Source organism: Sulfurimonas sp. NW7, assembly GCF_051132265.1.
Lineage (GTDB): Bacteria > Campylobacterota > Campylobacteria > Campylobacterales > Sulfurimonadaceae > Sulfurimonas > Sulfurimonas hydrogeniphila.
Map to the genome: position 1 here is coordinate 2,131,421 of NZ_CP093235.1, position 102,526 is coordinate 2,233,946.

A 102,526-nucleotide genomic window follows, 5' to 3' on the forward strand; every position below is an offset into this window, starting at 1 on the left:
TGATTGCGCATCAATGGAAACAACCACTCAATGCACTTTCTATGCTTATGCAAACAGTCAGGCACAAGTACAAACAGTCTAAACTCAATGATGATTTTATTGAGTATTTTGACAAAAATGCAAAAAAACAACTCCAGGAAATGACAAAAGTCACAAACGATTTTATGCACTACTTTCGGCCAAAAGACAAGTTAGAATTTTCTATAGATGAAATTATCACTCACAGTATCAATCTTGTAAAACCGGTATTTCAGGCAAAGAATATCTCCATTACCTATGAAAACAAAAGTACAAAAACACTTACAATGCAAAGTGATATTCTCGGACAGGTGATCATTAATATTTTAAACAATGCCAAAGATGCATTAATTGAAAATAATATTGAAGATAAAAATATATACATTACACTGACACTGCAGCATAATCAGACTGAAATTACAATAGAAGATAACGCAGGAGGTATTCCTCAGGATATTATGAACAAAATTTTTGACCCTTATTTCAGCACAAAAGATGATACAGGAACAGGACTGGGGCTCTATATGAGTAAAATTATCATTGAAAACTACTGTGCGGGCACACTCTGTGTTCGCAATACCGACAAAGGTGCTCTTTTTAGTATTACTGTTTCTTAAGCACAAAGCTATACATAAGAATGGATGCAGCCACACCTACATTAAAACTTTTAATGCCCGCCTGCATCTCTATGCTGACAATTTCATCACAGAGATCCAAAATATCCTGTGCAATTCCCTGACCCTCATGTCCCATCAGAAGTACCCATTTGCCGCTTACATGTAAAGAGGACAAGGGAGTGGAATCCTCGGTAACTTCTGCGGCATAGACTCGGTAACCGGCAGATTTTAAAGCAGCAATCGTCTCAAAAATATCTTTATAGACATGTATGCCCAACCTGTGCGCATAGCCCATAGAGACACGCAGAGCACGCCTGTTAAACGGATGGGGTGAGGATTTTGGCAAAAAATAACTCGTTACGCCAAGTGCGGCAGCACTTCTGGCAATCGAGCCTACATTTTCACTTGAAGTGATATTATCGAGCATGATGATACGCTCACCTGCCCCCTCTAAAGTAATATCCTCAGGACGTATGCCGTGTGCCATGCAGTTATGATGTATCTTATGCCCGACAATCCTGCTCATCTCCTCTTTCGTTGTGAGATAGACTTTGGGAATATTTTTTGATTGGACCAAAGACATAAATTCATCATAATACTCCTGCGTTGCAAGTATACTTTTTATCTCCAAATCACTCTCAAGCAAAAGATTGACGACTTTTGGACTGTCAGCTATAAAACTTCTGTCACTCCGAAAAGCATTCTCTCTGAGTTCTTTGTAAATCTGCAGTTCATCTGTATTAATATTATCAATTTTTATAATCATTTCATTATTTTAGGATAAAATAACTTATGAACATACTTTTAATGGAAGATGACCCTGTTTTGTCCGATATTTTACTGGATTTTTTGCGAGAAGAGTGGCATGTGGATTATGCTTACAATGCGCAGGAAGTCTATGTACATCTTGAAAACTCCAAATATGACCTGTTTATATTTGATATCAATGTGATGGGTCAAGACGGCATAGACCTCCTCAGAGAACTCCGAGCTTTCAGCAACAAAACCCCCACTGTTTTTATCACCGCCTACAGAGATACAAAACACCTGCAGCGTGCTTTTGACGCCGGTGCGCATGATTACATTAAAAAACCTTTTGAACTTGAAGAACTGCATGCCAGAATACTCAGCATCAAAAGAGTTTTCAATATTGAAAATAACAAGTTTATCATCCTGGATGACGAAACTCTATTTTACCCTGTGCAAAAAACAGTACATGCAAACAACAAAAAAATCTCTCTCACTGCCAAAGATACACTGCTCTTATCCTATTTTTTAAAAAACAGATCCCGCCTCATTACCAACGAAGAACTTGTGCAGAATATCTGGAACTTTGATTCGCTGCCCAGTGATGCTACGCTTCGTTCGCACATCAGAACACTCAGAGAAATTATAGGCAAAGAAAAAATAAAAACTGTTCGAGGGGAAGGGTATATTTTTGAATAAAATAACAAAAAAATCCTTCTACTCTTTTCTCTCTCTTTATCTTCTCAGCTCTTTTATGTTTTTGTCTTTGGCGGCTTACTGGTTTTACACATCTCAGGTAGCCATGGAAAAAAATGCCAATTTTTACAAAATGAACCACATCGCTGACATTGTCAGTGCCAAAGTCATTGATGCCCATATGCACCATAAAAAATTCAAACTTGATGCGTTTCAAAAAGAAGCTATCGCCCTTTTTGATGCACAAAAACACCTGTTATACGGGAGAGTTGTCCAAGCAGTTGATTTTTCAAAAGATTTTTACATGAAAGATGATATTTTCACTCTCATCACCCAAAGGACAGCCGGACATTTACATGTAAAGTACATTGTTGTACAAAGTGACGAGTGTGTAAAAAATATAGAAGTGATAAAAAACAAGATTGCCTATGCTGTCATTATTACAGCTTTTCTCATCATTGTCATCGCCGTCTTTTTATCCTATATTTTTCTCAAACCGCTCAAAGACAAAATGCAGGAGATAGAGGATTTCGTCAAAGACACAACCCATGAATTAAATACACCCATTACAGCAATTATGATGAGTACTTCAAGATTAAAAGCAAAAAAGGAGTATGATGAAAAAACGGTCAAGAACATCTCCATCAGTACAAAACAGCTTTATGACATATATGCATCACTCAGCTTTTTAAGTTTTGACAATGAGAGTGAAGAGGCCGTTTCTCTTCTGTTTGATGAAATTATCAAAGAAGATATTGCTTATTTCAGTGAACTTGTGGAGAAAAAAAATATTACTGTCCAAACCGATTTGCAAAACTGTCCGCTTAAAATAGCACCGACAAAAGCAAAAATGATTATAAACAACCTGCTTGGCAATGCCATAAAATATTCTCATCCCAACACAAAGATAAAAATCACAACCACACACAACTCTTTTGTCATTCAAGATGAAGGCATCGGTATCAAACAAGAAAAACTGCAGCAAATTTTTACCCGTTTTGTACGGGCAAATTCCTATGCCGGCGGATTTGGAGTCGGTTTAAATATTGTCCAGAGTATCATAGAAGAGTATAACTTTCAAATAAACATAGAGTCCAAAGAAAATCTAGGAACCAAAATTACACTTACATTTGTTTAATCTCTCAAATTTTCCTGCGGTTTGCAAAAGTAGTACCCCTGTGAATAGTCAACACCCATTTGATGCAATGTTTCATATGTCTCTTCATCTTTAACAAACTCTGCTATTGTCTTGATCTGCATTTTTTTTGCAAAATGCAAAATACTTTCCAGGGTTGCCATTTCAGCACCACCCTGATGCATATTCAAAACCAGAGAACCGTCAATCTTTATAAAATCTATATCAAGTTTTCCAAGATATGAAAAATTTGAATATCCTGTTCCAAAATCATCAATAGCAATTTTACATCCATACATTTTTGCTTTTTTTATAAAATTTGAGACCTCATCAAAATTTTCTATCCCCTCGGATTCCACAATCTCTACAGTTACCCGCTCTCCACATGCATACTTCTGCAGATTCTCCACCAAAGTCTGCACAACCTCTTGTGATTCTATATCTTCAAGTGTAAAATTGATTGCAAATGAGCACTTTGAATCAGCAAATTTTTGGAATACTTTTTCAAGCATAATCTTTGTCAATTGCGTATAGAGTTTGGCTTTTTTGGCATGTTCCAAAAAAAAGACAGGAGAAATAATCTTCCCGTCTTTTTCCTGTAAGCGGATAAGCGCTTCATATTTAACAATCTCTTGTGTTTTGTTATCTACAATACCCTGATAGTATGGGACAAACCTGTCATTGTCAATCGCATTTTTAATCTTTGTTATTATTTCAAGATTTTCTTTGATACGGTTTTGCAGATCCGGATTTTCATTAAAAAATGTCACTTTTTTGTTTGTTCTTTTGTTGTCTTTTAAGGCAATATGGGAGAATTTGTAAATATCTTTCTTTTTTCCATAGGAGACGCCGCAAGAGAGAAACAGTGAGATGTTCATCCCTTCAAAAGAGTAGCTGCTGTTTTGAAGGGTATCCAGAATTGCTGTAATTGCCTGCTTCGCCGTATTGTTTAATGTATGCTCACACAAGATTGCAAATTCATCACCACTTATTCTGTAGACTTTTTTATGGGCCTGCAACAGAGTCTGTGAAAAACTTTTTAGCACCTCATCTCCGACTTCATATCCAAAATAATCATTAATATCTGAAAACCTGTCTATATTGATAAGAACCAAAGAGGCTTTATTCTCTCCGTTTAGCTTTAAATCGTGTAACAATGCCGTTCTGTTTTGCAAACCGGTAAGTTCGTCCATAAACTGATTTTTAATGATTTCATCTTTGTGCACAAGGTCCGTCACATCAATTCTAGCAGCGATATATTCTATAATTTTATCATAGGAGTTCAAAATAGGGGCAATAGTTGACTTTACATAATAGGCCTCTCCGTTCTTTTTTCTGTTTTTAAGCGTACCTTGCCATATTTTTTTATTTTTTATCGTATCCCACATATGTTGATAGATATGTTCCGGGTTGTCAGGATGTTTGATAATGCGATGATTTTTCCCGATCAGTTCATCTTTGGAGTAACCGGAAGCTTCACAAAATTTGTCATTCACATAGGTTATAATGCCATTGACATCCGTTTTGGAGACAATACTGTTATGATCCAAAATCATCTTATACTGCTTGAGTTTCTGAATTTCATCATGATATGGCAAGCTCAAATATTCACTCCTCTTTCATCAACTCTAAACCAACCTGCAATAGAGTATCTCTCTTTCTTGGAAACCAGAACTTCATGAGGAAACTCTTCGCTCAAAAATACAACCAGAGTATTTATAAGAGGCGTAACTGTTTGCATTTGTCTATCATTTTTGTCATACATGACCAGTTCTCCTCCATTTTGAGACGTATACTCTTCGTTAAGATAATAGACAGTCGTAACAACACGGTTTTTTGTACCGCCAAAAGCATCAAGATGTTTTTCGTAAAAATCACCTGCCTGGTATAAAGCAAAATGTGCCTCATAGTATTTAATCCCAAGATAAAGCTGCCGGTTCAAATAATTTTGAAGTCCGTTCATAAAATCCAGGTACCTGGCAGTTGGCTCATTTTCTGCATCTATCCAGTATATTTTATCTTTTCTGCGATTTGTATTGATCGTAGAGTGATGGGAAATTCCCGCCTGTTTGTATTGTCTGATATTTTGTGACATCTGTAAAAGTTGCTTTGCAAGTGCAGGTTCAAACACATTTTCTAAAATAATATAGCCGTTGTCGACCAGGGCATCTGTTATTTTTGAGTAAAGCTTTTTATACATGAAGGTATTGTAGCAAGAAGAGGACTCCCCGTCAAGGGAGAGTCAGAGAAGAAAATTAGATAGGCAAAACTCTGATTTTTTTAGAAAGTTTTTCTTTTAGTGTTGATTCAATTGCATAGAGTGTCCCTGTAGCAGATGAGGCACAACCGTCACATGCACCGAGATAGCGGATATAGATATCAATGTTGTCATCATTCTTTTTAATGTCTATGATTTCCACATTTCCGCCATCCATAATCAGGAACTGTCTGACGCTCTCATCAATGACAGCATCAACAGCTTTGATTTGCTGTACAAGTGTCATCTCTTCAAAATTTCCGCCGCCTGCACTCATCGCATCTGCAGCTGCTTTCATTTTTTCTGCTTCCATCTCTTTGCGAGTCTGCTCTAAAATGTCAACCAGATACCACTCTCTGTCTTCATGACCGCCCGGTTTGATACAAGACTTGCAAAAACCGCCGGCTTTTGTATAGTCTGTAATCTCTTCAACTGTTTTGAGGTCATTCAGTTTAATAACTTCCTGAATCGTTCCGAGTGAAACACGTGCACATTCACATACAATGATTTCATCTTCAAAACTCTCTTCATCTACACCGAGGTACAATGAAGCTGCTTTTTTAATAACATCATATGCCATTACCGAACAGTGCATTTTTTGCGGTGGAACTGCCGGAGTATCCGGATCGTCACGCAGTGCTTTTTCCACATCAATATTTGTAATTTTTACCGCTTCCTGTACTGTTTTACCAATACAAAGCTCTGTCATTACATCACTTGATGCGATAGCCGTACCGCAACCGAATGATTTGAATTTTGAGTTTACAATTTTGTCTGTTTTTGGATCAATTTCCCAGTAGAGTCTTACTGCATCTCCACAACTCTCCGCTCCGAAATCTGCTACGATGAGCTTGTTTCCGTGTGCTTCAGCTTCTTCCGGTGTAATTTCCCCTTGATGCTGGGGATTGTTCATTAATGTAGTTACTTTATTTGAATACGCGTCCCATAGAGACTCGCCTAACATATCTGCTTTTGCCATACTATTCTTCCTTTGATTTATTTCATGAATTTAAGGGAACCTTTTTTATTCCCTCATGTCACGCCAACGCTCGCGCAACCCGTTGCTTTACCATAATGTTTTTCTCTGTAAAATGAAGAGGCTCAGACCGTAGGGAGGATTCGCCCTCGGAATTTTATAGAGAAAAACATGGCAACACTTACTTATTAATGTGCCATGTGGTGAGGAATATGACACTCCCCCGCTTCGCCGCCCGGAGTCGGTGCTACTTTTGCAAACGAACTCGATATAGCACGAAGTCTTGCCACCGCACTCTTAAAATGCTCTATTGTGTAGTCTATCTCTTCATCTGTTGTAAAACGCGAAAGTGATAGTCTGATACCTGTGTGTGCAAGTTCATTGTCAGCACCGATTGCAAGCATAACAGAGTTCGCTTCCAAATCTTCAGAAGCACATGCTGAACCTGTAGATGCCCCGATTTGACCGTTATTCAAGTCCCAAAGCATCCCTTCACCCTCAACACCTCTTATAGAAATAAGAATTGTATTTGGTGTACGGTTTTCACGGTTGCCGACAACAAAAGTATCACTGAGTTCCAAAAGTGCATCTTCAAGTCTGTCACGTTTTGCACGAATAGAAGCCATTGTCTCTTCAATATTTGTTGTAGCAAGTTCGATAGCTTTTCCCATACCTACTATATAGGGAACATTCAATGTTCCCGAACGACGATGACCCATCTGCTCTCCACCGTGAAACAGTGGAGTCAAAGGCTGTGAATCTTTAATATAAAGTGCCCCGATACCTTTTGGTCCATGAAATTTATGCGCAGACATACTTAAAAAATCTACATGTACATCTTGTAAATCAACAGGAATTTTTCCGACTGCCTGAACAGCATCAGAATGAAAAAGAACCCCTTTTTCTTTACAAATCTCACCAATCTCTTTAATAGGGAAAATCATCCCTGTTTCGTTTGAAGCCCACATAACACTTACAAGTGCGGTTTTGTCTGTGATGAAGCTTTTTACCGTATGTGACTCAACAATACCCTCTTCATTGACAGGAAGGTAAGTTACTTTCACGCCCTGCTCTTCCAGCCATCTGCATGTAGCAAGCACTGAAGGATGTTCAACTTCTGTTGTAATGATATGGTCTTTTTCTCCATTGACAATTTTGTCAAAATAGATGGACTTTAATACCCAGTTGTTTGATTCTGTTGCACATGATGTGAATACGATATCATCATTGTCACTCGCATTGAGTGCTGTATAAACCTGGTCTATTGCTTTTCTCAGGTATGGATGTGATGCTGTACCAAACTTGTGAAGCGAATTGGGATTTCCGTAAATTTCACTAAAGAATGGTTGCATTACTTCTACTACCTGCGGGTCCGTCATCGTAGTAGCGTTATTGTCTAAATAAACTTGCATATTTTTACCTCTTAATTGGGTTATATTTTAAATCAGACTATTTTTGTCTTCTTTTACTTTTGACATCATAATAGTTTTGTCATTATGATTTGCTTAAGCCAAACTGAGTTTACATTTTGTTTAAGAATTCAAACAGCCAATAATAATGTTATAATAACAAATTAACAAGGAAAAAACAATGTGTAATTTTAACAATCTAGACCAAAAGAAAAAAGAGTTTTTACATCTTTTTTTAACAAAAGCAGCCAAAAACATAGGTGGCGTAAACTATTTACTTGCACTCATTGAAGCCATGCGTGCAAAAAAACCGCATCCGCTTATGCAAAAGAACTGCCAAATTGCTTCAAACAATACAATCATAAAATGGAACAAAGTAGTTTTTAAAGACAAAATAGATCTGATTCAAAATATTCTCGTTGCGCACAGAGAGGCTGAAGAAAAAGATTTCAATATCTTAGACGGGATAAATTCGAAAGTAAAAAAGAACATCATCAACATGTCGCGGGCACTGGCACCTTTGAAGTTTGTCATCACTCCCCAAAATCCCAATGACGGAGAAGGTTTCAGTTTTACTGTTTTTGAAACGCTTGAAGATGATGTTATCGTATTTAACCCTGTTTTTATTGCTCTGTTTTTTTGTTCAACCGAATTTACTAAAAAAGCCATTAAATATCAAATCTAGCATCTCCTGAAATATCACTTTAAATCTCTTATGTTATAATCGCGAAATTAATTATATTATAAGAGGGTAACCATCATGGGGCAAACTATAACTGAAAAAATATTCTCACAGCATATCGGTCGTGAAGTCAAAGCGGGTGAAATTATCCGTTGCGATATTGATATGGTTATCGGAAACGATATTACTACACCTATTTCTATCAAAGCTTTTGAAGAGAGTGGTGCACAAAAACTGGCAAATCCGGACGGTTTCTCTATCGTTCTTGATCACTTTATTCCGGCAAAAGACATTGCATCAGCGAATCAGGCAAGAATTTCCCGCGATTTTGCAAAAAAACACCAACTCAAAAACTATTTTGATGAAAAGGATATGGGCATTGAGCATGCTTTATTGCCGGAAAAGGGACTGATTGTTCCGGGTGATGTTATCATCGGTGCCGATTCGCATACATGTACGCACGGAGCACTCGGTGCATTTTCAACAGGAATGGGTTCAACGGATCTTGCATTTGCTATGATTACCGGCGGGAACTGGTTCAAAGTACCCGAATCTATCAAAGTTGTACTCTCAGGCAAACCCGGAAAATATACAACAGGAAAAGATATTATCCTGGAGATTATCCGTCTTATCGGCGTCGACGGTGCACTGTACAAAACCTTGGAATTTACAGGAAGTACGATTAAGCACCTTACGATAGATGACAGATTTTCTATGTGCAATATGGCAATTGAAGCCGGTGCGAAAAACGGTATCGTAGCCTATGATGAGATTACAGCAGAGTTTTTGGCAGACAAAAACCTCGCCCGCGCGCCTCGCATTCACTACTCTGATGAAGATGCCCAGTATGTTCAGGTTTTAGAGATTGATGTTGCAAACCTTGACCCCGTTATTGCCTATCCTTTCTTGCCGTCAAACGGTCACTCTGTCAAAAAAGCGGTCGAAGATAAAATCAAAGTGGACCAGGCTTTTATCGGAAGCTGTACCAACGGCCGGCTTGCTGACCTCAAAGTAGCTGCCGAGATACTCAAAGGACAAAAAGTCCATCCTGATGTTCGTCTCATTGTCACACCGGGAACACAAAAAATCCTGCGTGAAGCAAACCATTTGGGCTATATCGATATCATTGTCGATGCCGGCGGTGTTGTGAGCAATCCTACTTGCGGTGCCTGCCTCGGCGGATACATGGGTATTTTAGGGGACAATGAAGTAGCCATCAGCACAACAAACAGAAACTTTGTCGGTCGTATGGGCAGCCGCTCTTCCAAAGTTTATCTGGCAAACTCAGCCGTTGCTGCCGCATCAGCAATAACAGGGTATATTACAGACCCGAGATAATGATATATTAATAACAAATAAGGAATATTTTATGAAAAAAAGATTTTTGCTACCACTTTTATTGGCAGGGACACTGATTCAAGCGAGCGATTACAAATACGAAATCTCTCCAATGATAGGATACGATATCGCAGAAGGCAATCTTGGCATTAAAGATGACGGCTATTTTACAGGAGGCGTTGAAGTACAATTCAATACTTTAGAAAGTAAAATAAGCCCGGAATTTTCAGTATTTCATTCTCGCGGCGTAGATTATAAGTCAGGTGGAGATACACAAATTACCCGTGGTGCTTTTAATGGCGTGTATACTTTTGAAAAAACACATACCGTCATCCCTTTTGCAAAAATGGGTGTAGGCATTGAAAATATTTCTGATACAAACAGAAATAATGAAACCGGTATGTTTTTAGATGCAGGGGCAGGAGTGAAAATCCCTTTTACTCAAAACTGGGCGCTTAAATTAGAAGCTATTTATATGGCAAAAATTGCTTCAAACAATGCCGGAAATGCTGACAGCAACCTTGTAGGTCTTGTCGGTCTTACTTACTCTTTTGGTGCACAAAAAGCACAAACAATCCCTGAGGTTGTTACAATTGTCGAAGAAAAAGTTATCCTCATAGAAAAACCGGAAGTGGATAGTGACGGTGACGGCATTTATGATGCCCTCGACAAATGTCCAAATACTCCGCCAAACAGTACAGTTGATATAAACGGTTGCAAAATTTCTCTTGATGATGACCATGACGGAGTAGAAAATTCTTTAGACAAATGTCCCAACACTCCTGTAGGAACTCCGGTAAATGTAGATGGATGTCCTCAAACGATTAACTTAGACATTCATTTTGAAAACAATTCGTATGCAGTCAAGCAAACATCTCTTGCAAAAATAGACGCATTTGCAGACTTTTTGAAAAAATACAAAAACTACAGTGCTGAGATAGTCGGCTATACTGATAGCAGAGGAAGCGAAGCTTATAACAAAAAACTTTCTCAAAAAAGAGCCGATGAAGTAAAAAAACTTCTTGTACAAAAAGGAGTACCTGCTTCAAGACTGACAACGCTAGGAATGGGTGAGCTTAACCCTATTGCAAGTAATAAAACAGCTGAAGGTCGCGCACAAAACAGACGGATTGAAGCAAACTTAACACTCAACTAAATGTTCGATATTCCTTGTATTATCTTTGCAGGCGGCAAAAGCAGCAGAATGGGAGAGGACAAATCGCTTCTCCCTTTTGCCGGTTTCAGTACCCTGACAGAGTACCAATACGTCAGACTGGGTAAAATTTTTACAAAGGTCTATATCTCCTGCAAAAACAAATCAGTTTTTTCTTTTGATGCGAACTTCATAGAAGATAAAAAAGTTTCTTCTGTTTTCGCTCCTACTCTTGGGTTTGTCACAGTATTTGATACACTCGGTGCAGAAAAAATATTTGTTCTAAGCGTTGACACCCCCTTTGTGTCTCAAAGAGAAATAGAAAAAATCATACTTGCCGACAACTCTGCTTCTGATGCGGTTATCGCCAAAACAGATGAGGGTGTACAGCCCCTATGCGGTATCTACTCCAAAAATTTACAAGCAAAATTTTTACAGATGCTTCATGAAAACAATCATAAACTTGGTTCTCTTTTAAAAAATTCCAAAACAAGCTATGTTTATTTTCCTGATTCAAAACCCTTTTTAAATATGAATCACCCTAAAGATTATCAAAAAGCTCTTGAAATTCTCACACATTATTAACGGCACTTTGCTATAATAGTAAAAAATAATTTAACAGAGAGCAGTTTAGTAATGAATTTAACGCATCTTGATGAAAACCAAAGACCTAAAATGGTTGACGTAAGTGATAAGAACAATACAACAAGAGTAGCAATAGCAAGCGGTATCATAAGAATGAGTCAAGATGCCTACGATGCCATAGTCAGCGAAAAAACAAAAAAAGGTCCTGTATTGCAAACAGCCGTTATTGCAGCTATTATGGGGACGAAAAAAACCAGCGAACTCATTCCTATGTGTCATCCTTTAAATTTAAGCGGCATAAACTGTGAGGTAGAAGAACTGACACAGCTTCCCGGATTTAAGCTTACAGTTACTGCGAAACTCACAGGACAGACAGGTGTTGAGATGGAGGCATTAACAGGAGTCAGCATCGGGCTTTTGACAATTTATGACATGGTAAAGGCTATCGACAAAGGAATGGTGATACAGAATGTTCAACTTGAATCTAAATCAGGAGGAAAAAGTGGAGACTTTAAACGATAAACTCAAAGACAAACAATTGGAACTTGAATATCCTTGTAACTGGTGCTATAAAGTCATTGCAAGTGAGAAAGAGGCTCTGCAAAATGCCATAAAAGAGGTCATTGACGAACGCTCACACAAACTTACAGACTCAAACAAGTCTAAAACAGGCAAATATGTCAGTATGAACCTTGATTTACTTGTTCATAACGAAGATGACAGAAAATTTATATATGATGCTTTGAAAAATCATCAAGATATTAAAATGGTACTTTAGGAGTAACCCATGGATCAAAATCAAACCCTGCAAACAAAACTCAAAGAAGCATACAGTCATAAATTTAAAAGTATAGAAAAAAGAATCGGACATGCATTGTCCGATGCAAAAGTAGATCTGAAAAACATCTCACTGGATGAGATGAAAGCCTTAACAAATACTTTTGTTGAAGAAGAAACACATACTTTGAAAGAAGAGGTTGAAAAGCTTTTGGAACAAAAAGAAGCCATCGAAAGAGCTTTGCACAAAAAATCAGAAGAGCTGCAAATAGCAAAATATGAGGTTTTCAATGCTATTGAAGAGCAACTCAAAGATGACAAAGCTGTTCATATGTTACATCAAATCAAACTGCAGTCCATTGATCTGTATGATATGCTCAGCGAAATGGTGGAATCAGCCATTATTACAGCACTGGAAAAAGATACAGACGGTGATGTAAACGAATCAATCAAAGAGGTTATAAAAGATATTACCTTTGAGTCTATAAAAGAAGGTTCTCTCAATACAATACGTGTGAGAAAAATCCTCTCCACAATTCTTGCAACGACTATAGAAGTTGCAGAAGCAACACCGACAAGAGCCCAAGAGATTCTCTCTGCCACACTCAAAGGTATGCGAAGCGGATTGATCAAATCTATTGACAGATTTAAACAAAGAGTTGCATTTATGCCTGTAGAAGCCAAACATATACTTATCGAAGACTATGATACTATCATAGAAGATTTGCATCAGACAGATACACTTTTTTCACAGATAATCATCACGCAGGCTTCCGAAAGTTCACAATACATTAAAAAAATCCTTCTCGAACTTAACAAAGAAATGCGTTATGATCTCGAAGAGCTTATTCTTATCTCCAAAGAAACAGCTGAAGTTATCAAAGAAAAGTTTTCTGCCTTTGCAAAAATTGCAGCCAAGAAAGCAGACAATGCCCTGCATTCGCCAAAGGCACAGGAAGCCAAAAAAATGGGCATACAGGCATGGGAAGTTGCCCGGGCAGCACTTGGCAGTGCAATAAAGTCAGCCAAAGATGCGATGGAAAAAAAAGATAGATAAATTTCATCTTAAGATAATTTATTATTATAATTAACTAAAAAATAAATTTGAATGTTTTAATATAATTTTCTAAACTCAAATACAAAGGATTTACTATGATGTTACACCCTGCAACCGTACACTTTGCGATGGCTTTACCTGTAGTTGCTTCAGTTTTTGGACTTGTTTATCTTTACAGCAAAAGTGAAATGATGTCGAAAACTTCTCTTATAATGACACTTGCGGCAGCACTTGCAATGACAGTAGCCTGGTATACAGGGAATCAGGCCGGACCGGAAATTTTTGATTATCTGAGCAAAGCCGGTAAAGAAGAACTCCTGGAACATAAAGAGCTTGGGCTGTATCTGGCAATAGCAACGGGTATTATCGCATTGGTGCAGATAGTCGGATATAAAATGAAAAATTTTGCTGTGCAGGCATTGGCCATTCTTCTTTTACTTGCAGCAACAGCAACAACACTTTTGCAAGGAAAACACGGTGGAGAAATAGTTTACAACTACGGTATGCCTTTTAAAGCCTATATGATAGAAGATTCTCTCCATGAAGCAACAGCTAATGCTGAAGCCACTGAGGACTGTGATGAAAAAGTGGAAGCCTATGAAGACGCAATAGATGAGATTAGTTCACTTTCAGAAGAAGTGGATGCTATTTATGGCAATACACCAAAAACCCAAGAAGAAGATGATGACGAGTAGATAATGCAAAAGATTAATGAAGATGCAAAAAAAAAGATGCAAAAAGCATTTGAAAAATACAAACAGGACAAGAACTCTGTAAAAGAGTTCTATCCTTGCACACAAAAACTTTCAAACTGGCTTAACGAAAAGGCCAAATGATGCAAATACTATGCACTGACCTGTTTGAAAAACAGCTACAGGATATTTTGCAAAAATTCGCAAAAGAAGATTTTATGGCAACAAAAAACTTTAAAATGTATTTGGATACTGTAATAATCAATATTCCGACAAAAGCACAAAAATACAAGCAGTCTGTCTATTTTAATGATGAAAACATAAAAGACCTTGAGCACCAGGGATTTATAATACCGTTTTTCATTGACAAAGCCTCTGAAACCTATCTTGTGCTGGGTATAGTTGAAAAATAATTTTTATTATCTAATAAGTTTATGTTATTCCAAAAATAACCTGTACAAATATTATTTTTAGTTATATATGGAGAGTGTTTCAATAAGTAACCAATTAGTGCATTTTAGGTGCTGATATCACATTTTTGTCTCATTTTTTTGTATAATACCTTTTGCTATGTATTTATAATTTAAGCATACAATGGCATAATACAAATCAGCAATTATTTGTATTGCCTGGAAATTAATGAGATATTAAAAGTATTAAACAGAATAACAACTTACCAAGGAGAACATTGTGGATATAAAAAAATCTCAACAAGATGTAGAGTCTGCTACTGACAACAGTAACGACTCAAGTCTTGGCAGAAGAGACTTTTTCAGAAAAACAGCTGCATTATCTGTAACTGCACTTGCTGGAACTTCTCTGCTGGCATCAGAAGAAGCAGGCGATCCCGCTATTTTAGAACCTACACCGTGGGGAACAAAATGGGGAGATCCTGTAACAAAGAATCTTTACGGAATGCCATCCAAGTATGAGCATAACGTAACAAGAAGATACACGAAGCTCCTTGCTTCGGGTAACTTCAGAGCATCTATTGCGGTTACGCCTTTACAAGAGTCAAGCGGAATCATCACACCAAACGGCCTCTTTTTCAGTCGTTGTCACGGTGGTGTGGCACATATTGACCCGAATGAGCACAGACTTATGATTACCGGTTTGGTTGAAAAACCTCTGGTTCTTACTATGAAGCAGCTGAAGCGCTACCCAAGTGTAACACGTACTCACTTTATTGAGTGTCCTGCAAACGGCGGTCAAGAATGGAGAGGTCCACAATACAACTCTTTACAGTTTGCAAAAGGCTTTATGTCCTGTGCAGAATGGACAGGTGTTTACATTAAAGACATCCTCAAAGACCTGGGTGTAAAAAAAGAGGCACTGTGGATGCTTGCAGAAGGCGGAGACTCCTCAAAAATGGGTCGAACTATTCCAATGGAAAAAGTCTGGGATGATGCCATGATTGTATGGGGCCAAAATGGTGAAGCACTGCGTCCTGAACAAGGATATCCGATTCGTTTACTTGTTCCGGGCTGGGAAGGCAATCTCTGTGTAAAATGGCTAAGACGTTTAGACTTCGCAAGTGAACCTTGGTACTGTAAAGAAGAAACATCTAAATACACAGTCTTGAAACCAACCGGAAAGGCCATCCAACACTTCTATGCAAATGAAGTAAACTCAACAGTAACTTCTCCGTCTCCGGAAATTGACTGGACAGACCTGGAAGATGGTGACATAGTAGAGATAGAAGGTCTTGCATGGTCTGGAATGGGAACAATTACAGGTGTGGATCTCTCTTTTGACGGTGGAAGAAATTATGTTGAAGCAAAACTCAAAGGTTTGGTTCTTCCTAAATGCTGGACACGCTGGAGCTATATGCATACATACAAAAAAGGACAGGAACTCTTCCTTACTTCTCGTGCCAGAGATGATGCAGGATACATCCAACCGACAGTTGACCAGGAAATTCTTACTGTAGGTGTAGAAGCTGTGTACCATAGAAATGCAGTGGAAACATGGAAAGTTGAAAAAGACGGAAAGATAACTCACGTTGAAGTACGTTCTCAATTAGGGCGTAAAGCAAATGGCGAGTTAGTAATAGAAGGAAAAGCGTAATGATGTTTACATTAAATAAAAAATTATTAATTTCAATTTCTACTGCAGCTGTATTGTCACTGGGACTTTCTGCATGTGTGGAAAATGCTTCACCTGCAGGTTCAAATGTGCCTACAAAAGCTTCTATTGACGGTGGAGTAGACTATCCTGTTGTAAACGGAAAAACAGGACCATACTATGTCAATACAAATGCGCATAATGCAGATGTAAAATATGGCCGTACTCCGACAAAAGCGGAATATGATGAGTGGAATTCTGATGTCATGGCTGACGGTACCGGTTTACCGGAAGGTCAGGGAAGTGTAGAAGAAGGCGAAAATATTTATGAAGCAAAATGTGTCATGTGTCATGGTGACTTTGGTTCAGGCGGCGGTGGCTATCCTGCTTTATCCAAAGGAAATGCCTATGAATTGCATAAAACATTAACAAATCAAAGAATCAAACCAGATACTGACGGTCCAGTACGTGTTTTTGGTACATACTGGCCACAGGCAAGTACTCTATGGTGGTACATCAAAGATGCGATGCCTCATCCGTTGACTGACAGTCTCAGTGATGATGAAGTATATGCTTTGGTTGCATATATATTAAATGCCAATGAAATGGAAATAGACGGTGTGGAAGTTGATGATGAGTATGTACTTAATCGTGAAAAATTCCTAAAAATAAAAATGCCAAACAGAGACGGATTTGAACCGGATATCGCTGGTCCGAATGGTCCTGAAAATGTACGTAAGTATTATGCAAATGCAAAAAACTTTGGCGGACAGAAATATGATGTCAAAAACCCTGCATCAAGATGTATGAAAGACTGCCAGGAACCGACTGCGGAAGTTGTTTATATAAAAGGTGCCGGAATCAGTGACTTTCATCCGCCTTTGTCTGCAGTAAGAGATCTTCCAAAAGAGAAAGAAGAGAGCAGTTTTGATGCGAAAAAAGCATATGCGGCAAACTGCGCAATGTGCCATGACACAGGTGCTGCTCCAGCACCTGGGGACAAGTCCGCATGGGCACCGTTGCTTGTAAAAGGAATGGATAAAGTATATGAAAATGGTTTAAAAGGGACTGATACAGGAATGCCTCCTAAAGGCGGTTCATCACTCTCTGACAAACAATTCAAATCAGTTGTTGACTATATTATCAACCAAAGTAAATAAACAAAAAGGATAAAATGATGGAAAGAAGAAAATTTTTAAGCATGACTTTAGGCGCACTGGCGTTAGCGGTTGTACCGGCAAGTGTAAGAGCAGAAGACTACAGAAAACTCAAACCGACTGTATGGACAGCAAAAACTGTTGATGATGCTATCAAAGCAATGTATGGTTCAAATGCATTAACAATGGAAGGTGTGAAACTTACTGCTCCTGATGTTGCAAGTAACGGTGGTGCAATTCCGGTTGATTTTTCAACTGACAAAGATGTAAAAACAATTTCTGTATTTCAAGATGCAAATCCGGAAGCAGCAGTACTTGTCGTAGAAACAAACAAGTACAGTGTAAACAAATATTCTATTAAAATCAAAATGGCTAAATCCGGTACGATAACAATCGTTGCTGAGGGTAAAGACGGCAAACTATACGCTGCTAAGAAAACTCTTGATGTTGCTCTTGGTGGATGTGAAGGATAATTCCTTCTCATTTTGATACAAAAAAAATAAAATAAATAAGGAAATACAATGGCTGGAATTAAAGTAAAAGCAAAATTAAAAGGCGGTGTTGTTAAAGTTAAAGCAATGGTTAAACATCAAATGATGACTTACAATATGGCAGAAAAGAAAACCGGTAGCAGAGATAACGCAAACTTTATTACTCATTTAACTGCTACAGTCAATGGTGAGACTGTTTTAGATATGTCTACTTCACAATTCTTATCTAAAAATCCTATTTTCAAATTTCAATTTAAAGGAATTGGTAAAAAAGGTGATAAGGTTGAAATGTTAGCAGTTGACCTTAAAGGTAAAACTTACAAAGGCAAAGGTAAAATTAAATAATTTTACCCTCTTTTTTAAGAGCCAATTACTACATTGGCTCTCATACTCTCAATTTTTTACAACAACTACAACAAATACAAATAATGAGCAAAAACAGATGAAGAAAAACCTGCAGGGTAAAGTTCTGAAATTATTCATCACAAAAAATGATACAGATAAAACAAGAATAAACACCTCTCATATAGATGCCGACGAACACGGAATTCTAAATGACAAATTTTACAATAAAAATGATCAAAGAGCTATTTTAATTACCTCTATCCAAAGCTACAATATGGCATATGATACAAACATAAACCTATCAGACGGAGCACTGGGCGAAAATATTTTAATTGATATCAACCCCTACCATTTAAATACAGGGGAGACCTTTACAATAGGTGATACAACATTGGAAATAACACAAAACTGCACTCTGTGCAAAGGCTTGTCCATCATAAACCCAAAGTTGCCTAAACTGCTAAAAAACGACAGAGGTATATTTGCAAAAATAATAAGTGGTCCTTGCGTAATTAAAGTCGGAGATACAGTAAGTATTTGACTCTATTAATATTATTTATATAACAATAATGATAAAGTTACACAGTATAAATTTAATCCGTATTATGCAATAGAAAACTCAAGGAGACTAAGTGAAAAAGATATACACTCTGATAATGGTTGTTTTAGCAACGCTGTCTATTAACGGCTGTAATGCTACATCTACCGCAACACCTTCCAAACCTGTCCAAACACAGGATGTGCAGGTTTTTACAACACACAATACAAACAAAAAGGTTACTCCCAAAACAATAGAAGCTGCTTTTGATGCCATTGGACTGAGTGTTCCCGGAAACAATGATATGAATAAGCCGTTTAAAACCAGATTTGGTAAAGTGCATTATAAAACTTACAACCTTGCTATGTATATAAACAGTGAACTCACATATAAGATTATCAAGAAGTATCCAAAATTTGGTGCATTGACACCTTTAACTATGTCTATCTGGGAAGACAGAGACGGCAATATGAATATAGCAACTTTGACGCTCAACGGAATGTCAAGAGCGACAGGTATCCCGAAAAATGATCCGGATCTAATAAAATATGCTGCTTTGATACAAACAGGACTGAAAAAAGCAATGCCAGACGGACATTTTAAAGACTTAAATTACACTGTAAAATTTCCAAAAAAATCATTTGCAATTGATATGGCCACAGAAGTAAAGACCGACCTGCCAATGGAAGACTATATAGAAGATTTTGAAGCAGAATTTGAAGGTGAATTAGAACCTTTGGGATTTTTGTTTCCAAACTATACTAATCTGCAAGAAGAAATATTTGATGATTACGATTTTCATGAATATGATTTTTTTCATACATATTCCATTTGCAAATTTGATGTAATATACCCTGTTTCAAAACTTCATCCCGAAGCAGGTGCCTGGGCACCGTGTTCTTTTTATCTTTACAAGAAAAAAAATGAATCAAAGATGTATATGGGATTTTTGGGTGTTGAAAACTGGATAAATACACTCGACATACAAGACGAAGAATCTATCCGTCCGTTAAAAGAGGCCCAGGGGATGATTGTCAAAATTTTAAAAGAAATGACAGAATAATTATTACAACTAAAGGTATTTTATGAATTTAAAAAGTTTTTTACTAGACTACGGAGAAAGAGTTCCGGGTTATGATGTAACCGTCATTAACGAGCGTGAGGCAAGAGCTGCTGCTGGCATACTTGGCTTGCTGGGAATGCTTGTAATTTTTATAGGAATAGGATTTGGACATGTCATCGTAGCAAGAGTCTACTTGACATTTTTGTTTATTGACTTTACAGCAAGGATGATTTCTCCCAAATACTCGCCCTCTTTACTGCTGGGAAAACTGGCTGTACAAAATCAAAAACCGGAATATGTAGGCGGACTCCAAAAACGCTTTGCCTGGACTCTTGGCTGGCTGATATCTTTGCCTATGATGCAATGGTTTGTTCTCAACTGGGATATTACTTTTTACAAAGTACTCATCTGTGTACTGTGCCTTGCATTAATGTTTCTCGAAAGTGCTTTTTCGATATGTGTAGGCTGTATGATTTACAAGTTTATCACAAGAAAAAATCCAACACTCTGCCCGGGCGGAACCTGTGAAATGCGAATAAAAGAACCTATACAGAGATTTAATCCTATACAAAAAGCAGTAGCAGGTATAACAATCATTGCCCTTATCAGCGGTATTTATCTTGCTTTGGCAAAATTAGAACCAAAGACATTTTTCGGTGCGTTTCTTCATGAAGCCGTCTTAACAAAACAACAACTCCAAAAAGAAGAAGAATTAAAGTATCAAAAAGCAATGGAAAAAGAATTTGGAGATGATGATTTTTAAATATTATTTATAATATTTAATGACACCATCCATTTTTGAACCCATATTGAGCAGTATCATATCAGCTATAACCAAAGCGGCCATTGATTCACATACAACAGTACCGCGAATAGCAACACAAGGATCATGCCTGCCTTTGAGTGAAAAATCAACTTCTTCATTTGCTGTTGTAACAGTATGCTGCTCTTTGAAAATAGATGGCGTTGGTTTAAAATAGACATTAAGCACTATATCTTCCCCGTTACTGATACCACCGAGTATTCCACCCGAATGATTGGATTCAAATCCATTTGCACGTATCTGATCATTGTTTTGGGAACCGTGTACCTTGGCACTCAATACACCATCTCCAATCTCAACAGCTTTTACAGCATTAATACCCATCATAGCATCCGCTAAAACAGCGTCTAGTTTATAGTAAAGAGGCTGCCCCAAACCTACGGGTGTGCCTTTGATGACTACACGCGAAACACCGCCGACAGAATCATGCTCCTCTTTTGCTTTAAGTATTGCTGCTTTTTGTGCTTCTTCTTTATTGGCATCAAGTGCATAAATTACACTTTTCTTCGCACCTTCATAATTAAAATCTTCTGCCTGTATGCCTGCAACTTCACTGATACCGCTAAGCACTGTAATACCAAGCTCTTGAAGCATTAGTTTTGCAATAGCCCCTGCTGCTACTCTTGCAGCAGTCTCTCTCGCAGAGCTGCGCCCCCCGCCTCTGTAGTCTCGTATACCATATTTGTGAAAATAGGTAAAATCTGCATGCCCGGGACGAAACACATCTTTTATATTTGCATAGTCTTTGGATTTTTGGTTTGTATTGTATATAACCATTGCAATTGGAGTACCTGTACTTTTTCCCTCAAACACACCGCTTAAGATTTCAACCTTGTCTGCTTCTTTTCTGGCAGTTTCAAATTTACTCTTTCCGGGTTTTCTTCTGTCAAGTTCACTTTGAATATATTCTTCATCAATATTCAAGCCCGCCGGAACACCATCCAAAAGGCAGCCTAATGCTTTTCCGTGAGACTCTCCAAATGTTGAAAATCGTAATTTCATTCCAAAACTGTTCACTTTTTTTCCTTATTTAACATATCTACAGCAACTCTCGCTGCCTCTTGTTGTGCAATTTTTTTACTCTTTCCCTTTGCTCTGGCATACTCTTTGTCTTCTATAAATACACCCACTTCAAATTCTTTTTGATGATCAGGACCACGTGATGCCAAAACTTTATACTCCGGCGTTATCCCGAAGCGGGCCTGTGTCAATTCCTGAAGTGTTGTTTTAAAATCACGGAACAAAGAATCCAAAGAGATCTCATCATGATTTTTTTCTATTAAATCAATGGCTATTCTTCGTACTTCTGCCAAACCGGCTTCCAAATATATTGCACCCATTATAGCTTCAAAAGCATTTGAAAGCAGAGAAGATTTTTCGCGTCCGCCATTATTGTCTTCAGCATTTGAAAGCAGTATATAATCACCCAGATTCAAAGCCCGTGCCAGTTTGTCAAAACCTGTTTCATTGACCAGTGATGCTCGAATTTTGGAGAGTTTTCCTTCATCAGATGTCCGAAACTTTTTAAAAAGATACTCTCCGACTACAAGGTCCAATACGGCATCACCCAAAAATTCCAATCGCTCATTATCGTAGGGCTGCTTATAGCTTTTATGTGTCAGCGCTTCGATAATGAGCTTTTTGTCACGAAACTCATATCCTAATTTTTCTTCCAATGTCTTTATATTTTTATGCATAAATACCTTCTCCTCATTGTGTTAAAGCCTCTTTGGCTTTTTGCGCCGCTTCTTTTGCCAATACATCGCATCGCTCATTTTCTTCATGACCGTCATGTCCCCGTACCCATATGGCATGAATCTTATGCGGTTTTGCCACTTCTATGTATTCTTTCCATAAATCAGGGTTCTTTACTTTTTTAAAATCTCTTTTAATCCAGTTTTGCAACCACTCATTGATTCCTTTCACCACATAAGAGGAGTCAGAAATTATATCGACCTCACAAGGCTCCTTTAGAGCACGAAGCCCTTCTATTGCACCTTTGAGTTCCATTCTGTTATTTGTAGTATGGAGTTCCGAGCCCCAAAGCTCTTTTTCACTTTTACCATATCGCAAAATAACACCATAACCTCCAGGACCTGGATTTCCCAAGGCACTGCCGTCACTGAAAAGAGTTATTTTCTTCATTGAATTCCTTAGCGTAATCTTTACTTAAACTGTACTCCACTCTTGCTGTATCTATCGCATGACATGAACTGCAACGGCTGAAAGCAAAAGGATATGTCCCTTTACAGTTATCACACACATATTCAAAACTGAGTGTTGCATTTGATTTTCCCTCAAGTTTTATCAACACATCAAGCTCAAATATACTGCTGTTGTATGCAAGTTTCACATCACCTCTTGCAGTATAAATTTCCCGCAGATAGCCATTGTCTGTAATTATATCCAAATTCAAATCTTTTGAATCACATCGCCAGAAGAGTTCTGTCAAAAGTTCGCTTTTAGAGATGTCAATATTTTTCCAGGCAAGTTGCGGATCTACCTGAAAAATATAATCAAATATCAAATAAGCCAGACGATGAGCATTTTTATATATCTCCAACAACTTCTGGACTTTTTCTTCTTTTGTCATATTCGGCGAATCAAGAGCTTCCAAAACATGCAGGTATGCACGTTCAAGAATAACATCTTCTTGAAGTTCATCCAACGGCTCTAAAACTTCCAAAGCGGATTTATAATCTTTCATGTACTCATACACAAGAAGCAAATAATGCAAAGCTTCCGGTGTACGGGGATTCTTTTTCAGAATTTCTAAAAAAACCTGCTTGGAACGTTCTAAAAATCCTGCTTTAAAATATGTTTTTCCAAGTAAGAACATTGTTTCTCTCGTATTTCTTTTATTTCCGAGTTTTAATATTTCATTATATATCTCTATACTTTTTTCATAATCACCGTTTTTATAGTATGCACTCGCAAGAAGCAGCCATGATTTTTCTGACAGCCCTCCTTCAGCTATTAAAATTTTCAATTCGTTATGTGATGGTAAGGTACGAAACTGTTCCAAAAATTTACTTATTTGTTTAGAATCCTCTTTTCTTTTATATCTCCCCCACCAATAAGAAAAAAAAGTAATTATAAATATAATGGTAAAGAAAATAATAATGGAAAAAAGAGGGTCTCGAAACTCTATAAAAAAAGTATTCATGAATTATATACCACCAATCCGTAATCATTTTTCAAATTATAAAATATTGCATCCGAAGATATTTCCAAATCTTTGATTTTCCCTAACTGTACAATGGAATTTTTGTTCACTTTAATTCCATATTCTCTAAAAAATCTTTTTACATTTACAAATTTTACATCTTCGACAAACTTATACTCAAACTCTGTATGAAGTGCCATTTTATCACTTACGAACAAGTGTTCATTTACATGTAACTGATCTGATGCATATTTAATTGGCAAATACCCCGAAAGATCTGTTAGAATATTTTCAACATGTTCATGTTTTTTTGGAAGTGTCTGTTTTTGAATAAAAATATATTTATTATTCAATTTTAACGTTGGAGTGTTTTTCCAATATTTATAGGCAGGATTAGAAATTCCCAGTTTTACATAAACCTCTTTCCAAAGCCAAAAAGAGTTTAATGTATTTGGAATATATGACAAAATTAAACTCCTTGTGAACTAGTATAAATATTATATAATATTTATTTAAATAATTGTATTAAGAAGCTTCATTGCCAAAGCTGCAACATCTGCTAAAGAGCAGCTGTTACAAACTTAGTCACCACAAAACCGCCTATAACCAGCCATGCAAACATCGCACCGGCAGTATACAGCGGTGCCAAACCAAGCCCTTTGAATTTGGAAAAGATTGTTCCCATACCCAGTGCTGTCATTGCCATCGTTAAAAGAAAAGTATCAATTGTATTGATAGTATCAACAATAGTATGCGGTACCAAATCTAAAGAGTTAAATCCGGCCATACCTATAAAATATACTGCAAACCAAGGGATAACAAGCTGTAATTTACCGCCAGATTTTCCCTCTTTTTTTGCCTGCATAGACAAATAAATTCCCAAAACAATAAGCATTGGTGCAATCATAATAACACGAGTCATTTTAACAATCACTGCAGAGTTTGCCATAATTTCAGGTGCACCTGGAATAGAAGCAGGCACGGCTACAACCTGTGCCACTTCATGAATAGTTCCACCCGTATAGATACCAAACTGTTCCGGAGTCATATGCAAAAATCCTGTTGCCGGCTCAATAATTGATGCATACAAAACAGGATACAAAAACATAGAAATTGTACCAAAGAGCACAACCATTGAAACCGCTACTGCAGTTTTATACCCTTCTGCTTTTAAAACAGGTTCTGTTGCAAGAACTGCTGCAGCACCACAGACAGAGGCACCTGCTGCTGTAAGCATTGATGTGTCTTTATCCATCTTAAACGCTTTTATACCTAAATATGTTCCCAGTAAAAAAGTCGTGGAAAGCATAATCAGTGAAACGGTAAAACCACTGAGCCCCACATCCATAATCTGCTGAAATGTTATACGAAAACCATAAAATACGATTGCAAAACGAAGAATCTTTTTGCCTGAAAACGTAATACCGGTTCCCCAGGCACTCGGAATATGGTTATGTAAAGTATTTGCATAAAAAATACCTAATACTATACCGATAACAAGAGGAGAGATGCCAAGTGATTTGACAAATGCAATTTGCGCTATTGATGTTGCAGCAGCTGCAAAAATTGCAACAAAGATGATACCTGAAACAGTACCTTTTCTATTTTCTTTTGAGAATGCCATAGTTATTACCTTTTATTATAAATTTATAAATAGAGGCGAATTATAGCAAATTTTATGCTGAGGAGAAAACAAATTATTTATTTGCGAAGAATTTGATAGAAATCACACCATGGTGTGATTTCTTATTATTAAATTTATTTTGAGTCTAAAAGGACATTCTCTTTAGGAAAGACGAAAATTGTATGTCTCATTACAGAAATAAGTTTGCTAGGCTTTCCGTCTTTATCCAAAGCATATGCATGAATAGTAATAGGAATAATAGTATCCTTGCGTTTGTCATCAACCAACATCTCTGTTGTTCTAAGTGTTACAATTTTTTTCTTTTTAACACCGGGTACCACTCTGAAAGGTTTTGACGGTTTTACTATTTGAATTTTCCCTTCCATTCCTTTTGGAGGAATAACTTCAAAGAAAAATTTCATTGGTTCATTCTCAGTATTTTGCAATAAAAAGACATAAGAGTTTTCAACTGCAAATTTATTATTTGCAAGATGTTTGACAGAATAAAGTCTTGTCTCTTTATTGATATTTAACAGCATATGCTCTTTTGTCGTACTCATATATCCAAGTGCAAACATAAGACCCACAAGTAAAACCATATATGCTATGATTTTTGGACGAAAATATTTTGTTTTTCCCTTTTTCTCAGCAATCTCATACTCACTTGACCATGTCACGAGTGATGGTTTTCCAAGTTTACCCATAACTGTTGTACAGGCATCAACACATTCCAGACAGTTTATACATTCAAGTTGCAGTCCCTCACGTATATCAATATGAGTAGGACAGACTGTTACACATTTTTCACATGTCGTACATTCGGCATTTGGTTCTGCTGCTTGCAACTCTTTTTGTTTTTCAAATTTTTTATGGTGATGCTCGTCATAGATATGTCCGCCTCTGTTAAAGTCATAAATCGCCATAACTGTATGTTCATCATAGAGTACTGACTGTACACGGGAATATGGACAGACATAAATACAAAAATTTTCTTTTAAAAATACAATGTCATAAATCAAAAATGCTGCAATCCCTACAACAAAACCAATCATCGTCAAATGCTCTCCAGGATTATTTAAATACTGAAAAAAGGTCTCCGGTGGAACGAAATACCACATAAAATCGGCTCCTGCAATCAATGCAAGCACAGTCCATATCATAACAGCTATCGCTTTTTTTACTTTGTTTTCAGGTTTTGACATATCCGGTTCTTGCTGCTTGTTTCCGATACGTTTTCGTAAATGCAATAATTTTGTTTCAATCAAGTCACGATAAATGACACGAAACACAGTTTGCGGACATACCCATCCACAAAAAACACGACCGCCTAAAACTGTCATACCAAATATAGTAATAAAAAGAAGCATCAATAAAAATGGCATCAAATACAATTCTTGCATATCAAACTGCACAAAAGCAAGGTCCAGTTTCATTTTGTCAAAACTCAATAAAAAGAAGTGGTGTCCATTGACTTTAATCCATGGCAACACCAAAGCTACTATTGTCGCCAACGCATAAACATAATAGCGTTTAATTCTCCAAGGGGTAGGTATCTCTATACTTTTTTTCTTTTCACTCATCTATTTCTCCTATTAAATTAATCTGGACATACTATTGTATTAATAACCTGAGCTTCGGCATCTTCTTGAGTATGCGTCAGCAACGAACCCGAAGCTATCTGTTTTAACTCTCTTGATTCAATGTAATCTTTTAGTGAACTTCTACTGACATTTAAAAGACGTGCCATTTCACTTACACTTTTTTTCTCTCTTATATACTCTATAATCTCATTTAAATAAATATCAAACTTAGAACTGGATCTGCTTCCTTTTGGTCTCCCTATCATTCTTTTAGCATCATTTTTCAATTTTTGCCGGAGTTGATCCATAAGCCCTAAAATCAACATTGCACTGCTCTCTTGTGAAATTATAACAGAGTGTTTTATAATATGCACTTTATATTTATTTTTCAACAAACAACTTACCATTTGAATTAAATCTTCCATATTTGTAGTTAAAACCCAAACATCATATATAAGCAGTATAGCTTCTTCTTTAGATTGAAAATAAGATGTTACATTTATGCGATCTTCCAAACGTTTATTTTGCGATATGTAATCTACAAATTCATCATCAACAACAAGATTATTAGTCGTTGTGTAAGAATTTATATATTTCAACTGTTCATGTGCAGATAAAAAATTTTTATCCGGACGGATATAGGCAATAGTCATTTAACGATTAAACCTCTCTAATAATTGATTTTCATCGTCATTATACACTTATTTGACGATAAAAGTCAATATTTTTTTTTATTATTTCGTCATTTTAGCATTTCTCGAACTTAAAAAGTGAAATTTAGACTGATAATACAGCAAATTTTATATCCAATAATGTTAAAATAATAAAATATTTAAATAAAAAGATTTTATATATGACAACAAAACAATACATCTTGGAAACTATCAAAAAACGCCCGCTTATCATCGATGGGGCAATGGGTACACAACTCCAGCAACGTGATGATCAAATTCCAAAAGAGGCATGGGAAGGGAATGAGGGATGCAATGAACTCTTAAATGTTACAGCTCCTGAAATTATGAATGATATCTTTCATGCCTATCTGACTGCCGGGGCTGATTTCATCACAACCAATACCTTTGGTTCTTTTTCCTGGGTTTTGGATGAATACAACATCGGCCACCGTGCGTATGAACTGACACGTGCCGGAGCCGAACTTGTCAAAAAACAGTGTGAAGCTTTTTCAACACCCGAACATCCCCGTTTTTGTCTTGGTTCTATCGGACCGGGAACAAAGCTCCCCTCACTCGGACATATCACCTATGATGAAATGTATGCAGGCTATACTGAATTTTGTATCGCGCTTATAGACGGCGGTGTGGATGTTTTTCTCATTGAAACTGCCCAGGACCCGCTGCAGATAAAGGCTGCTTTGCATGCCATTCAGGAAGCCTGCAGACAAAAAGAGGTCGAAATCCCCATCATGGTTTCTGTGACCATCGAACTCAGCGGAACAATGCTTATAGGAACAGATGCCGAAACCATTGCAACCATTATGGAACCCTTTGATATTCTCTCTCTTGGTTTCAACTGTGGAACAGGACCTGAGCAGGTACTCAAACATGTCAAAACACTCAGTGAACTCTGGGGCAAACCAATCAGTGTGCATGCCAATGCCGGTCTGCCGCAAAACCGCGGAGGCTATACTTATTATCCGATGGGACCTGATGAATTTGTAGCACAACAGGAGAAGTTTTTAGAGTATGACGGCGTAAGCTTTTTAGGTGGCTGCTGTGGAACGACACCGCAACATATTCGCGCACTTGTCAACAAAGTAACAAATGTAACGCCAAAAATACCTTCAGGTTCTCAGCAAAACTCCATAGCGTCACTCTTTAATACCGTACCGCTTATGCAGGAACCCGCACCGCTGCTTGTCGGAGAGCGTTCCAATGCAACCGGTTCAAAAGCTTTTCGCGAACTGCTTTTGGCAGAAGATTATGAAGGAACGCTTTCCGTTGCACAACAGCAGGTCCGTGCAGGCGCACATGTTCTTGATGTCAATGTCGGATTTGCGGGACGTGATGAAACAAAAGATATGACAGAAGTCATGGCAATGTATGCCCAAAAAATTGCCCTGCCGCTTATGCCCGATTCTACCCAGACAAAGGGGCTTGAAACTGCCCTCAAACATATCGGAGGCAAGCCGATTCTCAACTCTGTGAACCTGGAAGACGGTGAACCGAAATTTGATGCAGTTTGCCAGTTGGCAAAAAAATTCGGGGCGAGCCTTGTCTGTCTGACGATTGATGAAAAAGGAATGGCAAAGACTGTTGAAGACAAAATCAGAGTAGCAGAGCGCATTATCGACCTCGCAACAAACCGTCACGGCATCAAAAAAGAAGATCTGGTTTTTGATGTACTCACTTTTACTTTGGGTTCCGGAGATGAAGAGTATTTTGATGCAGGGATTAACACTATTGAAGCAATTCGCCAGCTTCGACAAAAACATCCCGAAGTCGGAGCCATCCTGGGGCTTTCAAATATCTCCTTTGGACTGGACAAAGATGCAAGACCCTATTTGAACTCTATGTTTTTGCATCATTGTGTTGAGGCGGGACTGACTTCTGTTATTATCAATGTAAAGCATATTATTCCCCTGAACAAGATTCCCAAAGAAGATCAGGAAATTTGTGATGATTTGATTTTTAACCGCAAACCAAACGGCGAAGCGCTCTTTACTTTTATAGAACATTTCTCCTCCAAAGAAGCAGTTGACAATGATGCGGTAGATGAAGCCTATCTCAAAATGAGCGATGAAGAGAAGATAGCCAAACTCCTGATGGACGGGGACAAAGACAGAATGATTCCTCTTGTGGAAGAGGCTCGTCACAAAATTGCTCCTGAAAAAATAGTCAATGAGATTCTCATAGATGCCATGAAAGTTGTCGGCGAACTTTTCGGTTCAGGGCAGATGCAGCTCCCTTTTGTGCTCCAATCGGCGGAGACAATGAAAAAAGCGGTTGATCACCTCAAACCCTATCTCCCAAAAATCGAAAAAGAGACAGATACGACACTTATTCTTGGAACCGTCAAAGGAGATGTTCATGATGTCGGCAAAAACCTTGTCGATATCATTCTCTCCAACAACGGCTACAAGGTCATCAATCTTGGTATAAAAGTAGAACTTGACAACTTTCTTGAAACATTGGAAAAATCAAATGCACAGGCTCTCGGTATGAGCGGTCTTTTGGTAAAATCAACACAGGTGATGCTTGAAAACTTAAATATTTTACAGGACAAAGGTATTAAAATTCCGATTCTTTTGGGTGGCGCAGCTCTTACACGTGCCTTTATAGATGATTTTTGCCGACCTGCGTATGACGGTCCTATTTTTTACTGCAAAGATGCTTTTGACGGTGTCACTGCCATGAGCCGTATAGAAGCCGGTAATTTTGATACCAATCTGCATCCTGATGCACCTGAAATAGAGCGTAAAGAAGTCAAAGAGGTTATTATCCCGCCGTTGTCTGAAATAAAAATGCCTTCACGGGATGTGCCCGTACCGACACCGCCGTTTTGGGGCAGACGCGAAATTAAACTTACCTCGCAGCAAATTGAAATGGCTTTTGAATGGATAAACCATAAAATACTTTTCAAATCCCGCTGGGGCTACTCCTCAAAAGGCATGACAAAAGAAGCCTACCAAAAACAGCTTGATGAAGTTGTCTGGCCCGCCTATGAAAAACTCAAAAAGCGTTTTATAGACGAAAAACTTTTTGAGCCGACCATACTCTACGGCTACTGGCCATGCAGAAGCGATGATACCTCCCTTTTGATTTTTGATGAAAGCGAGGGCTGGTTCAAAGAAGAAGATATCAACCGCGAACCGCTTGAACACATCATAGGACGTGCCGAAGAAGTTTTTACCTTTCCTCGTCAGAGAAAAAGGCCCCACCGTGCATTGAGTGACTTCTTTCACAATGACAGACATGATGTCATCGCACTTACCTGTGTGAGTGCCGGCAGTAAAATCAGTGATGCGGAGCGCGAAATATATGACAGAGGCGATTATACGGAGTATTACCAGTTTCACGGACTAGGGGTTGAACTTGCTGAAGCCCTTGCCGAAATTGCCCATAAACAAATACGCCTTGATCTCAACATTGCAAAAGATGAAGGAAACACTCTCGCCGATGTACGCATGAACAGATATCAGGGAAGCCGCTACTCTTTTGGCTATGCGGCCTGCCCTGACTTGGAGCTCAACCGTCCTTTGTTTAATCTTTTAAAACCGGAAGAGTTTGGAATTGAACTGAGTGAAACATTTCAAATACACCCCGAGCAGTCAACTTCGGCACTTGTTGTATACCATCCTGAGGCTACATATTACAATGTGTAGCCGACAGGTGTTTTTATAAATCAGGGACCTATTTCTTCTTTCTTCTGCTCTTTATCTGCAAATACTTTTGAAGCATTGTCCCAGTTAATATGTGCCCAAAAAGCATCCAGATATTTTGCTCTTTCATTTTTGTAATCAAGATAATAGGCATGTTCCCAGACATCACATGTAAACAGAGGCGTTTCATGATGTAAAAATCATCTCAACTATTCCACTGCTTAATAAACTACTGCAACCAAAAAACTAAAATTATTTTAAATAGACCTCTATCATTTTACTCTTTGCCATAAAATTTATTCCGTAACCCAGCAGCTCCCAAAAATAATACTTTAGCGGTCATATTTCGTTAAATGATTAAACTTAATCACCTGGTTTAACACCTTTATATAATCCTCTCCCATTTCAGAATACTTATCAAGACCCTGTGTTATTTTATAGGGATCATCATACTCTAAACGCAGTTGACGAAGCCTGTGATATGCCTTTCCTGTTGCAATCATCTCAAAATAGGCACGTATAGCGTCTTCCAGTGTATCAAATTTTCTTAGCCATATCGTCTGTGTACCACCTCTTTTTCTACCTGCGGCAATACGTTTTTCATTTAAATGGGAACTCCACATTCCAAAAACATTGTTTGCCTCTTTGAAAAATCTCGAAGTAGCCCATGAACTTTCCATAGCAGCCTGAGCCAATACAATGCTTACAGGATGCGGTTTCAAACGTGCCAACAAATCCTCATCACTTGTCGCCTTATATTTTTTTTTCAAGAACTCAATCTCTTCTCTGTTTTCTTTATTCGCGATATCTTTTGCAATTCTTTTATATCTTTGCATCAGTTCATTATGTACTTTACGAATAATAGGAACCAGCAACATCAAAAATCTCTTTTTTTTCTCTTTTACAGACAGCTGATGTGTAGCTGCTCTCTTCTTGCTCTTTTTAATAATGAGACGCTCATCACTCAAAACAAGCAGAGATGGGCTTATACACAACATAAAAACAAATTTTATCACTTCTCTTTTTTTCCGAAATATTCATAGTCCATATATTTTATCCGATTTTTAATTTCAAAATACCTGGCAAAAAATTTTATTATGGCATATACACTGGCAATTGCTATAATCAGCACTGTAATATTAGCCGATACCCCCATAATAACTGCCAACTGATAAAAGAAACAGCTTGCAAAGAAAAATGCAGTTATCTGCAAAAATAAAAAAAAGATCGGTAATATTTTTGATTTTTTTCTTCTGTCATGCATATTTCTTTTCTCCTCTTCATTTTAAGCACACTCCATACAATACCAATCCCAACCATTGTAACTGAATGAAAGTAAAAGATATATAAATATCTTTTACTAACCTACCTTCTTCTGTATGAAAGAGCCTCAAGCATATGTTCTTTTTTAATCAAACCCGATTGAGACAAATCTGCTATTGTCCGAGCAACTTTTTGAATTTTTTTTATACTTCGAAATGACAAAGCAAACCTTTCTATGGCAGTCTGAAGTATTGTATTGGATGTATTATCCATCTTGCAAAATCTCTCCATATCTTTATCTGACAGATGTGCATTAAATACTTTTTGTCCACGTTTTTGGCAAAATATATGTGCTTCAATAACCGTTTTGTGCATTTCTTTTGATGAAAAACTTGGACAATCATTGACATTTACATTTTGCATCACCACATTTAAATCTATTCTGTCTAAAAATGGTTCAGAGAGACGGTTTTTGTATTTTTGTATTTCCAGATCACTGCACCTGCACTCTTTGTGTGAATCTAATAAATTTCCGCACGGGCAAGGATTCATAGCACCTACAAACAAAAACTTAGCCGGATATTCTACCTTTGAATTGACTCTTGAAATTCTTATTTTTGCATCCTGCATTGGTTCTCTGAGTGATTCCAAAACAGCTTTTGAAAAATGCGGTAATTCATCAAAAAACAGTATACCGTTGTTTTATAATGTATTACTATTAATATGTAATATGATAATAAGTATGCACTTATTTACTAAATATTAAGTATTATTATTGGATATATGTTATGTAAATAGGATGTAATTTGTATAAAGAAACGAAAGCTGGAATTTTTCAAATAGCAATTAATATTGATGGTGAATGGTGGATTGATGATTCAATTATTCAATGGATGAATGATCTTAAAAATAATGGTAGCAAATACAACTCAAGACGTACATATGCAAATGCCTTAAATGTTTTTTTACACTTTTATATTTATAAACCTCAAATAAAATTAGAATCACTATATGACTATATGTTACGATTTAGGGATGAATTAAGAAATGGTTTATTGATTAAAACAAAACGTATCATAAAAACAAAAAGAGTTCATATGGAAGTGGACTACACAGTGTTAAGTAGGCAACCACTGGGAGTAAAGACAGTAAATACTTATATGACAGCTGTACAATGGTATTTAACTTTTTTAAAAGAAAAGAAAAATGGTGAAAATATACAATCTCTATTTAGTGAAGATGTTGATTGGAATTTATTAAAGCAAAAATCAATACATGGAAAGGGTGGTGGATATGGTTTAATGATGAATCCCCTCTTAGCTCAATTACTTGGTCCACGAAAAAAATTAATTAAAAATTTATCTATTAAAAGGGGGTCTGATGATTTGGAATCTTATTTCCCTCCTGAATTATTTTTAAATCTTTTATCCATTAGTAACCCAAGAGAACAAGCAATATACTTACTTTGTGGATGTGCTGGTACTAGAATAGGTCAGGCATTAAGTTTAACGAGAGATGACTATAGTTATGAAACACGAGAAGTCTACATAGTAGATCCTTACTCTGATGAAAAAGGGGCCGCAGGCAGAAAAGGACGTTTTTCAATAATGAAAAATTATAATATAGATTTAGAAAAAAATCCATATAAATATGTATCTTGTAAATATCCAATTCCTTTACAATATGCACCACTACTTTGGATTTCACCTACATATAAAGATAATTTTTTTAAAGTTTTAGCAAAAGTCAATAAAGGTAATCCAATTGTAAATGGGCATCCTTTTGTTTTTCACACATCATCAGGAAAAATCTTAACACCATCTGAATGTTATAGAACTTTTAAAAGTAAAATTAATATTTTACTTGATATGGTTCATACTGAATGGAAAGAAAAAAATATGAATTTGTCATTTGAAGAAAAAAAAGTTCTAAATAAGAATTATCAATATCTTGTAAATCAATTACAAAAGGTAAAAGGTTTGCACTCTTTAAGACATATGTATGGAGTAATGTGGGCGGACTATACAACAAATGAAATGTATCATATATCTATGGAACAAGCACAAGCTTTGTGTCAGTTTGGTTTAGGGCACAAGTCACGAGAAAGTGTCTTTAATTATTTTACTCTGCGTCAAAAGACAAGAAATTCTATGGTAGAAAACCTATTACGCTCAACTTCAGAACAAGAAAAAATGGCTGATTACTTAAAATCATATACTAGTTATACAGAATTTTATTTCAAAAGGAAAATATAATGCAAACAATAGGAACAAAAATATTTCAGGAAACACGAATTAATTTAAACAGAGAGTTAATTCCTGAAGCATGTGAGAATTTGCTGCAAAAAAATATAAAAATAACTGCTAAATCTATCGAAGAGGAACTAGAAAAAATTTATGCTGAAAAGAAAATAGATCTAAAATATATTGTAAAACAACAATCAATAGGACGTCAAAAATATTATAAGAGTATATGGAAAAAATTTCAAAAAAAACAAAATTTAGATTTAACAAAAAAAATATCGAGTACATCATATGTGGATGAATTTGAACTTCGAGATAAAATGGATATGTTGCAGCAAGACTATATTGAACTACTTGATGAATCAATTTGGTTAAAGAAAGAAAATAATGATTTAAAACAAAAAGTTCAAGAATTATCTCGTGATTACAATACATCAAATGTAAAAATAGAGGGAATAAAGAGTTCAAATAGTAACTGTAAAGATATACTACATTTTATAAATGGGTTACTACAAGATGGACCAGTATCAATAGTACATATACAAAAAGATAGCAGAAATGAAATAATTATTAAAAGTCATTTAAATAAAATCACATCAAAACTAGAATTACCTATAGAATATTGGTTGAAAATAAATGAATAAGCTTCAAACATTTGCTGAATTTTGTATATCCAAAAAGAAACAATTTTCTTATGGCGAAAATGGAGATCTAGAAATTAAAGAAGTATGGCAAGAATGCTTTGGTAAAGAGCTTGATATACATTTAGCACACGACTATGCTTTGTGGCTTCAGTTAGAAAAATATGATATGTTATTTAATAATAACTCTGGAGAAATTCAAGAAAAAGTACCACGGTTTATATTTCATTGTTTAGAAAATCATATTGTCTTCAGTGATCCAAGAGATCCAAATATTAATAATGAATGGTATAAATATTTTGATGACTACAATAATTTAAAAAAGTTTGAAAAATCAGCTATTGCAAGTTGTCTTGATTATGAACATTCTAATATTTTTTTCGATAAAGCAAAACGAAAAATATTGAAAAAAATCCTGAAATTTGCGAAATGGTGTGAATCGAATAATAAAAGGTTTGTTAGACCTAGACTTAGATTGAATTATGCTGAAATCCAAATAGGTGTGTTCTGGTTAGAGTTTTATAATGAAAAGCTTTCAGATCAGGAAAAAGAACATTATGTTGATTTATTATTATATTATTTAAATTATGAAAAATTATTTTTTTTACCTGGCAGAATAAATGAAGTATTTATTACTATTTTAGACAAACTACAAATAAGTCCATCTAAAATTACTGAAAAAGAATTGGATACTTTTTGGTACAACTTTTTTGGCATGAGATTAAGAGACGAGAAATTTAGACAAAAGTTTAAACGTTTAACTCATAAATATAATTTTATAGTTAGCTTTATTCAAAAGTTACCATCCATTAATACTCAAAACTTAACAATATATATTCTTGAATCAGCAAAAGATAAAATGCATGATTATTGGAAAGATTACCTACAATTTCTTATGCATAATCCCGAACATATGCCAAAACTACGCAAACGAACAACAAGGCTACATGATATAGACTCTTATCAATCAATGTTGCATGAAATAGATTATCTTGATGAAAGTTCAAAAAAAGAGCGAGAAAGGAAACAAGCATATCTTTTGTTTTTTTTATATCTTGTAAAGAATAAAGTCGCTCTCTTACCTTGTGATTTTATTTTTAATGCAGATACTTTTATAGCAAGTGTTCTTAGTAAGGAAAGGCTTGAAAGTTTTATTTATAATGATTACAAACTTATTAGTGCATCCAATCAGCACCTTATAGATGATGAAATGAAAACCAATTCAAAAGCAAAATTTATATTTTTTTTACGTTTCCTATATATGGTTAATGATGATATAGAAACCATTAAAGAAATTATCGATGACAATATTACTGAAATTAGAAATATATATGCATCCAAAAAATCTGCAAAAATGTTTTCAGTTAATGAGAATCCCATTAGGCGCTGTTTATTTTGGATGGGAGCAATCAATATCTCACAAACAAGAGCCGAATCAGAAAAAATAATACTATCGCCAATTGAACTATTATCTGAAAATATCATTAGTCCAAAGATGGAATATATCAAAAAAGCATTTATACGATATTTTTCTAATCAAAAAAATAATCAAGAACAAAGAAAATACTCTAGATTTATTTTGGCTTTGCTAAATCATATAAATGACAATTTTGAAGTTATAACAATTGATAGTTTAAAAGATTTTTTTGAAACAACTACTGTATCAAGTGGTGATAAAATCATTATTACATCAAAATTTATGCAATATCTTAATGAGAACGATGTTGCCATGTCAAGTCAACAATCTATTCAAATGATTTGTTTTCAGGCACTTGAATCAGATGAACACCTTAGAGGTTCTTTTCCAAAAAGTTTTTTACACACATTATATAAAGAGCCAAAAAATAGAAAAATAGCTAGATTGGCTTTTGACAAAAACTTGCTAGAAAAAATGAAAAAGATTTGTGTCTTTGACCCACCAAAAGATAATTACTATAAAAAAACACACTTTGATAAATCCCAATATATGTGGAAACATTTTGACAAAGTTGAGCCCCAACTTCCCATAATGTTGCTACTAAATTTATGTCTACCGTGGCGTTCTGAGCATATCAAATCATTGGACAGGGATCAATTTATTGTTACTGATCAGTACGATAATATTATCGGTTTTCAACTAACAACAGATAAAAATCAGAATAATAATATATTTATAGAACGTGAATTCTTCGAGTTCTCCTTTAAACTATATGATAACCAAAATAATTCGGTTGATGTTATGCGATTACTAAAAGAGACCATAGAATACTCCAAAGTTTGTTTTCCTGCATTACCTGCTGAATTTAGAAAAGAAAATCAACAATGGGGAAAGATTAAACCTATATTATGCTCAAACAGAGCAAAAGGTTTTATTTCTCATTCTACTTATAGTGGATACTACTATAAAGTTCTTTTAAAGGCACTATATTTAAGTGACTATGATTTACAACAAATTCAACGGTTTGTGCAACTCTCTCCAGAAGGAAAACGAAAATTTAAACAATTTCCATCATCATATCAAGAAATAGAAAAACTTAGTGCAGCACAAATAAATACTCGATTTAATTCTGAATATTTTAGCCCTCATTCGTTAAGAAAAAGCAATATAACTCATTTAGTCCAAGACAGAAAAAGTCTTGAGTTTATTTTAAAGTTGTCGGGGCATACCGCTTTTTCTACTGTACTTCAAGTATATATTGATTACGACTTATTGGCCAGATTGAATATTAAGGATGACATACAATCTGCTATTGAAAATAATTTTAGGATAACAAATACACGTACTTTTGCAAAGGAAATTATTGATATTTATCAAAAGTATCATACTCTTAGTTCTACTGATATTCAAAAAAAACTAGAACAAGAGAATTTATTTTTCAGTATTATTTTATTGGATAAAGAACAAAAGATAATTAAGAAAAATGATATAAATAAACTTGCAATTGTCATACCGCAATTTTGGGAACATCTATCTACTGGTATCTGCACTAATGCATTAAATTGCCCTTCATATGTTCACAATAGATGTTCAATATGTCCATTTTTTCTAACAGGCCCCAAATTCTTTTCCGCAATAAACTCTAAAATAATGCAGATTACAACTAAGCTTGTTGAATATTTTAAAATAATCGACAAACAAAATATGGAAGAATATTTAAATGATCATGAAGCTATTATTTATGAAGAAGAAGCGGAACTTGATTTAGCCGAATTACAAGGCTATTTAGCAATAACAAAAAAATTAAATACTGAAATATATAATACAATTTGTCATAGTTTATCAAAAGAAGAACAATCAAAATTACCAGCTATATCTGATTTTGACATTATCCAAGCTAGTCATGTACCCTATCTAGAGGCACAACTTGAAATCTATAAAATTGCAAAGCAAAACTCAGAAGCTAACATGCAAACTGAACATGCAGTATCTGAACTTTATAAAAAAATCATGGAACTAATCATTATGGGGCAACTACCAAGAGAACTTTTTTTAGACAATTTTAATTCCCATGAAGACACAATCGATTTATTTATAGAAATTTTAGATTCAAATAAGCTCAATGGGAATAAAAGTCTTATAGAATATTTCCAGTATTTAGTTTGTTAATATTCAGTGCTTTAGTTATTTAAAATCATATAATATAGAAAAAATGTAAAAAAAAACAAGTATTATTAAACTTTAATAATGAGATAAAGTTGTATAATAAAATAGATAGGGATATACAACAAATTCATAATAATTTTTTAGGAAATAAATAATGGCAATCAAAAAAACAGAATTATATAGCTCTCTATGGGCAAGTGCAGATGAGCTTCGTGGTGGTATGGATGCAAGTGAATATAAGAATTATGTTTTAACACTTTTATTTATGAAGTATGTCACTGATAAGTATGAAAATGACCCAGATGGTATGATAGTTATACCAGAGGGAGCATCATTTACTGATATGGTAGCTCTTGCAGGTAATAAAGAGATTGGTGATAAGATAAATAAGATTATTGCTGCTCTTGCAGAAGCTAATGGTCTTAAAAATATCATCGATAATGCAGACTTCAACGATAGTACAAAGCTTGGTTCAGATAAAGAGATGGTAGATAGACTCTCAAAACTTGTTCGTATTTTTGACAGCCTAGACCTTGGTGCTAACTCAGCAGAAGGTGATGACCTACTTGGAGATGCTTATGAGTATCTTATGCGTCACTTCGCTACAGAGTCAGGTAAAAGCAAGGGACAGTTTTATACACCATCAGAGGTTTCTGCTATTATGCCTCAAGTTATTGGTATCGGTGAGAACAGTACTCAAGATATGAGTGTTTATGATCCTACTTGTGGCTCAGGTTCACTTCTTTTAAAGGCTGCCTCTTTTGCACCTAATGGTTTAAGTATCTATGGGCAAGAGAAAGAAGTAGCTACAACTGCGCTATGTCGTATGAATATGATACTGCACTCAAATGAAACAGCAGAGATAGCACCTGGGGGACAGAGTACATTAGCAAAGCCATTTTTTACAACTGACAATGAAACAAAACTAAAAACCTTTGATTATGTAGTGGCAAATCCACCATTTTCTCTTAAAGCTTGGACTTCTGGGATGACATTTCCTGATGAATTTGGACGATTTGATGGTTTTGTGGAACCACCTGAAAAAAATGGTGACTATGCTTTTTTACTTCACATGATTAAATCATTAAAGAGTACAGGTAAGGCAGCGGTTATCTTACCTCATGGTGTACTTTTTCGTGGAAATACTGAGGGGAGTATTCGTGAGAAGCTAATTAAGAAAGGTTACATCAAAGGGATTATAGGTTTACCTGCTAACCTCTTTTATGGTACTGGGATTCCTGCTGCTATTATAGTGCTAGATAAAGAACATGCACAAGCTCGCAGAGGTATCTATATGATAGATGCTTCCAAAGGCTTTAAAAAAGATGGCAATAAAAATCGTCTGAGAGAACAAGATGTTCATAAGATAGTAGATACCTTTAATAAACAGTTAGAGATGCCAAAATATGCCCGTATGGTAACACTTAAAGAGATAGAGGAAAATGAGTATAATCTTAATATCCCTCGCTATATTGATAGCTCAGATAGTGAAGATATACATGACCTTTTTGCTCATCTTAATGGTGGAATCCCCAAAGCTGATGTTGATGATTTAGATGAGTATTGGGATATTTTTGCCAATCTAAAAAATGAACTCTTTACTCCAAGTACTAAAGAGGGTTACTATAATACAAACATTGTTCCTAGTGCTGTTAAGCAAACTATAATGGATTCAGATGAGTACAAAGCCTTTAAAAAGAGTGTTATAGATACTCATCTTTCATGGCGATCACTCCATGAAGATATGCTTTTTAATCTTGATAAGGGTTGTCATCCCAAAGCCATCATCAAAGAGTTATCTGAATCGCTACTTGAGAAGTTTAAAGATGTGAAACTTTTAGATAAGTATGACCTATATCAGCTTGTGATGGATTATTATGCTGAAGTGATGCAAGATGACTTTTACCTTATCTCTCAAGATGGTTGGAAAGTTGGTAATGTGGTTCGCCAGCTTATTCCTAGTAAGGACTCAAAAGGGAAAAATGTTTATAAAGAGGTGCATGATTTTGAGTTTAAGAAAGTTCGATACAAAGCTGACCTTATCCCACCAAAGTTAATCATAGATACTTACTTTCAAGCAGAGCAAAAAGCCATAGATGAACTTCAAGTAAAACTAGATAGTGCAAGTTCAGAGTTGGAGAGTTTTATAGAAGATAATAGTGGTGAAGATGGCTTACTTGAAGATGCTAAAACAGATAAAGGAAGCATTACTAAAACAAGCGTAGCTAAACGCTTAAAAGAGACAAGTGATGAAGATGAGATAGAAGCGCTTAAAACTGTTAAAAAGCTCATAGAAGATGAGGCAAAAGCTAAAAAAGCTCTTAAGAATGCTACTGATGCACTAAGTCTTGAAGTGTTTAAAAAGTATCCTAAACTTAGTGTTGATGAGATTAAAGAGTTAGTACTTTATAAGAAATGGTATCAGGTATGGCTAACTGACTTACAAGATGAGATAGAGAGAGTAACATCAAGCTTGGCAAATCGTATCAAGACTTTGGAAGAGCGATATAGTAAACCTCTTGGTGAGCTAGATGGCGAAGTTAAAGAGCTTGAAAGTAGAGTAGAGACACATCTTAAGGCTATGAGATTGTCATGGTAGCAGATGGATATAAACAAACTGAGATGGGGGTTATTCCTGAAGACTGGAAAATAAAGAAATTAGGTGAATCATTTGAATTTAAAAATGGTTTGAACAAAGCAAAAGAGTTTTTTGGTCATGGTACACCAATAGTCAATTACATGGATGTTTTTAATAACAATGGACTACATGCAAACGATATAATTGGTAAAGTTGAAGTAAATAAGGATGAGCTAAAAAATTATAATGTAAAAAAAGGAGATGTGTTTTTTACTAGAACATCAGAAACAGTTGATGAAATAGGAATTACAACTGTTGTTATTGAAGATGTTAAAGATACCGTATTTAGTGGATTTATATTAAGAGCAAGAGCTATTGATGATATATATGCTTTACATTATAAAAAATATTGTTTTTCATCTCAATTAATTAGAAATCAAATTATAGCAACTAGCTCATATACGACAAGAGCTTTAACAAATGGAACATCTCTATCTAAGGTACTTATTCCAATTCCACCAAAACAAGAACAAAAAGCCATAGCTACAGCACTTTCAGATGTAGATGAACTTATCGCTTCATTAGAGGCTCTTGTAGCCAAAAAAAAGGACATCAAAACCGCCACTATGCAACAACTCCTTACAGGAAAAAAACGACTTCATGGATTTAGTGGGGAGTGGGAAGAGAAGAAGCTTGGGGAAATGTCTGAAATGTCTAGTGGTGGTACACCATCGTCAAAGGTACAAGAATATTACAATGGCAAAATTAGATGGGTTTCAATAAGTGACATGACAAAAGCTGGGAAGTATTTATATGATACAGAAAAAAAGATTACACCAAAAGGACTGGAAAATAGTTCTGCAAAGGTATTTCCAAAAAACACATTACTGCTAGCTATGTATGCTTCAATTGGCAAATGTTGTATAGCAATTAATGAGGTTGCTACAAGTCAAGCAATCTTAGGGATCACTACAAAGACAAAAATTTTAAAAGAATATTTATACTATTACTTTCTCTTTAATAGAACAATGTTGATAAATCAAGGGCAACAAGGCACGCAAGCAAATTTAAATAAAGAAATGGTGCAAAATATCACAATATTATTGCCTTCTTTAGAAGAACAAGTTGAAATAGTTAAAGTGTTATCAGACATGGATCAAGAATTAGAAACGCTAAAAACTCGATTAGAAAAAACAAAAGCTATCAAAGTTGGCATGATGCAAGAGCTTCTTACTGGTAGAACAAGATTAATAAAAGAAGGAGGATTAGATGCATAACGCATTAAAAGCGATATATAATCATAGGGATAAATTTATCATTTTAGGTGTAACAGGTAAGATCGGTGTAGGATGTACAACAACTGCAGATTTTTTAACGCAAGATATTGATAAACATAATCTTCCTAAGATATGTTTGACACCAGAGTCAGATGACAGTCATAGAAAAAAATACATCATTGATAAGTTTTATCATGCGAATTGGAAGCCTTTTATTAAGATTACTGCATCGGATGTTATTGCTACATTTGTGTTTGAAAAATCTTTTAATGACTTTAATCGGTTTTTGCTCAATAAAGATCTTGCAGAATTATCAGATGAATCAAAGGCTAGGTATAAGAAGTATAAAAAATTAGCAAAAGAGAACCTCAAAAAACTGAAAAATCGAAATTATGATGATGAGACTTATGACTTTGTAGTCAATAAAGTGCCGAAAATTTCAAAGTGGTTAAAAAAGAAACTTACTAAAGAACATTATAGAGACTATACAAAAGTTTTCCAATCAATTGGTGACAATATAAGGAAAACAGGAACATATGATGGTTCAGGAGATCATAACGCATTTAATATCTATGCAATATCTGAGCGTATCAATAGTTTTATTAAAGCCCTTAGAAAATATCATGGCAAGGAAAAAGAAACATTTGTGGTGATCGATGCTTTTCGAAATCCATTTGAAGTCATGTTTTTCAAAGAGCGTTATTCAGCTTTTTATCTTTTGTCCATCAATGCAGAGCAAGATTATATTCATGATCGATTGTTCAAAAACTTTGAAATGACTGAAGAAGAGATAAGAACTCAAAATGAGAAAGAAAATCCTGGGGATAGTTTGGAAGATTACGATAAATTTATCTCACAAAATATTCAAGAGTGTATTCAAAAGAGTGATATCCATATCTCCAATAACGGTAAAGTATCTAACTCACCAAATTATCATGAACTTTATGGACAGATCATTAAGTATATTTCACTTATTCAACATCCGGGTTTGGTTACGCCATCGCACGATGAAAAGATGATGCAAATCGCCTATACAGCCAAATTAAACTCTGGCTGTATTTCTCGGCAAGTTGGAGCAGTGGTTACAAACCATCAGGGGTCAGTCAAGTCTATTGGTTGGAATAATGTCGCAGATGGACAAACAGCATGTTTGTTAAGAAATACAGATGAAATATTAAAAGGATCTACTTCATTAGCATATACTCCTTATGAGAAATCTATGGAGTTTAAAGGAGCACTAATAAAATTTTCTCCTTTGCTTCCCGAAGCCAAATTAAAAGGGAGAAATCAATCATTCTGTTTTAAGACGGTGTATAATAAATTTAAAGGTGATAAGAACCAGGTACATACACGCTCACTACATGCAGAGGAGAATGCTTTTTTACAGGTAGCAAAATATGGTGGGGAAGGGATACAAGGAGGTACTTTATACAGTACTGCCTCGCCTTGTGAATTATGTTCTAAAAAAGCTTATCAGCTTGGGATAGAAAGGGTAGTTTATATTGATCCGTATCCAGGTATTGCACAAAAACAAATATTGTTAGCCGGAAAAATACCTCCGAAATTAGCATTGTTTAAAGGGGCTATCGGGTCAGCATATCATAGAATATATGATCCTATTTTGGCATATAAAGACGAACTTGGTGCCTTGCAAGAAAAAAATATTTATAAAAATTTATGTGGAAAAATAGTTAAAATCAAACGTAAAACTTTAAAAATGAAAATCAATACTACTGATGAAAATGACATTCAAATGATAATCGATTTTGAAATACATGATTTATCGAAATTTAGAGAAAATTATTTGACTAAGAATTGTGTTATTAAAGTCTTAGAAAAAGAAAAAAAATTATTTATAAGTACGGAAAATAATATAAATATCATGGATAGGTAGAAAGGAATATATGTATGAGTAACATTGGCGACAGAGAAAGAGTAACCCAAAACAGAGTTGTAAAACTATTTCAAGATAAGCTTGACTATAGGTATCTTGGAGACTTTCAAGATAGAAGTGGTAACTCAAATGTGGAAGTTGAACTTCTAACTAAGTGGCTTCTCTCTCATAATGTAGATCAAACTCTCATCGCTAAAGTGCTTCGTGAGCTAGAACAAGCTTCAGCTATGGGACAAGGCAGAAAACTCTACGATGCCAATAAAGCAGTCTATAAACTATTACGATATGGAGTGAAAGTAAAGGCTGATGTAAGTTCCAATACTGAGACAGTTTGGCTAATTGATTGGAAAAATCCTGAAGCTAATGACTTTTGTATTGCTGAAGAAGTAAGTATAGAGGGTGAGAATAAAAAGAGACCTGATATTGTCATCTATGTAAATGGTATTGCTTTAGGAGTAATTGAGCTTAAGCGTTCTTGCATTTCTGTTTCTGAAGGGATCCGTCAAAACCTTGATAATCAGGAAAAACACTTTATAAGAGACTTCTTTACTACTATGCAGTTGGTGATGGCAGGAAATGATACTGAGGGACTTCGCTACGGAACAATAGAAACTGGTGAGAAGTATTATCTCACATGGAAAGAACAAAACCCTGACTATAATCCTAAAACAGATGATAAAGCAAATAAATACCTAAATGCTATAAGTTGCGATTGTGGGGATAATAGTCTTGATTGTGCGATTTTATGGATATTAGAAAAGCATCGTTTTTTAGAGTTGATACATGACTTTATAGTTTTTGATAGTGGTGTAAAAAAGACATGCAGACATAACCAGTACTTTGGGATTCAAGCATCTAAGAATCATGTGAAGTCAAGAGAAGGTGGTGTTATTTGGCATACTCAAGGCTCTGGAAAATCACTTACTATGGTCTGGCTTGCGAAGTGGCTTCGTGAAAATGTCACTGATGCAAGAGTGTTGATTATTACTGATAGAACTGAGCTTGATGAGCAGATAGAAAAAGTATTTGGTGGAGTAGAAGAGAAAATATATAGAACAAAGAATGGTAAAGATTTACTTGGTGTGCTAAATGGTGCAGATGAATGGCTGATTGGTTCATTGGTGCATAAATTTGGTGCAGGTGATGATGTTGATGGGAGTGATGATTACATCAAAGAGCTACAAAAAAGTATTCCTAAAGATTTCAAGGCTAAAGGGGACATTTTTGTTTTTGTAGATGAGTGTCATAGAACACAATCAGGAAAATTACATAGTGCTATGAAATCTATACTACCTAATGCAATATTTATAGGTTTTACAGGAACACCTCTTTTGAAAAAAGATAAACAAAAGAGTATAGAGGTTTTTGGTGGATATATTCATACTTATAAATTTGATGAAGCTGTCGCTGATGGTGTTATACTAGATCTTAGATATGAGGCTAGAGATATAGACCAAGTAATAACATCTCAAAAAAAAATTGACAAATGGTTTGAGGCTAAGACAAAAGGGTTGTCTGATATGGCTAAAGTCTTAGTCAAGCAAAAATGGGGAACTATGCAAAAAGTTCTTTCATCTCGTTCACGATTAGAGCAGATAGTCAATGATATTTTAATGGATATGGAAACGAAGCCACGACTTATGGATGGTCGAGGTAATGCAATGCTAGTTTGTAATAGTATCTATGAAGCATGTAAAGTTTATGAACTTTTTGACAAGACACCACTAAAAGGTAAATGTGCGATTGTGACTTCTTATGAACCTAGTACTGCGGATATAAAAGGTGAAGAGACAGGTGAAGGTCAAACTGAAAAGCTAAGAAAGTATGATATTTATCGAAAAATGTTAAGTGATTACTTTGAAGAAGATGCAGATGAAGCTGTTAAGAAAATTGAGACTTTTGAAAAAGAGGTAAAGAAAAAATTTATCAAAGAGCCAGGTCAAATGAAGCTACTTATAGTTGTAGATAAACTTCTAACAGGTTTTGATGCACCTAGTGCTACTTACTTGTATATAGATAAACCATTAAGAGACCATGGACTTTTTCAGGCAATATGTCGTGTTAACCGTCTTGATGGTGAAGATAAAGAGTATGGTTATATAGTGGATTATAAAGATTTGTTTCATAGGTTAGAAGGTGCTATTGGTGATTATACTTCAGGTGCATTAGATGGTTTTGAGGCAGAGGATGTTAAAGCATTACTAACTGATAGACTGGGTAAAGCAAAAGAAAGGCTTGATGAAGTACTTGAGAGTATTAAAGCTTTGTGTGAACCAGTAGAAAGCCCAAGAAAAAGTGCTGATTATATACACTATTTTTGTACAAGCAATACTCAAAATCCAGGTGAACTAAAAGATAATGAACCAAAACGGGTAGCTTTATACAAAAGTGCAGCAGCCTTAGTTCGTGCTTATGCAAACCTAGCAAATGAGATGCTAGAAGCAGGATATACACAAAAAGAAGCGGACATAATTAAGCAAGAGGTAACCTACTATGATAAGCTCAGAGATGAAATTAAAAGAGCTTCAGGTGATTATGTAGATATGAAAATGTTAGAACCTGCAATGAGGCATCTAATAGACCAATATATTCGAGCAGAAGAGAGTGAAGTATTAACCGATTTTGATGAGATGGGATTGATTCAACTTATTGTAGAAAAAGGAGTTGATAAAGCTGTTGATGGATTGCCTTCAGGGATTAAAGCTGATCAAGGAGCAATGGCTGAGACCATTGAAAATAATATTAGAAAGCTTATCATCGATGAAAATCCTATTAATCCAAAATATTATGAGAAAATGTCAAAGTTACTTGATGAGTTGATTAAAGAACGTAAAGAGAATGCCATTGAGTATAAAAAGTATCTTCAAAAAATACAAGAACTTGCAGATAAGGTTATGAAGCCAACAATTACTTCATACCCAAAATCCATAGACAGTAGAGCAAAACAAGCACTTTATGATAACTTAGATAGTGATGAAACTTTGGCTATAAGTGTGGATGCTGTAATAAAAGTGACTAAAGAAGATGCTTGTTGGGGCAATATGATGAAAGAGAGAAAATTGCGTATTGCAATAAAAAAAGCTCTTGGTTCTAAAGATGGTATGATTGAAGAAATTATGGAGTTAGTAAAACATCAAGATGAATACAATTAGTCAAAGCTCAATCACTGTCAGTGATATACATGTAAGTATAGATCGTAAAGATATTAAGAATTTGCATATTGGTGTATATCCTCCAAATGGTAGAGTACGCGTTGCTACACCTGTAAAAATTGATGATGAAGCTGTAAGACTTGCCGTTATTTCTAAATTAATGTGGATAAAAAAGCAAGTATGTCATTTTCAAGAGCAATCACGAGAGACTAAAAGGGAAATGGTTAGTGGAGAAAGCCATTACTTTTTAGGAAAGCGATATTTACTTGAAGTGGTTTATGGGGCAAAGAAATATACAGTTGTAAAGAGGCATTCAACTATAGAGTTACATGTAAATCTAAATACTACTGTTAAGAATAGACAGAAACTACTTAATAAATGGTATAGAGAACAGTTACAAATTGTAGTTGGACGGCTTATTGTTAAGTGGCAAGCAATCATAAATGTAGAAATACATAATTGGAGTATTAAGAAAATGCGAACAAAGTGGGGAAGCTGTAACATCGAGAAGAAGAATATTTTACTGAATTTGAGTTTAGCTAGAACACCAGTGGAATGTATTGAGTATATAGTTGTTCATGAAATGGTGCATCTACTTGAAAGACATCATAATGATAACTTCAAAGTATATATGGATAGGTACCTGCCTGAATGGAAAAGCTATCGAGATATTCTAAATCAATCTATCCTAATTCATGAAGAATGGTAAAAAAATATCAATTAGATTGATTGTTTATCCTTTCTTTTAATTGTAAATAAATTCTATATTCTGATGTTTTTAGCAATGTGAATTAAATATTGCTGCATCTTTTTCATCGTTAATTCAATAATTTTCTGTCTGTGAGCTTCTGTTAGTTGTTCGCCTTCTTTTGCACCACAATGTTCAAAAGCATATGCAACTGCTTCATGAACAACTCTATCTTGCTCTTTTTTTGCAGATGATTTTTGATGGAATGAAATTACTTTACTAAAAGCATCCTCGACTGCTTTGAATGAGTACCTTTCATAGTTGTATATAGCTTTTATATCAGAACTAGTAAGCTCTAAATTTATTTTGATGTCTAATATTTCACCTTTTATAGGATTAATCGCGTAGCAGTTTGAAAACTCATCGCCATTATATTCACTAGATAGGCAAGTAACTATTCTAAATGCTCCAAAGAACTCTATATACCCAAGTAGCTGCTTTGTTTGTTTATCACCCTTTACATGGACACAATGAAGAGGCACTCCTTCTGGACGGTTCAGCAGAGGATCTTTATCGTAATAATATCCAAAACATGGATTACCCTTCTCTTCTATTAGATACTCTATAGCATGTTCACAAGATTTTGGATTAACACCAGATTTTACTGCCAATGCAAGTACAGACTTTACAATTGAACGACCAGCTTGTAGTCCTCCAATAGACAGCTTCAGCTGTATCATATCATTGCAATAACTTGTGTTTACTTTAGCGTTATCCATAAGCTCTTCAATATCAAGATTAGGATATTTTCCTTTTACTCCTTTTAGCATATTCCTTGCTTCTTTCATTGTTCGAGCACTAATGCTTATTTCGACTCCATCATCTATTTTTGTCTCATTATATGCTGGTTCATGAATTTTCATACTAGCATTTGCATTAAGTTGAAACTTATCACCTGCTGTTGTTGTCACTATGTGAGGCTGAACATTACCTCTATCCCTTTTTATTCCAAAGTATGTGCATAAAGAACTCAATTGCTCTGTTAAATCAGAGTCCCATTCATTACCTGATTTATTATTACATTCTTTGCAGATAAAATTTAAAATCTTCTTTTTTCCCCCTATCGCATTTGGAATAATGTGTTCTTTTGAGTTATTCTTTTTTGTGATAAGAGCATTACACAATGCACAATAGTGTTTGTTTGTCATTAATTTAACCTTTACATTTCTTAAGTATTTTTAAAAATCAATATTTTCTAAAATATTAGAAGATGATATTGCCTTTTTAGTATCAACTATGTCTTCAATTATTCTACGAGATTCTTCAATAATTTGTTTAAGTTTCACTGCATCTATATCATGATACTTAATCATATTCTCTTTCTTTCTTCCATCACGGTGTACTATATCATTTCTAATATACAAATTTTTTTTTAATTCATCTATTTTAATATTGAAACCTAACCTTTTGTATAATTTACGAACATCATCAAATCTATGCCATATAACATGCAAAAAACTATATGAAAGTTTTTCTTTAATCAAAGTATCAACATCATTTTGTATATTTTGCGATTCTTTTAAATTTTTTATTTCCTGTAAAGTAATAGTATGTTTTTTTAAAAGTGCAATACTATCTAATTGTGGTAAAGTTTTCTCTATATTCTCAAGTGAATAATTCAATGCATAATCAAATAAAAATGACTCTATAACAGCATAAACTTTAGCAAATAACATACGCATAAAATCATCTGCATAATCATTCATCTGTTCTACAATAAGTATTTGATTCTCAATATTATTTAATGTTTGTAAAGTATTCGCCACAATTGTATCTGTATCGTAAAATACAATATCACTATAATCTTCATCTTTGTACCAAGTATCATCTGGTAAAGGAGACCATTGATTTAATTCACCAAGGTCATTTATAAGTTCTTGTATAATGAAATTATCAATATCATCATGAAACTGTTCATATAGTATTTCATCTGTATATTGAAGAGGACCATAAATTGGTATATATCCGCCTTCTCTAGATTCATATGGTAACAGGTTAAGGGTCATCATAGTGTTCAAAAAACCATGCTCTCATATTATCTATTTGCTCTTCTTTAGTCATCATCTAAAAATCTTCTATAAAGCTATTTTTATTTCCTTGCACTTTAGCAATCCTGTTGTTCCTCTCAACCTCCCACTCTGATGGAGGGTACTCTTTATTCCAAGCCTGATATTTTTTAAATTCTTGCTTTGATAGCTTCATCCCATATCGCTTGTGAAAATAGAGATAATCTCTAGCTATCACACCTCTTATCTCTTCACGAACTCTAGCTCTTCTTTGTTTAAACAGTACATTAAACTCACACTGTCCAAATTGTCCTTGTGTAGGTAACTCAAAATCATACTTATAATTCTTTCTATCAGCATTTAACTCGCCTATAGCAGGAAAAAGATTGTGCATATCAGCCTGCATAATTCTGTACTGTTTATTGACCTTAGTACAACACTTGCGACCTTTATAGTGCTTGCCTTTAGAAGTAACACATTGTGCATCCCCATTTCTCCAACAACAAGAGAACTGTCGTCCGAAGTTCTCAGCAGGCACAACATGCTCAAATTCAATCCTATTTGCACGAATATTTAGCTTCCCTTTTTTAGTATATTTATTACGAGGAATATAACCACATGACTTTTTATCAATCATATTCTTTTTGTTTTTATAGTTGTATTTACAATCACAATAAATTGTTCTTTGATGGTCTCTGTATATCTTTCTAAGTTCTTTTTTTGAGTTAGAAAATGATTCATTTGTGGCAAATAATGTATTTACAATAAGTAAAAATAGTAATAGCAGTTTCATCGTTATCCTTCTATATTTCTTGTGTACCTACATCTAGGGTAGCTTTTACAACCATAAAATTTATTTCCAATATTTTGTCCTCTTTTTGCTGTCCGCATTATTAAATCATTTCCACATCGAGGACAAATTAAATTGTCTATAGCTTTAAACCTTTCATTTTTAACTTTTGATGATGAAGCATCCTTTTTTGATTTAAGATTTTTAACGTGCTTTTGATGTGTTTTGAAACCCTTGGCTAATTGAGCATCCTCAATCGCCTCTACCATCCTCCACATCTCTCTTGGAGTAAATAATACTGTATGATGTGACTTTATGAACTTCAAAAGTCCTAGAGGATACACAACATTTTTAGGCATATCAGTTTTAAATGTTGCTTCACCCACAAATACTATGACTGAAAATATTTTATCCTCTTTCAGACTTAAAAGCTTTTGGAGTGTTTTTAGATGTTTATAGTTTTGATGGAGAGGATTTTGAAAAGTATTCTTTTTGCCATAAATTGATTGTGTCCAGGTCTTTGAGTGTTCGTTTCCAAATATCCAGCCTTTGTAATTTTTGGTCTCTATAGCAAATACACCATAGTGCGAAACAATTATATGGTCTATTTGTGTGGTTCCATCATCTGCCCGAAGTGTTATATTTTTTAATAGTTGATATTTCTTTTTATTTAAAGCAAGATTTATGACAAAATTAAGAAGACCTTCCCCTATTATACCTTTGCCTGTAGGTGATTTTAAAAACACGATAGCAGCTATTATTGGTAGTAGCCACCATAGTTGCAATAAGGATCCTAAAATTATTGAAGAATTAAACATATTTACTCATCGTCTTCTATAGTGATTCTATCTGTTATGTTTTTAGAAATTTTTTGCATTCCTTTATTAAATGCATCATTGCTATTTTTGATAATATTAAATGTTTACTAAGCTCATATTATATTAAAGGTAGTGTCAACACTACCTTTAACTCAACTATCTATTACGATAATTAACTTGTATGACAAGCGATAGAACAATAATAGCAACCGTTTATCCTATGACCTGTCCATCTCTTTTTAGCTTCAATAACCGCTTCTTTACAAGATACATGATATCCCAAATCAATTTGATTCTTTACATTTGGCATATAGGAACAACCTGTTGATGTATTATGGACTTCATGATCACCATTAGCTTGCTGATTTTTATTTATAACAAACTTCTGCATCTTTAACCCTTTGGTGGAAACGGATCATTCCCATAAGAATTTCTAGCACGAATTTGTCCTTGCTTATTGGGGATAAACAACTCTGCTCCATTATTTTTAGCCTGTTTAGTTGCATAATCTATGCATTCTTTTTGTGTGCTGCAAACTTTTGAAGCTCTTTCATTCCCAGCAGTTTTTACCTGCCAATCATCACCGTGAGGTGTAACATGTACCGATTTGCCCATTTTGTCAAATCCTTTCTTTTTGAATTAACTAGAGCACCTATTTGTAACAATAATACAATGAACTATACTTTTTTAACCACTTTAATATGGTATTAATAATGCTTCATCTATCATATCAGTCTTTAAACACTAGATGGCTCTTGTCGTTTTAGGTGAAGATTAAGTGTTGGTAGCACTTAACCTTACATTTATATTATATCTTTCTATTACTAAATATCTACTCAAATAATATAAAAACTTTAGTCAAGATAGCTCGACACTGTTTATATGTCATAGTGAAATTCCACACTTCACTAAGTGATATTTGGCTTTTTAATGCTAAAAATGTTTTCCTGCTTCTTTACAATTTTACACTTTTTTAAATTACTACCTTTTGCATTTCACACTTAAACTTAGCATATATATTATATCAATTGTCATACGATTACTGTTTATTTTATGGATAATTAATATGACCGTATCAATTACAATGTAGTTCTAAGAGTATGGATGTGCAAATATACAGAAGTTATAACTAATTAAATAAACAATAAATTAAAGAACCATCTAATTTATTATAAAATATAATAGAGTAAATTAGAAAAAGGTTTTTCTATGATGTTTAATTTAATTTTAGGTACTTTCACTTTATTTATTGTCTTATTAGCAATTGCTAAATACAGATATGAAAATGGATATTCAAAATATAAAAAAAAGTAGAATATTGTACTATCACATACTTATTACACATTGTGAAATGATATAGTATTACAGAAAGAACCGTTGGTAAAGTATTATTTATATATTACATTTAATATTACTATAAGATAACATGGGTGCAAGCCCTACCTCTCCTATTTTTGCCTTATGACTGCCACCGCCAAAAATACTTGCCGGTGTAGAACTGTGATGTGGATTTTTCAGTGTTCTGTGAGGTTTGAATTCCGGTTCATACCCTTCTAAAACTTCAAGCTTGGCAACATCCAGGATTTCACTCTCTGTCATGGGCGGAAGAATATAACGGAGTCTGTTTGCAATCATACTCTTCCCGCACCCGGGACTGCCTTCAAAAATAATATTATGAAACCCTGCCGCGGCTATTAAAGCCGCTCTTTTGGCAATTTCTTGTCCTTTGACATCGATAAAATCTTCTGTATACTCTTTTGTATAATAATACCTTTGTCCCTCTAACTGATAATACGGATAGCCAATTTCACTTTGTTCTATATTTGGCGTTGCAGTCTCCTGATTTTTCAAAAGACTGACAGCCTCATTGACACTTTTAACTCCGTAAAATGAAACATTTGGAATTTTTGACAGCTTTTGCAGTGATTCGTACGGCACAACAGCTTGCGATATAAGCCCCTGATTTGCCAAAGAAAGAATTAAAGGATAGAGCTGAATATTTTCTTTTACACTTCCGTCCAGCCCCAGTTCACCAAAGACAAACCAGCCGTTCAAGTCTGCATCACTCTCATTCAAAAGTATGAGCAAAGCCATACTCAAATCGAACTGTGAACCCGATTTTGCAAGTTCAGACGGAGCCAGAAGAAAAGTAATTCTCTTGGGAGGAAAAGAAAAATCATTGCTCAGGAGTGCAGATTTTACCCGCTCTTTTGATTCTGTAATAGCAGTCGATGCCATCCCTACTATAGAAAAGGACGGTAGTCCTTTCGTCAAAGTTGATTCCACATCAACGACTTTGGCATCTATTCCCTCATATGTTGCACAGCGAACTTTTTTCATTGAATCAACCTTCTTCTAGTTGCTTCTATCTTAGCTGAATGCTTTACATGTAAGGAATAATATGACAAATTGTCATTTTATTTGTTGTTTTTTTTCTCTTTTTGCATTTTTTTATACTCTTTTTCAAACTTCTTTCGTCTTGCATAGGAGAGTTTGTCTATAAATAAAATACCTTCAAGGTGATCCATCTCATGCTGAATAGCTATAGCCAAAAGCCCATCTGCTTCGAGTGTTTTTGTGTTCCCGTATCTGTCTTGATAATTTATAATAATATTTTCATATCGTTTAATATCTTCATAAAACTGGGGAACACTCAAGCAACCTTCTTGATAGGTTGTTTCTCCGCTTTTATGCGTCATAACCGGATTGATAATTTCAAGCAGGTTTTCAGGAGGCTGCTCTCCATCTTCATCAGGAATATTTAAAATAAGTGCCCGAATCGGATGTCCAACCTGAATCGCTGCAAGGCCTATACCGTTTGTGCTTATCATCAAAGGGTTCATGGCATCGAGCAATTCATGCAAAGAATCATCAAACTCTTTGACTTCGCAAGATTTTTCTCTTAGTTTTTTATCCGGATATTCTACTATAGTTAACTTCATCTCTTAAAAAATTTTCCTGCTTTTTATGATCTCAATGAGACAGCATAATCACTGTTTTTATCTTCATACGCTTTTTGGATACCGTCCATTGCACTGACTACAATCTCTTCAACAGAATTTTCAGGATTTACATCTGTCACACCGATAGAAATTTTTAGATGAATTTCTCTGTCTGCCAAAAAGAAATTAGAGTTTGAAACCAAATCACTTAGTCGCTCACTTGCCTTTTGGGCACTCTCTATATCTGTATGCTTCAGCAGCATTGCAAAGACGCCATTCCCGTAATGTGCCACAATGTCGCTTCGTCTTGAAGTTTTTAAAAGCAGTCTTGCAATTGTTCTGGTCATCAGTAAAACCGCCTTATCATTGTTGACGCTTTTCTTGAGCTCACGAGAAAGTTCTATCATAATAAGAGAACTTTTATGATTAAACTCTTTAATAAGCCCAATTTCCTGCTCAATTTTTGTAAGCAGATAACGTTTGTTATAGACTCCGAATTGATTGTCAAATATTGTCTCATTCTCAACATTTTTAACAATTTTAGCTGTATCATCATAGATTGTTTTCATTTGAGAGCTTTGTGTTTTCAAAATAGAATTCAGTTTGGAAACATCCCCCTCTAAAATACCGATTATATTCACAGCCTCTTTTTCACTAGGTACATTACTGAGCTCTTTTTTTCTTTTTTCTAAAATTTTTATCATTAAAGACATATTTTTGTACAGGTTGGCTGTTACCGTAAGAATATGCTTGATGGAACTAAATCCCTGTTTAAGATTTTGTTCCAAAACAATAGTATTTTCATCATCATTGTTCTCTTCAAGTTCCAAAATAGAGTGTATCTGCTTCCGAAGATTTTCGCTTTTATCTTCCAAAAGTCTGTCAAAATAGAGTGAAAAGTTATTGGGAGTAGGTGGTAAATTGTCTGCAATAAGTGCATTTAAAACCTCTTTTGCATAAATTTCAATATCACTCGAAGAACTCTCTAGATCCAGTTTTTTTATGACAGTTGTCTTTGCATTAGAGTTTTTCTGTACTTTTGATTTTAATCCACCTGCCATATTTTCTCCCTACTCTTTGTCGTTCTTAACTAACACTTCATCAATCATGCCATAATCTTTTGCTTCTGCAGCACTCATAAAGTTGTCACGATCTGTATCTTTTTCAACTGTTTCAATGCTTTGCCCGGTATTTTCTGCCAAAATTGCATTGAGTTCTTTTTTCATGCGAAGAATCTCTTCTGCCTGAATTGCGATATCAGTTGCCTGACCCTGTGCACCGCCTAAAGGCTGGTGTATCATGATTCTGGCATGAGGCAATGCATAGCGTTTGCCTTTTTCACCGCTTGAGAGCAAAAATGCACCCATAGATGCAGCCTGACCGATACAAATCGTAGCAACATGCGGACGAATATAGTTCATCGTATCAAAAATAGCCATCCCCGCAGTCACAACACCGCCGGGAGAGTTAATATAAAAATAGATATCTTTTTCGGGATCTTCTGCTTCAAGAAACAAAAACTGTGCAACAATAGTAGATGCCACAGCATCATTTACCTCTCCGCTGAGCATCACAATTCTGTCTTTTAAAAGACGGGAAAAAATATCATAAGAACGCTCACCGCGTCCTGTTTTTTCCACTACATAAGGAATATAGCTCATGGCTTACGCTTCTGACTTTTCATTCAAGAGAGCAGTTAACACTTTGTCTTCCACCATTGACATTTGAATTGCCGGAAGATACCCTGCCTCTTTATAATGTTCATATGCCTTTTGCGGATCTTGACCCATTTGCATTGCTTCATAGTAGATAGTCTGCATCACTTCCTGCTCTTCTACTTTTATACTCATCTCCTGTGCCAACGCATCTATAATGAATGTCGCTTTTACACTTTTTACTGCATCATCACGAAAGCTTTCACGAAGTTCTTCTAGTTTTTCAGGGTTTTCTTTAAGCTCTTTGATTTCATCTTCACTCATTTGCGATGCTTTTTTGTTGACAGCCATATCAATTTCCTGATCTACGACAAACTCCGGTAAATCAAAATCAATTTTTTCAACCAGCGTCTCTAAAAGTTTCGGTTTTAGCTCATCATTGTAAAGTTTTGCAAGTTTTTCCTGCTCAAGTGCTTTTTTTACTTCTTCTTTAAGTTTTTCCAAAGTTGCATCTTCTTCACCAGGAAGCAGTTTTTTTGCAAGCTCATCATCTATAACAACCTCGTCTTTTACTTTAATACCGTTTACTTTTACTTTAAATTCGGCATCTTTTCCTGCAAGTGTGTCTGAACCGTAGTTTTCAGGAAAAGTCACATTGATTGTAACTTCTTCATCTCTTTTTACGCCAATCAACTGATCTTCAAATCCTGGGATAAACTGTCCCGAACCGAGTTTAAGCTCAAAATTCTCTGCAGCACCGCCTTCAAAAGCTTTTCCGTCTATAAAACCTTCAAAGTCAATAACAGCAGTATCACCCTCTTTCATTTTACGGTTACGCTTGATGTCAACCAAAGGCGCTTGATTTTCAGCGATTTCCTTAATTCTCTCTTCAACCTCTTCATCTGTCACTTCAGGTTTTTCAAAATCAGGAACAAAAGATTTTACATTCTCTAAATTTATTTCAGGACGCATAGCTATTTTTACGGCTACCTCTATTTTATCATCACTTTTTTCAAATTTAGAAATAGTCGGCTCACCAATCAAAGATGCACTGTCAATGTTTAACTCTGTCAAGCCTTTTGCAAGAACTTCACGAAGTGCTTCCGCTTCAGCATCTTCAACAAGTTTTTCACCATATTGCTTTTTGATAATAGCAACAGGAACTTTCCCTTTACGGAAACCTTGAACATTCGCAGTTTTAGAGAGTTGTTTCGCAATTTTTTCTATCTTTTCATTTACCTCATCTCTTGAGATTGTTGCTTCAATTTGAGCATTTGCACCATTAATTTTGTTTGCTTTGATTTCCATCAATTTCCTTTTATCTGTATTGTATACACCATTATTTTGGACAATCATACCAAAAATGTGCTTTTTTTGCGATTAATTTTTGCATAAATTTGGTTTGAAATTTAAAATAAGCAGCCATAAAACGGCAAAATCTATCATCACATCTGCAAAATTAAAAACAGCAAAATCAAACCCGCAATGCCAGTAGACCATATCTACAACGCCCTCATGAACAAACCTGTCATAAATATTGGAAAACGCCCCTCCAAGAAGTATTCCCACCGGTAAAGCGTAACATAGCTTTTTGAGGTACAGTACATATACCAAAACACCACTTACAAGCAAAAGCTGAATATACTTTAAATACTCATTCAAAAATGCAAACATTGAAAAAGCCACACCCTTGTTGTAAACAAGTATCAGATCTATACACTCTGTATAATAACGAAAACCCTCAACAAAGAGACTTTTAATATTTTGATCGATGATAAATACACCTGCGATACTAAAGAGCAATATCACTGAAAGGCGTAACATTTTATTACTGTTATTCATTGAGCGCTTTTTTAAAGAATTCTACGATTTCATTCATTTTTTCATTCATGATATCAGCTTCTTTACACTCCAAAAGAACCCGCAGTTTGTTTTCTGTCCCTGAGTAGCGAATCAAATGCCGTATTCCTTTCTTCTCTAAAGCATGTAACTTTTCATCCAGAGAAGCAATTTCATTTAAAGGCTTTTTTCTCTTTACATGTAAGTTCACAAGTTTTTGCGGATATAAAGGAAATGGTCGTAAAAGCTCTGAAGCTTTTTTCTTTTTATCAATCAATAAGGCAAGTACCTGAAGTGTTGCTACAAGTCCATCTCCGGTTTTTGCAAAATCACTAAATATAATATGTCCGCTTTGTTCCCCGCCAAAGTTAATGTCCTGCTTTTTCATAATTTCCAAAACATGTTTGTCTCCGACATCTGATCGAAAAAATTTCAAACCATTTTCTGACATGTAATCTTCTAGTCCCTGATTACTCATGACAGTCGTTACGATTCCTCCGCCTTTGAGCTTGTTTTGCTTATGTAGGTAAACGCCAAGTGCACCCAGAAGATGGTCACCATCTACTGCTTCTCCAGTTTCATCTACAACAACAAGTCTGTCAGCATCACCATCAAGCGCTATGCCTAAATCTGCTCTATACTTTACAACACGATTACATAAATCTTTCGTATGCAAAGCGCCGCAATCTTCATTAATATTAAAACCGTTTGGTTTATCGTGTAGCACAATGACCTCAGCACCAAGCTCTTCTAAAACAGTCGGACCGACTTTATAAGCAGCTCCGTTTGCGGTATCTAAAACGATACGTATACCCTGCAAGGTCATATGCACGGGAAAAGAGTTTTTAAGTTGTACTATATAACGCCCTATCACATCATCAATTCGTTTTGCTTTTCCTATTGCCTTGCCTGTAACCTGGGAGTTATTAAGAAGTGCATCGTTAAAATATATATTTTCTATCTCTTTTTCTGTCTCACTTGAAAATTTATCCCCGTGGGCGTTAAAAAACTTAATCCCGTTATCTTCATAAGAATTATGTGAAGCAGAAATCATAATCCCCGCATCACAGCGCATATTTTCTGTAATGTATGCTATAGCCGGTGTAGGCATAGGACCAACCTGAATGACATCATACCCAATAGCCGTCAATCCGCTTACAATAGCATTCTCTATCATGTAGCCGCTTCTGCGTGTATCTTTTCCTACAAGTATTTTATTTGTAACTGCCGACGATTTCAAATAAATCCCCGCAGCCATAGCAACCTTCATAGCAACCGAAGCACTTAAAAAAGAACCTGCCTCGCCTCGTACGCCGTCTGTGCCAAATAGTTTCATATTCACTCCACTCAAAATATTCGATTTGCCGGTTTACTTGCAAGATTTAAAAAAAGAGACTCAGACCAAAGGGAGGATTCGCTCTCTTTTTTTGAAGCTTGAAAGTAAACATTCAGGACAATTTCAAGTATTTTACCACCCTTTAACTTAATTTTAATTATTTTTAAGGTAATATTTCGCACTTAAATTCCAAAAAGGACTCATTAAATGGCAAATCACAAGTCATCAATTAAGAGAATTCGCCAGACACTCGTTCGTACCGAACGTAATCGTTTCTATAGAACTCGTCTTAAAAATATCGTAAAAGCAGTTAGTTCAGCAGTTGAAGCTGGTAACAAAGAAGAAGCACAGGCAGCATTTAAAGTTGCAAACCAGCAAATTCACAAATTTGTAAGCAAAGGTATCTTGAAAAAAGAGACTGCTGCAAGAAAAGTAAGCCGTCTACACAAATCTGTAAACGCAATATAAGGCTAGCAACAAATGTTAGCAGATAAACTTACACCGTTTATCAACCGCTATAACGAACTTAGCGAATTGCTAAGTTCACCTGACATCACCTCTGACATCAAACGGATGACAGAACTTTCCAAAGAACAGTCTTCCCTTTTACCGATCGTTGAAAAGACAAAAGAGTACAAAGCACTTTTAGAAGAAATCAGTGACTCAAAAGAGATGCTCTCAGACCCGGAAATGGGTGATATGGCAAAAGAAGAGCTTAAAGAACTTGAACCTCAGGTTTCCGTTTTGGAAGAAGAGATAAAAATGCTCCTTCTTCCAAAAGATCCCAATGATGACAGAAATATCATTGTAGAGCTTCGTGCCGGTGCCGGTGGAGATGAAGCGGCAATCTTTGTCGGAGACCTGTTTGATGCCTATACGCGCTATGCAGATTTAAAAGGCTGGAAAATAGAACTGATGAGCACTTCTCCTTCAGATGCAGGCGGATACAAAGAGGTTATAGCACTTATAAAAGGGGAACAGGTTTACAGCAGGTTGAAATACGAAGGCGGGACACACCGTGTTCAGCGTGTCCCTCAAACAGAAAGCCAAGGACGTGTGCATACTTCTGCTATTACGGTAGCGGTTATGCCTGAAGTAGATGATGTTGAAATTGAAATTAACGAAAATGATTTAAAAATAGATGTGATGCGCTCATCAGGTTGTGGAGGACAGTCTGTCAACACTACCGACTCGGCTGTTCGCATTACTCACCTGCCTACAGGTCTGGTTGTCACTAATCAGGATCAGAAATCACAGCATAAAAACAGAGAAAAAGCGATGAAAGTCTTAAAAGCAAGACTTTATGACTTACAAATGCAAGAAGCTCAAGCCGAAGATGCTGCACAACGTGCCGCACAGGTAGGTACCGGTGACAGAAGCGGAAGAATCAGAACATATAACTATCCGCAGAACCGTATCAGTGATCACAGAATCAACTTGACACTTTACAGACTCAATGAAATTATGAGCGGCGGACTGCTTGATGAAATCATCGAGCCGCTTATTGCAGACCATCAGGCAAAAATCGTAGAGGCTGCAGGGCTCTAAAGGGCTTTGCTTTAACTTCGTTAACAAAGCTTGCAAATAGCTTTACAAGCTTACATGTAAAGCCGATGCAGGTACTGAAACCCAGAATTCAATGCTTATTCCGTTAAGTTTCATCGACTTTTTCAGAACCCAGACTTCAGTCTGGGCTGAAAGTGGCAGAAGAGTTGCAGCAGTCGGCACTGAAGTACCGATTCCTAAAAATGTACAGGTTAGGCTCAACGCTCCCTCGGAACCCGTACGTTCTATGCTAAAGCCTCAAGCTTATAAGCTTTACATGTAACCTAGCAATCTAAACTTCCCACTCTGTTTCAAAAGTTTTTTTCACACGCCCCTTAAAAGTAATCGTTTTTTCATTTACACCCAAATAGAGTGTATCGCCACTTGTCGGATAAACCTCAATATTGTTTTTGACTTTGCCCTCTTTGTAAGCTCTGTAAAAGCAGGCAGCCATTCCTGTCCCACAGGCCAATGTTTCATCTTCCACACCGCGTTCATAAGTACGGACTCTCAAATTGCCGCTTTCTACATGCATAATATTGACATTTGCATTATAAACATAGCGAAGTTCTCTTGCCTCTTCTGTGTCAAAATCTTCTATAGAGTCGGTATATCGTACCAAATGCGGCACACCTGTATTTATCAGCCACCAGGAGTGCCCGCCAAATTCTATGCCGGTTTCAAGAATCTCAGGAGCTGTCAGTTCGCTTGTCACCATAGCATTTTTGGAAGTATTTTCTTCGACTTCTGCGCCAATAACACCGGCTCCTGTCATAAACTGCATTTTTGCAGGTGCAAGGTTATGATTGTACGCATAATGTGCACATGCCCGACTGCCATTTCCGCACATATCCGCATGACTTCCGTCAGAGTTATAAAACTCCCATTCAAAATCATACTTTTCATGAGGCACGATGACTATCAGTCCGTCTGCTCCGATGCCCTCTTGACGATGGCACAAGACTTTTGCAAGCTCGTTGCGCTCTTGTTTTCTATCATCATGAAATATTACAAAATCATTTCCGTTTGCACTGTATTTGCTTATTTTCATTTTTTGTATATCTCCTTTATCTTCTCTACAAATTGCTCTACCTCATTTTGCAGATGTTTGAGATTTTTTGAATTGTCTATAATCCATGTCGCTTTGTTTTTTTTCTCATCAATCGGCATTTGTGAAGCAATTCGCTTCAAAGACTCCTCTTCTGAGTAACCGTTACGTTTCATAAAACGCTCAAGTTGAATATCTTCAGGAGTATATACTACAACACTCTCTTTTATATCATAATTGGAATTTTCAAAAAAAAGCGGGATATCTATAAGATAGGGGAATTGAAATTTATCCTGCTTTTCACTGCGTTTTTCTATTTCAGCCTGTATTTTAGGATGCAGATACGCTTCAAGTGTTTTTTTCGCGGCAGGATGAGAAAAAATATAACTTCCTAACTTTGTTCTGTCTACTTTTGTACCGTTTACATACTTACTTCCAAAAGTTTCCATCACCCATTCTACAGAGTCATCGAGAATTTCATGTGAAATCGTATCTGCATCAATAACCCGCATTCCGTTCAGTGCCAACAGTGAGGCTACTGTACTTTTTCCAGTAGCAATACCGCCTGTCAGTGCAATAGCATACTCATAAGCCATTAGTTTTTAATAATGCCCAGATACTCTTTTCTCACATTGTTTCCGGTAGCAAAAGCAGCAGGATGAATATCACAGTTGTAATATTCTAAACCGTCAAGAAGATCTGTTCTTTGTAAAATTATATCTGCTGTTGGATGATACTCTTTTGATGCCAAAAGAGCTGTTTTTCCATTACCTAGGTTATATGGCATAATGATTTTTGCATATTTGCCTAAAATTTGCATAATTCTTTTGTTTTCAGGTACATCATCCAAAGAAGGGTGCGCTGTTACCAAAAGTCCCTCTTCGTTTAACACACGATTAAAATGCGCTAAAACTGCAGCATCTGTCTCAAGTTCTGAGATCACTACATCATATTTGTCATCGGCAACCTCACGGAGCAAATTTATATCTGCTGAAATTACATCACAATTAATATCATCATATTTATATTTTTGTATCTCTTGCACAAAGCCTGCCGAGTTTGAACTGATGATTAAAACATTGTTTGGCTCTTTATGTGTACACAATGGCACATGCACCATCATTTCGTTATATATAAAATCTTTCATTCTTAAATTCCTGTTATGGGCTTTGCCCGTAGATTAATTAAAAGCGATTTTAGCATATTTGGATTAATTTTACTTAATATCGCTATAATTACATAATATTTATAAAAACTTAAAGGTATAAAATGGATTATAACAAAATTAGAAAGTTTTGCAGAGTGTTTCGCATTGCGCTTGGTCTTGCTCTCATTATTGCAGGCTTAATCACAGGCATAGTATGGTTCTATCTTGGACTTATTCCTCTCATTGCGGGCTTGACTAATTTCTGTCCACTTTGTATCATTTCAAAAAAATGTGATTTACCACAAGATTCGGAGTCAAAATAATGAGTCAAATTTCGTATAAAGACGCGGGTGTAGATATAGATGCAGGAAACAGTTTTGTAGAAAATATAAAACCTCTTGTCAAAAGTACAAAAGTTCCCGGAGTCCTTGGAGGCATCGGCTCATTTGCCGGTGCCTTTGAATTGCCAAAAGGTTTTAAAGAGCCTGTCATGCTTGCGGCAACCGACGGTGTCGGCACAAAACTCAAACTTGCCATTGACAGCGGTATTCACAATACCGTTGGTATTGATTTGGTTGCAATGTGTGTCAATGATTTAATCTGTAACTTTGGAACTCCGAGTTTCTTTCTTGATTACTATGCAACCGGAAAACTCGATGTAAATGTAGCAACCAATGTCGTTACAGGCATAGCAGAGGGATGTATCCGCAGTGAATGTGCACTTATTGGAGGAGAAACAGCTGAAATGCCGGGAATGTACTCCGAAGATGACTATGACCTTGCCGGTTTTGCAGTCGGTGTTGCAGAAAAATCTGAAATGGACAGAGTAAGCTTGGTTCGTGCAGGACACAAACTTATAGCACTTCCAAGTTCCGGACTGCATTCAAACGGTTTTTCACTTGCAAGAAAAGTGCTCTTTGAAAAAATGAAACTCAACTTTGATGACGACTTTCACGGTAAACCGCTGATAGAAACTCTCTTAGAGCCGACAAATATCTATGTCAAAACATTCAAAGCACTTAAAAACGAGATAGTAGCTATGGCACACATCACAGGTGGCGGCATTGTAGAAAACCTTCCACGTGTACTGCCTGAAAACTTAATGGCAGAAGTAAAAGAAGATGCTATCAGGGTTCTTCCTATTTTTGAACTTATGAGCGAGCATGTAGCCCGTGATGAGATGTTTCGAGCATTCAATATGGGTGTCGGGATGATCCTCGTTGTTAAAGCGTCAAATGTAGACAAAGTTTTAGCATCAGCAGAAGGCTCTTACCTTATCGGTGAGATTAAAGAAGGCAAACGCGAAGCCAAGCTCATTTAATACACCCCAAACTTTCCTACCTGCAAATTTGAGGCCTTTCCGGGCTTCAAATACTACAATACAGTACATAACGCTTCACAGTATAGTAACAATATCAATAACTGAAAGATTTTCTAAGAAATAAATTATAAAAGAGGAAATAAAAGTGTATCGCCATGTGGCGATACATTAAAAAGAAAGGAGAATTTCTTTTTGGTTTCTAGAAAGCAAAGTTAGCTTGTAAGCTCAATCCAGTTTGTGAATGTTTTGTTGTAATATTTTGTCCCAAAAAGTTTTTATATGTATTAGTTACCTCAGGGGCATAAGTAAACGCCACATCAAAAGAAGTCACTTCACTAATAGCATATGTTCCACCAACAGCATAATGTGATTCTACAACACCAGGAAAGCCTAAAAGATTAAAAGTATTAACCAACCCTGAGCTCAAGCCAGCACCATTAACTCCTGAATAACTTTGTTCAGAAATTGGACTTGAAGCATAATTATAACCAATACGTGCTGCCCAATTTTTCGCAGTATACTCATATCCTAAAGAGATAACATTTTGATCATCCCATTCAAAATCTTTATACCCTTTTGCATCAGACCATTTTATTTGTTTATAGTCAATCGCTACAGTATGCTCACCCATTACATAAGAAGCACCTATACCAAGTTCAGCTGGTGTAGAAAGTTTATCATTTGTGTAAGTAGCAACGCCAAAATTCTGAATTGCTCTTGACAATTGTCCTTTATACTCCATATCAATTCTTGACTTATACACCGCCCCAATGGTTAAACCACTCATTTCATAAGATGCCCCAATATTAAAACCAAAAGATAAGTCTTGTGCTACACCATTACCAACTGTATATCCTTTTGTTACAGTTCCACCAGTCATTGCGGTCACTAAAGCATCTGACATAACATAATTAATATCCAATGCCCCATATTGAAGAATAGGAGTAACAGCTAAACTAAAATTTGAAATTTTATATGCCAAAGGTACACCAAATTGCATTAATTGTAAATTTGTAACCATATTCATTTGACCAGTATTTGCATCATTAGCATCTCTGTAATCAACACCCATACCGGCCGTTCCCCACATACCTACACCAATATAAAAATTATCTGCAACTTTTGATGCAATAGAGACTTCAGGAATAACAGACATATCAGCATCACTTGTAGCACTTCCACTCTCATCACCAAGTGGACCCAAATTTACACCGTTTTCATTCTTTACGTCTGGCATAAAAATGGTACCACCAAAAGAGATTTCTGTTTTTTCTACTGATGTAATCAAAGCAGGGTTTGTCAGTGCTGATTCTGCACCATGACTCATACCAATACCTGTTCCAGCCATACCACGAGCTTTAGCACCCATGCCGATTAAAGCTGAACCATTTGTTGCAAATGCAGAAGTTGCACCTAAAGCTAATGCAGCTACTACTGCTAATTTAATTGTTTTTTTCATTTTCTCTCCTTAAGAGTATGTCAAATTTTTGAGATAGCCAAAGCTATTTCGACTGAAAGTATTATATGGGATAAAAAATTAATTGCATCTTAAGAAGAGAAACATAAGTATCATAAAAACTTATAGATTAAATCATTATAGTTCATTGTATAACAAAAATCACTGAGGAACATAATAAAATATTATAAAAATGGAAGAAATAGAGAAAATATCAGCTGTATTAATAGTAAATATCACTATATGATAAAAAAGATGAAAATGTAGATATGTGATAAAAAAATAACAATGTGTATATTTGTAACATTTTTATCACATATTAAAATATATATGTATTGTACAAAAGAAATGTAAAAATAAAGTAAATAGAAATATAGCAGAGAAAATTTTGTAAATGATTGAAAGTTAGGAAGAAAAATCTGATCAACTAGGCAGCGACCTACATTCCCACAAGTGAAACCTGCAGTATTATCAGCGATGAGAGGCTTAGCTTCTGGGTTCGGAATGGGGCCAGGCGTTTCCCTCTCTCTATAGCCACCTAGACAAGATCAGATATAAAGACATCTGACTGATGTATTTATATCTGATCTTATATCAGTTAAGAGTTGAGTAATATCAATTGTTAAAGTCAACAAACTCTTCGGAACCCAGACTTCAGTCTGGGCTAATTGCTTAAAAGCCTAAAGGCAAGGTTAAAACCTTGTTTCCGTCATACTAAATAACTTCTTAACATATCTCTTATTAGTATATATACACTAAATAAGGTAGTGAAGCAATTGTGTTCATTTAAGAACTTGTAAAAAGACAAACGTACTATTAGTACTGGTCAGCTAAAACACATTGCTGTGCGTACACATCCACCTATCAAGCTTGTAGTCTTCAAGCGTACTTCAGGGAACGTTCATCTTGGAGTTGGCTTCCCGCTTAGATGCTTTCAGCGGTTATCTCATCCGTGCGTAGCTACCCAGCTATGCCCTTGGCAGGACAACTGGTGCACCAGTGGCACGTCCAACCCGGTCCTCTCGTACTAGGGTCAGCTCTCCTCAACGTTCCTACGCCCACGGAAGATAGGGACCGAACTGTCTCACGACGTTCTGAACCCAGCTCGCGTACCGCTTTAAATGGCGAACAGCATACCCTTGGGACCTGCTCCAGCCCAGGATGCGATGAGCCGACATCGAGGTGCCAAACCTCCCCGTCGATGTGAGCTCTTGGGGGAGATCAGCCTGTTATCCCCGCGTACCTTTTATCCTTTGAGCGATGGCCTTCCACACAGAACCACCGATCACTATGACCGTCTTTCGACTCTGCTCGACTTGTATGTCTCACAGTCAGTCCGGCTTATGCCATTATACTCTACGAAGGATTTCCAACCCTTCTGAGCCGAACTTTGTAAGCCTCCGTTACTTTTTAGGAGGCGACCGCCCCAGTCAAACTACCCACCAGACATTGTCCTCGCACGAGATAATCGTACGGAGTTAGCTATCAGAATATTCAAGGGTGGTATCTCAAGGTTGCCTCCTCCAGAACTGGCGTCCTGGATTCAACGGCTCCCACCTATCCTGCACATGAATATCCCAATAGCAGTGTCAAGCTATAGTAAAGGTGCACGGGGTCTTTCCGTCTTTCCGCGGGTAGGAGGAATTTTCACCTCCACTACAATTTCACTGGATCCCTTGTTGAGACAGCTCCCATCTCGTTACGCCATTCATGCAGGTCGGTATTTAACCGACAAGGAATTTCGCTACCTTAGGACCGTTATAGTTACGGCCGCCGTTTACTCGGGCTTCAATTCATGCCTTCGCTTGCGCTAAGCAATCCTTTTAACCTTCGAGCACCGGGCAGGCGTCACACCCTATACATCCACTTACGTGTTAGCAGAGTGCTGTGTTTTTGGTAAACAGTCGGGAGGGACTCTTTGCTGCGACCCGTCAGTGCTTCTGGGAGTAAATCCCATAACACTTAGGGCACACCTTATACCGAAGATACGGTGCTAGTTTGCAGAGTTCCTTAACAAGGGTTCATCCACGCGCCTTAGAATACTCATCTCACCCACCTGTGTCGGTTTACGGTACGGGCAACATTACATCTCGTTTAGAGGCTTTTCTCGGCACGACAGTATCAAGGGTTCTGGTCGCTCTCCGAAAAGATTGACCAGCCTGTCAGATCTCGGTCGCTTGACGAGCGGATTTGCCTACTCGTCGACCTACGTCCTTCGAGCCACTATTCCATCAGTGACCCCCTTTAACTCTATGCGTCCCCCCATCACTCAAACGATGTAATGTCGGTATCGGAATATTAACCGATTTGCCATCGTCTACCCCTTTCGGACTCGACTTAGGTCCCGACTAACCCTACGATGACGAGCATCGCGTAGGAAACCTTGGGTTTACGGCGAAGAAGATTCTCACTTCTTTTCTCGCTACTCATGCCTGCATGCTCACTTCCATCCGCTCCAGTACTCCTTACCGGTATACCTTCAGCGCTGAATGGAACGCTCTCCTACCACTTACAGTAAACTGTAAATCTAAAGCTTCGGTGTTTATCTTAGCCCCGTTATATTTTCGGCGCAGAATCGCTAGACCAGTGAGCTGTTACGCTTTCTTTAAAGGATGGCTGCTTCTAAGCCAACCTCCTGGTTGTCACAGCAACTCCACATCCTTTTCACTTAGATAAAACTTTGGGACCTTAGCTGTTAGTCTGGGTTGTTCCCCTCTCGACATAGGATTTTATCACCCTACGCCTGACTCCCGAGGTTACACGTATAGTATTCGGAGTTTGATAGGGTTTGGTACCGCGGTAAGCAGCCCTAGCCCTGTCAGTGCTCTACCCCTATACGCTAATGCTCGAGGCTATACCTAAATATATTTCGGAGAGAACCAGCTATCACTGAGTTTTGATTGGCCTTTCACCCCTATCCACAAGTCATCCCAAGAATTTTCAACTTCTACGGGTTCGGTCCTCCACTGGCTCTTACACCAGCTTCAACCTGCTCATGGATAGATCACTCAGTTTCGGGTCTGCAGCATCTGACTATGTCGCCCTATTAAGACTCGCTTTCGCTACGGCTTCTCGTTCGATTAACCTTGCCAGATACCACAACTCGCAGGCTCATTATGCAAAAGGCAGTCCGTCACACTTATTTAATAGTGCTCCGAATGATTGTAAGCCATAGGTTTCAGGTTCTATTTCACTCCGCTCACCGCGGTCCTTTTCACCTTTCCCTCACGGTACTTGTTCGCTATCGGTCTAGTAGTATTTAGGGTTGGAGGGTGGTCCCCCCATATTCAGTCAAGATAACACGTGTCCCGACCTACTCGTTCCATACCTTAGTTCCACATAAATGTTTTCGCTTACGGGAGTATCACCCTCTATGCTCATCCTTTCCAGAATGTTCTGCTAACAAATATGCTAAATGTATGCGCCTATTCCAATTTCGCTCGCCGCTACTCTCGGAATCTCGTTTGATTTCTCTTCCTTTGGGTACTGAGATGTTTCACTTCCCCAAGTTCGCCCCACCCGAAGGTGGTAACACGAATCGCTCCGTGCTGGGTCGCCCCATTCAGAAATTCCCGGATCAAAGCTTCTTGGCAGCTCCCCGAGACTTTTCGCAGCCTAGTACGTCTTTCATCGCCTCTACTAGCCAAGGCATCCACCTATGGCCCTTAATATCTTTTTATTCTATGTTGCGTTCACTACCTTATTTAATGTATGAATACATTAAACAAGATGAATGATCTGTTATTGTAGTTATTTAGTTTTTAATTATATCTCTATAATTAAAGTTGTTGACTTAACAATTGTAATTTAATGATCGTTTGGTTTTTAAACCAAATATAAATTCTTATGATTTTAAGAACTTATATTTAATTTAGAAACTTGTTTCTTAGATGAGTTGTGCTTAAAAAAGAAGCGAAGCATACTTTAGTATGTGAGTTTCTTTTTAAGTGCAAATCGCTAAGAAATGGTGGGCCTACCAGGACTTGAACCTGGGACCTCACCCTTATCAGGGGTGCACTCTAACCAGCTGAGCTATAGGCCCTTTCTGGTGCTTTTAACTTTATTCTGCGTCAGAACCTTTACTTCAGTTGTCACGTACAGTTTGTACGCTCCGCCTTCAGCAAAGAACCTTCCTTGACTAAAGCTAAAATCCCTCAGAAAGCAAAGCCCTCTCAAGGTTACACCTTTGACATAATCGTAATTCAAATGAACACAGATCACTGAAAACTAAGCAAGTAAGTTAACTTTTGAAACAACCAATAAACTATTTCTCGTGTGAGATTTTCTTGTGTTGAGCCACTCAATCGAATGAGTGCTCTTTACTCTAGAAAGGAGGTGATCCAACCGCAGGTTCTCCTACGGTTACCTTGTTACGACTTCACCCCAGTCGCTAATTCCACCGTAAGCGGTAGCCCCCCGAAGGTTGGCTTCCCGATTTCGGGTGAAATCAACTCCCATGGTGTGACGGGCGGTGAGTACAAGACCCGGGAACGTATTCACCGTAGCATTGCTGATCTACGATTACTAGTGATTCCAGCTTCATGGAGTCGAGTTGCAGACTCCAATCCGAACTGAGAGACGCTTTAAGTGATTAGCTCCACCTCGCGGTATCGCAACACTCTGTACGCCCCATTGTAGCACGTGTGTAGCCCTAGCCATAAGGGCCATGATGACTTGACGTCGTCCTCACCTTCCTCCTCCTTACGAAGGCAGTCTCCTTAGAGTGCTCAGCTTAACCTGCTAGCAACTAAGGACGAGGGTTGCGCTCGTTGCGGGACTTAACCCAACATCTCACGACACGAGCTGACGACAGCCGTGCAGCACCTGTTTTCGAGCTCCCCGAAGGGCACCCCGCCATCTCTGGCAGGTTCTCTCAATGTCAAGGCTAGGTAAGGTTCTTCGCGTATCTTCGAATTAAACCACATGCTCCACCACTTGTGCGGGTCCCCGTCTATTCCTTTGAGTTTTAATCTTGCGACCGTACTCCCCAGGCGGTTCACTTAATCTGTTAAGTGCATCACCGCCCTGACTAGCAGAGCGACGACTAGTGAACATCGTTTAGGGCGTGGACTACCAGGGTATCTAATCCTGTTTGCTCCCCACGCTTTCACGCCTTAGCGTCAGTTATGTTCCAGGAGATCGCCTTCGCTTTCGGTATTCCTAGTGATATCTACGGATTTTACCCCTACACCACTAATTCCATCTCCCCCTCCCATACTCTAGGTCGGCAGTTTCAAATGCAGTTCTACAGTTAAGCTGTAGGATTTCACATCTGACTTGCCAACCCGCCTACGCGTCCTTTACGCCCAGTGATTCCGAATAACGCTTGCACCCTCCGTATTACCGCGGCTGCTGGCACGGAGTTAGCCGGTGCTTATTCATATGCTACCGTCATTTTCTTGACATATAAAAGGAGTTTACACACCGAAATGCGTCATCCTCCACGCGGCGTTGCTGCATCAGGGTTTCCCCCATTGTGCAATATTCCTCACTGCTGCCTCCCGTAGGAGTCTGGTCCGTGTCTCAGTACCAGTGTGGCGGATCATCCTCTCAAACCCGCTACCCGTCATAGCCTTGGTAGTCTCTTACACTACCAACTAGCTGATGGGATATAGACCGATCCCTTGGCGGAATCCATTTCCGACTTATCTTGTGATAAGAAGGAGTATCCGGTATTAATCATCGTTTCCAATGGCTATCCCGGTCCAAGGGGCACATTATCTATATATTACTCACCCGTGCGCCACTCGTCAGCATAGTAGCAAGCTACCATCTGTTACCGTTCGACTTGCATGTGTTAAGCACGCCGCCAGCGTTCATTCTGAGCCAGGATCAAACTCTCCATAATTGTTATTACAGAAAGATAAGTAAACTTATTACTGATCTTTTGCCCAAGATTATTAAATCATTGGCTTTGTTATTTTAAGTCTTAATAAAACTGCTTAAGGTTCTATTACTAGACTGTATAGTTATCTATTACTATTAAGGGAACCATACAGGCAAGCCTGTATGGATTTCAAAATAGAATAGACGGTTGTTGTTTATTAGTTATTTCTAAGTAATTTATCTCTTTAACTCTAAAGTTAAAGAGTCTCTTACTTGCTTAGTTTTCAATGATCTCAAACATTTTTAAAAGCTTCTACTTGAAGTCTCTCTAGGCCTTTTAAATCAGGTCTCTCTGTTTGTGGATGGGAATTATAGGGGATTTCGACTTTAATGTCAATAGTATTTGAGAGAAATTTTAAATTTCTTTTTGGTCTGTTTCATTTAGAATTAGTTTTGCTTATTTTAGCATAGCTTATTCACTAATATATATTATAGTGTAAGCATTCTTCTTCTCTTATGTTGCCTTCCATTAACTTTTTATCTATAGAATTCACTAAATAAAAAAATATCTTATGGATAGATATTGAAAAAGGAAAAAACTATGGGACTATATGATCGTGATTATGCAAGAGGTAATACTTATGCTTCACATGTAGAGAGTCGCAGCGAAGCGCAGATAGTCTCTTTTGTAAAAGAGACATATAAGCTTTTCGCTGCATCAATGCTTGCAGGAGCAGCCGGTGCTTACGTAGGTGTGCCTTTGGCTGCCAGCATTTCTGGTTTGATCTGGCCGCTCTTCTTTTTGGAAATCGGTCTTTTAATCGGTTTGCAGTTTGTAAAAAACAAACCTGGTATCAATCTGCTGGTAATGTTTGCTTTTGTATTTGTTACAGGACTGACAACAGCGCCGTTATTGGCTTATACACTTGGAATGAACGGCGGCGGTGCAATAGTAGGTAATGCTTTTGCCATGACAGCTGTAGTATTCGGTGCAATGAGCTTTTTTGCTATAAAAAGCACAAAGGATTTTACAGGATACGGAAAACCTTTAATGATTGCTCTTTTTGTAATCATCGGATTTTCAATAATAAACATATTTCTTGGAAATCCGATGTTCCAAATTATCATTGCCGGAGCAGTAGTCATACTCTTTAGCATCCTGGTAATTTATGATACGCAAAATATCATGAAAGGAGCATATCAAACGCCTATTGACGGTGCCATTGCGCTTTATTTGGACTTTTTAAACATCTTTATAGCACTGCTGCAGCTTTTTGGTATCTTTGGAAATGAAGAGTAGTACTCTCTCACCCGAGCTTTTTCGGGTGATTGATGCCAACATAAACCGTCTCAAAGAAGGCATACGCGTTGTTGAAGATATACTTCGATATAAAGACAACAACAAAGAACTCTCCTCCAGACTCAAATCACTCCGACACAAAGCACAGATTCAAGAAACAAAAGAGCTTCTCAAGAACAGAGACAGTATAAATGATGTCTTGCGACCCTCTACAAAAAGTGAACAAAACCGTTCTACACTTGAAGATATCCTGACTGCCAATTTTAAACGCGCGCAGGAATCTGCCAGGGTTTTAGAGGAGTTGTATAAGCTAGACAACATAGACTACAGCGAAAACTTTAAAACTCTGCGTTATGAGCTGTATAATTTAGAAAAAGAAGTCATGCTCAATAGATAAAGGCGACTTCAAACTCCAAATAGCTCAAGGGATACTCCTGCATCAGTTTTTTCATCTCTTTGTAGCTTAAAACATTGCGGGAGGCACTCACTCCGCTCTTTTTTATATAACGAAACATATCTCTCACATTATCAAAGTCCAGCTTATACCGTACTACTTCAAAGTTCGCATTAAAATATTTTTTTTGCAGTTTTTCAAGTTTACATGTATCTATAAGCAGTGGTTCCAATCCTGCTGTTACATGTAATGTTTTAAATGTATTTGAGGTAAAAACTGCGAGCGCAACAGGGGTATGAAAAGCTTGCAACTGCTGGAATGTTTTTTCCATATCATCCGCCCATTGTAAAGCAGAAGAGGAAAGAATATAATCAAAACTGTATTCTCTCAGAAGATCAAAAAGATTTACATCATTAAAATTTCCGTAAATGCACTCTATCTTTTGAGACTTTGGATGCAACTCCAACATTCCCGGAGCAAAATCAACTGCCATCAGTTTATCATACTGCCAATTTATTTTTCTTGCCAAAGTACCGCTTCCGCAACCAAGGTCCAAAATATTTTTTGGCTGCGAGGTGATCAGAGAAAGAAGTTTATCGGCCACTTTTTGCTGAATAACATCATAAGAACCGTAATGCATTGCATACTTGGAAAATTCAGAACTTATTTTCATCTCTTCTCTATCATTTCTTGTTTATTATCAGTGAAACAATAAAAATAACTATGATTGAAAGCACTATAGTAGCCCCGGAAGGTAAAGAATAGTAGTAAGAAAGGCTCATGCCGAATACAACACTGAAAAGGGCAAAAAAGAGTGAAATAAGCATTGTGCTTCTAAAGCCCACTCGGTACTGCAAGGCAGCGACAGTCGGAATCACCATCAAAGCTCCGATAAGCAGACTCCCCACAACCCGAATCGAGAGTGCAATAATAACAGCCACTACGGTAACAAGTAAAAAGTTTAAAAACTTTACTTTGATACCACTTGTTTGAGCTACTTCTTCGTCATAAGCAATAAAATAAAGTTCTTTTGAGAAAAGCAGCAAAAAGAGTAAAGAGAGACTCCCTACTGTGACTATTGTCATTACATCTTCATCTGTCACCGATAAAATAGAACCAAACAGATAAGAAAAAAGAGAATTGTTAAAAGCACCGCCCAAAGAGACAATAATCACAGCAATTGCCAGTGAACCTGAAAGGATTATAGCCAATATAGCATCGCTGTAGAGTGAAAATGCACTTCGCAGATATTCTATCAACCATGCAGAAGCAATCGCAACACCAACAGCAACCCACAAAGGATTATATCCTGCCACAAGTCCTACAGCAACTCCGACAAGCGCCGAATGTGCCAGAGTCTCACTCATAAGAGAGTAACGGCGAAGTACTACAAAATTTCCGCTTACAGAAGCCAGCACGGCTATAAAAAGTCCTGCAACAAAGGCTCTTTGCATAAAATCATATTCAAACATTTCAAACATAGGAATCCTTAATGCTCATGCTTGTGGTGATGAAGTGCATGAGCATCTATGCCATACAAATCACTTACTTCTTCACAAGAAAGCATCTTTTTTGGGTCATTACAAATTGTCGCTTTTTGATTTATTGTAAATAAACGTCCGATATCATCAGCTATAACACCGATATCATGCGTAATAAACAAAATGGTTATCTTTTCTTCTTTATTCAGCTTCGCCAGCAATGTGTAAAATCTTTGCTGAGACACCATATCTACACCGGTATTGGGTTCGTCAAGAATCAGAATTTTTGGGCAAGAGGCCAGAGCTCTTGCTATCATGACCCTTTGACGCTGACCGCCTGAGAGGGTACCAACCATTTTATCTCTTAAATTAAGAATATCCATTTTTATCATGGCATCTTCTACCATTTCTTTGTCTTCTTTACTTATACCGGCCAGTATTCCTCTTTTTGCTATACGCCCCATTTTTACAATATCTTCAACAGTCGCCGGAAAGTTTTCGTCTACGAGCGTTGCGCGCTGTGGCACATAGCCTATTTTGTACCACTCTTTAAACTCTTTTAACTTTTTGCCAAATATTCTGATTTCCCCGGATGTAGGCTGTTCCAATCCGAGAAGCATACGGATGAGCGTTGTTTTCCCGCCACCGTTTGGTCCGATAATGGCAATGTATTCTCCTTCAAAAATTTCAAATGAAATATCCTGAAGAATTTTCTGTCCGCGAACAATAAAGCTAAGCTTTTTTACATCAAAGATGGGAACTTTGAATTTCATCTGCACATAAGCGCCTTTGAGAGTTTTTTAAGATTTTTTTGCATAATTGCCTGGTATGTCATACCCGCCTTTGCTTCATCTGCTGTAATATTGCCCAAAGGCTGAAAAACATCAACAGTGATATTTGCATCCTTTGCTATTGTTTTGGTTACCTTGTCATTTACAAAATTTTCATAAAAAATTGTCTGTATGCCTTTTTTGCGAATATCCTGAAAAACTCTTTTCATTGCTTTGGCACTCGGTTCAGCTTCGGGAGAGAGTCCCGTCAATGATTCTACTCCAAATCCGTACCTGTCTGCAATATAGCCAAGAGCATTATGTGTAACAACAACACTTTTTTGTTTACAGTTTGCAAGTTTCTGTTTGTATTCCTGGTCAAGCGCATTGAGCATTTTTACATATCTGTCTCTGTTTTTAATGTAAAGTTCTTTATATTGAGGCTGCAGTGCAATAAGTTCATTTGTTATCACTTGTGCAGCTTTTTTCATATTGTCAAAATCAAGCCAGTAGTGAGGGTCCACTCCTTCATGATGGTGATGCCCGATATGTTCCTTTTCTTCGTTTTCATCCGTATCTGCAAGTTCTCGTAATTTTACATACTTACTGATATTTACAGCCTTTTGTTTAAATGCAAATCCGTGTACCCATGGTTCCAATCCTGCGCCGCTGTAAAAAACCAGGGCACTTTTTTCTATGTTGCCCATAAGCTTTGGAGTTGGTTCAAAACTGTGAGGGTCAACACCAAAAGGCAAAATATTAACGACATCAAGAGTATCGCCTGCAATATGCTTTGTAATGTCATAAAGAGCAAATGTGGTTACCCCGACTATCGGTTTTGTATTTGTTTGAGGTTTTTTTTCATTTTCTATAACAAGAAACAGGCTTGCCATAAACAAAATAAGAATCAATGCAATAATTTTTATATTTTTCACTGCCCACCCTTCGAAATAATTTTTATTTAATAATTGTAATTATACCCTCTTTTTTAGAGTTTGATAATATAAGGTTTTTTAGATATAATTCTCCACTTTATAATTTAGGAAAATATATGACAACCAGTCTTTTACTTATAATTCAAATCGTCTTAGTTATCATCTTGGTTATCGCTGTGCTCTTACAAAAAAGCTCAAGCATAGGCCTTGGTGCTTACAGTGGTTCAAATGAATCGGTTTTTGGTGCAAAAGGGCCAAGCAGTTTCTTGGCAAAAACAACATTTACCATCGGCTTTTTGTTCGTTGTCAATACGATCACACTGGGATACATGTATTCTCAGTCTGCACAGTCTTCTGTGATAGATGAAATGGTTCCGACAACAAATGTAGCTGCTCCTGCAGTACCGACTGCTTCGACTGAAAAACCAGAAACACCAAAAAAATAATCTTTTTAAGGAGAAAAACAGAATGTTAAACGAAATATTTAATGAATGTGAAACGAAAATGCAAGGCAGCATTGAACATATGCAAAGAGATTTCAAAACACTCAGAACAGGGAAGGTCACAACTGCTGTACTTGATAATGTAAAAATTGACTATTACGGCACGCCTACTCCTCTTGATCAGGTGGGTTCTGTTTTGGCAACCGATGCGACAACTATTGTCATCAATCCCTGGGAAAAGAACCTTTTGTCTGATATCGAGTCTGCTATCAATGCGGCAAATATCGGCGTAAACCCTAATAATGACGGAGAGCAGATTAAACTTTTCTTTCCTGCCATGACAGTGGAACAGCGTCAGGAATCTGTAAAAAAAATGAAAACTATGGGTGAGAATGCCAAAGTATCCATTAGAAATGACAGACGCGACGCCAACGACAAAATCAAAAAACTTGAAAAAGAAAAAGAGATTACGCAGGATGAGTCTAAATCCGCTCAGGACAATATACAAAAAATAACAGACAAATATATCTCTAAAGTTGACAGCATCTTAAAAGACAAAGAAGCTGAAATTCTAAAGGTTTAATTCGTGGACATAAAGCAAATATATATGGATGCCGAAGCACTTTTGGAAGGGCATTTCAAATTGAGTTCAGGCAACCATTCACAGTTTTATCTTCAATCTGCAAAAGTTTTGGAAGATCCCAAAACAGCGAAACTTTTAGCAGAGGAACTTGCCAAGCAGATCAAGGCAAGCGGCCTTGAGATTGATACCGTCTGTGCTCCGGCGCTTGGCGGTTTGATTGCAGGTTTTGCGCTTGCTACGGCACTTGATGCAAGAAGTATATTTGCTGAACGGGTTGACGGCAAGATGACTGTTCGCCGCGGTTTTGAAATCAAACCGGGTGAAAAGGTTTTGATGTGCGAAGATATCATTACAACCGGAGGAAGCGCTATGGAAGCTGCTGCAGTTGTCAAAGAACTGGGTGGTGAAATAGTCGGCATTGCCGCATTGGCGAACCGCGGATTTTGCCACAGAGAGGGCAGCAACATAGAGACAAAGCCAAACTGCAAGCTTCCTCAGGATATTCCGTTTTTTGCACTTGCAGACTTTACCTTTGAAATGTATCCGCCTGAGACATGTCCGCTTTGCAAAGACGGCAGCCAAGCCATTAAGCCGGGCTCACGCGGAAACTAGTATACAACCGCTAGCGATATTTTAGCTGGCAGGTTAACATTCTCTCAACCAAAACACGTGCCACCTCTACTTTTCCGTCCACAATATTCGTTATAGCCAAGTCCGAAAGCTTCTCTTTCTCTTCCAGTGAAACCACTTTTACAATCAAATTTGCATTTCTTGAATGATTCAGCACTGCTTCGCAAATAAGGCGCTTCTTCGCAATATTGTCAAGTGTTACAATTATTGCAGCAGCTTTTTCAATATGGAGCGCTTGCAAAATAGCTGTTTTGGAAGCATCTCCGAGATAGGCTTCTCTTCCTTCTTCCAGTGCTTCCTGTACATGTTTGTTTGAATTGTCAATGATAACATAGGGAACATCAAGTTCTTCAAGATACTGTGTCACAAATTTACCGACCACGCTGTATCCGCACACAACCACATGATTTTCTCTGCCCTTAAGTGCAGACATATCTGTAACAATATCTTTTTCTTTTACCAGCCTGGTGGTTACAGCATTGATAAAGGGAACAAAAAACGGTGTCACTATCATGGAAAAAATCACTATCAGTACCAACAAAGAAGCCAACTGCTCATCAATAATATGCCCTGATGCCGCGAGTGCAAAAATTACAAATGAAAATTCGCCTACCTGAGAAAGGAAGAGTGCCGTTTTTAAGGAAACTGCACTGCTTGAGCTTAACCGCAAGACCAAAAACATAAGGAGCGATTTTATAATAAAAATCAGTAAAAACAGACCGATAATAAGTCCGATATTGTCAACGAACAAGAAGATGTCAATTTTCATACCCACAACAACAAAGAATGTTCCCAAAAGAATATCTTTAAACGGTGCGATATCTGATTCTACTTTATGATGGTATTTCGTTTCCGCGATAATCATACCGGCTACAAATGCGCCTAAAGAGTAGGTAAAACCCATATAGTAGGCAAAAAGAGAAGATGCCATGACGATAAAGAGTACAGAACCCATAAAGAGTTCGTCTACCTCTGACGAGGATGAAAAATGCAGCAGCCAGGCAACAACTCTCTTGCCGAATGTAAACATCACAGCGATAACAACAGAAACACTTAAAAGTGTATGCCATAAAATGACAAAGATCTCCTGATCTCCCTCTTTGGTTAAAAAGCTTATCAGAATTAAAATAGGAATCACTGCAATATCCTGAAAAATCAGAATTCCTGTTGCATTCTGCCCGTACGGAGTATAAATCTCTTTAGAACTTTTTAAATATGTCAGTACGATTGCTGTTGATGAAAGCGAAAACGCCAGTGCTATAATTATGGATGATTTTGGTCCCAGAGCAAAAATATAATGGGCTAGCAGATAGGTGACAACCGTAGTCAGTCCGACCTGTAAAAATCCGTTGGCAAAAATCTCTCTTTTCATCGAACCCATTTTTGCCAAAGATATTTCAAGCCCTATGGTAAACATCAAAAATACAATACCGAATTCCCCTGCCATCTCCAAAGCATGCGAATGACTGGCTTTATGCAGATCAAAACCATAGGCAATAAGTGTTCCGGTCAGAATATAGCCTATAATCTGCGATATGCCTATTTTTTTCAAAAAGATATTAATAACTATGGAAACCCCAAGAGCGATGATTATATAGACTAAAACATTTTGCATACAGTTACTTTCATAATTTAATAAGACATTATATACTATAATCGCGCTTATACTTAATATATATGGAGATTTTTTAATGACTAAATTCATTTTTGTTACCGGTGGAGTATTAAGCTCTCTTGGAAAAGGGATTACAGCTGCCAGTATAGGTACTTTACTCAAACATGCCGGTAAGAATATAGGCATGCTTAAAATTGATCCGTATATCAATGTTGACCCGGGTACGATGAGTCCGCTGGAGCATGGAGAAGTTTTTGTTACAAAAGACGGCGCAGAAACTGACCTTGATATTGGAAACTATGAACGTTTCCTGGACAAATCTTTTTTAAAAACATCCAACTTTACAACAGGGCAGGTTTACTCAAGTGTAATTGAGCGTGAACGCGCAGGCGGGTATCTCGGACAGACCATTCAGGTTGTTCCGCATATTGTCGGTGAAATTGTCAAGCGTATAAAAGCAGCCGGGGAAGGGCATGATATTCTTGTAGTGGAACTTGGAGGAACGGTTGGTGATATTGAAGGGCTGCCATTTATGGAAGCGATTCGCCAAATGAAACATGATGATGAAGTTGCCGGTACATTTTTTGTCCATGTAACCCTTATTCCCTACATTAAAGCAGCCGGTGAGATGAAATCAAAGCCGACACAGCACTCGGTTCAGGAACTTCGCCGTATCGGTATCACACCGCAGATGATTATAGCAAGAAGCGAAAATGCTCTGCCCAAAACATTCAAGAAAAAGCTTGCAATGAGCTGTGATGTTGCACCGGACAGTGTTATAGAAGCACTTGATGCTGCAAGCATATATGATGTTCCTATGTCATTTTTAAGACAAAATATTTTAAAACCTATAGCAAAAGAACTTGATCTTGGCGAGATAGAACCTGATATGCAAGAGTGGGATACTCTTGTCAAAAAAATCGTACAGCCAAAAGGAAAAGTAGTTATAGGATTTGTCGGAAAATATCTTGCCCTCAAAGAGTCCTACAAATCACTAACAGAGGCTCTTATTCATGCCGGAGCTCATCTTGACAGCAGAGTTGAAATTTGCTGGGTTGATTCTGAAGAGATAGAAGAAAGAGATGCACAGACACTTCTGAGTGACTGTGACGGCATATTGGTAGCAGGCGGTTTTGGAAACCGGGGAATTGAAGGAAAAATACAGGCAATTGAGTATGCCCGTGTCAACAAGATACCTTATCTCGGCATCTGTCTGGGCATGCAGCTTACGCTTGTAGAATATGCAAGAAATGTGCTTGGACTGGAGGGTGCGAACTCCGTTGAATTTGATGAAAACACACCGCACCCTATGATTTATCTTATAGACAACTTTTTGGACCAAAGCGGCGGTATGCAGCTTCGGACACATCAGTCGCCGATGGGCGGGACCCTTCGTCTTGGAGAGTACCCGTGTGACACAAAAGAGGGTTCTTTGCTCCGTGAAGCCTATAACGGACAAAAAACAATTTATGAAAGACACCGTCACCGATATGAAGCAAACCCTGCCTACAGACAACAGCTTGAGGATGCCGGCATGATAGTCACAGGTGAGTCTGACGGGTTGATAGAAACAGTAGAGATTCAAGGCCATCCATGGTTTTTAGGGGTGCAGTTTCACCCTGAATTCACATCACGCCTCCAAACTCCAAATCCATCTATACTAGCATTTGTCAATGCCAGTTTAAATGCTGAGTAATATACCCCACTTAAACAAATCAGACCTTTTTGCTCTGCTTGCACAAAGGTTTGACAAGGAAGACAAAAAACTTTCCCAAATTCCAAATCCACAATTGCTTCATGATGCAGATAAAGCCGCAAAAAAAATTGCAGAAGCTATACGCGCTAACAAACGTATAACGTTAGTAGGTGATTATGATGTAGACGGTGTCAGCTCTACTGCTATAGTTGTTGATTTTTTCAAGCAGATTCCCTATCCTCTTGAAGCTATTATTCCCAATCGTTTTCATGATGGTTATGGGGTAAATCCTACTGTTTTGCAAAGAGTGGATACGGACTTGATTATAACTGTTGATAACGGAATATCTGCAATAGAAGCAGCCGATATATGCAAACAACGCAAAATAGACCTAATTATTACTGATCATCATACTCCCGGCGATGTTTTACCAGATGCCTATGCTATTGTTGATCCAAAGCTCTCTACATGTAACTATCCTTTTAAAGAGATATGTGGCGCACAGGTTGCATGGCTTTTACTTGGACTTGTTAAAAAAGAGCTTGCACTCAGTATAGATATGAAGCAATTTTTAGATATTTTGGCGATTGCAATTATTGCGGACATTATGCCTCTTGTCAATATAAACAGAACACTTGTCAAAGAAGGGCTTAATCTCCTTATGCACTCCAACAGGCCTGCCAGTGTTATTATCAGGGACTTTTTAAACAAGTCAAACATCACAAGTGAAGATATCGCATTTAACATAGCACCGCGTATCAACTCTGCCGGACGCCTTGAAGATGCTTCTATTGCCCTTGATTTTTATACTGCATCCGATACACATACGGCTTATAAACAGTTTGAACTCTTGGGACAGCTCAATAATCTACGAAAAGAGACTGAAACACAAACAACGCAAGAGGCACTGAACTCTGTCAATAAAAACGATAGAATTATTGTTGTGGCAGGTAAAAACTGGCATGAAGGTGTTGTAGGCATTGTAGCCGCCCGTTTGGTTGATAAGTTTGGATCTCCTGCTATAGTTTTGAGTATAAAAGATGAAGAAGCCAAAGGGAGTGCCAGAAGTATCGGTGAGGTCAATATATATGAACTCATAAAAGAAAATGAACATCTGTTAACTAAATTTGGCGGGCATAAAATGGCAGCAGGACTGGGTTTACATGTAAAGGATATAGCAGCCTTTAAAGAAGCTGTCAATAGAAGTGCACAAAGAATTCCTGATGATCATTTTATACCAAAAGAACAGATAAGCGGAATCTTGGCAAGCGAAGATATAGATACAGAACTGCTGGATTTGCTTGAACAGTTTGAACCCTATGGAGAAGCGAATCTCCGGCCGACTTTTCTTATAAAAGATGCAGAAGTTGTCAGTATAAAACTGATGGGTGCCGACAAATCACATTCGCGCATTGAAATCAGACAATACCCGCATCAAAGAGAGACTATAGAGCTTATTGCTTTTCGGCGTGTTTATGAAATGCCAGAGAATAAAAAGATTACATGCAGTTACTCCGTAACCAAAAATGAATTTAACGGCAGGGTCTCTGCCCAGCTTTTAGTGAATAAAATCTTTTAGAAGCCTTGCATGCCAAAGATTTATGAGTGTCTAAAAGTCCGCTCTCAAATCACTGTCTTACAGGCTTTGGACAATAACACCGTAGCACTCAGTACCAAACTCCATGGTATGCGAATTTTTGATGCTGATGATTGTCAAAATAAAAAAATCCTCTCCATCGCACAGTTAAATTATAAAACAACTGCCGTTGCTGTTCATCCAAGCGAAAATATTTGCGCCATTGCCAATGGTATTCAAATATATATAGTTTCTTTAACAAACAAAAGTCTTTTGCAAACTATTTATACCGACAATGGTACTGTTACCGCACTTCATTTTATACCGGATATGCCTTATATTGTCAGTGCTACGAACGAGGGTAGAGTTATGCTCTACCGGCATGATACTCAAAGAGAAATAGCCCGTCTTATCTCGTTTAAACACCAAAATATCAATGCTTTTGCTTTTCATAGAAACTATATGGCATGCAGCGGCTATGGAGGTTATGTCAGTATAATTCATCTGCAGTCACACCAGCAGATAAAAAAACTTTGTGTTTCCAAAGTAGCTATTGAGGCTTTATGCTTCATAAACGAGCAGACGCTTATGCTTGGCAGTCATGATGGCACACTCTATATACAAAAACTTCACGAAGATGAAGAAAACTTCTCTTTACATATGCCTTTTGGTGCAATAAAAAATATTATATATTTTCCTCGGACTGATTTTGCACTTATAAGCGGAAGATCAAAGAGTATTTCGCTTGTAAATATTAGAAGCAAAAAGCTTGTAAGCCCAAAATATCTCAGCTTCGGGCATGAAGTCGATACTATGATTTTGACGCATAAGAAAAAGCTTGTTGTTGCTCTAAAAAACCAACAACTCTACACTATTACATTTGCCGATGCTGATGATCTGAAAATGTGTATACTTCGCAAAGATATTGTCAAAGCTTTTGACATAATTGATGCAGATCCGCGACTTCAAGGTACAAAAGAGCATAAAAAAGTTGAAACCCTTTATCAAAAACTTTATGCAAAAGCTTTTGTTCATCTTATAAACTCCAATAAAAATGAACTAAAAAAAATTCTCAATATCCTACAGCAGATAAACAGTAAAACAGATGATATTAAGCTTTTGTTCAAAGCGCATAAAAATTATGCAGCCTTTCAACACTTTTACAGAGACAAAAAATATGCTCTTGCCTACAAACTCAGTGAAAAGTTTGCACCCTTGCAACATACCTCTGTCTATAAAAAAATGGAAGCTGATTTTAAAAAATCATATATTTTTGCCCAAAAACAGATCCTCATTGGCAATTTAGACAGAGCAAAAGAACTTTTGCTCCCATACATAACAATTTTGTCAAAACGCCCGCTTATAAACCTTTTGCTCAGACAAAATGAAGAATTTTTAGTATTTTTAAAAGCACTGCAATATAAAGAATACAGGACAATTGACAGACTTATATCAAAATATGAGGTTTTTAAGGATATTCCCGGATATTATGAACTGCAAAAATCACAAGAAATGCTTTTGCAAAATATAAAAAATACAATTGACAGCGCCAATGTTGAAAAAGCACTACAGCAAATAAAATCTGCACAGCTCTTTACATGTAACAGGAATATACTGCAAGAGTTATATGAATATGCGCAATCTGTACAAAAATTTCTCTCATACTATACAAATAATGATTTTAAAAAATGCTATGAACTTATAGACAGCGATACAAGACTGCAAAATCTTGAAATTACAAAACTTCTTGAAAAACACTGGCAGAAGCTTATGAATGAGTGTGAAAAACATGCGCTTAACGGTGATATACAACACATAAAAAAGACACTGGGGGAACTGATATACACACCTTCAAGAAAACAAAGAACAGGGAATCTTCTTCGACTCAGTTTCTACACACAGATAAAACAACTCATCAATACAAATAGATTCAACAGTGCCGAAAATATCATTTATTCCTATATTGATATTTTCGGTATAGACAAAGAGATTAGAATTATCATGAATGGCTATGAAACAAATAGTACCAAAAAACTTGCCATTACTCACGAACAGGGGGAAAAACGTTCACGGGACAGCTGGTTTGATTCACAAATATTATGAATTCATAAGAGCAGTCAACACCTCGACAGTCTCACTAAACGGTATCTGTACTGTCGAATCTTGCGTTATGAATTTTTCCATATCCTCTTTTTTATCAATAGCCTCGTCAAGTTCAGCATCACTGCCTTTTGTATAGGCACCTATTCTTATGAGTGTTTCATTCTCTTTGAGTAGCGTATACAGGCGTCTAAATTTCATCACTGCTTTAAGATGCTCCGGTGTAATGATATCACTCATAACCCTTGAAGCCGAATTTAAAATATGCACAGGCGGATAGATGCCAAAATCTGTCATTTCCCGTGAGAGTACAATATGTCCGTCTAAAATGGAACGGGACTGATCAGCGATAGGATCACCCATATCATCCCCCTCTATCAAAACGGTAAAAAAGGCCGTAATGCTTCCTTTGCCTTCTTCTTTTCCGGCACGTTCCATTAACTGGGGCAAAAGGGTGAGAGAGGAGGGAGGGTAGCCTTTTGAAGTCGGTGGTTCTCCAAGTGCCAGCCCTATTTCACGCTGTGCCATAGCAAAACGTGTGACAGAATCCATAATAAAGAGCACATCTCTGCCCTGATCCTTAAAATGTTCGGCAACACTCATTGCGGCAAAAGCACCGTATTTTCGCATCAAAGGAGAATCATCTGACGTTGCCACGACTATAACAGTATTTGTCAAATCACCACCGAGATTTTTTTCTATAAACTCAGGAACTTCACGACCGCGTTCACCGATGAGCGCTACGACCTTGATAGGGGCATCTGCTCCGCGGACAATCATACCCATCAAGGTTGATTTTCCGACACCGCTTCCTGCAAATATTCCGAGTTTCTGTCCTTTTCCGCAGGTAAGCAGTCCGTCAATTGATTTGACCCCCACAGAAAAAACTTCATCTATCATGCCTCTTTTCATTGCCGCTATTGGTGCTTTTATGATAGGAGTAAGCTTTCCCTCTTTTATACTGCCTTTGCCGTCAACAGGGCGCATAAACGGATCTACTACACGTCCCAAAAGAGCAGGGCCTACAGGAATATTCAACCCTGTGGAATCTAAAAATACTTTATCTCCCGAACGAAATCCCTCTACAAATGAAAAAGGTGTAATGAAAAAGAGATCTGCATCAATCTCCGTTACCATCCCAACAGTCTCCTGTCCTGTAGTATCTGAGACAATCTTTACCATATCGCTGATGCTTACATGTAAACCTTTTGCCGTGATAATCGTTGCGTTTATTTTCACAACCTCGCCAAAAGAGACCGAATAGTTTTTATTTGCAAGTTTCTCTTTCAGTGATGATAATGGCATATTTTAGTATCTGTTTCCCGTAGGAGAATTAATGAGAGAAAAGAATTCACTGCGTGTTTTTTCATCTTTTTTGAAAAGTCCGCGAAGCGCTGATGATGTTGTCGTTGAGTTTATCTTTTCAACACCGCGCATCTCCATACACATATGACGCGCCTGAATGACAACACCAACACCCTTTGGCGCAATCGTATCCATAATGGCATCAGCAATCTGTTCCGTCAGCTGTTCTTGAATCTGCATACGGCGGGCAAACACATTGACAACTCGGGGAATTTTTGAAAGTCCGACCACTTTTCCGTCTGGAATATAGGCTACATGTACCCGACCGATAATAGGCAGAAGATGATGTTCACATGTAGAATAGAACTCTATGTCTTTTACCAAAACCATTTCATCATTGGAGGTCGTAAAAAGCGCTTTTTTTAAAATTTCCGCAGGATCTTCTTTGTATCCGCCGTAAATAAACTCATAGGCTTTTCGCACGCGTGCAGGTGTATCCAACAGCCCTTCACGACTTGGATCTTCTCCGACATGATGCATCATTATTTTGACTGCATTTTCAAATTCACTGTTTTTATTCTCTGACAAAGTTATGCCTTTTAAAGTTTTTAGTATGATAGAGTAGCAAGAATTTGCTGAAAAGATGATGTAATAAAAATACCTCAAGACTAAACTTGAGGTATTTTTTTAGTGAATAAAGATATTTGGAACAATCAGCGGGTATTTTTTCATTTTTCTGAAAATATGTTTTCTGATAACCTGACGCAAATCACCTTCTAAAGTTTTAGGATTACCGATAAGTCCGGGCTTCATGTTCAACAGGAAGTTTTCCAGTATTTCTTCTATCTCTTTTGCAAAAGCCCTGTCTCTTTTGTCAGCGACCAGACCAAATGATGTCACTTTTGGTTTATCCATCATTTTTCCGGTTTGTTCACTCACCTGAGCCACTATCATAACAACACCGTCTGTCGCAAGTTTTTGGCGATCCATAACTATGTCATCTTCGATTTCATAATTGTTTTGATTGTCAATATATGTCTTGCCGGTTTTTACAGTTTTGACTTTTCTCATATATTTTGGTGCAATCTCTATCTGTTCTCCATCTGTCATAAGTAAAATATTTCTCTCAGGTACACCACACAGCATTGCAGTCTCTTTATGTTTCATTACATGATTGTATTCACCGTGAATCGGTAAAAAGAACTTAGGATTAACGAGACGAAGCATCAATTTTTGCTCTTCTAAAGATGCATGTCCTGAAACATGTAAATCTTTGTCATAGGCAATTTTAGCTCCACATTTTTGCAGGTGATTAAGCATTTGGGAAATAGAACCCTCATTACCGGGAATAGCACGGGAGGAGAGAACAATCAAATCAGTCGGTTTAATTTTAATATGTCTGTGCTCACCTATTGACATTCTAAACAGTGCAGAATTGCCTTCACCCTGAGAACCTGTTGTCACGATTAAAACATCTTTATCACTCATGTGTGCCACTTCATCCGGTTCCACAAAGATATTTTTTGGTAATTTAATATAGTCATATTGCATAGCCACTTCAAGGTTACGCTCCATAGAACGTCCGATAACACAAATTTTACGACCATATTTCACAGCATACTGAATTGCCTGATAAACACGATGAATATTTGAGCTGAACGTTGAAAGAACCACTCTTCCCTCTGCCTTGCTGAATACACGGTCAAGTGCCGGTGCAACGCTTAACTCAGACGGTGTAGGATTAGGATTATGTGAATTTGTCGAATCACTCATCAAACACAACACCCCTTTTTCGCCATAATGTGCCAAACGGTGTAAGTCTGCGGGATACCCGTCTATCGGTGTATAGTCAATCTTGAAATCACCTGTATGTATCACAGTTCCGGCTGCTGTTGTAATCGCCACAGAAGAAGAGTCTAAAATAGAGTGGGTCATATGCATCCACTCAACTTCAAAATCATTTCCTATTTTATAGACTTTTCTTTTTTCAATAGGATTAAAATATTTTCTAGCCTCTTTTAAATGATGCTCATCAAATTTGTTTCCAATCATTGCCAAAGGCAATGGCGTTCCGTATATAGGAAACTGCAGTTCTCTAAAAAGATACGGTACTGCACCGATATGATCTTCATGCGCATGCGTAATGATAATACCGACAATTTTATGCTTGATTTCATGCAGATAGGTAAAATCGGGAATCAGTATATCAACCCCGTGCATCTCTTCATCTGGAAAACTCATCCCTACATCGACAAGAATTGCTTCATTGTCAGTTTCAAATACAGCAATATTTCCGCCGATTTCTCCAAGCCCTCCAAGCGGTGTGACACGGACTCTTGCTTTTGATTCCAAATCCAGTTTGTAGTGCGGATTCAGTCTTTGCTTGTGTGCTTCCTGATTTTTTACAACAAATGCTTTAAGCTTGTCATCAATAGGAGAAGCTCCTCTTTTGTGACGGCCGCGACTTTTGTTTTTATTGTTGTTTGTTCTTGGCTTTGCATTTGCATTTTTTTCACCGTTTGGCTTCTTCTGATTGCCGTTTGGTCTACGATTGTTATTTGGTTTGCGGTTGTTATTTGGTTTGCGTTGTTCCTGAGGTTTGCTTTGTGCTGCCTCTTGTATCTCTTCTGCCATCCAAACTCCTTGTTAATTTATAGAGTTGGTGATAGTCGTTAGTGCTTACCTGATGAGGCCGAACCGTTAATGCAAGTTCCAGTTTTTCCAGAACTTCCTGAAGTTTTTTCCTGTCATATTTTGAAGATAGATTTTTCACCAAAGTTTTTCGAGGCTGCGAAAATGCAACTCTTAGCATATCCTCGAACTCTTTGTCATTTCTATCAGCATTTTTCTCTATCAGAAAAACAGCAGAATCCACTTTGGGCTGAGGATCAAATGCAGTCGGGGGAACTTTCACAACAATCTGTGCTGTTCCTATACTTTGGGCTATTACGCTCAAAGAACCAAAAACTTTTTCACCTGCAGTTGCACAAAACTTTTCTGCTACTTCAAGTTGAACCATTACAAGTATATTTTTACACATAGGATCTGCGAGTGCTTTCAATAGTATGTTCGTAGCAATATAATAGGGCAAATTTGCCACCAAATCATAAGGCTCACGCACAAGTTCACTCTGCCAAGCATTTAAAACATCTCCACAGTTTATATGGAGTCGCTTGGTAGCAATCTCTTCTTTAAATGTACTTTGTAACAGTTTACATAAATCGGTATCTACCTCAAAAGCTTCTACACTTTTGACATCAACTAAAAATTTAGTTAAATCACCTAAGCCAGGCCCAATTTCTACGATTTTATTCTCGTTTTTGGGCATCGCTTCGACGATTTGTCTTAAAACTGACTGGTCTTTAAGAAAGTTTTGTCCAAACTTCTTCTTTGCTACAATACTTTCTCTATTCATAGCACTATGATATCTTTTTTTTACTTACAAAAAGGTAACAGACTGAAAAAATCAATTTTTTTCTCTTTTTTTATACTAAAGCATTGATTTTTTCTTCTGAAACAGCCACTAATCGTCTTTGCAGTCTTGCTATTTCTGCCAAAAGTTCTTCGGCTATTTGTTCCATTGCAAGATACTTTTCGTTTACAAGCTTCAACTCCGACTCAGTCAGTACCTTTTGCTTTGGTTTAAATATTCTTGATAAAAATCCGCCTTTTTTTTCTTCAGCGAAATACAAGTCGAAAATTTCACGATATCTTTCATGAAGTTTGTCATGAAGCTCTTCAATATTGCTCATACACTCCAGCGGATTGTTTGAGAGTATCTTCAACTTCTGTCCATCGGTATAAAACCATTGACCAAATTTTGTTTCTCTGGATGAAGTTGGTAAAATTCTATCTTCCGGATCTATCCCGTCTATTAAGGATTTTGCTGTTTCTACAAACCTTGTCAATTCTACTTCTGCATTTTCTAAACTTTTTAATGTTTCATCCTTCTTCATCTACATTCCTATCCAAATATAATGAACGATTATAGTCCTAACTATATTAAAGCAATATAAAACTTTCACCCCAATCCTCTAAAAACTAAATTTCAAGAGTTGAGAGATAGAATCATCCAAATCCCATCTATTGTTGATAAGTTGTTCTTGTATAGATTTTGCACCATTAAGATGTAAAATATTAAGAATCATACTTCTAATGATTGTCATTAAAAATGGATTTAAATGGCAGTTATGGTCATCTTCTCTAAGCGCATTATCTTTGTACTGGTGCATCGTTTCTACTTTCCAATGATGTAGTATTTTATTATGAAAAAATTCTGCTTCTTCACGAAAGTTTGCAATACAGAATTGAATTCTTGTGCTATTGGTCACTTCTTTAGTTTGATGATTTATATGCTCTACTTTTTTGATAGTTTTTATTATTGAACGAACATGAGAAATTCCATTATGGTAAAAAGTTGTAGGTTTATATACAAACACTTCCCTTTGTATCCATTCATTTGATTGCTGGATAGGTTTTGCGTTATAGGTGCTTGTTGGTTTCATTTCCCTTGATATTTCATCTATTTTATCAAGGAGTGTTTTTTGATTGTCTTTAACTTTAGCAATATATTTTGAGCCACTATTTTCAATGGCATCTAGCGTTTTTTTTGAGTATTCATTGCATCAAAGGTAAAGATGAATGTATCATCCAACTCCCCTATCATAGCCTGTAGGGCTGGTATCTCATTAGACTTCTGTGCTATTTGTTGATGTGCAATGACTACACCAATTTCTGAAAGAACTGCACCTACTACTTCAATTGAACGTTTGTCTTTATATCTACTACCGTTCATGACCTTTCCATCAACACTCAGGTGTTTTCCTGTAGTATCAACATAGTTCTTAATCCATTCTCTAAAAACACCTTCTACCTCCTCTGAATCTACTTTTGCAAGTATCTCTGATACTACACTTTTTTTTGGAGTGAGTATAAATTCTATCCCTAAAAGTTTTTTTATTTGTTCTTTTTGAATATGTTTATCTATCCAAATTGAAATTTGTTTGTAGTCTGTTGCTCCCATTAATCCAGCTAACACAGATAAATATAAAACATGCTCTATTTTATGTCTCTTCCCTTTGGCTTTACGATAATCTGTAACTCCTGAAAATAGTTTCAAAAGTTGATTTGATTCGGCTTGTTCTTTATACCCTTTAATTGATCGCTTCTTTGAAAGTTTTTCTCTTGATTTTCTTGCCATTTCTTCTCTTTTTATTTTTTAATACTTACAGCAATTATCGTTCTACTTTTTGTTATGGCTTTTTTTAGGATTGGGGTGTAAAACTTTTGTTTCACGTGAAACAAAATCAATCATTAAGCCTAAAAGTGTATAATTGCGCTATGAATTATTTTGCAAAGAGAATCATCCCATGCCTGGATGTAAAAGACGGACGTGTTGTCAAAGGCGTCAATTTTGTAGGACTCAAAGATGCCGGTGACCCTGTTGAAGTAGCCCGCAGATACAATGAAGAGGGTGCAGATGAAATTACATTTTTGGATATTACAGCTTCTTCTGACAACAGAGACACAATAGTAGATATAGTTGCCCAGGTAGCACGAGAAATTTTTATACCGCTAACTGTAGGCGGAGGCATTCGCAAACTAGATGATATATACAAACTTTTAAATGTCGGCTGTGATAAAGTCAGCGTTAATTCCGCAGCCATAAAAAGACCCCAACTCATAGACGAAGGTGCCAAACGCTTTGGATCACAGTGTATTGTCACAGCAATTGATGTGAAAAAAACAGGTGACAAATACAATGTTTACCTAAACGGCGGACGCGTAGATACAGGTATAGACGCCGTAGAGTGGGCAAAAGAGGTTGTAGACAGAGGAAGCGGAGAAATTCTTTTGACATCTATGGATGCGGATGGAACCAAAGCAGGTTTTGAGCTCAATATAACAGAACAGATAAGCCGTGCAGTACATGTACCGGTCATAGCCAGTGGCGGTGCAGGTACAATGCAACATATAAAAGAAGCATTTGAACACGGAGCAGATGCTGCATTGGCTGCTTCCATATTTCACTACAAAGAGATAGATATAATGGATCTAAAACATTATTTACATGAACAAAATATTCCGGTAAGGCTATAACAATGATTATATGTGCAGGAAACAATGAAACATTTTCTTTTGCAACTCCAATGGGAGTAGGGCTCATTGAAACAGCTATGAATCTTACACGGCTTTGTCTATTTGACAAACCGGAATTTTTACTCTTTGTAGGAACTGCAGGAAGCTATGGAGAAAAAAAAATATTTGATATCATAGAATCAAAAACCGCTGCAAATATAGAACTGGCATTTTTAAGTAATGATGCCTATACACCGCTTGATAATGTTGTCACAACAAACACTACCAATAAAAAAGACATTGTTGTCAACTCATCAAATTATATATCTACAAACGAAACATTGACAAAAAACTTTTTAAAATTTGGTGTCGGCATAGAAAATATGGAATTTTTTTCAGTGTTGCGCATTGCCCAGGAGTTTAATATTCCTGCCGGCGGTGTGTTTTGTATAACAAACTATACTAACAAACAGGCTCATGAAGATTTTCTCAAGAATCAATCCAAAGCAAAAGAACTCCTTGAAGAGCATGTAAAAAAGCGTATAGCAGAGCTAACAGCAAAATGAAACCTTCTTTATATGACTTCACACAAAAAGAACTGACACAGTTAGTCAAACCATCTTTTCGTGCCAAACAGATTTATGGTTGGCTGTATCATCAGTATGCACAGGATTTTGATGCAATGAAAAACATCCCAAAAGCATTAAAAGAAGAACTGAGCGAAAAATATACCATCAATCCCATGGAAATCGTACGAAAAGAAGAGTCAAGCGACGGTACAATAAAATATCTTTTGCAGCTACAGGACGGCAAGACCGTTGAAGCAGTCTGGCTTAAAATGAAAGATGAGCAAGTTGATGAAAATGGTGAAATAACACAAGAGGCAAAATATACAGTCTGTGTTTCCACACAGGTTGGCTGCAAAGTCGGCTGTAGTTTTTGTTTGACGGCCAAAGGCGGTTTTACCCGTGATTTGACTGCCGGAGAAATTGTTGCACAGGTAGTAACACTCAAACGTGACAACAAACACAAACATAACAGAAAGATAAATATAGTGTACATGGGAATGGGGGAACCTCTCGACAATCTTGAAAATCTTGCACAGGCTATAGAAATTTTTAAAGAAGAAGAGGGACTTGCCATTTCTGCAAAAAGACAAACTGTAAGCACAAGTGGTCTCAGTAACAAAATAGACAAACTCGGTCAAATGGATCTGGGTGTGCATATAGCCATATCACTCCATGCGGTTGATGATGAACTGCGCACAGAGCTTATTCCGATGAATAAAGCACATAACATCAACTCAATTATAGAAGCGGTAAAACGTTTTCCAATTGATACACGCAAGCGTGTTATGTTTGAATATCTTGTCATTAAAAATAAAAATGATGATTTGGGTTCTGCAAAAAAACTTGTAAAACTCCTTAGCGGAATTAAAGCAAAAGTAAACCTTATCTATTTTAATCCCTATCCTGGTACACCTTACGAACGTCCATCACGCGAAGATATGATCAAATTTCAGGAATACCTTATAAACCACGGTTTACTCTCTACCATACGCGATTCTAAAGGAATAGATATCAGTGCCGCTTGTGGACAGTTAAAAGAAAAAAATCAAGATGAGATAAACAGTTAGATAACAAATCTAAGAGTATAATTATAATAAAAATCAAGGATAGTTATGAGTAGTGTTGATATCAGTGAAGTAGTTTTGTTAGTGATAGTTTTTGCCATTGGCGTTGGCGGTTTTATATGGGCAGCAACCAAAGAAGAAAAAGAGTAAAGTTTTAATTAAAGTCATATAAAGCTGGATCAAAATAAAGCAGACGACCAACACACCAGGGAGGTCGTCTATGAGTGTAATAATACCCTACTAATCTTAAAAATAAATTTCATCTTAAAATAAATTTTAATCATAATAAAATTTGTCAATTTTCTCTAAATGTGTAGTATTCACACATTGTTCTAAAGTGTGAATATCACATAATTTCATGGATAAAAAATTTGTAAATTTTCTTATTTTTTAAGAAATATTTTATGTAAATTTTACCTTAAAACAGTTTACAAATCTTCCAAAAGCCCTATTTACAGGGCTATAAAGAGATTTAAAAAAATTATTCACATAAATAAATATTATTTTTATCTTCTTAAAAAAAAGTTATTCACATTACATGTAATAAACATGTTTTTAAAAAGTCTACCTTGCTTTTTATGATATAAGAATCCCCATATAAATCAAATGCCAATTCACTGGCATGTAACAATAAACGTTGTGCTCCGCTGTTTTTTATTCTTTGTTCGGCAGATAGTTCTCTCTCTAAAAATTTAACGATATTCTCTTCGCTCTGTCCATAAATCGGATCACCGACTATCGGATGTTTCACGTGAAACAAATGCACTCTGATTTGATGCTGTCTTCCTGTATACGGCACACATTCCACAAGTGTCATATTTAGTTTTTCAAAATATTCCAATGGTCTAAAAAAAGTTTTTGAAGCTTTGCCTTTTGTATCAACTTTTACTACCATACGAACAATAGCACTTTCATCTTCTGCTCTTAACAGCGGCTCCACCACAGTAAGCTCTTTTTTAAAATCTCCGTGTACAAATGCCAAATATTTCTTTTTCATATCTCTTTGCTCAAACATCATTTTAATATCACGTTCACTCTGCTTGTTCTTTGCACACAAGACCAGACCACTTGTCTCCTGATCGATTCTGTGTGTAATATTTGCATCTCTGCCGTATTGGTATTTTAATTCATCTATAAGAGAGTAGGGCGTGTATCTGTTTTGAGGATGAATAAGCACACCACTCGGCTTGTCAAAAACAACAAACTCTTCTTCTTCGTATGTAGGTTCCAAACCTCTTGTAATAGGTTCAAAGTAGATAAATTCAAATTCACCTTCAATTTCACCTGCAGTCCTCGTCATCGGTTCTCCGTTAACAAAAAGCCTTCCCTTGGCAATAAGACGCTGTGCTTCTTTTTGGGTATACCCAAGTTCTTGAATTAAATATAAAAATGCTTTTTGTTTTTTTGGTGCAAACATTCTCTTTCTTACGAATGGCAAATTTCAATCCTCTTTAATGAATATTTGAGTAAAATAAACTACTTTAATCTATGCGAATTCTAGCATAAAAACAATCATAAGGAACCTATATAATGGTAGATAGATATTCACGGGAAGAGATGGCATCAAAATGGACATACCAGGCAAAATACCAGGCGTGGCTTGATGTTGAAATTGCTGTAGTAAAAGCTTGGGCAAAACTGGGAAAAATCCCTCAGGAAGATGCGGACAAAATTGTTAAGAACGCAAAGTTTGACATTAAACGCATAGATGAAATAGAAGCGGTAACACGCCATGACCTGATTGCCTTTACAACTTCGGTATCAGAATCTCTCGGTGAAGAGAGCAGATGGTTTCATTATGGTATGACATCTTCAGATACTATTGATACAGCCGTTGCGCTTCAGATGAAAGATTCCCTTTCGCTTATAATAGAAGATGTAAAGATGATTATGGAGTCTATTAAAAAACGTGCCATGGAACACAAAATGACTTTAATGGTCGGACGTTCTCACGGAATTCACGGAGAACCTATAACATTTGGTCTCGTGTTAGCTGTCTGGTATGATGAAATGGCTCGTCATCTCGAAAACCTTGAACAGACTATGGATGTTATAGCAGTCGGACAGGTAAGTGGAGCAATGGGAAATTTTGCGCATGCTCCTTTGGAACTTGAAGAGTATACCTGTGAAGAGCTTGGTTTAAAGCCAGCACCTGTTTCAAACCAGGTTATTCAGCGTGACCGTTATGCGAGACTGGCAACAGCTTTGGCATTAATGGCAAGTTCCATAGAAAAATTTGCCGTACAGGTTCGTCACTGGCAAAGAACGGAAGTATATGAGTGCGAAGAGTATTTTGCAAAAGGCCAAAAAGGCTCATCCGCAATGCCTCATAAACGCAATCCTATCCTCACAGAAAACATAACAGGTTTGGCTCGCATGATACGTGCCTATGCAAACCCTGCTATGGAAAATGTAGCTCTTTGGCATGAACGTGACATCTCCCACTCATCCACAGAACGTTTTTGGCTCCCTGATGCATTTATTACAAGTGATTTTATGCTGCACCGCATGAATAACGTTATCGCAAACCTGACTGTATATCCTGAAAACATGATGAGAAATCTCAACCTGACAGGAGGACTTGTATTTTCTCAACGTGTTTTACTTGAACTTCCACTGCAGGGTGTGAGTCGTGAAGATGCCTACAGAATCGTACAGAGAAATGCCATGAAAGTCTGGGAAGAGATTCAACAGGGCAAACCTACGGTTAATGAAAAAGGAGAGAGCCTCTATCTTAATCATCTGCTTGCAGACGAAGAGTTGAGAAATTCACTTAGTGAAGAAGTTATCAGAGAATGTTTTAATTACGACTACTATACAAAAAATGTAGATAAAATATTTGCAAGAGTTTTCAAATAAACAACTTCAGCATAGCTGTAATTGCTATGCTGAATATAACTTTTTCTTCTATCTCCTTAGATATAACAAATATATAAAACTTGTAAAAATTTTACTGCTTTAATATTTTTAAGAGAGAGTTTTCGCTAGAATACTAACTATGCTAATTAACAATATCTTATAGTTTTTTATATGATTATTGCATACATAATTATATAAAAAATTCTTAATCAGGGAATAAATTTATGATAACAGTTATAAAACGAAACGGACGAACAGAACCTCTTGACATATCCAAAATCCAAAAATATACTTCTGCTGCTGTAAAAGGTTTGGCCAATGTCAGCCAAAGTGAACTGGAAGTTGATGCCCAAATTCACTTTCGTGACGGTATAACATCAAAAGAGATACAAGAAACTTTAATTAAAACCGCGGTAGATAAAATAGATATTGATGCACCCAACTGGACATTTGTGGCTTCACGTCTGTTTCTTTTTAATCTTTACCATCAGGTAAACGGTTTTACCGGTTATTGCAAATTGGAAAAGTATTTTGAAAAAGGAGAAAAAGAGGGACGAATTCTTCTGGGCCTAAAAGAGATGTATGATCTTGACGAACTGGAAAAACATATTAAACCGGAAAGAGATCTGCAGTTTAATTATCTGGGCATTAAAACACTCTATGACAGATATCTGATTAAAGACAGAGATGCAAACCCGATAGAGCTTCCTCAACATATGTTTATGGCCATCGCAATGTTTTTGGCACAGCGCGAGGAAAAACGTCAAGAGTGGGCCATCAAATTTTATAACATGATTAGTAAATTCGAAGTTATGTTAGCCACGCCCACACTCTCCAATGCAAGAACACCAAGACACCAGTTAAGTTCTTGTTATATAGGCTCTACTCCTGATAATATCGAAGGTATATTTGACACATACAAAGAGATGGCAATGCTTTCAAAATTTGGCGGAGGAATCGGCTGGGACTGGACCCAGGTTCGTTCAATGGGTTCTTTTATAGACGGCCACAAAAATGCAGCAGGTGGAACTATCCCCTTTTTAAAGATAACAAATGATATTGCCATCGCCGTAGACCAACTCGGTACCAGAAAAGGTGCTATTGCTGTTTATCTTGAACCATGGCATATAGATATCAACGACTTTTTAGACCTGAAGAAAAACTCCGGTGAAGAGCGTCGTCGCGCTCACGATCTGTTTCCGTCTCTATGGCTAAACGATATGTTTATGAAACGTGTGGAAGAGGATGCAATCTGGACACTTTTCGACCCATATGATACCAGAGAACTCACGAATGTCTACGGCGAAGAATTTAATAAACTTTATCTCAAATTTGAACAGGATGAGAGTATCATCAAAGAAAAAGTAAAGGCAAAAGATTTATGGAAAAAGATTTTGACTTCTTATTTTGAGACAGGTTCACCGTTTCTTTGTTTTAAAGACAATGCTAACCGTGCAAATCCGAATGATCATTACGGAATTATCAGAAGTTCCAATCTCTGTACAGAAATTTTTCAAAACACTCAGCCTAACCATTATAAAATAAAATTTATTTTTGAAAACGGTGACAGCATCAGTTATGAAGAAGAGGAGTTGGTAACTGTAGACAGTGGTATAACAAAACCCGCCAAAAAAGTCACTGCTTTGGATTCACTGGGAGGACTTCCTATTTTTGCTGTGGAAAAAGAAAAAATTGACGGCGCTACGGCTGTTTGTAACCTTGCTTCTATAAATCTCTCACGCATAAATACAAAAGAAGATATAGACAGAATTGTCCCCACAGCTATCAGATGTTTGGACAATGTTATAGATTTGAATTTTTATCCGGTTGAAAAAGTAAAACGGACTAACATGCGAAGCCGCTCTATCGGTTTGGGTGTTATGGGCGAAGCACAGATGCTTGCAGAAGCCGGAATTATGTGGGGAAGTCAGGAACATTTTGACAAAATAGACGAAATTATGGAAGCTGTTTGTTATAATGCAGTTTCCGCCTCTTCTGATCTGGCTGTTGAAAAAGGAAGCTATCCCGAATTTGAAGGAAGCAAGTGGAGCAGAGGAATAATGCCTCAAGACCATGCAAATGCCGAGGTGGTAAACCTGGTTGACCGTGGCGGACTCTTTGCTTCAAAATACGAATGGGATGAACTCCGGGCCAAAGTAAAAAAACAGGGAATGCGAAACGGTTATCTGATGGCTGTAGCCCCTACATCATCCATATCTATTTTAACAGGTACTACACAGGCTATTGAGCCTGTCTTTAAACGCAAATGGTCAGAAGAAAATCTCAGCGGACTGATTCCTGTTGTTGTTCCTAATCTTTCACCTGAGACATGGAGTTATTATACTCCGGCATATGATTTAAACCAGACCGTTCTTATAAAAGCAGCCGCTATCAGACAAAAATGGATAGATCAGGGGCAGTCTCTCAACATTTTTATAACACTTGACAAAGCAAGCGGACGCTATCTTAATGAAATTTATATGCTGGCATGGAAACTGGGACTCAAATCTACCTATTATCTGCGTTCACAGTCACCGGAAATGGCAAGCGATGTCGAAGACAGAAGTATGGAGTGTGTCGGTTGCCAATAGACCTTGAGCGGTTTGACAGCTTTAAAAATGCCGACTTGCGTTCCCTCGAAGTCATTTCACCCACTCATCTGAAATTAGTTCTTGCAGTTCAAGATGCCGCACGTGATTATGACTGGATAACCCTAACACTTGATTTTACAGAGGTAACAGATGCAAGACTGCTTGAACAAAGCAAGTTACAGTTTATAAATATGAGTGACGGAGCAAGTCTTTTACATGTAAACAAAGAATTTGCATTTGGCATAGGAGAGTGCTATAATATCCAAGCAATTAAAAACTCGACGCTCTATATCATTTCTAAGGATCTGAAATATAAAGAGGGACAATTTTAAAGGATGACAATGGCATATGAGGTAAAAGGCGAAATACTTGGATTTGTAAATACCAGGCAGGTAGATATAAATGAAATAGATGCACTTTTTTCCATTATGAAAGACAGCCAAAATCCGGGCATATCTTTTACTCTGGTCAATCCTTATATGTTACGCGAATACCCTTTTGAAATTCCTGAAAAAACAAAAGAGTTACTCAAAATTACTGACAATTCAGAAATAAGTGTTTTCAATATTTTACTTATTCAGAAACCTTTGGAAAAATCAACAATTAATTTTTTAGCGCCCATTATTATTAACCATGACAACAATACATTGGCCCAAATTGTTTTAGAACCAAAACAAAATCCGGATTATGGCATGGCAGAAAGTATAGAATCATTTAAAAAAGAGACATCTTCATAAAATATATTTTGAAATTAGACTATAATATGGAACTTAGGTAGCATTACAATTGCCAAATTGAGTGTAAAATACACTTCAAAAAGGAGAATTCTATGAAAATTGTATGTCCACACTGTTTTACAGTAAACAATGTTCCAAAAAAAGAGAGTTATAAAAAAGCAAACTGCGGGAAGTGTAAACAATCACTTTTAGACACAAAACCTGTAGAACTTACAAATGCAAATTTTGATGAAGTAATTGTCAACAGTGATATTCCGGTAATAGTTGACTTTTGGGCACCATGGTGCGGTCCATGTAAAATGATGGCTCCAAATTTTGAACGTGCTGCCACTCAATTTCCACTCAAAGCACTTTTTGCAAAAGTAAATACTGAAAATGAGCAAAATCTTGGTGCACGTTTTGGAATTCGTTCAATTCCGACAATTATCGTCTTTAAAAATGGCTGTGAAGTTGAAAGAGTCAGCGGTGCGCTTGATGTAAATGCACTTGTTTCTCTCGCTTCAAAACACAGTAACTAAATTTTATTTTATATAAGAACAGCAGTAATCGGTTACACTCTTTATTTTTATTTCAAATGAAGAGTCGGCCGGTACTGTAAAAATTTCAGGCACAAGTAGTGTGCGCCACTCTTCGCCTGGCAGTTTTACTTCCACATCACCGCTCATAATCTCCATAATTTCTTTATCTGCCGTATTAAAAGTATATTCGCCCGGCAGCATAATTCCCAAAGACTTTATACTTCCGTCAGGAAATTCAACTGTTCTGCTCGTTACTTTTCCGTCATAATAAATATTTGCCTCTTTTACAATATTCACATTTTCAAATTTTGACATTTTTTATCCTTTTTTTAGTTTGACTCTCTGAGAGTGTGTTATGGCTACAGCCATGGCATCTGATATATCAAGAGGTTTGATCTCTTTTTTTATGTTTAACAGGCGCTGAACCATAAATGCCACCTGTTCTTTTTGTGCTTTTGCCTTGCCTGTAAGCGCTCTTTTTACCTGCAACGCCGTATATTCATGAAACTGTCCAAACTCCTGTAAAAGTTTTAGCATTATTGCTCCGCGAAACTGTGCCAGTTTAATTGTTGTTGCGGGATTGTGGGCATAAAATATATCTTCCATGGCTACTTCGTCAATAACATGATTTTCAAATATACTGCTCAATCCTTCAACCATTTGCGGTATTTGAAACTGCAAATCTTCTGCCTTCATTTTTATAAGTCCAGCTTCGATAAGCGATATTTTGGAATTTTGTAACGAAATAAGTGCATACCCCATATTTCTTGTTCCGGGATCTATACCAAGTATAGTCATTTAAGGCCTTTAAAACATTTTTCACCATTATATAGAAAACAATATAA

99 protein-coding genes, 1 tRNA gene and 3 rRNA genes (1 of these 103 only partly in view) are annotated in these 102,526 nt (G+C 36.8%); 49 read left to right on the top strand and 54 right to left on the bottom strand.

The window, feature by feature from the left end:
- Positions 1–635: the end of an ATP-binding protein gene (locus MLC35_RS11140; protein WP_434637031.1), read on the top strand. Its footprint begins 1,081 nt before the window's first position; only the last 635 of its 1,716 coding nucleotides appear in the window; its start codon lies off the left edge, out of view; its stop codon occupies positions 633–635.
- Here the strand turns inward: MLC35_RS11140 and MLC35_RS11145 are convergent.
- The gene (locus MLC35_RS11145) at positions 622–1,401 is read right to left on the bottom strand and encodes a TrmH family RNA methyltransferase (RefSeq protein ID WP_346389809.1); all 780 of its coding nucleotides are present in this window, start codon (positions 1,399–1,401) and stop codon (positions 622–624) included. The two genes, MLC35_RS11140 and MLC35_RS11145, sit on opposite strands and share 14 nt — an antisense overlap.
- 26 nt (positions 1,402–1,427) lie before the next feature.
- On the opposite strand from MLC35_RS11145, the gene MLC35_RS11150 reads away from it, so the two are divergent.
- Both MLC35_RS11150 and MLC35_RS11155 read left to right on the top strand, forming a co-directional pair.
- Complete coding sequence (locus tag MLC35_RS11150) at positions 1,428–2,081, top strand: response regulator transcription factor (protein ID WP_151899318.1); 654 nt, start codon at positions 1,428–1,430, stop codon at positions 2,079–2,081.
- Positions 2,074–3,216, top strand: coding sequence for a sensor histidine kinase (locus MLC35_RS11155; protein ID WP_418640800.1), 1,143 nt, complete (start codon positions 2,074–2,076; stop codon positions 3,214–3,216). The genes MLC35_RS11150 and MLC35_RS11155 overlap by 8 nt, the downstream gene beginning before the upstream one ends.
- On the opposite strand, the gene MLC35_RS11160 is transcribed toward MLC35_RS11155, so the two are convergent.
- The 4 genes from MLC35_RS11160 to MLC35_RS11175 form a co-directional block, all read right to left on the bottom strand.
- Positions 3,213–4,817 (bottom strand): EAL domain-containing protein, encoded by a 1,605-nt coding sequence (locus MLC35_RS11160; RefSeq protein WP_434580604.1) that lies wholly within the window; start codon positions 4,815–4,817, stop codon positions 3,213–3,215. The genes MLC35_RS11155 and MLC35_RS11160 overlap by 4 nt on opposite strands.
- Positions 4,814–5,413 carry a 2OG-Fe(II) oxygenase gene (locus MLC35_RS11165; RefSeq protein WP_434637034.1) on the bottom strand — a complete coding sequence of 200 codons (600 nt, stop codon included), beginning with the start codon at positions 5,411–5,413 and terminating at the stop codon, positions 4,814–4,816. Before MLC35_RS11165 ends, MLC35_RS11160 begins: the two co-directional genes overlap by 4 nt.
- A 55-nt stretch (positions 5,414–5,468) precedes the next feature.
- Positions 5,469–6,449: an iron-sulfur cluster assembly scaffold protein gene (locus MLC35_RS11170; RefSeq protein WP_346389813.1), complete on the bottom strand. Its 981-nt coding sequence runs from the start codon at positions 6,447–6,449 to the stop codon at positions 5,469–5,471.
- Between the two features lie 185 nt (positions 6,450–6,634).
- The gene (locus MLC35_RS11175; protein ID WP_434637037.1) at positions 6,635–7,858 is read right to left on the bottom strand and encodes a NifS family cysteine desulfurase; all 1,224 of its coding nucleotides are present in this window, start codon (positions 7,856–7,858) and stop codon (positions 6,635–6,637) included.
- Between the two features lie 178 nt (positions 7,859–8,036).
- On the opposite strand from MLC35_RS11175, the gene MLC35_RS11180 reads away from it, so the two are divergent.
- The 17 genes from MLC35_RS11180 (at position 8,037) to MLC35_RS11260 (ending at position 20,560) form a co-directional block, all read left to right on the top strand.
- Positions 8,037–8,540: a hypothetical protein gene (locus MLC35_RS11180; protein ID WP_434637039.1), complete on the top strand. Its 504-nt coding sequence runs from the start codon at positions 8,037–8,039 to the stop codon at positions 8,538–8,540.
- Between the two features lie 75 nt (positions 8,541–8,615).
- Complete coding sequence (gene leuC / locus MLC35_RS11185; protein ID WP_418640804.1) at positions 8,616–9,875, top strand: 3-isopropylmalate dehydratase large subunit; 1,260 nt, start codon at positions 8,616–8,618, stop codon at positions 9,873–9,875.
- A gap of 31 nt (positions 9,876–9,906) precedes the next feature.
- On the top strand, positions 9,907–11,031 hold the full coding sequence (locus MLC35_RS11190) for an OmpA family protein (protein ID WP_434637041.1): 1,125 nt from the start codon (positions 9,907–9,909) through the stop codon (positions 11,029–11,031).
- Positions 11,032–11,613 carry a molybdenum cofactor guanylyltransferase MobA gene (mobA, locus tag MLC35_RS11195; RefSeq protein ID WP_434637043.1) on the top strand — a complete coding sequence of 194 codons (582 nt, stop codon included), beginning with the start codon at positions 11,032–11,034 and terminating at the stop codon, positions 11,611–11,613.
- 51 nt (positions 11,614–11,664) lie between these two features.
- On the top strand, positions 11,665–12,135 hold the full coding sequence (moaC, locus tag MLC35_RS11200) for a cyclic pyranopterin monophosphate synthase MoaC (RefSeq protein ID WP_346389818.1): 471 nt from the start codon (positions 11,665–11,667) through the stop codon (positions 12,133–12,135).
- Positions 12,116–12,391 carry an HP0495 family protein gene (locus MLC35_RS11205; RefSeq protein ID WP_151899307.1) on the top strand — a complete coding sequence of 92 codons (276 nt, stop codon included), beginning with the start codon at positions 12,116–12,118 and terminating at the stop codon, positions 12,389–12,391. Before moaC ends, MLC35_RS11205 begins: the two co-directional genes overlap by 20 nt.
- Positions 12,392–12,400: 9 nt before the next feature.
- Positions 12,401–13,447: a DUF6781 family protein gene (locus MLC35_RS11210; protein WP_346389819.1), complete on the top strand. Its 1,047-nt coding sequence runs from the start codon at positions 12,401–12,403 to the stop codon at positions 13,445–13,447.
- Positions 13,448–13,542: 95 nt separating this feature from the next.
- Positions 13,543–14,142 carry a DUF2231 domain-containing protein gene (locus MLC35_RS11215; protein ID WP_151899305.1) on the top strand — a complete coding sequence of 200 codons (600 nt, stop codon included), beginning with the start codon at positions 13,543–13,545 and terminating at the stop codon, positions 14,140–14,142.
- 3 nt (positions 14,143–14,145) lie between these two features.
- Positions 14,146–14,283: a hypothetical protein gene (locus MLC35_RS11220; protein ID WP_188110006.1), complete on the top strand. Its 138-nt coding sequence runs from the start codon at positions 14,146–14,148 to the stop codon at positions 14,281–14,283.
- Positions 14,283–14,552: a hypothetical protein gene (locus tag MLC35_RS11225; protein WP_151899304.1), complete on the top strand. Its 270-nt coding sequence runs from the start codon at positions 14,283–14,285 to the stop codon at positions 14,550–14,552. The genes MLC35_RS11220 and MLC35_RS11225 overlap by 1 nt, the downstream gene beginning before the upstream one ends.
- 277 nt (positions 14,553–14,829) lie before the next feature.
- Positions 14,830–16,206 carry a sulfite dehydrogenase gene (gene soxC / locus MLC35_RS11230; RefSeq protein ID WP_346389820.1) on the top strand — a complete coding sequence of 459 codons (1,377 nt, stop codon included), beginning with the start codon at positions 14,830–14,832 and terminating at the stop codon, positions 16,204–16,206.
- On the top strand, positions 16,206–17,363 hold the full coding sequence (locus MLC35_RS11235) for a c-type cytochrome (RefSeq protein WP_346389821.1): 1,158 nt from the start codon (positions 16,206–16,208) through the stop codon (positions 17,361–17,363). Before soxC ends, MLC35_RS11235 begins: the two co-directional genes overlap by 1 nt.
- 17 nt (positions 17,364–17,380) lie before the next feature.
- On the top strand, positions 17,381–17,833 hold the full coding sequence (locus MLC35_RS11240; protein ID WP_188110005.1) for a thiosulfate oxidation carrier protein SoxY: 453 nt from the start codon (positions 17,381–17,383) through the stop codon (positions 17,831–17,833).
- A gap of 48 nt (positions 17,834–17,881) precedes the next feature.
- The gene (soxZ, locus tag MLC35_RS11245) at positions 17,882–18,196 is read left to right on the top strand and encodes a thiosulfate oxidation carrier complex protein SoxZ (protein WP_151899302.1); all 315 of its coding nucleotides are present in this window, start codon (positions 17,882–17,884) and stop codon (positions 18,194–18,196) included.
- Between the two features lie 97 nt (positions 18,197–18,293).
- Positions 18,294–18,737: an MOSC domain-containing protein gene (locus MLC35_RS11250; protein ID WP_151899301.1), complete on the top strand. Its 444-nt coding sequence runs from the start codon at positions 18,294–18,296 to the stop codon at positions 18,735–18,737.
- A gap of 91 nt (positions 18,738–18,828) precedes the next feature.
- On the top strand, positions 18,829–19,797 hold the full coding sequence (locus MLC35_RS11255; protein ID WP_434637046.1) for a hypothetical protein: 969 nt from the start codon (positions 18,829–18,831) through the stop codon (positions 19,795–19,797).
- A gap of 22 nt (positions 19,798–19,819) precedes the next feature.
- On the top strand, positions 19,820–20,560 hold the full coding sequence (locus MLC35_RS11260) for a DUF4395 domain-containing protein (RefSeq protein ID WP_151899299.1): 741 nt from the start codon (positions 19,820–19,822) through the stop codon (positions 20,558–20,560).
- A gap of 3 nt (positions 20,561–20,563) precedes the next feature.
- Here MLC35_RS11260 and aroC read toward each other — a convergent pair whose 3' ends face one another.
- The 8 genes from aroC to MLC35_RS11300 form a co-directional block, all read right to left on the bottom strand.
- Entirely contained in the window at positions 20,564–21,637 is a 1,074-nt protein-coding gene (gene aroC, locus MLC35_RS11265; protein ID WP_434637048.1) for a chorismate synthase, read from the bottom strand.
- Positions 21,634–22,317 carry a ribonuclease III gene (gene rnc, locus MLC35_RS11270; protein WP_151899297.1) on the bottom strand — a complete coding sequence of 228 codons (684 nt, stop codon included), beginning with the start codon at positions 22,315–22,317 and terminating at the stop codon, positions 21,634–21,636. The genes aroC and rnc overlap by 4 nt, the downstream gene beginning before the upstream one ends.
- Positions 22,318–22,330: 13 nt before the next feature.
- Positions 22,331–22,765 (bottom strand): ribonuclease HI, encoded by a 435-nt coding sequence (gene rnhA / locus MLC35_RS11275; protein ID WP_151899296.1) that lies wholly within the window; start codon positions 22,763–22,765, stop codon positions 22,331–22,333.
- Positions 22,740–23,786 carry a tetratricopeptide repeat protein gene (locus MLC35_RS11280; RefSeq protein ID WP_434637050.1) on the bottom strand — a complete coding sequence of 349 codons (1,047 nt, stop codon included), beginning with the start codon at positions 23,784–23,786 and terminating at the stop codon, positions 22,740–22,742. Before MLC35_RS11280 ends, rnhA begins: the two co-directional genes overlap by 26 nt.
- Positions 23,783–24,253, bottom strand: a complete 471-nt coding sequence (locus MLC35_RS11285; RefSeq protein WP_151899294.1) for a hypothetical protein — start codon at positions 24,251–24,253, stop codon at positions 23,783–23,785. The genes MLC35_RS11280 and MLC35_RS11285 overlap by 4 nt, the downstream gene beginning before the upstream one ends.
- Positions 24,254–24,345: 92 nt before the next feature.
- Positions 24,346–25,410, bottom strand: coding sequence for a YeiH family protein (locus MLC35_RS11290; RefSeq protein ID WP_151899293.1), 1,065 nt, complete (start codon positions 25,408–25,410; stop codon positions 24,346–24,348).
- A gap of 134 nt (positions 25,411–25,544) precedes the next feature.
- Positions 25,545–26,990 (bottom strand): cytochrome c oxidase accessory protein CcoG, encoded by a 1,446-nt coding sequence (gene ccoG / locus MLC35_RS11295; protein WP_434637052.1) that lies wholly within the window; start codon positions 26,988–26,990, stop codon positions 25,545–25,547.
- A 17-nt stretch (positions 26,991–27,007) separates the two neighbouring features.
- Positions 27,008–27,643, bottom strand: coding sequence for a recombinase family protein (locus tag MLC35_RS11300; RefSeq protein ID WP_151899291.1), 636 nt, complete (start codon positions 27,641–27,643; stop codon positions 27,008–27,010).
- A gap of 200 nt (positions 27,644–27,843) precedes the next feature.
- On the opposite strand from MLC35_RS11300, the gene metH reads away from it, so the two are divergent.
- Complete coding sequence (gene metH, locus MLC35_RS11305; RefSeq protein WP_434637054.1) at positions 27,844–31,332, top strand: methionine synthase; 3,489 nt, start codon at positions 27,844–27,846, stop codon at positions 31,330–31,332.
- Between the two features lie 20 nt (positions 31,333–31,352).
- On the opposite strand, the gene MLC35_RS11310 is transcribed toward metH, so the two are convergent.
- The 4 genes from MLC35_RS11310 to MLC35_RS11325 form a co-directional block, all read right to left on the bottom strand.
- Entirely contained in the window at positions 31,353–31,508 is a 156-nt protein-coding gene (locus tag MLC35_RS11310; RefSeq protein WP_434581635.1) for a Fe-Mn family superoxide dismutase, read from the bottom strand.
- Positions 31,509–31,661: 153 nt separating this feature from the next.
- A complete protein-coding gene (locus tag MLC35_RS11315; protein ID WP_434637056.1) occupies positions 31,662–32,345 on the bottom strand; it encodes a glucosaminidase domain-containing protein in 684 nt (227 codons plus the stop codon).
- Positions 32,342–32,593, bottom strand: coding sequence for a hypothetical protein (locus MLC35_RS11320; RefSeq protein ID WP_151899288.1), 252 nt, complete (start codon positions 32,591–32,593; stop codon positions 32,342–32,344). The genes MLC35_RS11315 and MLC35_RS11320 overlap by 4 nt, the downstream gene beginning before the upstream one ends.
- Before the next feature lie 101 nt (positions 32,594–32,694).
- Positions 32,695–33,285 (bottom strand): ATP-binding protein, encoded by a 591-nt coding sequence (locus MLC35_RS11325; protein ID WP_434638321.1) that lies wholly within the window; start codon positions 33,283–33,285, stop codon positions 32,695–32,697.
- 113 nt (positions 33,286–33,398) lie between these two features.
- Between MLC35_RS11325 and MLC35_RS11330 the strand changes: the two genes are divergently transcribed.
- The 8 genes from MLC35_RS11330 (at position 33,399) to MLC35_RS11365 (ending at position 48,669) form a co-directional block, all read left to right on the top strand.
- A complete protein-coding gene (locus tag MLC35_RS11330; protein WP_434637058.1) occupies positions 33,399–34,847 on the top strand; it encodes a hypothetical protein in 1,449 nt (482 codons plus the stop codon).
- A complete protein-coding gene (locus MLC35_RS11335) occupies positions 34,847–35,479 on the top strand; it encodes a hypothetical protein (protein WP_434637060.1) in 633 nt (210 codons plus the stop codon). The genes MLC35_RS11330 and MLC35_RS11335 overlap by 1 nt, the downstream gene beginning before the upstream one ends.
- Positions 35,472–39,062 (top strand): hypothetical protein, encoded by a 3,591-nt coding sequence (locus MLC35_RS11340; RefSeq protein ID WP_434637062.1) that lies wholly within the window; start codon positions 35,472–35,474, stop codon positions 39,060–39,062. Before MLC35_RS11335 ends, MLC35_RS11340 begins: the two co-directional genes overlap by 8 nt.
- Before the next feature lie 151 nt (positions 39,063–39,213).
- Positions 39,214–41,658, top strand: a complete 2,445-nt coding sequence (locus tag MLC35_RS11345; protein ID WP_434637064.1) for a type I restriction-modification system subunit M — start codon at positions 39,214–39,216, stop codon at positions 41,656–41,658.
- Positions 41,652–42,914, top strand: coding sequence for a restriction endonuclease subunit S (locus MLC35_RS11350; protein WP_434637066.1), 1,263 nt, complete (start codon positions 41,652–41,654; stop codon positions 42,912–42,914). The genes MLC35_RS11345 and MLC35_RS11350 overlap by 7 nt, the downstream gene beginning before the upstream one ends.
- Positions 42,907–44,808, top strand: coding sequence for a deoxycytidylate deaminase (locus MLC35_RS11355; protein ID WP_434637068.1), 1,902 nt, complete (start codon positions 42,907–42,909; stop codon positions 44,806–44,808). The genes MLC35_RS11350 and MLC35_RS11355 overlap by 8 nt, the downstream gene beginning before the upstream one ends.
- Before the next feature lie 14 nt (positions 44,809–44,822).
- A complete protein-coding gene (locus MLC35_RS11360) occupies positions 44,823–47,960 on the top strand; it encodes a type I restriction endonuclease subunit R (protein ID WP_434637070.1) in 3,138 nt (1,045 codons plus the stop codon).
- Positions 47,947–48,669 (top strand): M48 family metallopeptidase, encoded by a 723-nt coding sequence (locus MLC35_RS11365; RefSeq protein WP_434637073.1) that lies wholly within the window; start codon positions 47,947–47,949, stop codon positions 48,667–48,669. The genes MLC35_RS11360 and MLC35_RS11365 overlap by 14 nt, the downstream gene beginning before the upstream one ends.
- Positions 48,670–48,722: 53 nt before the next feature.
- On the opposite strand, the gene MLC35_RS11370 is transcribed toward MLC35_RS11365, so the two are convergent.
- The 13 genes from MLC35_RS11370 to glmM all read right to left on the bottom strand — a co-directional run bounded on the left by MLC35_RS11370 (position 48,723) and on the right by glmM (position 60,094).
- The gene (locus MLC35_RS11370; RefSeq protein ID WP_434637075.1) at positions 48,723–49,856 is read right to left on the bottom strand and encodes an HNH endonuclease; all 1,134 of its coding nucleotides are present in this window, start codon (positions 49,854–49,856) and stop codon (positions 48,723–48,725) included.
- Positions 49,857–49,886: 30 nt separating this feature from the next.
- A complete protein-coding gene (locus MLC35_RS11375; protein WP_434637077.1) occupies positions 49,887–50,717 on the bottom strand; it encodes a hypothetical protein in 831 nt (276 codons plus the stop codon).
- A gap of 55 nt (positions 50,718–50,772) precedes the next feature.
- Entirely contained in the window at positions 50,773–51,507 is a 735-nt protein-coding gene (locus tag MLC35_RS11380) for an endonuclease (RefSeq protein ID WP_434637079.1), read from the bottom strand.
- Between the two features lie 2 nt (positions 51,508–51,509).
- Positions 51,510–52,289: an NERD domain-containing protein gene (locus MLC35_RS11385; RefSeq protein ID WP_434637081.1), complete on the bottom strand. Its 780-nt coding sequence runs from the start codon at positions 52,287–52,289 to the stop codon at positions 51,510–51,512.
- A 205-nt stretch (positions 52,290–52,494) separates the two neighbouring features.
- Positions 52,495–52,713 (bottom strand): hypothetical protein, encoded by a 219-nt coding sequence (locus MLC35_RS11390; protein ID WP_434637084.1) that lies wholly within the window; start codon positions 52,711–52,713, stop codon positions 52,495–52,497.
- A gap of 2 nt (positions 52,714–52,715) precedes the next feature.
- On the bottom strand, positions 52,716–52,937 hold the full coding sequence (locus MLC35_RS11395) for a DUF2188 domain-containing protein (protein WP_434637086.1): 222 nt from the start codon (positions 52,935–52,937) through the stop codon (positions 52,716–52,718).
- A gap of 777 nt (positions 52,938–53,714) precedes the next feature.
- The gene (locus MLC35_RS11400; protein WP_434637088.1) at positions 53,715–54,662 is read right to left on the bottom strand and encodes a magnesium chelatase domain-containing protein; all 948 of its coding nucleotides are present in this window, start codon (positions 54,660–54,662) and stop codon (positions 53,715–53,717) included.
- Between the two features lie 77 nt (positions 54,663–54,739).
- Positions 54,740–55,264, bottom strand: coding sequence for a peptide deformylase (gene def / locus MLC35_RS11405; RefSeq protein WP_346389824.1), 525 nt, complete (start codon positions 55,262–55,264; stop codon positions 54,740–54,742).
- Between the two features lie 23 nt (positions 55,265–55,287).
- Positions 55,288–56,325, bottom strand: a complete 1,038-nt coding sequence (locus MLC35_RS11410; RefSeq protein ID WP_151899285.1) for a GGDEF domain-containing protein — start codon at positions 56,323–56,325, stop codon at positions 55,288–55,290.
- Positions 56,326–56,334: 9 nt separating this feature from the next.
- The gene (clpP, locus tag MLC35_RS11415; protein ID WP_151899284.1) at positions 56,335–56,925 is read right to left on the bottom strand and encodes an ATP-dependent Clp endopeptidase proteolytic subunit ClpP; all 591 of its coding nucleotides are present in this window, start codon (positions 56,923–56,925) and stop codon (positions 56,335–56,337) included.
- A 3-nt stretch (positions 56,926–56,928) separates the two neighbouring features.
- Entirely contained in the window at positions 56,929–58,227 is a 1,299-nt protein-coding gene (gene tig, locus MLC35_RS11420) for a trigger factor (protein WP_346389825.1), read from the bottom strand.
- A 72-nt stretch (positions 58,228–58,299) separates the two neighbouring features.
- Positions 58,300–58,761, bottom strand: coding sequence for a signal peptidase II (lspA, locus tag MLC35_RS11425; RefSeq protein WP_434637090.1), 462 nt, complete (start codon positions 58,759–58,761; stop codon positions 58,300–58,302).
- Positions 58,754–60,094, bottom strand: coding sequence for a phosphoglucosamine mutase (gene glmM, locus MLC35_RS11430; RefSeq protein WP_434637093.1), 1,341 nt, complete (start codon positions 60,092–60,094; stop codon positions 58,754–58,756). The genes lspA and glmM overlap by 8 nt, the downstream gene beginning before the upstream one ends.
- 207 nt (positions 60,095–60,301) lie before the next feature.
- On the opposite strand from glmM, the gene rpsT reads away from it, so the two are divergent.
- Together rpsT and prfA are read left to right on the top strand one after the other, a co-directional pair.
- Positions 60,302–60,562 (top strand): 30S ribosomal protein S20, encoded by a 261-nt coding sequence (rpsT, locus tag MLC35_RS11435; RefSeq protein WP_151899280.1) that lies wholly within the window; start codon positions 60,302–60,304, stop codon positions 60,560–60,562.
- 12 nt (positions 60,563–60,574) lie between these two features.
- On the top strand, positions 60,575–61,642 hold the full coding sequence (gene prfA / locus MLC35_RS11440; protein WP_418640816.1) for a peptide chain release factor 1: 1,068 nt from the start codon (positions 60,575–60,577) through the stop codon (positions 61,640–61,642).
- A 42-nt stretch (positions 61,643–61,684) separates the two neighbouring features.
- Here prfA and MLC35_RS11445 read toward each other — a convergent pair whose 3' ends face one another.
- From MLC35_RS11445 to MLC35_RS11460, 4 genes are all read right to left on the bottom strand, one after another.
- A complete protein-coding gene (locus tag MLC35_RS11445) occupies positions 61,685–61,861 on the bottom strand; it encodes a hypothetical protein (RefSeq protein WP_434637096.1) in 177 nt (58 codons plus the stop codon).
- 70 nt (positions 61,862–61,931) lie between these two features.
- On the bottom strand, positions 61,932–62,690 hold the full coding sequence (dapF, locus tag MLC35_RS11450) for a diaminopimelate epimerase (protein ID WP_434637098.1): 759 nt from the start codon (positions 62,688–62,690) through the stop codon (positions 61,932–61,934).
- Positions 62,687–63,283 (bottom strand): dephospho-CoA kinase, encoded by a 597-nt coding sequence (gene coaE / locus MLC35_RS11455; RefSeq protein WP_434637101.1) that lies wholly within the window; start codon positions 63,281–63,283, stop codon positions 62,687–62,689. The genes dapF and coaE overlap by 4 nt, the downstream gene beginning before the upstream one ends.
- Positions 63,283–63,834 carry a spermidine synthase gene (locus MLC35_RS11460; protein WP_151899276.1) on the bottom strand — a complete coding sequence of 184 codons (552 nt, stop codon included), beginning with the start codon at positions 63,832–63,834 and terminating at the stop codon, positions 63,283–63,285. The genes coaE and MLC35_RS11460 overlap by 1 nt, the downstream gene beginning before the upstream one ends.
- A gap of 122 nt (positions 63,835–63,956) precedes the next feature.
- Here MLC35_RS11460 and MLC35_RS11465 point away from each other — a divergent pair, with 122 nt between their 5' ends.
- Positions 63,957–64,157, top strand: a complete 201-nt coding sequence (locus tag MLC35_RS11465; RefSeq protein ID WP_151899275.1) for a YgaP family membrane protein — start codon at positions 63,957–63,959, stop codon at positions 64,155–64,157.
- Complete coding sequence (purM, locus tag MLC35_RS11470; protein WP_434637103.1) at positions 64,157–65,155, top strand: phosphoribosylformylglycinamidine cyclo-ligase; 999 nt, start codon at positions 64,157–64,159, stop codon at positions 65,153–65,155. Before MLC35_RS11465 ends, purM begins: the two co-directional genes overlap by 1 nt.
- A 199-nt stretch (positions 65,156–65,354) precedes the next feature.
- Here the strand turns inward: purM and MLC35_RS11475 are convergent, their stop codons facing one another.
- The 5 genes from MLC35_RS11475 to MLC35_RS11495 form a co-directional block, all read right to left on the bottom strand.
- A complete protein-coding gene (locus tag MLC35_RS11475; protein WP_434637105.1) occupies positions 65,355–66,614 on the bottom strand; it encodes an OmpP1/FadL family transporter in 1,260 nt (419 codons plus the stop codon).
- Between the two features lie 423 nt (positions 66,615–67,037).
- A 5S ribosomal RNA gene (rrf, locus tag MLC35_RS11480) occupies positions 67,038–67,153 on the bottom strand.
- A gap of 253 nt (positions 67,154–67,406) precedes the next feature.
- A 23S ribosomal RNA gene (locus MLC35_RS11485) occupies positions 67,407–70,290 on the bottom strand.
- 286 nt (positions 70,291–70,576) lie between these two features.
- Positions 70,577–70,653: transfer RNA gene (locus MLC35_RS11490), tRNA-Ile, on the bottom strand.
- Positions 70,654–70,939: 286 nt separating this feature from the next.
- Positions 70,940–72,459, bottom strand: a 16S ribosomal RNA gene (locus MLC35_RS11495).
- Together the 16S, 23S and 5S rRNA genes with 1 tRNA gene alongside form the textbook arrangement of a ribosomal RNA operon.
- A gap of 579 nt (positions 72,460–73,038) precedes the next feature.
- Here MLC35_RS11495 and MLC35_RS11500 point away from each other — a divergent pair.
- Both MLC35_RS11500 and MLC35_RS11505 read left to right on the top strand, forming a co-directional pair.
- Positions 73,039–73,737, top strand: coding sequence for a Bax inhibitor-1/YccA family protein (locus MLC35_RS11500; protein WP_346389041.1), 699 nt, complete (start codon positions 73,039–73,041; stop codon positions 73,735–73,737).
- Positions 73,727–74,134 carry a thiamine-phosphate pyrophosphorylase gene (locus MLC35_RS11505; protein ID WP_188110004.1) on the top strand — a complete coding sequence of 136 codons (408 nt, stop codon included), beginning with the start codon at positions 73,727–73,729 and terminating at the stop codon, positions 74,132–74,134. The genes MLC35_RS11500 and MLC35_RS11505 overlap by 11 nt, the downstream gene beginning before the upstream one ends.
- Here MLC35_RS11505 and MLC35_RS11510 read toward each other — a convergent pair.
- Genes MLC35_RS11510 through MLC35_RS11525 form a run of 4 tightly spaced genes read right to left on the bottom strand, consistent with a single transcriptional unit; the run spans position 74,124 to position 77,317 of the window.
- Entirely contained in the window at positions 74,124–74,804 is a 681-nt protein-coding gene (locus MLC35_RS11510) for a methyltransferase domain-containing protein (protein WP_434637107.1), read from the bottom strand. The genes MLC35_RS11505 and MLC35_RS11510 overlap by 11 nt on opposite strands.
- A 10-nt stretch (positions 74,805–74,814) precedes the next feature.
- The gene (locus tag MLC35_RS11515; protein ID WP_151899268.1) at positions 74,815–75,612 is read right to left on the bottom strand and encodes a metal ABC transporter permease; all 798 of its coding nucleotides are present in this window, start codon (positions 75,610–75,612) and stop codon (positions 74,815–74,817) included.
- A gap of 8 nt (positions 75,613–75,620) precedes the next feature.
- Positions 75,621–76,385, bottom strand: a complete 765-nt coding sequence (locus MLC35_RS11520) for a metal ABC transporter ATP-binding protein (RefSeq protein ID WP_346389043.1) — start codon at positions 76,383–76,385, stop codon at positions 75,621–75,623.
- Positions 76,382–77,317: a metal ABC transporter substrate-binding protein gene (locus MLC35_RS11525; RefSeq protein ID WP_434637111.1), complete on the bottom strand. Its 936-nt coding sequence runs from the start codon at positions 77,315–77,317 to the stop codon at positions 76,382–76,384. Before MLC35_RS11525 ends, MLC35_RS11520 begins: the two co-directional genes overlap by 4 nt.
- 116 nt (positions 77,318–77,433) lie before the next feature.
- Here MLC35_RS11525 and secG point away from each other — a divergent pair, with 116 nt between their 5' ends.
- The 3 genes from secG to pyrE are packed head-to-tail and all read left to right on the top strand — an operon-like array spanning position 77,434 to position 78,955.
- On the top strand, positions 77,434–77,763 hold the full coding sequence (gene secG / locus MLC35_RS11530) for a preprotein translocase subunit SecG (RefSeq protein WP_418640826.1): 330 nt from the start codon (positions 77,434–77,436) through the stop codon (positions 77,761–77,763).
- A 22-nt stretch (positions 77,764–77,785) separates the two neighbouring features.
- On the top strand, positions 77,786–78,343 hold the full coding sequence (frr, locus tag MLC35_RS11535; RefSeq protein WP_188110003.1) for a ribosome recycling factor: 558 nt from the start codon (positions 77,786–77,788) through the stop codon (positions 78,341–78,343).
- A gap of 3 nt (positions 78,344–78,346) precedes the next feature.
- Positions 78,347–78,955: an orotate phosphoribosyltransferase gene (gene pyrE, locus MLC35_RS11540; protein WP_188110002.1), complete on the top strand. Its 609-nt coding sequence runs from the start codon at positions 78,347–78,349 to the stop codon at positions 78,953–78,955.
- A 10-nt stretch (positions 78,956–78,965) separates the two neighbouring features.
- Here pyrE and MLC35_RS11545 read toward each other — a convergent pair whose 3' ends face one another.
- Positions 78,966–80,588 (bottom strand): cation:proton antiporter, encoded by a 1,623-nt coding sequence (locus tag MLC35_RS11545; RefSeq protein ID WP_434637113.1) that lies wholly within the window; start codon positions 80,586–80,588, stop codon positions 78,966–78,968.
- 76 nt (positions 80,589–80,664) lie between these two features.
- On the opposite strand from MLC35_RS11545, the gene MLC35_RS11550 reads away from it, so the two are divergent.
- From MLC35_RS11550 to MLC35_RS11560, 3 genes are read left to right on the top strand one after another with little or no spacing between them, the layout of a single operon-like run.
- Positions 80,665–82,284 carry a CTP synthase gene (locus MLC35_RS11550; RefSeq protein ID WP_151899263.1) on the top strand — a complete coding sequence of 540 codons (1,620 nt, stop codon included), beginning with the start codon at positions 80,665–80,667 and terminating at the stop codon, positions 82,282–82,284.
- Positions 82,274–83,863, top strand: coding sequence for a single-stranded-DNA-specific exonuclease RecJ (gene recJ / locus MLC35_RS11555; RefSeq protein ID WP_434637115.1), 1,590 nt, complete (start codon positions 82,274–82,276; stop codon positions 83,861–83,863). Before MLC35_RS11550 ends, recJ begins: the two co-directional genes overlap by 11 nt.
- A 9-nt stretch (positions 83,864–83,872) precedes the next feature.
- The gene (locus tag MLC35_RS11560) at positions 83,873–85,963 is read left to right on the top strand and encodes a hypothetical protein (protein ID WP_434637117.1); all 2,091 of its coding nucleotides are present in this window, start codon (positions 83,873–83,875) and stop codon (positions 85,961–85,963) included.
- Here the strand turns inward: MLC35_RS11560 and fliI are convergent.
- The 7 genes from fliI to MLC35_RS11595 all read right to left on the bottom strand — a co-directional run bounded on the left by fliI (position 85,958) and on the right by MLC35_RS11595 (position 92,465).
- A complete protein-coding gene (gene fliI / locus MLC35_RS11565) occupies positions 85,958–87,265 on the bottom strand; it encodes a flagellar protein export ATPase FliI (protein ID WP_434580651.1) in 1,308 nt (435 codons plus the stop codon). The genes MLC35_RS11560 and fliI overlap by 6 nt on opposite strands.
- Before the next feature lie 3 nt (positions 87,266–87,268).
- Entirely contained in the window at positions 87,269–87,853 is a 585-nt protein-coding gene (folE, locus tag MLC35_RS11570) for a GTP cyclohydrolase I FolE (protein ID WP_346389048.1), read from the bottom strand.
- Positions 87,854–87,952: 99 nt separating this feature from the next.
- Positions 87,953–89,899 carry a ribonuclease J gene (locus MLC35_RS11575; protein WP_434637119.1) on the bottom strand — a complete coding sequence of 649 codons (1,947 nt, stop codon included), beginning with the start codon at positions 89,897–89,899 and terminating at the stop codon, positions 87,953–87,955.
- The gene (gene rsmA, locus MLC35_RS11580) at positions 89,838–90,680 is read right to left on the bottom strand and encodes a 16S rRNA (adenine(1518)-N(6)/adenine(1519)-N(6))-dimethyltransferase RsmA (RefSeq protein ID WP_151899257.1); all 843 of its coding nucleotides are present in this window, start codon (positions 90,678–90,680) and stop codon (positions 89,838–89,840) included. Before rsmA ends, MLC35_RS11575 begins: the two co-directional genes overlap by 62 nt.
- A gap of 70 nt (positions 90,681–90,750) precedes the next feature.
- Entirely contained in the window at positions 90,751–91,221 is a 471-nt protein-coding gene (locus tag MLC35_RS11585; RefSeq protein ID WP_346389049.1) for a CZB domain-containing protein, read from the bottom strand.
- Positions 91,222–91,299: 78 nt separating this feature from the next.
- A complete protein-coding gene (locus MLC35_RS11590; protein WP_434636476.1) occupies positions 91,300–91,770 on the bottom strand; it encodes a hypothetical protein in 471 nt (156 codons plus the stop codon).
- A gap of 92 nt (positions 91,771–91,862) precedes the next feature.
- Entirely contained in the window at positions 91,863–92,465 is a 603-nt protein-coding gene (locus MLC35_RS11595) for an ISAs1 family transposase (RefSeq protein ID WP_434636478.1), read from the bottom strand.
- Between the two features lie 140 nt (positions 92,466–92,605).
- Between MLC35_RS11595 and hisF the strand changes: the two genes are divergently transcribed.
- The 3 genes from hisF to rlmN are packed head-to-tail and all read left to right on the top strand — an operon-like array spanning position 92,606 to position 94,979.
- Positions 92,606–93,364 (top strand): imidazole glycerol phosphate synthase subunit HisF, encoded by a 759-nt coding sequence (gene hisF, locus MLC35_RS11600; RefSeq protein WP_346389050.1) that lies wholly within the window; start codon positions 92,606–92,608, stop codon positions 93,362–93,364.
- A 2-nt stretch (positions 93,365–93,366) separates the two neighbouring features.
- On the top strand, positions 93,367–93,909 hold the full coding sequence (locus MLC35_RS11605; protein WP_346389051.1) for a purine-nucleoside phosphorylase: 543 nt from the start codon (positions 93,367–93,369) through the stop codon (positions 93,907–93,909).
- Positions 93,906–94,979 (top strand): 23S rRNA (adenine(2503)-C(2))-methyltransferase RlmN, encoded by a 1,074-nt coding sequence (gene rlmN / locus MLC35_RS11610; RefSeq protein WP_151899253.1) that lies wholly within the window; start codon positions 93,906–93,908, stop codon positions 94,977–94,979. Before MLC35_RS11605 ends, rlmN begins: the two co-directional genes overlap by 4 nt.
- A gap of 526 nt (positions 94,980–95,505) precedes the next feature.
- Here the strand turns inward: rlmN and MLC35_RS11615 are convergent.
- The gene (locus MLC35_RS11615) at positions 95,506–96,414 is read right to left on the bottom strand and encodes an RluA family pseudouridine synthase (RefSeq protein ID WP_434637121.1); all 909 of its coding nucleotides are present in this window, start codon (positions 96,412–96,414) and stop codon (positions 95,506–95,508) included.
- A gap of 92 nt (positions 96,415–96,506) precedes the next feature.
- Here MLC35_RS11615 and purB point away from each other — a divergent pair, with 92 nt between their 5' ends.
- From purB to trxC, 5 genes are all read left to right on the top strand, one after another.
- Entirely contained in the window at positions 96,507–97,835 is a 1,329-nt protein-coding gene (purB, locus tag MLC35_RS11620) for an adenylosuccinate lyase (RefSeq protein WP_346389053.1), read from the top strand.
- Between the two features lie 224 nt (positions 97,836–98,059).
- The gene (locus MLC35_RS11625) at positions 98,060–100,426 is read left to right on the top strand and encodes a ribonucleoside-diphosphate reductase subunit alpha (RefSeq protein ID WP_434637123.1); all 2,367 of its coding nucleotides are present in this window, start codon (positions 98,060–98,062) and stop codon (positions 100,424–100,426) included.
- Entirely contained in the window at positions 100,408–100,758 is a 351-nt protein-coding gene (locus MLC35_RS11630) for a hypothetical protein (RefSeq protein WP_346389054.1), read from the top strand. The genes MLC35_RS11625 and MLC35_RS11630 overlap by 19 nt, the downstream gene beginning before the upstream one ends.
- 9 nt (positions 100,759–100,767) lie before the next feature.
- On the top strand, positions 100,768–101,163 hold the full coding sequence (gene fliW, locus MLC35_RS11635; protein WP_434580658.1) for a flagellar assembly protein FliW: 396 nt from the start codon (positions 100,768–100,770) through the stop codon (positions 101,161–101,163).
- Between the two features lie 92 nt (positions 101,164–101,255).
- On the top strand, positions 101,256–101,681 hold the full coding sequence (gene trxC / locus MLC35_RS11640; RefSeq protein ID WP_434637125.1) for a thioredoxin TrxC: 426 nt from the start codon (positions 101,256–101,258) through the stop codon (positions 101,679–101,681).
- Positions 101,682–101,684: 3 nt separating this feature from the next.
- Here the strand turns inward: trxC and MLC35_RS11645 are convergent, their stop codons facing one another.
- A complete protein-coding gene (locus tag MLC35_RS11645; protein WP_418640835.1) occupies positions 101,685–101,996 on the bottom strand; it encodes a pyrimidine/purine nucleoside phosphorylase in 312 nt (103 codons plus the stop codon).
- Between the two features lie 3 nt (positions 101,997–101,999).
- Positions 102,000–102,479 carry a crossover junction endodeoxyribonuclease RuvC gene (gene ruvC, locus MLC35_RS11650; protein ID WP_151899245.1) on the bottom strand — a complete coding sequence of 160 codons (480 nt, stop codon included), beginning with the start codon at positions 102,477–102,479 and terminating at the stop codon, positions 102,000–102,002.
- Positions 102,480–102,526 lie beyond the last annotated feature (47 nt).

What these genes read in the sequence shown, in the direction of transcription:
- MLC35_RS11145 (WP_346389809.1), bottom strand. Translation starts at nt 1,401, where the DNA reads ATGATTATAAAAATTGATAATATTAATACAGATGAACTGCAGATTTAC.
- MLC35_RS11150 (WP_151899318.1), top strand. Translation starts at nt 1,428, where the DNA reads ATGAACATACTTTTAATGGAAGATGACCCTGTTTTGTCCGATATTTTA.
- MLC35_RS11165 (WP_434637034.1), bottom strand. Translation starts at nt 5,413, where the DNA reads ATGTATAAAAAGCTTTACTCAAAAATAACAGATGCCCTGGTCGACAAC.
- MLC35_RS11170 (WP_346389813.1), bottom strand. Translation starts at nt 6,449, where the DNA reads ATGGCAAAAGCAGATATGTTAGGCGAGTCTCTATGGGACGCGTATTCA.
- MLC35_RS11175 (WP_434637037.1), bottom strand. Translation starts at nt 7,858, where the DNA reads ATGCAAGTTTATTTAGACAATAACGCTACTACGATGACGGACCCGCAG.
- MLC35_RS11180 (WP_434637039.1), top strand. Translation starts at nt 8,037, where the DNA reads ATGTGTAATTTTAACAATCTAGACCAAAAGAAAAAAGAGTTTTTACAT.
- leuC (WP_418640804.1), top strand. Translation starts at nt 8,616, where the DNA reads ATGGGGCAAACTATAACTGAAAAAATATTCTCACAGCATATCGGTCGT.
- MLC35_RS11190 (WP_434637041.1), top strand. Translation starts at nt 9,907, where the DNA reads ATGAAAAAAAGATTTTTGCTACCACTTTTATTGGCAGGGACACTGATT.
- mobA (WP_434637043.1), top strand. Translation starts at nt 11,032, where the DNA reads ATGTTCGATATTCCTTGTATTATCTTTGCAGGCGGCAAAAGCAGCAGA.
- moaC (WP_346389818.1), top strand. Translation starts at nt 11,665, where the DNA reads ATGAATTTAACGCATCTTGATGAAAACCAAAGACCTAAAATGGTTGAC.
- MLC35_RS11210 (WP_346389819.1), top strand. Translation starts at nt 12,401, where the DNA reads ATGGATCAAAATCAAACCCTGCAAACAAAACTCAAAGAAGCATACAGT.
- MLC35_RS11215 (WP_151899305.1), top strand. Translation starts at nt 13,543, where the DNA reads ATGATGTTACACCCTGCAACCGTACACTTTGCGATGGCTTTACCTGTA.
- MLC35_RS11220 (WP_188110006.1), top strand. Translation starts at nt 14,146, where the DNA reads ATGCAAAAGATTAATGAAGATGCAAAAAAAAAGATGCAAAAAGCATTT.
- MLC35_RS11225 (WP_151899304.1), top strand. Translation starts at nt 14,283, where the DNA reads ATGCAAATACTATGCACTGACCTGTTTGAAAAACAGCTACAGGATATT.
- MLC35_RS11235 (WP_346389821.1), top strand. Translation starts at nt 16,206, where the DNA reads ATGATGTTTACATTAAATAAAAAATTATTAATTTCAATTTCTACTGCA.
- MLC35_RS11240 (WP_188110005.1), top strand. Translation starts at nt 17,381, where the DNA reads ATGGAAAGAAGAAAATTTTTAAGCATGACTTTAGGCGCACTGGCGTTA.
- soxZ (WP_151899302.1), top strand. Translation starts at nt 17,882, where the DNA reads ATGGCTGGAATTAAAGTAAAAGCAAAATTAAAAGGCGGTGTTGTTAAA.
- MLC35_RS11250 (WP_151899301.1), top strand. Translation starts at nt 18,294, where the DNA reads ATGAAGAAAAACCTGCAGGGTAAAGTTCTGAAATTATTCATCACAAAA.
- MLC35_RS11260 (WP_151899299.1), top strand. Translation starts at nt 19,820, where the DNA reads ATGAATTTAAAAAGTTTTTTACTAGACTACGGAGAAAGAGTTCCGGGT.
- rnc (WP_151899297.1), bottom strand. Translation starts at nt 22,317, where the DNA reads ATGCATAAAAATATAAAGACATTGGAAGAAAAATTAGGATATGAGTTT.
- rnhA (WP_151899296.1), bottom strand. Translation starts at nt 22,765, where the DNA reads ATGAAGAAAATAACTCTTTTCAGTGACGGCAGTGCCTTGGGAAATCCA.
- MLC35_RS11280 (WP_434637050.1), bottom strand. Translation starts at nt 23,786, where the DNA reads ATGAATACTTTTTTTATAGAGTTTCGAGACCCTCTTTTTTCCATTATT.
- MLC35_RS11290 (WP_151899293.1), bottom strand. Translation starts at nt 25,410, where the DNA reads ATGGCATTCTCAAAAGAAAATAGAAAAGGTACTGTTTCAGGTATCATC.
- ccoG (WP_434637052.1), bottom strand. Translation starts at nt 26,990, where the DNA reads ATGAGTGAAAAGAAAAAAAGTATAGAGATACCTACCCCTTGGAGAATT.
- MLC35_RS11300 (WP_151899291.1), bottom strand. Translation starts at nt 27,643, where the DNA reads ATGACTATTGCCTATATCCGTCCGGATAAAAATTTTTTATCTGCACAT.
- metH (WP_434637054.1), top strand. Translation starts at nt 27,844, where the DNA reads ATGACAACAAAACAATACATCTTGGAAACTATCAAAAAACGCCCGCTT.
- MLC35_RS11320 (WP_151899288.1), bottom strand. Translation starts at nt 32,593, where the DNA reads ATGCATGACAGAAGAAAAAAATCAAAAATATTACCGATCTTTTTTTTA.
- MLC35_RS11335 (WP_434637060.1), top strand. Translation starts at nt 34,847, where the DNA reads ATGCAAACAATAGGAACAAAAATATTTCAGGAAACACGAATTAATTTA.
- MLC35_RS11340 (WP_434637062.1), top strand. Translation starts at nt 35,472, where the DNA reads ATGAATAAGCTTCAAACATTTGCTGAATTTTGTATATCCAAAAAGAAA.
- MLC35_RS11345 (WP_434637064.1), top strand. Translation starts at nt 39,214, where the DNA reads ATGGCAATCAAAAAAACAGAATTATATAGCTCTCTATGGGCAAGTGCA.
- MLC35_RS11350 (WP_434637066.1), top strand. Translation starts at nt 41,652, where the DNA reads ATGGTAGCAGATGGATATAAACAAACTGAGATGGGGGTTATTCCTGAA.
- MLC35_RS11355 (WP_434637068.1), top strand. Translation starts at nt 42,907, where the DNA reads ATGCATAACGCATTAAAAGCGATATATAATCATAGGGATAAATTTATC.
- MLC35_RS11360 (WP_434637070.1), top strand. Translation starts at nt 44,823, where the DNA reads ATGAGTAACATTGGCGACAGAGAAAGAGTAACCCAAAACAGAGTTGTA.
- MLC35_RS11365 (WP_434637073.1), top strand. Translation starts at nt 47,947, where the DNA reads ATGAATACAATTAGTCAAAGCTCAATCACTGTCAGTGATATACATGTA.
- MLC35_RS11370 (WP_434637075.1), bottom strand. Translation starts at nt 49,856, where the DNA reads ATGACAAACAAACACTATTGTGCATTGTGTAATGCTCTTATCACAAAA.
- MLC35_RS11375 (WP_434637077.1), bottom strand. Translation starts at nt 50,717, where the DNA reads ATGATGACCCTTAACCTGTTACCATATGAATCTAGAGAAGGCGGATAT.
- MLC35_RS11380 (WP_434637079.1), bottom strand. Translation starts at nt 51,507, where the DNA reads ATGAAACTGCTATTACTATTTTTACTTATTGTAAATACATTATTTGCC.
- MLC35_RS11390 (WP_434637084.1), bottom strand. Translation starts at nt 52,713, where the DNA reads ATGCAGAAGTTTGTTATAAATAAAAATCAGCAAGCTAATGGTGATCAT.
- MLC35_RS11395 (WP_434637086.1), bottom strand. Translation starts at nt 52,937, where the DNA reads ATGGGCAAATCGGTACATGTTACACCTCACGGTGATGATTGGCAGGTA.
- MLC35_RS11400 (WP_434637088.1), bottom strand. Translation starts at nt 54,662, where the DNA reads ATGAAAAAAGTTCGCTGTGCAACATATGAGGGAATAGATGCCAAAGTC.
- def (WP_346389824.1), bottom strand. Translation starts at nt 55,264, where the DNA reads ATGAAGTTAACTATAGTAGAATATCCGGATAAAAAACTAAGAGAAAAA.
- MLC35_RS11410 (WP_151899285.1), bottom strand. Translation starts at nt 56,325, where the DNA reads ATGGCAGGTGGATTAAAATCAAAAGTACAGAAAAACTCTAATGCAAAG.
- clpP (WP_151899284.1), bottom strand. Translation starts at nt 56,925, where the DNA reads ATGAGCTATATTCCTTATGTAGTGGAAAAAACAGGACGCGGTGAGCGT.
- tig (WP_346389825.1), bottom strand. Translation starts at nt 58,227, where the DNA reads ATGGAAATCAAAGCAAACAAAATTAATGGTGCAAATGCTCAAATTGAA.
- lspA (WP_434637090.1), bottom strand. Translation starts at nt 58,761, where the DNA reads ATGAATAACAGTAATAAAATGTTACGCCTTTCAGTGATATTGCTCTTT.
- glmM (WP_434637093.1), bottom strand. Translation starts at nt 60,094, where the DNA reads ATGAAACTATTTGGCACAGACGGCGTACGAGGCGAGGCAGGTTCTTTT.
- rpsT (WP_151899280.1), top strand. Translation starts at nt 60,302, where the DNA reads ATGGCAAATCACAAGTCATCAATTAAGAGAATTCGCCAGACACTCGTT.
- prfA (WP_418640816.1), top strand. Translation starts at nt 60,575, where the DNA reads ATGTTAGCAGATAAACTTACACCGTTTATCAACCGCTATAACGAACTT.
- dapF (WP_434637098.1), bottom strand. Translation starts at nt 62,690, where the DNA reads ATGAAAATAAGCAAATACAGTGCAAACGGAAATGATTTTGTAATATTT.
- coaE (WP_434637101.1), bottom strand. Translation starts at nt 63,283, where the DNA reads ATGGCTTATGAGTATGCTATTGCACTGACAGGCGGTATTGCTACTGGA.
- MLC35_RS11460 (WP_151899276.1), bottom strand. Translation starts at nt 63,834, where the DNA reads ATGAAAGATTTTATATATAACGAAATGATGGTGCATGTGCCATTGTGT.
- MLC35_RS11465 (WP_151899275.1), top strand. Translation starts at nt 63,957, where the DNA reads ATGGATTATAACAAAATTAGAAAGTTTTGCAGAGTGTTTCGCATTGCG.
- purM (WP_434637103.1), top strand. Translation starts at nt 64,157, where the DNA reads ATGAGTCAAATTTCGTATAAAGACGCGGGTGTAGATATAGATGCAGGA.
- MLC35_RS11475 (WP_434637105.1), bottom strand. Translation starts at nt 66,614, where the DNA reads ATGAAAAAAACAATTAAATTAGCAGTAGTAGCTGCATTAGCTTTAGGT.
- MLC35_RS11500 (WP_346389041.1), top strand. Translation starts at nt 73,039, where the DNA reads ATGGGACTATATGATCGTGATTATGCAAGAGGTAATACTTATGCTTCA.
- MLC35_RS11505 (WP_188110004.1), top strand. Translation starts at nt 73,727, where the DNA reads ATGAAGAGTAGTACTCTCTCACCCGAGCTTTTTCGGGTGATTGATGCC.
- MLC35_RS11510 (WP_434637107.1), bottom strand. Translation starts at nt 74,804, where the DNA reads ATGAAAATAAGTTCTGAATTTTCCAAGTATGCAATGCATTACGGTTCT.
- MLC35_RS11515 (WP_151899268.1), bottom strand. Translation starts at nt 75,612, where the DNA reads ATGTTTGAAATGTTTGAATATGATTTTATGCAAAGAGCCTTTGTTGCA.
- MLC35_RS11520 (WP_346389043.1), bottom strand. Translation starts at nt 76,385, where the DNA reads ATGAAATTCAAAGTTCCCATCTTTGATGTAAAAAAGCTTAGCTTTATT.
- secG (WP_418640826.1), top strand. Translation starts at nt 77,434, where the DNA reads ATGACAACCAGTCTTTTACTTATAATTCAAATCGTCTTAGTTATCATC.
- frr (WP_188110003.1), top strand. Translation starts at nt 77,786, where the DNA reads ATGTTAAACGAAATATTTAATGAATGTGAAACGAAAATGCAAGGCAGC.
- MLC35_RS11545 (WP_434637113.1), bottom strand. Translation starts at nt 80,588, where the DNA reads ATGCAAAATGTTTTAGTCTATATAATCATCGCTCTTGGGGTTTCCATA.
- MLC35_RS11550 (WP_151899263.1), top strand. Translation starts at nt 80,665, where the DNA reads ATGACTAAATTCATTTTTGTTACCGGTGGAGTATTAAGCTCTCTTGGA.
- recJ (WP_434637115.1), top strand. Translation starts at nt 82,274, where the DNA reads ATGCTGAGTAATATACCCCACTTAAACAAATCAGACCTTTTTGCTCTG.
- MLC35_RS11560 (WP_434637117.1), top strand. Translation starts at nt 83,873, where the DNA reads ATGCCAAAGATTTATGAGTGTCTAAAAGTCCGCTCTCAAATCACTGTC.
- fliI (WP_434580651.1), bottom strand. Translation starts at nt 87,265, where the DNA reads ATGCCATTATCATCACTGAAAGAGAAACTTGCAAATAAAAACTATTCG.
- MLC35_RS11575 (WP_434637119.1), bottom strand. Translation starts at nt 89,899, where the DNA reads ATGGCAGAAGAGATACAAGAGGCAGCACAAAGCAAACCTCAGGAACAA.
- rsmA (WP_151899257.1), bottom strand. Translation starts at nt 90,680, where the DNA reads ATGAATAGAGAAAGTATTGTAGCAAAGAAGAAGTTTGGACAAAACTTT.
- MLC35_RS11585 (WP_346389049.1), bottom strand. Translation starts at nt 91,221, where the DNA reads ATGAAGAAGGATGAAACATTAAAAAGTTTAGAAAATGCAGAAGTAGAA.
- MLC35_RS11590 (WP_434636476.1), bottom strand. Translation starts at nt 91,770, where the DNA reads ATGAAACCAACAAGCACCTATAACGCAAAACCTATCCAGCAATCAAAT.
- MLC35_RS11595 (WP_434636478.1), bottom strand. Translation starts at nt 92,465, where the DNA reads ATGGCAAGAAAATCAAGAGAAAAACTTTCAAAGAAGCGATCAATTAAA.
- hisF (WP_346389050.1), top strand. Translation starts at nt 92,606, where the DNA reads ATGAATTATTTTGCAAAGAGAATCATCCCATGCCTGGATGTAAAAGAC.
- MLC35_RS11605 (WP_346389051.1), top strand. Translation starts at nt 93,367, where the DNA reads ATGATTATATGTGCAGGAAACAATGAAACATTTTCTTTTGCAACTCCA.
- rlmN (WP_151899253.1), top strand. Translation starts at nt 93,906, where the DNA reads ATGAAACCTTCTTTATATGACTTCACACAAAAAGAACTGACACAGTTA.
- purB (WP_346389053.1), top strand. Translation starts at nt 96,507, where the DNA reads ATGGTAGATAGATATTCACGGGAAGAGATGGCATCAAAATGGACATAC.
- MLC35_RS11625 (WP_434637123.1), top strand. Translation starts at nt 98,060, where the DNA reads ATGATAACAGTTATAAAACGAAACGGACGAACAGAACCTCTTGACATA.
- fliW (WP_434580658.1), top strand. Translation starts at nt 100,768, where the DNA reads ATGGCATATGAGGTAAAAGGCGAAATACTTGGATTTGTAAATACCAGG.
- trxC (WP_434637125.1), top strand. Translation starts at nt 101,256, where the DNA reads ATGAAAATTGTATGTCCACACTGTTTTACAGTAAACAATGTTCCAAAA.
- MLC35_RS11645 (WP_418640835.1), bottom strand. Translation starts at nt 101,996, where the DNA reads ATGTCAAAATTTGAAAATGTGAATATTGTAAAAGAGGCAAATATTTAT.
- ruvC (WP_151899245.1), bottom strand. Translation starts at nt 102,479, where the DNA reads ATGACTATACTTGGTATAGATCCCGGAACAAGAAATATGGGGTATGCA.